Genomic DNA, 115,343 nt, shown 5'->3' with positions numbered 1-115,343 from the left:
AACCGGGTTTGATTTTACACTTGATTCAAATCAAGAAAGGCCCCGCGCCAGTCGCTCCCTGACCCGACTCAGCGTTTCGGGCGTCATTTTCAGATAAGCCGCAATCATTTTCAGCGGAAACCGGTGCAGCAGCTGGGGTTGATAATCAAGCACATATTGATATTTCTGAACCGGTGTCAGATTTTGATCGAAGAAACGAATCCGATCCGTGCCCTGATTGAGCAGGCTGCCCAATTGCAGAAATACCGGTGACAGCGCGATGAGTTCATGAATCACCTGAATCGTCAATTCGAGCACAATACCATCCGAATAAGCCTGGATGGTGTAGGCGGAAGGCGTCTGGGTAACAAAACTTTGGTGATTAAAAAACCACTGCCCGGGCAGGTGCAAATCAATGATTACCGGCTCCTCGCCGTTGTTGCTGACCTGGTAGAAAGCACCTTCCAGGCTACAATAAATTGTCTGGCAAATGGTTCCTGCGGCCAGCAGAATGGTATCTTTGTCTACGAACCGGCGATGCACGCGATGGGCCACCATTCGAACCTGCTCAGGGCTGAACGTGCCGATTGGAGTGAGCCTTTGCGCTACGGTCGAGATCCATTCTTCCGCCATGGGCTTGTTTACGACTTATGAAGCAACCGGAATGGTCGCCCGGATGCCGCTTTCTAATGCTTAACCCGTGCTGGTACAATCCAGCTTACTCGTTTACCGCTTTCCGAATCGCTTCTCCCCAAAATACGCCCAAAGTAGCCGCTCCTTTTTCGTTGGGATGCAGAAAAAATGTCCCCTGCTGACCGGTTTCATGTTGAAAGTCGGTCAGGTAATGCGTTTTGAAGTAGTTGAAACCCTGCATATCACCGAGCTTTACCTGCCCTGGATGGGTTGTTGTATACGACGTAATCAGCGCATCGATTTCCGGAAAATACGTCTGCAAGCGATCCAGGCCCTCCTGTAAATACTTCGAACGGTTGTAGGTGGTTGGGCTGTACCAGATCGGTCGGTGGAAAACCAGCTTGCAACCGGGATAGGCCGACAGTAAGCTATCGGCAATGGTTTTCAGGTTGGCGCGGTAGGATTCCGGCGAAACCGGTGCGCCGTTGGGGCCTTGCATGGCGCTGTCATTTGTGCCCAGAATGATAGAAAACACCAGCTGACTCGTCGGGTCATTCTTGAATACATCGGCCGCCTGTATCACTTTTCCAAACGCTTTGTTGGTCGCAGGCAGAAAATCGACGGTGGTAAAACCGCCCACACCCTGATTCGAAAACGCGACCTGATCGATTCCCGCCTGTTGTTTCAAATACGCCATAGCCAAAACCGGTGGCGCGTCGGTCTGCCGGTTTTTCAATCCGGCCCCGGCCGTAATGCTGTTGCCAATGAAAACAATGGTTAGTTTCCGAGCCGGGAAGTTAACGATGCCGGACGCCGTAAAAATGCCCGCAGCAACCCGTTTTTGGTACAAATCAGCAAGCGTTGGCTTCGTTCGCAGCCGATCCCATTCTTCCAAAGCCGCGGTAATAACCGGTATCCAACGCTGCTGGCCTTCCCGGTTCAGGTGCAAACCGTCGGGCATAAAAAGTTGATCCCGGTCTTTGCCATCCGTCAGCGGAACGACATCGATGTAGTACAGTCCGTCCAGCTGGCCAGCCAGTTTTTTGATTTGATGGTTAAACCGGTCGCCCTGTTTTCGGAATTTTTGCCGGGCCGGTGAATGCCGGTTTGCGACGAAATACACTTCCGCCAGCGGGTTTGATTGCCAAAGCCGGGCCAGAAACGTTTTGAAGTTTTTGACCACGGTTTCGGGATCGTCGCCACCCGCCAGATCGTTGCCGCCACAGGAAAAAACGACGCGAGCGGGGCGGTGTGGCAGAATGATCCGGTCCATCACCCGCACCACATCCGGAATGGTGGCTCCGCCGAAGCCCCGGTTGACGGGACTGAATTTGCTAAAATCCTGCTCCAGCGTTGGGGCCCAAAGCCGCCAGGTGGAGCTGCCGACGAAGAACGTCGAGCCGGGAACTGGTGGATCATTAACCGACTTGGTTTCATAGGCGTTAATCTCCGACTCGAAACGGGGTTCCTGGGCCAATACGCGGTTTGCGGCAGAAGCCCAAACGAAACATAACAGGAGTAAAAAGAAAGCAGAGAGGCTTTTCAGTCGGTTTTCCTTCATTTCAATAAGCAATACGTCTGGGCTTGAAAGTCGCCAAGCGGCTGATCTTACTTATGAAATGCCCCCGTTTTCAGGGATCGATTTAAAACTGAAAATAGATAAACTGGTTCGAGGTGAAAACGCCAAACAGGTACGACAGAAAACAAATGAGCGGAAACAGAACGAAGAACAGGCCGGTATTGCGGGTCGGAATCGTCAGGTAAAACTTCTCTTTCAGGAATAAAACCGCCACCAATGCTACACAAAACCAGAGTTCGGTGGCATTGAAAGGCGTACTGAGTGGCCCGTCGAAGGGCGAGAAAACGATTTTGCCCAGAATGTGAAAGGCATTGCCGACCGGCGCTTTGTGGTTGCGGAAGAACACCCACGTCAGCATGACCAGCACAAAGGTTAAAATAAGTTGCAGCAGTTGATAGGCCTTGTTTTCTTCCGGCAATTTGATGCCCAACTGATTGAATGCCTTGTCGCGCCAGCCCGCCAGGAGTTGGTAAGCGCCGTGCAACCCACCCCAGATGATGTAATTCCAACTGGCTCCATGCCATAAACCGCTGACCAGAAACACGATAAAAACGTTCAAATACCGCCGTGACGGACTAACGCGGTTGCCGCCCAGCGGGATGTAGAGATAATCACGAAACCAGGTGGAAAGGGAAATGTGCCAGCGTCGCCAGAATTCGGTGATCGAGCGGGAAAAATACGGTGTTTTGAAGTTTTCCATCAAGGTGAACCCCATCGTTCGGGCGGCTCCGATGGCGATGTCAGAGTAGCCCGAAAAATCGCAGTAAATCTGGATCGTAAAGGCCAGCGTGGCCACCAGCAGCGTCAGGCCGTTTTGTTGCGTGGGGTTGTTGTAGGCATGGCTGACAAGTTCCGCCATCCGGTCGGCAATGACCACCTTTTTGAAAAAACCGAACGCCATTTGCATCAGACCGGCTTTCAAATTCTCGAAGCTGAAATGAAAATGCGTATGAAACTGGTGCAGAACATTCTGCGGACGTTCGATGGGACCGGCCACCAGTTGCGGATAAAACATCACATACAGCGCATAAATCCCGAAATGGCGCTCCGCTTTCTGATTGCCCCGGTACACCTCGATGGTGTAGCTCATGGCCTGAAAAGTGTGGAATGACAGCCCAATGGGCAAAATTGAATCGACAATGCTGAACGAGGTGGTATTTGGCTGACCGAACAGCGTCAGCACTTTATTGAGCAAACTGATGGCTTTCCGGTTGACGAGCTGGGCCGGGCCATCTAGGTTGAGCTGGTCGAGTAGCCAGACGACGCTATCCGTGAAAAATCCAAAATATTTAAAAAACGCCAGAATACCGATGTTGGAAATCAGACTGATGATCAGCAGCCATTTTCGGGAAGAACCGGGTTTGGTGCGCTCCAGCCAAATACCGGCGTAATAGTCAATAACGATGGTCAGAAACAGAATCAGGATGTACGTCGGCTTGAAGACCATGTAGAAATAACAACTGGCCAACAGCAACAATACCCACCGTCCGCGCCACGGCAGACTGTAGTAGGCCAGCGTTACGACGATAAAAAACAATAAAAACTGGAGCGAATTAAATAACATTAAGACGTTAGAGTAGAGACAAGAGACAAAAGATCAGGAGTTTAGTATCTCTTCTCTCTTGTCTTATATCCATGATCAAACTTGTCGTTCTTTCTTTCGGATGATTTCCCGGACGATGTACAGGGGGCGGCCTTTGCTCTGGAAGAAAATCCGCAGCACATATTCGCCGATTAATCCCAAACCGATCAACTGAATACCGCCGAAAAGAATGATGGTAAACAGCAATGCCGTAAATCCTTGCGGTACACCACCGAAGAAATATTTTTTGATGAGTGTCTGAATAAAATACAAAACCGCAATCCCGATGGAAATCATGCCCAGGTTGGTCACGAATTTGATGGGGAATTCGCTGAAATTGAAAATACCGTTATAGGCCAGCCGGCGGAGCATTTTAAACGTATATTTTGCTTCTCCGGCCACGCGGGCATCGCGCTCGTATTCCACACCGATTTGCTTGAAACCGATCCAGCTGCGCATCCCGCGAATGAAGCGGCTTTCTTCGGGCATCTGGTTCAGCACGTTGGTAACCCGGCGGCTGATGAGCGAAAAATCACCGCTATCGAGCGGAATATCGACGTAGGAAATGGATTTCATGAAGCGGTAGAACAGAAAATAGGCCATCTTCTTGAAAACGCCTTCTTTCCGCTTCTTCCGCACGGCATAAACAACATCGTACCCTTCCTGAAATTTGGCGTAGAATTCGTCCAGCAATTCGGGGGGGTCCTGGAGGTCGCCGTCGATGATAAACAGGGCTTCCGTTGCCTTTGCGGCTGCCATACCGGCCGTCAGAGCAATCTGGTGGCCGTAGTTCCGGGCCAGAAAAACGCAGTGATAGCGGTCGTCGGTCAACGCCAGCTGTTGCATCAGTTGCGCCGTATTGTCGCGACTGCCGTCGTCGATCAACACGACTTCAATGGCGAGCGACGAGCTGTCCATTAAGGCATTAAGCCGTGAAACGAGGTGTGGAAACGATTCCCGTTCGTTGTAAAGCGGTGCGACGATAGAAATTTGTGGTTCGGACAAGGTCACTGATATTGGTTCATAAGCAGGCCGTAAAATTACATTATTTATTTGGCAGACGATTCATCCCCTTTTATTAAACGGCTCTCCGATCTAAATTTTGAGCAGGTTAGCTGGCAAAAATCTTACTGAATGCTCAATTTCTGATCTGAAAACCGTACGGGCGTTTCGGCGGGAGCGGCCACAAAACCCAACCGATAGGTTCCCGGTGGCAACGCGTTTTTGAGTACCGACGCCTGAATGCCGATCACATTCTGCCGGTTTGCGTAGAACCGACTCCAGACGAATGGCGCATTGGACGGAAACAAATAGGTTTGCTGATCGGACCGGGCCACCAGGCAAATGCGCCGGGTTTCGGCGGGCAGATACCAGTCCGGGCTTTGGATTAGGTAATGATCCGGAAATTCGGTGACGGTTATTTTCAGTGAGGGGTCCGGATTGACGGGCGCTGTGCGAAACTGGCTTTCGAAAGGCGAATAAAAAGCCGTTGGATACTGGTATATCCCCGTCCGAACCGCTTGGTCCATCATGTCTTTGGCCAGTCTGGCAAAAGGCGTCCCGAGCGTTGCTCCCAGCCCGATTCCGTTGTATTTCTGGTTAAAGGCCTGCGCCTGCAAAGCCTGGTTTTTCTGGGCCACGCGCGGCCAAAACCGCCCATACGATACCGCCCAGATCATTCCGCCAAAGATCACTCCGATCTGAAGCCACCGGAATTGACCCACCCCGGAGCGGGTCTGGTTAAGCAGCGACAAATACAAAAGGCTAACCAGCAAGGCCGGATAAATCATGTAGTTGCTGACTAACATCACATCGTACCCAAAACGCGGGCGCAGGATGGCAACTACGGCCGCATTGACAAAAAGCAGGGCGTAGGCTCCGATGAAGAAATACTGTTGCCGGGAAAAAGTTGAGGAGCGCGGCTGCGGGCTGGTCCGCAGGAACGTAAGAACCATCGGTTTCAGAACCACAAAAACACCGGCACCGACTATAAAGCCAAAAAGGGTTGGCAAAATGCTCCGCCGGAAAATGGGAGCATCCGGAAAAAAGTCGAACAAACCGCCAATGAACGTGAAGAAGCCTAAAAAAACGATATGCGGATTGTGAAGCAAAAAGGACAGGCTACTTTCGTTGCCCTGCGGACTGGCGTAATCGTGAAAATAAAAAAGAATAGCCCCCACGCTGATGCCGATCCAAATCCCCAGCCTGGCGTATTGCCTTTGGGCAACCAGTATGGCTCCACCGGCGATCCAACCGAATAAGCCGTTGCCCATTGAGAATGAAGCCAGTAGTTGAATCAGGATGGCCAAACCGAACCGTCCGCCCGTGCCGGAGGCCAGCCAATACAAAGCCGTCAGCATAAAAAACAATACCGCTTCGTGCTGAAGAGCCGTAATGGCCCAGACGCTGGTTCCGTAATATTGGGGTTGTAATAAAATGAGCAAAACCGGCAGGAAGTACAGGGCTGGCAACGCCGACCGGCGAAAAACACGGTAGAGAACCGCCACCATTCCCAGCAGACACAGGAAGGCCACGCCGATCAACCAGCGGAAATTGAGTGTACCCGTCAGGGAATAGAGGCTAACGGTGGTCAGTTTGGCAAACAGAATCCGGTGTTCATTATTCGGTCGCAGCAATTCCGCCCATTTTTCGGTGAGTGTGTCCGCCCGCAGGTACGTCAGCAAAAAGCCAACAAAAGCTTCCAGATCATCGAACCAGGGAATATTGACGGAATAAATAAACACAAAAAGAGCAAAACAGACGATTGGTATCGCCATCAGCACGGGCGAAAGGCGCCAGATCCACCTCCATTTTGTTGTTTTAGAGTAGCCTGCCGGTACGGTAACCATACGATGTGAATCTAAATAATGCGTTCAATAAGCAGGGAAAGCGGTTAGGAATCAGACGCTTTTATAAGTTCGGTAGATTTTGTATAACTCGATCGGCATACGGAACATGTACGATAATTTGACGCGGGAATCGCTCTGTTCGGTCCATTCTTTCAGGGGCATTTCGGCGATTTTGTCGGTTACCTTATCCCGGCCAAACTGCCGGATCAGGCGGGCCACAATCTCGACGTCAAAGAGCCAGGGACTGATGAAAGGTTCAGTAAAAGCCGCCGGAATAACAGCCCGCCGGAAGAGCTTGGCGCCACATTGGGAGTCATACAGCGGCAGTTTTAAAATAAGGCTGATAAACGTAGCAATAACTCGACCGATGTAATGCCGCTGGATGTTCCGTCGAATGGTGGTGCCCAGGTATTGAATCCGGGAGCCCATGACCATATCCCGCTCCTGATTTTGGTCCAGATAAGCAACCAGATCATTTATCGCTTCCAGCGGAGTGGCCAGATCGGCGTCGAAGTACCCTAAATAATCGACGGATGTTTGCTGATTTTGTAGCATTCCAGCCCGTACGCCCGCAGCTTTGCCCTGGTTTTTTTTCAGATGAATGACGTCCATTTGTGCCGGATTGCGCTGCACAAACTGGGTCAGTACAGCCAGCGTTTGATCCTGGCTGCCGTCATCGACGAAACAAAACCGGATGTTCGGATGGAGCTGCTGGAAGTTCAGAAACGCGTCGGTGGGCAGCCGGCTGGCTTCATTATAACAGGGAATGATAATGCAAACGGTGGACATGGATATTACGGCTTTTTCGCCGTTAACGAGTCCAAAATAACTACTTTTTTTCCATAATACCCAGCCTGACAGCGGTTCCACCAGTGCTTCATATCAGACGGATGGATGTCACCAATGAATATACTGGGGGGCATGGCTCTTAAAACCGGCAAACGGACGGTTGTGAGCGTTGGATCGTTTAAAACCTTTTGCCGATCGGTCATTTCACGGTCGTAAGCAGCCGCCCGGCCTGATACTAAATCACCATAAATCTGATGCAACGGAACACTTTTGTAAACACTATAGGCAACCCAAACGGCGGCAATACCGGCTATTAAGGCGAGTGGAATTGCTCCCCAACCGCTTCCCAATCCGTTCCAGCGGTTGGAGAACACGACCAAAACGGTTAGATTATAAAACCAGCCCAGCAGAAAAAAGGTGTACACGACGTTCATCACGCGGGGAGCGGGGCCAACGCCAATGCCGTAATACGACGGAAAAATTAAAGCACCCAATAGCCCGATCCAGGCAATCAGGGCCAGCAGGGGATGGATCGTAAAAAGACGCCGGGTTGGATGGCTGGAATTGGCCAGCCGCTGAGCCAGTGGAAGCCACAGGACGCCCAGTATCAATACCGGTGTTTTAACAAACCAGCCGACCATCTCTTTGGCCAGATACTCGAAAGCCGAACGAGTCGAAAACAGCAAATCGCCCCCGTTCGGATTCCCTCCCATGCGAATGGCATTTCCCGGCGCGCGGAACAACAGCCAGCCTGAAAAAAACGCCATGAGTAATAAACCCAGGAGAAACACGTCGATTCGTCGTTGGAAAAGCAGTTGATAAGCCAGCAGTCCGCCCAGAAACAGGATCATCCAGACCAGGCTTGTTTCACTCGAGCCAACGATTGCAAAGACCAGAAAAGCCGCCCAAATGGCGGTCAGAGCCTTTAAAGGTTGTTTCTGAATGGTATACCAACGAAGTATGACGGCAATCAGGTAAAAAGACAGAATGGTCGGGACGGTATAACACGCCACCGCGGCCAGCCAGAAAAAACCTTCGACCGGGCTGGGCAACATCAAAACATACAGGAAAAATAGCAGGCCGACCGCTACCCAGCGCATTCGGGCGGAAACCGTTGGCACCAATTCGCTGATCATCGTATACAAAGCTCCGATCCAGGCCAGGGCAAACAGGGCCGGCAAAAACCGGTAAGCACCGTACCATCGCCACACCAGCGGACTCGAATGAACGATTAAGTTAGAAAAATAGCGCCCCGACCAGCCATCGTAATACAATTTTTGAGCCTGCCAGACGCCATAATGAACGGCGGTATCGGCGAAACAATAGTCATCGACCGCGGACGGATGGTTATAAAAAGAAAGAATCAGCAGCGGCAGTAAGGCGAAACCAAATAAGAGCAGGGCAACGACATTGAGCAGCGAATAGAAAAGTGTACTGGTTTGTTTCATTCGATCAATAGTTATCTTAACGATCAGCAGTTTAGCTAGCTCCGTTTCCCAGCTCAATCGGCGTGGCTGGTGCTTTCTGCCGATTCAAGGCCGGATAAATCAGCACGGCGATCAAAATAATGAGTGTTCCCATATAAAAACCGGTCGTCATGCGTTCGCGGTCGCCAAAAAACAACCAGGCCAGCGTAATTCCGTATACCGGTTCCAGGTTTACGGTCAGATTCACGGCAAATGCCGAAAACTTCCGCATCAACCACACGGAAGCCGAATAGGCATAAACCGTACAGACAAATGCCAGAATCGAAATCCAGAGCCAATCCATAGGCTCCGGCCACAAGGTTGACGGTTTTTCCAAACCCAATGCCAAATATAACCCCAGAAATAGCAGTGAACCACCAAAAGCACCCGACATTTCGTAAAAGGTAATCGTCAGGGCTGGATACCGTCGCGTAAACTGGCTGTTGATGATGGTAAATATGGACGCCAGCATGGCCGAGAAAACCGCCATCAACAAGCCCGCAGCCCGGTCAATTTCAAAACGGAAGATGAGGTACAAACCCGCCATGACCACCAGACCGAGGATGACCTCGACGGCCCGCAATCGTCTCCGAAAAAAAAGAGGTTCCAGCAGACTGGTCCACAACGATCCGGTAGCCATTCCGGCCAGACAAACGGAGACGTTGGCCATCCGGGCGGCTTCGAAAAAAAGTGCCCAGTGCAGCGCAATTACCAGCCCCGTTGTCAGCAGTTTCAGGCGGTCGGCGGGCGAAACCGGCACCATTTTCTTCCGGGCATACAGCAAAATTCCCAATCCCAGAGCCGCCAGCAGGGTACGGTAAACCACCAGCATGACGGGCGATACGGAAATCAGGACGCCCAGAATGGCCGTAAAGCCCCAGATCAGGACTAGAAAGTGCAAATGCAGATAATCGGTAGTGGTCGGGCGGTTCATACATATCCACGGTGGAACGGCCGATGCCGCCTTAGTCCGCGTTTTTAACTTATCCAGAATTTTACACGCTGGCAAAAATCAGAAAAACACGCACGCAAGTGCCTGTAAGTCAATGGATTACCTCGGAATCGTGTGGTATAGAATCACGCCAATGGCCGTAAAAATGATATTTGGCAACCAGACCGCCACGATCGGATTCAGATTGCCCGATTCGGCAATTCCTTTTGCCAGCATGAAAAAAAGCAGGTAAACGAATGCCAGAACGAACCCCAGCGCCACCTGCCAGCCCACACCCCGGCGACTTTTCCGGGCCGACATGATCACCCCGATGGCCGCCAGAATAATGATGGCAAAAGGGCGGGTTTGCCGGGAGTATTTTTCCAGCAGGTAGGTTTCAACCCCGTCGGCTCCGCGGCTACTCAGCAGACTGATGTAGTTATCGAGTTCGGGAAATGTAAACGTTTCGTAGAGGCTAAAATCGCTGTCAAAGTCCGACGGATACAGGTTCAGCAAGGTGTCTACTTTGGTTCCGTGCGTGAGCACCTCCTGCAAGCCGTTGATGGTCCGCACGTTGTAGTCATACACTGTCCATTTCTTCTTTTCGGGGCTCCATTCGATGCGGTCGCCCGCCATTTTTTGCAGCAGCTGATTGCCCTTTACCTTTTCAAGAGTGAACTTATAGCCCGTATTGCTCTGATTATTATAGCTTTCCAGATAGGCATACACATTGGGTGCCACCTTGATGTGAATATTGCGGCCCGAGTACGTGTACGGATCTTTGGTGTATTTTAATTCAAAGGCAATCCGGGTCTGGTTGGCTTTGGGAACCACCCAACCCACCAGAAAATAGGTAGCGACGCTCAGAATGAGCGCACCCATTCCGTAGGGCACCAGCAACCGGACAAAACTCATTCCGCTGCTCAACATGGCAATGATTTCTGATTTGGCCGCCAGCCGGGAGGTCATGAAAACGGTGGCAATGAAAACCATAAGCGGGCTGATGTAGTTGGCCCAGTACGGAATGAAGTTGAGGTAATAATCAAACAGGATTTTGTCGCCGGGCGCCTTGTGCTTATAAAAATCGTCTACTTTTTCGGTGTAGTCGACCACGCACACGATCAGCACGATGACCATCACGACAAAGAGGTATGTCAACAAAAACCGCTTTAGAATATACCAATCGAGGAGTTTCATGAATTGTAGTTAGAGCCAGCCAGACCAACGTCTAGTTGACCAATAAATTCCGGGCCACTTCATTACTGACAAACAACGTTTTTTGGTGGTTAATCTGTACAGAAACGGATTTATCAAATGCGTTGACATCCTGAACGAGCACCCGGCAACCGAGGTTCAACCCGGTTTTATCGAGGTGTTGCAAAAATTCCGGCGAATGTTCCAGTACGCCCATCACCTGCACTTCGGCACCCACCGTCACCTCCGACAATTTGGTGTATTCGACGGTTGGCATCTGCCCCGCCGGCGTAGGAATCGGATCGCCGTGGGGATCAAACTGCGGATAGCCCAGAAAGGCGTCCAGTTTCCTAACCAGCTCTTCCGAACGAATGTGTTCCAGTTCTTCGGCCATCTCATGCACTTCATCCCAGCCGAAGCCCAGCTTCTCGGCCAGAAACACTTCCCAGATCCGATGCCGCCGAATTACTTTTAAGGCCAGCCGTTCGCCTTCTTCCGTGAGCCGTACGCCCTGGTATTTTTTATAATGAATCAGTTGTTTTTCCGCCAGCTTCCGCAGCATGTCCGACACCGAAGCCGCCTTTGTGGCCGTCATTTCGGCTAGTGAATTGGTCGTAACCTCCCCTTCCTGACGGGCAGCCAGGTAATAAATCGTTTTTAGATAATTTTCTTCCGTGAATGAATGCATAGACGCAGGACGGAATTCAATCCCTCCAATCTCTTTCTACTAAGACGCAGAATGTCAGTGGGTACAGACCCCTGTTTTTTTCTACCCGCAAATTTAGATTTTTATTACCGTTCAAAAAATTTTTAGACTAGTCTAAATTTTTATTTAGAAACATTTGATATATTTGTTGAGTTAATACGAAAGAATAAAATTGTAGCTGTCTAACGCTATGATAACGCAAGAACCTACTTCTACAATGGCACAGGGATGGAAGTCCGAAAATGTAGCGAAATCATTACCTGAAGTTCACGCCAGTATTCCCGTTTCGGAAACCGGTCCTTTCTTCAAGCGGCTGCTGGCTTTTGCCGGTCCGGGCTTGATGGTGGCCGTTGGCTACATGGATCCCGGCAACTGGGCCACCGACATCGCCGGGGGATCACGTTTTGGCTATACTTTGCTATCCGTCATATTGATTTCCAACCTGTTTGCGATGCTCCTGCAACACCTTTCGCTCAAATTGGGGATTGCAACGGGCCGCGATCTGGCTCAGGCCTGCCGTGATCACTTCAGCCGTCCGGTTTCGATTGCGCTCTGGTTTTTGTGTGAAATTGCCATTGCCGCCTGCGATCTGGCGGAAGTAATCGGGTCGGCACTGGCCCTGAATCTGCTGTTTGGCATCCCGCTCTCGGTTGGCGTCTGCATTACCGCACTGGATGTGTTGCTGCTGCTGTATCTGCAAAACAAAGGTTTTCGCTGGCTCGAAAGCATCGTTGGCGCACTGATTTTTCTCATTCTGCTCTGCTTTGTCTACGAAATTATCCTTTCCAGACCCGAAATTGCCGCTGTTTTGGGTGGCCTTGTTCCGCAAAAAGAAGTGATTACCAATCCCGATATGCTCTACATCGCCATCGGGATTCTGGGCGCAACCGTTATGCCCCACAACCTGTATCTGCATTCCAGCATTGTTCAAACCCGTAATTTTGCCCAAACCGACAGCGGTCGCCGAAATGCCATCAAGTTTGCCACCATTGATTCCACGTTGTCTTTGTTTCTGGCTTTTTTTATCAATGCGGCCATTCTGATTCTATCAGCCGCAGCCTTTCATTCTTCCGGCAATCATCAGGTCGCTGACATCACCGATGCCCACCGCCTGCTCGACCCCCTGCTGGGTGCCACGCTGGCCAGTGTCATATTTGCGGTAGCGCTGCTGGCGTCGGGCCAGAATTCGACGCTAACCGGAACGCTGGCGGGTCAGATCGTCATGGAAGGTTTTCTAAACATCCGGCTGAAACCGTGGCTGCGCCGACTCATCACCCGGCTGATTGCCATTGTACCGGCTTTGATCGTCACCATTCTGTACGGCGAGCATGGCACCTCGGAGTTGCTGGTTTTCAGTCAGGTAGTTCTGTCGGTCCAACTGAGTTTTGCCGTGGTGCCGCTGGTGATGTTCACGAGTGACAAATTGAAAATGGGAGCCTTCGTCAATCCCCGCTGGATGACTATTTTAAGTTGGGGCGTTGCCGGATTGATTATTATTCTGAACGTAGTTTTGCTGGCGGGAACGATTTAATGGAGAAAACCGGGATTTAAAATAAACAAAAGAGGAAAGAAAGCGGTCTTACAGCCGGAGTGAAAGGGAGTCAATCCTTTTTCCAGCCTTGCCTTCTCCTTTCTCCTTTTTTTAGCATTATCTTTACCCGGATTTCACCAGCCGAACTTATTTTAGTTCGGCGTTTATTCTCTATGGAAGATAAAAGGCACCTGGATAAAGTATCGGCAGCAGGTCTGCTGGTGGCACTGGGTATCATCTACGGCGATATTGGCACCTCGCCCCTATACGTACTTCGCGCTGTTGTCGGCACCGATCAGCCCATCCAGGAAAACATTGTCAGGGGAGCACTTTCCTGCATTTTCTGGACCATCACCTTACAAACCACCATCAAGTATGTCATTCTGGTACTGCGGGCGGATAACCGGGGTGAAGGGGGCACGTTTGCACTTTATGCCCTGGTTCGGCGACACGCCCGCTGGCTGACGATTCCGGCCATCATTGGCGGTAGCGCCTTGTTAGCCGACAGCATTATTACTCCGCCGATCTCGGTTTCATCGGCCATCGAAGGACTTCGTATTCTCTATCCCGACATTCCTACCGTACCGATTGTGCTCGGTATTCTGGCCTTCCTGTTTCTAATCCAGACGTTCGGAACCAGTGTCGTAGGCACCGCCTTTGGCCCCATCATGCTGTTGTGGTTTACCATGCTCGGAACGCTGGGTGTGTTGCAGATTGCCAGTGACGTATCGATTCTACAGGCCGTTAATCCGCTGTATGTTTATCATTTTCTAAATGACTACCCCGGTGCGTTCTGGCTGTTGGGAGCGGTTTTTCTGTCGACAACCGGCGCGGAGGCTCTGTATGCCGATATGGGCCATACCGGTCGGGGGAATATCCGGGTTAGCTGGGCCTTCGTGAAAGCCTGTCTGTTGCTCAATTATTTTGGTCAGGGCGCTTTTGTAGAAAGTCTGGCAGGTCAGCCCCTCGGTGACCGCAATCCTTTTTATGGATTAATGCCCGAATGGTTTCTCTTTGCCGGTATCGTGATTGCCACTATGGCCACGGTTATTGCAAGTCAGGCCATGATCACTGGTGCCTTTACGCTCATCAGCGAAGCCATCCGGCTCAATTTCTGGCCGAAAGTTCGCCTTCGGTATCCGACCAATAAAAAGGGTCAATTGTATGTCCCCAGTATCAACTGGCTCCTTTTCGCGGGTTGTGTCGGGGTGGTTCTCTACTTTCAGGAGTCATCACGCATGGAAGCGGCTTATGGCCTGGCCATCACACTCACCATGCTGATGAGTACCATTCTGTTTAGCTACTACATGTACTCCCATAAATATAACGCGTGGTTTGTACTGCTGTTTCTCATTTTTTACCTGGTCGTCGAGACGAGTTTTCTGATTGCTAATCTGGCGAAGTTCACCCACGGCGGTTGGGTATCGGTGCTCATTGCCGGGGTCATGGCGGGTATCATGATCATCTGGTTGAATGCCAACAAAATCAAGCTGCGGTTGACGGAGTACGTCAAAATTGACCAATACATTCAGCCGTTTAAAGAACTCAGCCGCGATATTAGTATTCCGAAATATGCAACGCACCTGGTTTTTATGAGCAACGCGGCCCGGGCGGCCGAAATTGAATCGAAAGTCATCTATTCCATCTTTCAGAAACGGCCTAAACGGGCGGATATTTACTGGTTCATCCACGTCGACACGACCGATGATCCGTATACGATGGAATACAAAGTGAATACCATTGCGCCCGATGATGTCTACAAGGTTACTTTCCGGCTGGGTTTTCGAATTGAGCAACGGATCAACCTCTTTTTCCGGCGGGTTATCGAGGATATGGTAAAGAATAAAGAAGTGGATATTACGAGCCGCTACGAATCACTCAGCCGCCAGAATGTAATTGGCGATTTCCGGTTTGTGGTACTTGAAAAATTCCTTTCTTTCGAAAACGATCTTCCGCTGCGGGAACGCATTGTGATGGATGTTTACTTTTTTGTCAAAGGGTTTACAACGCCGGAAGATCGCTGGTTCGGACTTGACAGCAGTGCCGTGAAAATCGAAAAAGTGCCGCTGGTTATCCGCCCGGTCGAAAACATCAAACTCAAACGAATCGATACCTAGTTTTCATCTGTTCCCTTACGTTATAGCCACACAACCTGCTGGTAAATAACAGGTTAACTTCTTTACTTAAATGAAAATACTGATCACCGGCGGAGCTGGTTTTGTTGGTTCCTCACTGGCTTTGTCTCTCAAAACCGACTATCCACAGTACGAAATTTTTGTTCTCGACAACCTCAAACGGAAAGGTTCCGAACTGAATGTAGCCCGCCTGACCAAAGCCGGTATTCAGTTTGTGCACGGCGACATCCGGAACAAGGAAGACTTCGATCCCATTCCGCCCGTCGACACGCTCATCGAAGCCTCTGCCGAGCCATCGGTGCTGGCCGGTCTGACCGGAACGCCCGATTATCTGATCAATACCAACCTGTTTGGTACGGTCAACTGCCTCAATTTTGCACTAAAATCCAAAGCCAACGTTATATTCCTTTCCACGAGCCGGGTTTATCCCATCAAAACCATCGAAACCCTGAACTTCGATGAGCACGAAACCCGCTTTGTTCTTTCCGACGAGCAACCGGTTCCGGGCGTTTCGTCCAAAGGTATTGCCGAGAATTTCCCGCTCGACGGCGCTCGTTCCCTCTACGGCACCACCAAGCTGGCGTCGGAACTCATTATTCAGGAGTATCAGGAATTTTTCGGTCTGAAAACCGTCATCAACCGCTGCGGAGTCATTACCGGGCCGTGGCAGATGGGAAAAGTCGATCAGGGCGTGATGGTTCTCTGGATTGCCAAGCATTATTTTGAGCAGCAACTCGCTTACATTGGCTACGGCGGTACGGGCAAACAAACCCGCGACATGCTCCACATCGCCGACCTTTACCGCCTGATCGATTGGGAACTCCACAACATCGACCAGGTCAACGGCCAAATCCTGAATGCGGGTGGTGGCAATGAAAGCAGCGCATCGTTGCAGGAACTGACAAAAATCTGTCAGGAAGTAACCGGCAAAACCATTCCCATCAGTAGTGTTGCCGAAAACCGGGCGGCCGACATCCGGCTTTACATCACCGACAACACGAAGGTGACCAAACTGACCGGCTGGAAACCGGAGCTGGGAATGAAAGAAATTGTCACCGATATTACGAAGTGGCTCGACGAAAACCGGGCCGCACTCGAACCGATTTTGAAGTAACGAAAACGGCTTTTTGCTATTACCGGTTCGCCCCGTTACCGCTATGAATGCCAAAAGCCACCCGAAAAGGTGGCTTTTGGCACTATAAGAAGGCTCGAAAACGACATCAGGCGGTTGTCACCTCAATTTCCTCACCCTGCTTGTTATAAAACTTGAATTCGTTGATTCCGAACGAACTGTCTTTGATCAACTTCACCCAGGTTTTATACTTCATGAACCATTGCATTTGCTTCGACCACCAGCCCGCGGTATAATAGGCGTAGAGGTATGGGTGCATCATGATCTGCACGCCCGGCTCGTTTTGGCGGGTTAGAATATATTCTAAATTCTGCTCGATGGCGTCCGTAATCAGGATACTGGCCTGAATCGTACCGGTGCCGCCACAGGTTGGGCAAACTTCTTTGGTAACAATATTGATTTCCGGCCGCACCCGTTGCCGCGTAATTTGCATCAGACCGAACTTCGTCAACGGCAAAATGGTGAATTTTGAGCGGTCGGTTTTCATTTCCTCCCGCATCACGTCGAAAATCATCTTCTTATTGTCGGGTTTCTTCATATCGATAAAATCGATGACGATGATTCCACCCATATCGCGCAGCCGAAGCTGGCGGGCAATTTCTTTTGCGGCTTCTTTGTTAACGCTAACAGCCGTAGCCTCCTGGTCTTCTTCGGAATTCGATTTATTACCACTGTTCACGTCAATGACGTGGAGCGCTTCCGTGTGCTCGATGATCAGATAACCGCCCGCTGGCAGACTTACCGACCGTCCAAACAGCGATTTGATCTGTTTTTCCAGCCCGAACTGTTCGAAAACCTTCATCTTGTTGTTCGTATAGAACTTGACGATTTTCTCTTTTTCGGGGGCAATGGTGTGAATGTACGTTTTAATTTCATCATACATCTCCCGTGTATCGACGGTAATGCTGTCGAACGATTCGTTCAGCATGTCGCGGAGGATGGATGAAGCCCGGTTCATCTCGCCAATAATCCGGTCGCGGGGTTTGGCGTCGCGCAGGAGTGCAATCCCTTTTTCCCATTTTTCGAGGGAATTAGTCAGGTCACGATCCAGTTCTTCAACGTCTTTACCCTGTGCCACCGTCCGGACGATAACCCCAAAATTCTGCGGTTTTATCGACGACATCAGGCGCATCAGGCGCGTCCGTTCGGCTTTATCCGTAATTTTTTTGGACATATTGACCGTATTGGCAAAGGGCACCAATACCAGATACCGCCCTGCAATGGAGATATCGCAGGATAAGCGCGGACCTTTGGTCGAGATGGGTTCTTTGACAACCTGCACCAGAATGGGTGCGTTCTTACTCAATACCTTATCAATTTTCCCAAGTTTGTCGATCTCGGGTTCCAGCTTGAAATTATTCAGCCGGCCGGTATTGGTCCGTTTGGCGATAACGTCTTTTGTGAATTTGTTAAGCGAGTTAATGTTGGAGCCTAAGTCCAAATAATGCAGAAATGCATCTTTTTCGTAGCCAATGTCGACAAATGCCGCATTGAGGCCCGTCACTAATTTTTTAACAGTTCCTAAGTAAATATCGCCGACGGTAAAGCTGCTGTCCGACTCTTCAACGTGATATTCCAGCAGTCTTTTGTCTTGCAAAAGTGCTATCCGATCACCTTTCTGAGTCGAACTAATGACTAATTCGTTACTCACAAGATGAATATGCGGTTAAGTGGCCCGAAAATAAATAAAAAGGCCGGGCAATCGGTTCGTTGGCATCCAGGGTATTTCCCCGTTGCACAAGCGAATAAGTTCCCCGATTGTCCGGCCCGTATGGTAACACTCCGCCCACAGGCGGCTTACCTTATTTTTTCTTATGGCGATTCTTTCTCAGACGCTTCTTCCGCTTGTGGGTAGCAATTTTGTGACGTTTTCTCTTCTTTCCGCAAGGCATAATGGTAACTATTTTTTATGGTTAAAAATGGTTGAATGGCGGGATGGTTAAAATGGTTTGAATGGTTAAAAAGGGTTGAATAGCGCGACAATTGAAATGGCTAAATTCTTAACCATCCTAACCATACTACCATTCTTTACCCATTCAAACCATTTTTAGCCATTGAACCCTCGAATCCATTCAATTTTACAAATTCTTCTCCAGCTCTTTAACTGCTGCCTGAATCGTTGGGTCTTTTTCCCGCGCTTTCACGTTGGCAAGCAATTTTCGAGCCTCTTCTTTCCGGCCCATTTCGCTCAGACTGATAGCCAGGTAAAACTGCGCCTTAGTGTTGTCCGGATGGCTGGTCAGAATAGACCGAAACCGTTCCACCGCCCGGTTGTATTGACCCGAACGCATTGACAACAGACCCATATTGAACAACCCCAGTTCGTTGGTGGGATCTTCCTTGAGAACATCACGCAGCAACATAATTCCCTGCATGGGCGTTTCGGTCGTAACATACGTCATCGCCATATTAGCCTTTGCAGCCAGCAAACCAGGATTGCTATCGAGTGCTTTCTGATAAAATTCCCGGGTCTTCTTGCCCAGATCGGCCAGTTTCTGATTGTCAACGGCAAATCCGTAGGCTTCATAGTATAAATCCCCGGCCCGGAGTAAATTGGCCTCGGTTGGAGCCAACGTTACCAGTTGTTCGGCGATTCGGGCTGCACTGTCGAAACGGCTCACTTTGCGGTAAGCCTGAATCAATTCAGCACCGACCACCGGTTTTTGTTTGTCATCAACGGATCTGAAACGGCCGCTCAACCGGTTGAGTTCCTTCTGCTGGTCGGGCGAAAGGCTGGCCGTATGCAGGTCCGAACGATCGGTACGCAAAACCGCCGTATCACGCACGGCTTTGGTGGCATCCGTAGTTCGTTCGTTGGTCAGTTTCCGGTCTTCGTTACGAACAACTACATTCGGCAAGCTGTATAAGCCTGCCGTCAACAGTACGCCTACACCGATGACGAGAAAAATAGATTTATTCATGGTAACAGACATGAGAAATCAGACAAGAGATACGACATTCTTTTCTCTTGTCTAACATCTCATCTCTTTTGTCTAACGATTAAGCAGAAACGTTTTCGTTCCGTTTAACCTGGGTTTTTACTTGTTCAACAAACACCTTGGCCGGCTTGAAGCTCGGGATAAAATGTTCGTCAATGACCATCGCCGTATTTTTGGAGATGTTCCGGGCCACTTTACGGGCTCTCTTTTTGTTAATGAAACTACCGAACCCTCTCACGTAGATGTTCTCATTCTTCGCCAGATTGTTCTTAATTACGGTAAAGAATGTCTCAATGGTGTGTTGAACATCTGCCTTGTCGATTCCTGTCTTCTCGGCAATTTCTGCGATTACGTCTGCTTTCGTCACGTTCGTACTAAACTTTAAGGTTCAATCAGTTGTTGAAAAAAAAGCCTCTCTAAATTGGGAGCACAAAGGTAGATTTTTCCTGTTAGAGAAAAAACACTCTACCTTGTTTTTTCTTCTCAACAACACCAAGTTACGAATTGTTTTGGATTGGTTTTCAGACTCAGACGACTCAACAGCCGGTTTTGCTACTACCCTGACGGAGTGGTATGAACATCATAAACGGGATTTGCCGTGGCGGCACACCCAAAATCCGTATTTCATCTGGTTATCAGAGGTTATCCTCCAGCAAACGCGTGTTGTGCAGGGGCGTCCCTACTACGAGCGCTTCGTGGCTGCCTATCCCAGCGTGCAGGCAATGGCCAACGCCGACGAGCGTGATCTGTTGCGGCTTTGGCAGGGCCTGGGTTATTATTCCCGAGCCCGGAATATGCACAAAACCGCCCAGTACGTTGCCGGTGATTTGGCGGGTCGTTTTCCTGAAACGTTCCTGGATTTGCTAAAACTCCCCGGTGTTGGTGCCTACACGGCGGCCGCCATTGCGTCTTTTGCCTTTCAGGAGAAGGTGGCCGTAGTAGATGGAAATGTCTACCGCGTGCTGGCCAGGGTTTTCGGCATTGAAGAAGATATTACGACAACGGGAGCGAAAAAAACATTTTCGGTGTTGGCTAACCAACTCATTCAAATGTCTGACAATCCGGCTACCTACAACCAGGCGATCATGGAATTTGGTGCTATTCAGTGCACGCCTGTTTCGCCCGATTGTCTCCTGTGCCCGCTGCAACAGCGCTGTCAGGCGTATCTGACGGGTCGGCAACGGATGTTACCGGTCAAAAGCAAAAAAACCGCCGTACGTGAACGCTATTTCAACTACATTGTGATCCGCCAGGGCGACCGGATTGCCTTGAAAGAGCGAACCCAGAAAGATATCTGGCAGCACCTGTATGATTTTTGCCTGATTGAAACCGAGGAACCCCTGGAAGCGTTTCGGGAATTACCGGAAGGAAAGACGCTGAACTGGGTCTTGCAGGAAGGCATTTTGAAGGGTTTATCCGACGAACGAACCCAGGTTTTATCCCATCAAAAGATCCGGGCACGGTTCTGGCTGGTGGAGGTTCCGGAGGGTCGAAAAGTGGTGTTGCCAGACGGGCTAATTTTTTGTAAACCATCTGAAACAGAACGGTTACCAAAGCCAATTTTAGTCGTTGACTATTTGAAAAGTCTTCGATTTTGACTACTTTTACTTAGTACATTATTATCCATTCATCATTTTATTTACCGTTTTATGGCAAGCATGAACAAAGTGATTCTGATTGGCAATGTTGGTAACGATCCCGAAGTCCGCTACCTCGATGGTGGGTCGGTTGTAGCCAAATTTAGCGTTGCCACAAACGAACGCTATACCACCCGCACCGGAGAGCAAGTCGACCAAACCGAATGGTTTCGCGTCGAAGTTTGGAATGATCAGGCTAAAACCATTGAAAAATACGTCCGTAAAGGAAACCAGATTTATGTCGAAGGCCGGCTGAAAACCGAAACGTATACCGACCGTGATGGCAAGGAGCGTTTCTCATTGACGGTTCGGGCCACCACGTTCCAGTTTCTCGGCAGTGCCCGTCAGGATGGTGCCGATGGTGGTGGCGAGTCTTACGCCGAATCAGCCGCCCCGGCCCCCCGCCAACAAGCGGCTCCACAGCCCGCTCCCGCCCGACAGGCCCAGCCCCAACCGGCTCCACAGCCCGCTCCCGCCCGACAGGCGGCTCCGGCAGCGCGCAAACCGGAACCGGTGCCCGACGACATGAATAACGCAGGTGACGACGATTTGCCGTTCTAAGCCTGTGCTTTTGTTCACCTATACGCAATTACATGGATAGCGATCCACTTTCGAGTAAGGTGCTCCTGGCTGATACCTGGGGCACCTATCTTAGTTTTTATGGCCCTTATGCCGCCATTTTGATGGTATTACTGGCACTTGCTGCCATTGTATCCGCTTCGGAAGCGGCTTTTTTCTCACTTTCGTCCGACGACCGGGCGACTTGTCGCAGCAGCGACGACGCAGCCGAACGGCGGATCATGCACCTGCTCGACCGACCCCGGCGTTTGCTGGCGTCTCTTCTCATTTTCAACAATTTATTAAATCTGGCCATTGTCGTAATCGTTACGTATCTGGTCTGGAAACTAACCCAGCTCGACCCCACATCCGGGTGGGTTCTGGCCAGCCTGACCACGGCCCTGACCCTGATGATTGTGCTGTTTGGTGAGATTATTCCCAAAGTTTATGCCAGCCAGAACAGCTTGTCGGTGGCTCGGCGAACCGCTCCGCTGGTGGCAGTCGCTTCGACGTTGTTCCGCCCTTTGTCGGTATTGCTGGTCAGTTTGACGAGTGTGATCGATCAGCGTATTCACCGCCGGGGTTACAAGGTTTCCATGACCGAACTCAACCAGGCTGTTGAGCTAACCAGCAGTGAATCAACCCAGGAAGAGCGTGAATTGATCAAAGGCATTGTCAATTTCAGCAACCTTACGGCCAAACAGGCTATGCGGGCCCGGGTCGACATTACCGCTTTCAGCGAAGAATTAACCTTTACGGAGTTGATGACGCAAATCAACCAGTCGGGTTATTCCCGGGTTCCGGTGTATAAGGAATCGCTGGACGAAATTGAAGGCATTCTGTACCTCAAGGACTTGCTCCCCCATTTGGATAGCGATGATTCATTTCACTGGCAAACCTTGATCCGACCGGTTTTTTTCATTCCGGAAACCAAAAAAATAGACGATCTGCTGCAGGATTTTCAAAAACGCCGGGTTCATATGGCCATTGTGGTGGATGAATACGGCGGTACGAGGGGCCTGATTACCCTGGAAGACATCATTGAAGAGATTTTTGGTGACATCAACGATGAATTCGACGAGGAAGATCCCATTCCTTTTCAGCGCATCGATGAACAGACCATCCGGGTAGAAGGCAAGCTCCTCCTGACGGATGTTTGCCGCGTCCTGCACGTTGACATTACCTATTTCGATGAAGTAAAAGGGGAAAGCGAATCACTGGGCGGTTTGCTGCTGGAGTTATTTACCCGCGTTCCCGAAACGGGGCAGGAGGTTAGTTATGGTGAGTTTACGTTTAAAGTGCTTTCTGCCGATGATAAACGGATTCAAAACGTAGAGATTGTCAGACAGGAGCCCAACACATAATCAGCCAGCAATTCGTTTTAAGTCTCCGTCCAGAAAGGCCCCAAGGGCGGAAAGAAGAGATCAGCGCGTTTCCGATAGTCCATAAAAACCGGATGGTCGTCAACCTTTACAGAAAGTATATCAGCCCACAATCTTAACCGCAATTCTGCCACCGCGGTATGCTATTTTAAAACGAAACCGTTAAAACGGTTCTGCCCGGAAGACCTGTTCAGCAGCCCCACCCTTAAAGCTGCAGTCGGCTAAATCACGATGCAAAAATTACTCCGTTCCGGCGCGTCATTCGTTACGTTTTAGCGGTATTGTACCTATTTGCAGATCAAATTGTAATTAACAAACAATCAGTTAGTTAAAGTAGATAGTAGGCGCTCGAATTAGTACTTTAGTAACACAACCTAAACGTTTCTATCGATGAAAAGGCGACTAGTACTGCTAAGTTTTTTGACCAGTTTTTCGATTGCTTCATTCGCACAGGATGATAAACCGGATCCAGCGGTCGTTAAAAAAATCCGGGAAGAAGGGCTAACCCGCTCCAAAGTGATGGAAACCGCTTTTTACCTGACCGACGTCAACGGCCCGCGCCTGCAGGGACCCGGTTTTATGAAAGCCGCCAACTGGTCGAAAAACAAACTGGCGGAATGGGGCCTGCAAAATGCGAGACTGGAATCGTGGGGCGAATGGGGCAAGGGCTGGGAAATTGAACGCAGCTACATTGCCATGACAGCGCCGTATTATAAAACCATCATCGCCGTGCCGAGGGCCTGGAGCGGAGGGACGGAAAAAATGCAACAAGCCGAGGTGTTGTACATCGACGAGTCGGACACAACGGCTTTAGAGGCATACCGTGACAAGCTCAAAAATAAAGTTATTCTGCTTCATCAACCGTTCGCCATCAGCCCTTCTTTTACCGCCGATGCGAAACGGTTTACGGACGCCGATCTCGAAAAAATGGCGAAGGATGAATCCGTCGCCCGCGACTCCTCCTACCGCAGTCTGATTCAGGCCATGCGAACCCGTAACGCCTTCAACCAGAAAATGCGCAAACTGGCCAAACAGGGCGGAGCACTGGCGATTCTGAACACCAGCCAACTCAGTAAAGACGGTACGCTGTTTGTCAGTGGGGATTTTGCCAATGCCGCCAGCGGTATTGCACATGATGAACTCGCCGACCTGACGATTTCCGTAGAAGATTATCTGTCGCTGAGCCGGATGGCCAAAGCCGGCATACCGATTAAACTGGAACTGGATGTAAAAACCAAGTTTTACACAACCGATACAAAGGGGTATAATGTAGTGGCTGAAATACCAGGTTCGGACCCTAAACTGAAAGAAGAAGTGGTGATGCTCGGTGCTCACCTGGACTCCTGGCACGCTGCGACGGGCGCAACCGACAATGCCGCCGGTTGTTCGGTGATGATGGAAGCCGTCCGGATTCTGAAAACGCTGGGGCTGAAACCCCGCCGTACCATCCGGATTGCCCTGTGGAGCGGAGAAGAACAGGGTTTACACGGCTCCAAGAATTATGTAACGAAACACTTTGTGGATCCGGCCACCAATAAACTCACGAAAGAAGGCGAACAACTGGCGGCTTATTTCAACGTCGATAACGGAACTGGTAAAATCCGGGGCATTTATCTGCAAAACAACACGGCGGCAGGACCGATCTTCGCCAAATGGCTGGAACCATTCCATGATTTAGGCGCAACGACCATTGCCCCCAAAAGCAGCGGAGGAACTGACCACGTTTCGTTCGACCGGGTCGGGCTGGCCGGTTTTGGATTTATTCAGGACGGTATCGAATACAGCACCCGCACGCACCACACGAACATGGACACCTACGATCACCTGATTGCGGATGATCTGAAGCAGGCAGCTACCGTTGTAGCCTCGTTCGTGTACAATGCGGCTATGCGCGATCAGAAAATCCCGCTAAAGAAAACTACGGGTGCCGCCGACGCAGGTCGCTGATTGGTCTGGTCAATAGAACTAATCCGGGTTGTAACGATCGGTTACAACCCAATTAACACACTTTTTACCAGTAAAATCAGGAAGGCTGCGGCCGAAACAACCAGCCCCCATTCTTTAATGCGGGTCAGTAACTGACGTCGTTCGACCTGGTTTTGGAAGGAGCCAATGATGTGTTCGGCAATATCGGCAGTGGCAAATAAACTCGCGATTTGCAGCAAATGCCAGGCATAGTCAAAGCCGTCGATGCATTGTTGCCAAACGAGCGGTTGAACAAAGAAATAGATCAATAAAATCCATTCTTTTATTCCAAACCGGGTGATTCGAAGCTGAACCCGGCCAGCAAAGTTGGTGAAGCGCTGTTTCATCCTGTCTGATTGTACGATGGGTACTTCAAAATTAGCAAACATCGTGCTATTTTTCCAGACCCGGATCGCAAAAAAATGCAAACAGCGGTTCTCCTTTCTTTCTAAACCCTACCGATTCACTTCTTCACTGGCTGGTGCATCATTAACGTTTCAATTACTTCGGTAACCTGCGCCACCGGCATTTTTTCGACCAGGTAATAATGCGGGCCGTTCGGATCATCCTCCCAGGAATTGGTGCCGCCATTGATCACAAAACGGCCCCGTTTCAGCCCATAATACGGTTCAACACCCCGGATGGCGACCAAAACCGCCGTCTGGTCCCAACTCATCCGCCCGTCGGCGTCCTGTTTTGTTTTTGGCATACAGAATGCAAATACATCCTTCACCGGGCTTTTCAGGGTCGAATTAGCCACCAGACGCGGACCGGTTTTAATTTGCTTACCAATTTCAAAACCGCTGAAAATGACCGGGGTCGGCCAGTTGGCAAAGGCTTTTTCGGAAGCCACTGAATCTTTGTACACGTTAAATTCACGTCCTTTCGGAAAAGCGCCCGCCATCGATACCAGTTCTTTCACTTTTTGTTTTACCAACTCTTTCCCACCCATCCTGGAATACCGATCGGGTTTGGAATCCAGCAAATTGGCCATGTTAGACAGGAAACCGACAGTAACGATGGTGACACTGGCGTCCGGTTCGCTGGCCAAAATCTGGCGGTATGTCGTTACCGCATCCGGCGCATCATTACTCGACCGCCTGGTGTGCGGATAGGCAGCAACCAGCATTTCAGGCCATTTCTGCCAGGCGCCATCCACCACGCCCGGCCCCTTGGTTACGCCCGTCGGCAGGTTTGGACGACCGAAATACGTGTTCAGAACATCGATAGTTGGCACCACCAGTTCGTGTTTGTTGGAAGCAATAACCGCCAGTGGACGGGCCTCTCCCCGATCGGCCAGCGCGTGCAAAACCGCCATCGCGCCAACGTCATCGTAGTCGGGCCCAATGTCAGTGTCCAGAATGATGGCAACGGGCTGTTTGGGCCGGTTCTGGGCCAACGAAACCAGGGAAAAGGTTACCAGGAAAAGGATTAGGAAGGGTTTCATGGGATGTATCGATTTGCGGCCAATTTCCGAAATTACACCCACAACCCCTCTCCTCTGACAAAATTTCGGCGAATCGACTCCAGATCCGTTTCGGAAATCGTCAGCAAGCCCGCGTTTTGCAATTGCCGGAACCGGCTTCGCTCCAGCGGGGCTAGATGACCATCCAGGAGAATGGTAAAAATAAAGAGCCGTTCCAGTCCCCGGCGCACCGAAACGGAGCAGTCGGCCAGTTGGCCGGGCACGTCTTCCGCTTTCACTCGCGTTCCCGCTTCGGGGTCGATAGAAAACCGGGCCATAACGGCTTCTCTGAGCAATAAATGGGGATAATTGTCGGGCCTGGAAGAAACGGCAGCGTAGTGCAATACGGCGGGAAGCAGTTGCCGAAACGTGGTTTCACGACCGAATTCTTCGACCAGTTCGTTGGTAAACTGCCGAATGGTCAACGGGGCCATAACCCGGATCTGGGCTTGTTGCAGGATTTGGTACGTCGCCCGGCTGATTCCGATGGCAACCACCAGCGTGCTCGTCAAAACGATAACGATCGGTGAAACCGCCCGTTCGCTCCAACTCCGGAGAAGCAATTGCAGAACGCCATTAGCGACGAAAGCCAGCAACAGAACCGTCATGAGATAACCGGGCATGGTCCAGTGTAACAACGGCCGGGGGCTCATCCGAAGCCGGAACAGACTTCGCGGAGGGCTGTTTTCGGCCAGTTGATTCAAATGACGGGCAAACGATGAATCATGAAAACGCGGAAACTGGCACGTCATTTCGATGAGACGAATCGCCCCCGTATGAACCAGTAATAAAGCGTGGATAACCAGGTAAAGTACCAAAACCGCAAACAGAATACTGATCAGCGGCCAGTCGCCCAAAGCCGTGTGAGTTTCCGCAAACCAGTCCCCCCAGAGTGAATGCGGCAGATAAAAAACCCATATACCAAAAACACCCAGTGCGGAAGACACCAGCATGGTTGCTCCCTTTATCCGGTAGATGGCGTGTCGTTCCGCGGTGTTCAGGACAAAGGGCTCATCGGACGGGTGATCGGTGTGCATGGCACGAGCCAAATAACGCAGTGTTGTCCGGCCTGCAGTGGCCTGGTCGAGATCGCCAGTGGAATCGGTTGAGTCGGACATGGAATTGACAGCTTACTTTTACTATAACTGGATTAACAGGCAAGCTGTTTGCATACCCCCGGACTTTAGTCCGTGAAACCGGTTTCGAAAAACACGGACTAAAGTCCGGGGGTACCGACTTACACCGGATAGTTCCACTCGCCCCGGTAATCGCGGCTCAGGAGCTTATTGGCTTCGGCGTCGCCTTTGATTACTTCTTTTTCACCATCCCACTCAACACTACGCCCCAGTTTATACGACAACATGCCCAGCAAAGCCATGTTGGTGGACCGGTGGCCAATTTCGATGTCACAGGTGGGTGTACTTTTGGTTTTGATGGCTTTCAGAAAATCATCCCAGAGCTGGGCGATATTCTGGTCATCGGGTTTATTCAGTTGCGGGTCCTGGTGAATGATCGGTTTTTTTGCGTCGGCCGGGTAAAAGGTCCAGCCGTCCATCCAGCCCATATGAAATGTACCTTCAGTTCCGTAAAAATAAACGCCGACGGCCTGTTGCGGATGGGTTTTCTCGGCATTATTACCCGCAAACGTGCGGTGTTCCCAAACGGCCGTAAAGTCTTCGAACTCATAACTGGTCACCTGATGGTCGGGCGCATCGGTGTTGTCCTGTTTAATGGCGCGTCCGCCGGTCGAAAAGACTTTTTTTGGGTATTTTTCTTCGGTCCACCACAAAATCTGGTCCATCCAGTGAATCCCCCAATCGCCCAGCGTACCGTTGGCATAATCCAGGTAATTGCGGAAACCGCGTGGATGGATGGTACGGTTATAAGGCCGCAACGGAGCCGGACCACACCAGAAGTTCCAGTCCAGTTCTTTGGGTGTTTCTTCATCGGGTACTTTCTGACCCGGCCCACCGGCGTAATGCACAAACGCGCGGGCCATGCCGATTTTACCGGCTTTGCCTGATTTTAGAAACTCCATCCCGGAAACATTGTGCGGAGAAACCCGCCGGTGCGTTCCTACCTGGCATACTTTACCGGTTTGGCGGGCGGTATTGACCATCGCCCGACCTTCCTTGACGGTATGTCCAACTGGCTTCTCCACGTACACGTGCGCGCCCTGTTTCATGGCTTCGATGGCAATGAGCGGGTGCCAGTGGTCGGGGGTAGCCACTATGACGATTTCGGGTTTTTCGCGGGATAGCATCTCACGAAAATCGCCGTACATTTTCGGTTTGTCGCTGGTCAGTTTACTAAACTCGTCGGCGGTTTTGGTCAGTTGGCGCTTGTCGACATCGCAAAGCGCGACCAGCTTCGACTGCCCGGACTGCATAGCACACCGCAGGATGTTGTTGCCCCACCAGCCAGCCCCAACCAGCGCTGTGCGATACGTTGATTGCTGGGCCAGCGTGATCAACGGACGGGTTACCACCGCAGCACCGGCAAGTGCCGATGTTTTCAAAAAATCAGAACGGTTCATAAGTCTCGTATCGGGTAGAAATAGTCCTCGAAAACTACGGAATCTGACAGGTAATCACAAACTTTCTGACTAAACCCCCGGTTTTGAATGTACCTTTGTAAAATGATTTAGGTGGTTATCGTGTTGAATGGGTGAAATGGTTTGGTGGCTAAAAAAGGTTGAATGGGTATCGTTGCTAATGTTCTAGTAGCCAGTAAACCAGCCGTTTTGACCCTTATTTATTCAACCATTTTTAACCATCAATCCCGCTAACCAGTCATCCAGCCCATTCATTTTATGTCCGTTGTTCCTTATAAAGATAAAAATACCAGCAAGCGTGAGCAGGTCGAGGAAATGTTCGACTCGATTTCGCCGAAGTACGACTTGTTGAACCACCTCCTCAGCGCCGGAATCGATATTATCTGGCGCAAAAAAGCCATTCAGCTGTTGCAGGTGGAGAAGCCCAAAACTATACTGGACATTGCCACCGGCACGGGCGATTTTGCCATCGAGGCCCTGAAACTACAGCCCGAAAAAATAACCGGTGTTGACATTTCGGAAGGTATGCTGGCGATTGGCCGGGAGAAAATCCGGAAACTCGGTCTCGACGCTAAAATTGAGCTTCGTTCCGGTGACTCGGAAAGATTACCCTTTGCAGACAATGTTTTCGACGCCGTCATCGTTTCGTTTGGTGTACGCAATTTTGAAAATCTACTCAAAGGGCTAACCGACATGCACCGCGTTACGCGATCGGGTGGCACCTGCCTGGTACTGGAGTTTTCGAAGCCGCGTAAATTTCCGTTCAAGCAATTTTTTAGTTTTTACACAACTCGTTTCCTGCCGTTGATCGGCCGACTGGTATCGAAAGACGCTTCGGCCTATACGTATCTGCCCGAGTCGATGCAGGCATTTCCAGACGGCCCCGATTTTATCCGGGTTCTTGAACAGGCAGGATTTACGCAAACACGATGGATACCTCTTACATTTGGCATTTGCTCTATTTACACCGGAAAAAAAGTATAGCAGTCTGTTTACTGCTGGCGCTGATTTGCCCTGATCTGCGGGCGCAATCGACCATGAAATATCGTCGGATTCACCTGGAAGACTACGACGACAAGACCATTCGCTACGGTTTTTTATTTGCGGCTCCTGCTACGCGCTTCAACATTAAATACAGCGATGCGTATGTGAGTTCCGATTCGGCTCATCAGCTTTATTCGCCCAACAACGTCGGTTTTCGGGTCGGCTTTGTGATGAGTACCATTTTGAGTGATCATTTCGATGTCCGGGTCACGCCCGCCGTTTCGCTGTATTCGCGGTCTATCGAGTACAAATATCCGGGTGGAACCAGCCGAAAAGAAGTACGCGAGTCGACCTGGCTGGAGTTTCCGGTTTTGCTGAAGTACAAATCCAAAAGACGGATGAATTCACGGATGTACGTCGTCGGTGGCGGGTCGCTCGGGATCGAAACCAACGTTCGCCGGCGCGAAGTAGCCGGTTCAAGCCGTTTGCTGACTAAAAACCGGGATCTTACGGTTGAATACGGTATTGGTTTTGAGCAATTTTTCGAATTTTTCAAATTTGCACCCGAAATCCGGTTTTCCCACGGGCTGGTCAATCTGTTTGAACCCAATCAGGGCAACAACGCCAACATTGGCCTTCAGAAATTACGAACGCACACGGTGACTTTGTATCTAAACTTTGAGTAAGCAGTGGAAAAGCCGCCTGCTTAATCACCCAAGGGCCTTTCAAACGCCCTGACGCTGAATCGGTTGTAAAATAAGTTGATTTTTTTTGGCGTAATGCTTGCAGAATGACTAGCCAGGCCGCTATATTTGCACTCCCAAACGACGGGAAACGGTCAGCGGGAAACAGTAAAAAGGGAGTTTAGCTCAGCTGGTTCAGAGCATCTGCCTTACAAGCAGAGGGTCGGCGGTTCGAACCCGTCAACTCCCACCCTTCAAATCAAGCACTTACAATAATTTGTAAGTGCTTTTTTGTTGGTTTACACTTCTCCACCGTCTACTCCTCGTCTCCGCTCGTTTTCCCCTTGCTCCGTTTGCTGACGAATAAGCCTTTCCGGGACTTAATTGCGGCTTTTCGGGTGAGCCCAAAGCGGGTGTGTTTCGAGCGTGAAACGATGGATCATTACAGGCTGGTGTTTGAAAAAGTGTGGGGCTGATCAAGATTACAACTCCTGATCAGCATTGGTAGGAGTCATCCTGCGGACTACCCTTAAGTAAATCCTTAAATCTGCCGCAAATTTCTTTCGGGTTTCACTGAAAACAGGAGCCTGCTAAATAAAATTTGGCAGGCTCTTTTATTTAAGACTTTCGCTCAGATGGCGATTGCTCAGATTCTTGGTTTGGCTAATTCGTACCGCAGGTAATTTGAAAACAAGTCAGTATGGCCTTGCAACCCATACCGGACGAATGAATTGAAACCATAGTTTCCTTTTCTTCTTTTATCTTTCACCTTTTGATTCGCTTACCGATATATATTCAAATTGCCAACCAGCCTTTTGGTCTGATCTGGCTTATTGGGACAGGATTTACGCAAAAAGTACCTTGATCAGATTACCTAAGATGGGACGCAGCTTTTACCCTTATGCTATTTTGAAACCGTTATTTGTACCATTTAACACTGACCGCCCATCACATAACCCCAATCAAGGAATGCCATTAACGTTCGAGTACAGTCAACGGTTCTGGCACATGGCGGGGTTCTTGCTGGCCATTATTAGCTTTTACCAAATCACTCTTTATATTAATCATTTTGAATTTAAGAAAGCCCTGGCCGACCGACTAGGTGGATGGGGCTGGCTGGCCTGCTTTGAAACTACGTCGATTATTCCGGAATTGGTGACTTTGTTCGGGTTACAAAAGCTCTTGTGGGTTTACCACCGGCTGCTTCCCATTCACTTTGTCCGCCTGACCCCACTTGGGTTAGGCCATTATTATCTGTCACTTTTACCACTCCTGCTGGTTGTGTTTTTTATTGTCAGCCCCTTTACCCAAACGGTTCGTTTTTTTCTGGAAGTTCCACTGGATGAAGGCTTCGGTGGCCTAACCTGGAAAACGTATCTGAATATCTTTCTGATCGCGCCTTATCAAAGCCCCAAAATTGTGGCCCTTTATTCAGTGTTAAACTTGGTTTTGGGCTACTGCATCGTCACCGCTTCGCTAGTGCATGACTTGTTGTATTGGCGCAGGCAGCAGGAACAGGATAAAAGAGAAGTGCCTGCTGAACGAGAAGAACGCTATGCTAAGCGCCTGAACGCCCAATCCAGTAAAGGGAAAACGACGATTCTAGTTTCGGAAGTGGGTTTGATTACCATTGACAGCCCCCGTTGCCTGGCCCATCACCGGCAGGGCATCTATCAATTGACTGTAAAAACCCTGACCGAAATGGAGGCTGAATTGAATCCCCGGCAGTTTTTCCGGGTCAACCGCGGAGCGGTGGTGAATCGGGCTTTTGTGGAAGGCTATGTCCACACCGGCAACAACAATTACATCATCAATCTGACAGCGCCGTTCCAGCAACTGACGGTTTCCCTGGCCCGCACCCGTTTGTCGGAATTTCGAAACTGGCTCCAGGCTCCCATTACCCATCCGGACCGTAACCCGGGTCAGGCTTAGGATCGAAGGCTTTTTCTTTCGACAATTCAACCCCTTTTTTCATCACTTCATACGCGGTCAGTTTACCCAATCGGGTGAATAAGCTAGTTTTAGGTCGTTTTCTGCGTTGATTATAAAATGACGATAGATACGAATAAAACCGGTCAGGGGATCTTCTCCTGCCCGGTTTGCGGAGTAGAGGGGTTTTCAGCTCCTAACATACTATCTATGTTTAGCCCTTTAGGCTGGCTTACGATGATCTGGTAAAGTCAATATTTGTTTATTCCGTTTACACCTTTTTGATGAATTACACTCTACTCTCACGAATCCAACACAAAACCTCCCGATCTACAATGAACGTTTTTACCCGAATGGCCTTCTTTTCGGCCAGCCTTGTTCTCCTTCTGGATGGATGTAGCCTGCAGGATCATCAGCCTTCTCTTCAAAACCCCAGCTGTCAGGTACTGACGCTTACAATCGATCAAAAATCGTCCGGTCCGGACGCGTATAGTCGAGACGAAACGGCGGTGTTGGATGGTGAGACTGTAAAGATTGGCAAATCGGCCTCCGATGTGTATAAATTCGATGAGCAAAACCGGCTTATCCAATACAACTGGTCCACCTTTAGCTTTGGAGGCAACGGCGGTCAGGAAATTTTTGCCTATACCGCCGACCAGCTAATCGACACCTCCACACATCTGGGGTTCGATAAACAGGTACACGCTTTCCCCCTGAATAAACAAGGGCTGCTGGGTCGGGACGGACTAAAGTACAATGAGGAAGGATTTCTGGTCGAAGAAGTCGATGGAGATTACACGACCACCTATACGATTGAAAACGGCAATATGGTGCGTAAGGAAACGAAGTCAACCTATCCCAATTCTCCCGTTTATGTAACGATTTACGAATATGATCTCACCAAGCCGAATTTACCTAACCCGTTTCCTTACCGGGGCAAGTCCAGCCGAAATCTTCCTGTCAAGGTGATTAGCAGCGATGGTACGAGCACCAGCTCCAGTACGTATAAGTATATCTTCGATGAATCAGGTACACGAACTCGACGATATCAAAAAGTAGCGAATGGCCAATATAGTGTGGTGGATTATACCATTACCTGCCGGTAGGAGTGCTTGCGATCAAGCCTGGAGCATTTCTTCATGATACCTGAGTGGACCGTTTTTCTACGATCAGCTATGGCGATTTGATAATTTAAAGGTCTGATTTAACTTAATAGGGTGCAACTTCTAAAGAAGTTGCACCCTATTAAGACGATGTACGAAAGCTTGAGCTATAGGGCCGATGCGGCCAGTCGCACCCTATTTAGGGATGTCAATTAACATAACCTCGTAATGAACCGGGCTAGTTTCCTGGCAGGAAAATACGCTGCCAGATAGAGGGCGGTTTTGCTGGTGGCAACTAACGCCTTCAGGCGTGCGGTGGTGTTCTTTTGAGCAATGGAATGGAACATGTTGATCGGTGTGGATGAGCCATTGATGGCTGCGGGTTGTTTACTGGAAGCAAAGGTGATGGCAGCCAGGGAAGACTCCAAAAATTTGAATACCAGTTCCGCGAATCGTTACTCGAACCGTCGCGGACTGTCGATGAGTCGCTTTGGGGCATTCCTGGAAAGGTTGGGCGACCAATCAAGTTTTCTGCATCATGGAATTAATGGCGACCGTCAATGCCTGTACCCGTATTAAAGCTGCCAAATAAGAAGGTTGTGCTGAGTTATTCAGCATGTTGGGAGCGGTTCCTAGGCTAAAGATGATAAAGTATAGCGTTTATTGCCCCTGCTAAGGAAATGCCTGAAGAGAGTGCCAATCAACGATTTGTGTATAATACTGACAATGATCGTCCTACCCTTAAATGGCCTCTTCAAAATGGCTATAACTCGGTTTATTAATTTTATTGGCTGAGGCATTTACCTGTTAATCATTTTGTACGTAAAGGGTGATTTTGAAATCATTCTCTTCATCAGGTTCCCAAAGATTCCTTCTTTCATGTGAAGTTCAAAATAATAACGATTTGTTACAGAATTATTTACGTGCTTTACTGCCTGAACCGAAATTCTGTGAAACTTGCCCCTTTTAGTGCGCTCCTAGCCGGACCAGCTGCGTTTTTCCTTGTTTTATTTTTTGCTGACTTAAACCCTGGCCATCCCGAGGTTACCAGAATGGCTGCGGTGACCGTATGGGTGGCCATTTGGTGGCTTACCGAAGCAACCGACCTGGCCGTGACGGCCTTGCTGCCTTTCATCCTTATTCCTATACTGGGCATAGCCGATTCCCAAACGGTGGCAGCGCAATATATGGATCAAACCATTTTTTTATTTATTGGGGGCGTGCTGCTGGCTTTTGCTATTGAACGCTGGAACCTGCATCAGCGGATTGCCTTGTCCATTTTATCGAAACTGGGAACCAACCCGGCCACCGTGCTGGCGGGCGTAATGGGCGCTACTTTTTTTATTTCCATGTGGGTGTCGAATACGGCAACCGTCATGATGATGCTCTCGGCGGTGCTGGGCATTATCATTCAGGTGGAAAAACACAACCTGTCTCCTTTTCAAAAAAATGCGATCGCCAAGGCCATGCTGCTGGGGCTTGCTTACGCGGCATCCATTGGTGGCATGGCGACACTGGTGGGAACGGCCACGAATCTTGCTTTCTACAAAATATACTTAGATGCTTACAAAGAAGCCCACGACATGAACTTTGTCAGCTGGTTTGTGTTGGCTTTTCCTATTGCCCTACTATTGTTGATCATGGCGTTTTTTATTCTTAAATTCTCCTTTCTACGCCATGCCAAAAAAGTTGTATTCGACCGCAGTTACTTCGTTGCTTCCCTACGGCAATTGGGCAAAATGGCTTTTGAAGAAAAGATCGTATTTGCGGTTTTTGTTAGTACCGCCTACTTGTGGTTTGGCCGAAAGGATATAGATTTTGGATCTTTTCATATAACCGGCTGGAGCCATCTTTTAGGTACACAGGCTTCGTTTATTACGGATAGCACGGTGGCTATTGCAATGGCATTTTTACTATTTCTAATCCCCTCGAAAAATGAGAAAGGAAAAATGCTGATGAGCTGGGAAGAAGCCAAGAAACTTCCGATCGGCATCATCCTCTTGTTGGGCAGTGGTTTTGCTTTGGCAAAAGGCTGCGATCAGTCGGGGCTAAGCACCTGGCTCGCACAAGAACTGCTTTTTTTAAAGGATGCTCCCCCCGTTGTTGTGATCGCTGGCATTTGCGTTATCGTTTGTGTCATTAGCGAACTGGCGTCCAATGTGGCCTGCATACAATTGGTGCTACCCATTTTAATAGCCATTCAAAAAGTAACCCACCTGCCCCCATTAATGCTGATGGTGCCCGCCACGCTGGCTGCGTCGCTCGGGTTTATGCTCCCCGTAGCAACCCCGCCAAATACGATCGTGTTTGGAAGCGGGCGGATCCGGGCGGCTGACATGCGCAACGCAGGGTTGCTGCTCGACGTTGCTGGCATCGGTATCATCACAGCCGTATCCATGATGATCCGGCTACTTATTTGGAAATAAAGACCGTGATTACACGAGGAATTGGTTGCCTTGTAAGCGTACTGACTACGACCGGAATGTGGCAACAAAAGGTGCACTGAATTTCAGTGAAGCTGGAATATGAAATCTAAAAAACGGCACACTTCATTCAACCCATCCAAAATTGGCAACTCGTGGTTCAATAGTCTCTTATACTATGCCCATTAGCTTTCCAACTTTTCACTATTGAGCCTACTCTTCATCAATTAGTAGCGTATGACTGTCCTCTAAATTAACCCGGTATTTTACCGCTCTTGTAGTAGCATCAGCCGCCCGGCGGGAAGAACGCTGTTTTTGTTCCTGTTTACCTTTGTAGGCCCATAATGTCTCCGCTTTTCCTGTAAACAAATCCGCAAGAAGTTGGCGTTTGGTGTTAATTCGGGCGTAGCGCATAGGTTTAGTCTCGTTGGTTATCCGGTATCAGAATTAATATAGTCCCTGCTTTTGCCAGAATCTCGCCGTAGGTAAGTGGCTCTGTTATCATGGTTCCATTGCTATGCTGCTAACGGCTAAAGGCTCTCTAGGGGGTTTGGCAGCAGGGACGGTGGACACTCCCTGTTTTTAAAAGTGAGCACGAAAATCCAATCAGAATTTTAATGGGTAGGTAGGATGCACCAGCTTAGTGGCTTTTGGTTGTTGAGCCGGGTAAAATGGCTTTATTAACATCCCAAGTTCTAACTACTTTGCTTCATGAATCGCAAAATCCTGATCGTCACCGGGGATGGTGGCGAAAGTTACGAAACCCTCTATGCCGTTCACCGCTTTCAGGAAGAAGGCGATAGGGCGGTGATTGCCGCCCCCAGCAAACGCCGGCTTAACCTGGTGATGCACGATTTTGAACCCGGTTGGGATACCTACATCGAGCGTCCCGGCTATTGCCTGGCTTCTGATCTGGCGATTGAAGAGGTGGTTGTAGACGACTATGACGCCATTCTGCTGCTGGGCGGCCGCGCCCCCGAATACCTGCGCAACCATGCCGCGCTGCTGGAAGTAGTCCGCGCGTTTGACCGGCAGGGCAAATGGGTCTTTGCAATTTGTCACGGTATCCAGATTCTGGTCACCGCCGGATTAGCCAAAAACCGAACTCTAACCGCATACGAACATGTGCGTACGGAAATCGAGATGGGTGGTGGTACGTATTCGACCCAACAGGCCGTCTGCGACCGCAATATGGTCACCGCACAGACCTGGCAATCACACCCCGAGTTCTACCGCGAAGTCTTTGCCTGTCTCAAAAAAGCGGAACTTGTGGAAAAGTAGAAGCCGAGACGCCGTCTTTTATCACTAGTCGCTGCAGGTGACAAAAACCGGGGTAAAACTGCCCATCCGTAATGGATTTGGTGCATCCTTAACGCCCTTATTCGGCCAGGGTCATTTTTCTCCGTCTCTAGTCTTTTTTCACTATTTAGAGCGTGTCAACCTCTTTAGAAATGTTCCATCGGACCACTTCTAAAGAGGTTGACACGCTCTAAGACAATCTACGAAAGCTAGAGGCCGATGATGCCAGGCGTTCCTAATTGGGGATGTTAATCAAAGTAATCTCGTACTCATACTGCTTCGTCTCGATCGGCGCACCGCCCAGCTTGTGATAGGTCTTGCGTTGGGTCACATACCCATCTGCATTCCGTACATAACTGTAGAAGACATTCGTGTCGGCCACCTGGCCATATAACCGCTTGATAACAACGGATTGGACCAGGTGCTTACTGGGCTGGCCGAAATAAGGCAGGTAGTGCTCAAAAGGCTCCATCCATTCCGAGTGCAACGGATATAAATCATTCACCGGAGGTCCCCCGTTGGAAGGGGTATAGGATAGGGTATGCGTCTCCGTGGGAACCAGTTGAGCGTTCAAGAACGTCACTTTAACCAAATCGCCATCGGCATTGTAGTCGTAGTGCGCTCGTCCGCTGCCAAACAGGCAATCCGTCATCTGGCCTTTGGAGTTGTAAGCCAGGATCGAAGTGTAGGTATGGACCCCATTGACACCTTCATCGACAACTTGTTTGTATTTGTAGCAGTGACCGGTATCATTATACCAGTAGGTTTCCCGCATATTCCTGGAGTCGGGCACGGACCGGGAGTAACGCACTTCGACCGTACCCGAGGGAGACAGGATGCCTGCGCTATAGCTATAACTCTGGCGGTAATGATCGTTGCCTGCCACATCAGGTCCAAACAGGGACCGCTTGATGCGTCCATCGGGGTAGTAGGTCAGGGTTTGCTCGCCCCATTGGATGAGCCGGTATTTCTTCAGAGCGGCCGGTGAAGCCAGCCTCGCCTGGTTCCGGGCGACGGTCGAAGTTGGGCTCTGGGCTCCATCAGGGTGAACCGGGCTAGTTTCCTGGCAGGAAAATACGCTCAGGGAAGCCGCCAGATAGAGGGCGGTTTTGCTGGTGGCAACTAACGCCTTCAGGCGTGCGATGGTGCTCTTTTGAGCAATGAATTGGAACATGTTGATCGGTGTGGATGAGCCATTGATGGCTGCGGGTTGTTTACTGGAAGCAAAAGTGATGGTAGCCGGGGAAGGTTCCAAAAATTTGAACACCAGTGCCCCGAATCATTATTTGAACCGTTGGTGGGTAGCAATGAGTCGCTTTGGGGCATTTCTGGACAGGTTAGGCAACCATCCAGGCTATTGGCAGCTGCTTGTTTGCGAAATTGACCGATCAGCTCCGCGACTTTCTCGTGCCCGGCCACCGTCCCCGGCCACCGTCTTTCAGGGGTGCAAACGAATCAGTCTCCTGAGCCCGCAGGTCGGCAGGCTGGGCAAGTCCGAAAAGAACACGCCGGAGCGAGCGTCGCCGGGTACGGGAGCGGTCGGATGGGAAGACGGGTTTCAGGGCAGCCGCATAGGGTTGGTTTGCGGCAACAAGGTGAGACTTCTACAAAAAAAAGGCTTCTGCATGGTCTCACTAACTTCGTGTATCGTTGCAGCAGGAGCATTTTTTAGCACTTCCTGCAACAACACCCAGGTTACGCTTCAGGCCATCCGGCGCACGAACAGAATCAACAGCCGATTGCAACCCTTTGCCTAGAGCATCGGTATGGCTACGATAAAATGCGTAGTCGTTTCCGTTACCGCGACCTCGCGACGGCTCAGGTAGTGATAAAGCGATTTCAGGCTGGCTAGCCCCTGTTTGTTCGACGTTTCGACAAAACCCTTTGGCTGTAGCTCATTTACCACGTAAAGCGTATCATTTTCGGTATAAATCCGGATTCGGAGCGGAATTTCATCATCAACGATGTTGTGTTTGATGGCATTTTCGAGCAGGTTCTGAATCGTAACGGGCACAATCCGACGGTTTTGGTACTCTGGATGAATGTTCTGGCTGATGGTTAGACCCGCACCGAAGCGGGTTGTCTGCAAATCAATATAGAGCTGGGTAAATGCCAGCTCATCCTGTAGACTAACCAGCTCAGAATCCTTGTTCTGCAGAATATACCGGTAAATAACCGAGAGCTTTTTCAGGAATACCGAGGCTTCTCTGGGCTGGATTAAAATCAGGCTATTGAGCGATGTCAGGCTGTTAAAGAGGAAATGCGGGTTCAGGTGATTGATCAGATTCTGGTACTGAATTTGAGTTTTGTCGTGCTGAAGCCGGGTTGTCTGCATCTGGAGCCGGTGAATCCGGGCAGTCTGGCGGGTGCGGTATCGAAAAAAACTTACGAGCAATCCGGCAACCAAAACGACGGCCAGCACCCAGAACCAGGTGGCCCGGTAAAAGGGCATGGCCAGTTGAATGGACAAGCTGCGAATGGGTGTTTCAAAACCCTGCGGATCGAGCGCTTTGACCAAAAAGGTGTACTTGCCACCGGGTAGTTTCGTATAAACCGCCCCGGTCGGTGAAGTAGTGGTCCGCCAGGCGTCATCGTAGCCTTCCAGTTTGTAACGGTACCGGTATTTTGTCGTTGCCGATAAGGTCCCAAACTCAATAGCAAACGAGTTATCTTCGGGCTTCAGGCGGATCATGGGTTTCAGGTCGTTCAGAAGAAGGGCGGTATCGGGCAGTACAAACCGGTTGAGCAGAACCGTTTGGCGGCTGCGCGGCAATAGCAGATGCTCCGGCTTGAACTCGACCAGGTGCCCTTTCTGGATCGACATGATGTGTCCGTTGCGCATCGGAAAAAGGCTGGTGACGTACTCCGCCGTGTACTCGTTGATGGCCAGCCGGAAGTTTAGCACCTGCTTTTGGGGTGTGATAACCGAAACCATATTGTATTCTGCCACCCAGGTGTTGCCGAACCGGTCGGGCAGGGCCGCCGTGCATTGGCTCAGGGTCATAAGGTCGTTTTCGGGCCGAATCAAGTCCCGTCGGCGCACGGGATCATACGCCACCAGACCATGCAGGGTCGTCGCCATCAGAAACGAACCATCCCGGTCTTCGGTCAGCGAACCGATGGTCGCTTCGTAATCGGCCTGCCGGGTGTCGGTCACCAAAAAGCAACCCTGCTGCGGAGAAAACCGGGCAAATCCTTCGGGATAAATATCCAGCCACAACTCGCCCCGCCTGTTCAGCAACGATTGACGAACCAGAAACCGGGGGTCGCGGCTGGCCGACCGGATTGGATGCGTCTGCCACTGCCGGCGAAGAATGTCGTAGGCGAAGGTCTGTTTACCAGTCCCAAATATCCAATACCGGTCACCCTGGAGCAGAAAAGACCAGAGATGGAGTGATCGGGCCCCGGCGGGCAGGGCAATCTCCCGAAACTGATGCGTGCGTTTGTTGAAGCGGTATACGGCATTTTCGCAACCAACAAAAAGCTCGTCTCCGCGCTGACTCAATCCCGTCACGGGATGTCCCCAGTAATACAGGCCCCGACCCTTGGGCAGCCGATACACGTCGAGCCGATTGGTGGCGGGTTCATAATGCAACAGGCCGCGGATGGAGGTGCCGATCCACCACGAACCATCGGTATCTTCGGTAAAAGACAACAGGCCATTTTCGTCGGTCAGGGCCGGAAATAACGGCTCCAGATCATAGTCGTCATACAAGGCCCGCTCCGGGTTGGTGTGGGCAATTCCATTGACGGTTCCTAACCAGATTGACCCGTCGGGATGCTGCCAGCCCGACGAGAATGAGTTGGCCCCCAGCGACATGGGTTTGGTTTTGTCGTGAACCAGTTCCGTGATGCGATCCGTTCGGGCATCGATAAAAAACGGCATGTGGGTCCACGAACTCACCCACAGATTGTGCTGCCGGTCGGCAAAAATAGTGGCTATCTCAAAATTATCCCGCTCCCGCTGGCGGATGGGTGCCAGCCGCTTCAGGATCTGCTGCCGACGCAGGTCGTACACGATGATGCTGCGGTCGATTTGGTCGGCAATCAGCAACCGGTCGCCGTCGATGGCCAGGGCCGAAACCTGGTTGCCGGTGAAAACGGGCAGATGTTGACGGTTGTTGCGATGAGTCGTAAACTGCTGCCGGGCGATGTCGAAATACCGCAGTCCGTTCCGTTCCGAAAGCCAGAGACCCGGCCGGTGCACGTCTTCCACCAGGCCATTGGGCAACATTTGAACGGCGCCGGTCCGGTCGGTCGGGTAGCAGGGGAAGTACTGAATTTTTCCGGTTTTGGTACCATAACGGAACAGGCCCCGTTGACGGCTCGTAAACCACACATCGCCGGCCCGGTCGCAAAGGACATTTTTGCAGATCGCCAGGGGCTGGTTGTCGACGGTGACGATGTGCCGGAAGCGGCCCGTCGTTTTGTCATAACAGCTGATTCCATTCTCGGTTCCCATCCAGATGCGGCCCTGCTGATCCTGACAAAGAGCATATAACTGATTATTGGACAACGAGTTGGAATTATTGCGTAGTTTCTTAAACTGCACGAAATGAGCCCCATCGTAGCGGTTTAGACCGTTGTTGGTACCGATCCACAAAAATCCTTCGCGGTCATGGAGCAAACAGGTAATGACCCGAAACGAAAGACCATCCTGCTCCCGAATATGACCGAATTCAAAATGAACGGGCCGCTGCTGGGCCTGGACTTGCCCGCCCCTGGTCACCAGCAAACTCATCAGCCAGAAGCTACACCGAAGAAACCGGCCCCTTATTGCTCCAGCCATTTTTTGAAGGAAGGAGCCTTGTCGCGGCTGATGTCGATGCCGAACTGATGATTGGGTGCTTTGAGAATGAGCTGGAGTTTCAGATTGGCCATCCCTTTCACCCGCTGCACGGCGTCGATACAGACAATGCAATGGCGACTGGCGCGGTAGAACCGGGCGGGGTCGAGCATCGACTCGATCTGGTCGAGTGTGTCATAATCCAGAATGTAACGTTCGCTGGTTTTGGTTACCATAAAGTTCAGTTCATCCCGCATGAAATAGGCCACATCGGCGATGTTGACGGGCACCCAGCTATTGTGCGTATTTCCCAGAAAATGCTCTTTATAAGCCGGTTTACGGGCCGACGGTGTGCTCAGGGCCTCGATCAGTTTCTGAACATCGATGGCTATTTTGCCCCGGTGCTGGCTGAGCGACCGGGCCTTGGCGATGGCCTGCCGGAGTTCGTCTTCCCGAACGGGTTTAAGCAGGTAGTCGATGCTGTTGACCTTAAAGGCTTTAATGGCATACTCGTTATAAGCCGTGGTGAAAATGACGGGACACGCTAGTTGAAACTTCTCGAAAATAGTGAAGCTTACCCCGTCGGAGAGTTGAATATCGGCGAATATCAAATCCGGTTCCGCGTTGTCGGCAAACCAGCGCAGGGCTCCTTTGACGCTGCCAACGGTGCCAACGATTTTAATGGCCGGGTCGACTTCGGCCAGGCTGGCAATCAGTTCGAGGGCAACCAGTTTTTCATCTTCAAAAATCAGAGCGTTCATGGCGGGGCTGTTCAGACAAGGCTAATGGAGCCTAAAGCTCGCATTTCCAAAACTTGATTACAAGTCATTGAAATTGAAGCGCGTTTCATTCGGTTTTAATGACGCAGAGTTGGCAATGAATCGTAGGCCCATCCACAAACGACGCCCGTTCCGGTACGCCGGATGAGCCCTACGCAACGGTTCGCACGAAAAACCGGCCAACTACGACTTATTTCCACCGGTCTACGATTCATTGAGCGAATCGCGGCAATCATAGTCTAATTTTTGGAAAGACGCTGGCTCAACCCTCACCTTTGCCACAGCCAATTCAGCCTGGCCCGTCGAATACCGCCAAAGGCCAGTTGATCAACGGCAGGTGGAATGGCCCCGGCGAATTTCAGACCAACCTGGCATTTCCAGTGTCCTGACCGGCCTACCCGACGACGCCTGAATCTGAGCCAGCAATACGACCAGGACACCCACTTTTGATTCAGTTAATCCGAAAACTACGGTACGTATGAACCTAAATCAAAATCCGACGCTCGACCAGCTCATTCAAATTCTCAACACTGTTGGTTACAACCATAAATCCTACATCCTCTACGTGAACAAGACCGGGGATGTTCATCTGTCTGCCTTGCGAGCCTGCACAACAGCCGGGGTCGGCTACGCGAACGGAAATTCGCTTCAGTTTGTGCTGGATACATTCCTGATCGGAAAAGGGTATACCGGTCGGCAGGCCACTCAGGACCTGGATTGGATGAAAAAAGTATTGTCAGAACTCAATCACCATTGGGCTTGCCAGACAACGGGTTTCGCCTAGAACCAAGGTAGGCCAGCCCCTCTTTCAAGGCAGCGGCTTTTTTGCCGACGCCCAGATTTTCTATCCTTTGCGGTAGGAAGTTGGGGTCTGGTGGTAAAATTCCCGGAAGACCTTGGTAAAATACGACGGCGTTTCAAACCCCACCAGATAAGCCGTCTCGGCCGCGCTGTGTCCTAACCGCAGCAAGTCGATGGCTTTGCGAAGCCGGTATTGCCGGATTAGCTCGACGGGCGAAAGATGGGTCAGGTTGTGCACTTTCAAGTACAGGGCTTTACGACTCATCGCCAGTTCATCTGCCAGCCATTCGACGCTCAACGTCGAGTCATCCAGGTGTTCCTCGATGAGGGTGTAAACCTTGCGGAGAAACTCGTCGCCAACGCTCAGGAGTGGCGTGGCGCTATCGGGCTGGGCAAGCTGCTGGCGGTAATGTTCCCGAAGGCGCTGCTGGTGACTCAACAGGTTGCGCAGCCGCAGCCGCAGTTCACCCAGGTGAAAGGGCTTGGTGAGGTAGTCGTTGGCGCCGAGACTCAGCCCCCGCAACCGGTGGGTTTCCTCCACGCTCGCCGAAAGGAGTACAATGGCGATGTGGTCGGTAGCCGGGTCCGCTTTTAACCGCTCAATCAGGCCGTGACCGTCCAGACGGGGCATCATCAGATCGGTAATAATGATGTCGGGTAGCTCCTCTTTGGCCAGTACCCAGCCTTCGTAGCCATTGGGTGCCGACCGGACCCGGTAAGTCGTGGCCAGTTCGGTGACCATAAATTCCCGCAGTTCGGCATTGTCCTCGACCACCAACACCAGGGGCGGCAATTCGGTCGGGCCCGACGTCGTTTTACCCGGCAATTCACCGGCTTGCATGGGCAGGTCGATCACCACCGACGGCGCTTCTACCGGTGGCGTTCCGCCATTCCCGTTCGTACGCTCAACGGGTAATTCAAGCACAAATACCGTACCCGGCTCCCCGGCCGTTCCCTCGATCTGGCTCTCGACGTGCACGGTTCCTCCCATCCGCAGGGTGAGTTCACGCACCAGCGCCAGACTGATTCCCGTGGTGTCGTTCGCCCGGATACGCTGGTTGTCGCCCTGATAATACCGATCAAAAACATGCGGTAACTTGTGGGCGCTGATGCCAATACCGGTATCCCGAACGGTCAGGCGCGCGCCCGCAGGCGTTTGATGAAGCCAAACGGTAATGGTGCCAACATGCGTAAACCGGATGGCATTGGTCAACAGATTGAAGAGAATCGTTTCCCACTTTCCCGCATCAAAGCGGTAGCTACCCGCGGGCAAATCCGTTTCATAGCGCAATGTGAGATTTTTGACGTCGGTCGACGGGCGGAAAAGCTCGACTAACTGGCGCACAAAATCGGGCAAATCCCCAACCTGGTCGACCAGTTCCATTTGCCGGGCTTCGAGTTGATTAATGGTCAGTAACTGGTTGATGAGCTGCATGATTTGCCGGGCATTCCGGCGAACCGTAACCAGGGGCTGTTGCAGTTGATGGGGCAAATCATCGGTTTCCAGCAGCTTGTCGACCGGAGAAATAATCAACGACAACGGAATGCGCAGTTCATGGGCGATGTTGGTGAAAAACCGCGTTTTCATAGCGTCGATGGCCTTCGACTCCTGGGTTTCCCGCAGTTGCTGAGCATACCGGCGACTCTTGCCGATGGTGGCTTCAAGATCCTCGAAGTCAATGGGTTTGGTCAGAAAATCGAATGCGCCCCGGTTCATGGCGGTCCGAATGGTCGTCATGTCGCTGTAAGCCGTAAGCATCACCGTAGGCACGATGGAATTGGCCTGGGAGAGTTGATCCAGCAGCGTGAGGCCATCCATACCGGGCATGTTGATGTCGGTCAGCACCAGGTCGACATCGGGGTGCTGTTCCAGAATCAGCAGCGCCTGTCCGCCGTCCCGGGCAAACACGAACTCGTAGGTACCCTTCTGAATGGCCTGGCGAAAGCGCTGCCGAAAAAGGGTTTCCAGATCAGCTTCATCATCTACCAGGAGTATTTTGGTCTTCATCGATTAAGTTAAGTAAAAAGCTAAGCCCGTGTGAACAAATCCGCATCTCCGTGCTCAATTTGCATCCGGCTGGTCGGTGGAAACGCTGGTCCAAGGTACGAAAGGATGGCCGATCTGAACCGCTTTTCCGGTTTAAATACCGACAGAAAGGCCGACTCATTCAGGGCCAGCCTTTCTGTTGGTAGTTAAACCGGCTTGAAGAGCTACTTTAAGGCAATCAGCCGGGTTGGCACACGGGGCTCCTGGGTAGCCAGCGTCAACGCATACTTGACGTTCTCCAGGCCATTGCTGATGACCACCTGATAAAGACCGTCGGGCAGGGCACTGATGTCCAGGCGCATCCGAGCGGTTTGGTGGCGTTTTCCAACCTGCTGAACAAAAAGGTCAGTGCCTGCTGTATTTCTGAGCCGAACCACAACGGCGCCACCGGTTTCTTTGTCCACCGCAATCTGAAGCTTGCCTTCGGCCGTGGTAAACAGGGCCGTCTGAAAGGCCGCCACCTTGGTGGGTCGGATGGGTTTGTTGCTTGCCGCCTGAGAAACTGAGAAAGTAACGACAGTCAGGGTAAAGGCAACGAGGAGAGATTTGAGGAGCGTTTTCATGGCGTATGATGGTTGATTTGCGTGTCCGTTTGAATGAATCAAAGGTCGGCGTCAACGCCCGGAAAGGCTGTCACAAATGAGTCAATCCCTGTTCCATTTGGGATCGAAGCCGGTGTCTGACCACCGCGCCCGTGGCCGGTTTGCTCGACCTGTCTGCGGGAAAAGCGGTTGTAAAACCCGTTACAATTCCGTTTATTGCCTGCTGTATGAAACAGTTTTTAGCGAACCTGCTGTTGCTGCTTTGTTGCAGCGCAGCATTGGCTCAACAGCACCCCGGTAACCCTGCCCTGACGGCTCTCAAAGCAGCCCAACAGCAGATCGTGCTTCTCAACAATCAATCGGGCCTGGTGCCCATTGCCGATGTTCGAGATTTACGAATAGCCAGTGTTCACAGTGGCTTTGGGCAGCAGGCGGTTTTCGACAGTCTGACGGCTAACTACGGCCAGGTTACGGGTTTTTCGCTCAGCCCCGCCCCCACCGATTCCGCTTTTTTTACCCTGCACGACCAGTTAAAACTCCACAATTTGATTATCATCACCTTGTCGGATTCGTCTCCTTTTGGCACTCGACTGCTGAATTTCATCACGGATCAGCAGGCGATCAACAAGGTGCTGGTGGTTCTAACGGGAAGCGGAAAAAATCTGGCCGCGCTCGAATCGTTGCGCTGCCCCATTATCTGGTATCCAGCCAACACTCCGGAAGGCGCATCCGTTGCCGCCCAGCTGATCTTCGGCGGAATGGCGGCTACGCATCGCCTTGAAACCGCTTATGGTCAGGTATTTAAAAAAGGCAGCGGGTATTCCACTTCCAAAATAAGGCTGGGTTATTCGATGCCCGAAGCCGTCTCGGTGAACGCAAACCGGCTGAAGTCGATCGATTCGCTGGTCAACGTAGCCATTGCCGGCCACGTTACCCCCGGAGCGGTTATCCTGCTGGCGAAAGACGGGCAGGTGATATTTCACAAGGCCTACGGTCATCATACCTATTCGGGTCAGAATGCCACCAAACCCGACGACATTTTCGATCTGGCTTCGGTCACCAAAGTAAGTGCCACTACCCCGGCTATCATGCGGCTGTATGATCAAAAAATAGTCGATTTAAAGGATCCCATCAGCACGTATGTGGCCCGAACCCGGACCATACCGGATAAAGCGACCATCACCATCCGGGAGGCTCTGCTCCACGAAGCGGGTTACACGCCCTACATTAAATTCTACGAACAACTCAAACCGCTGGACCTGAGCACCGACTCGTCTGCGGCATTTCCCACCAAAGTAGCGGATCATTATTTCCTGCGGGCGCATTATTTTGAGGACGTTATGTGGCCGGTGACGCTGAAATCGAACGTGGAGACGCGGGGAAAGTTTGTCTACAGCGACGTTAGCATGTACATGATGAAGGAAGTGATTGAAACGGCTTCGCATCAAAAACTGAACGACTATGTGCTCCATGAGTTCTACCGCCCGCTGGGTATGCGGTCTACCGGATTCTTGCCCAGAACCCGTTTTCCCCGGTCGCGGATCGTTCCCACCACCGAAAATGACAACTGGTTTCGAACCATGCGGGTTCAGGGCTATGTCAACGACCCGGGCGCGGCCATGGCCGGAGGAGTGGAAGGCCACGCCGGTTTGTTTGCAAACGCCAACGATCTCGCCATCCTCTACCAACTGTACCTGAACCAGGGGTCGTATGGTGGACGGACCTACTTTCAACCCGCCACGGTGGCGCTCTTTACGTCCGAGCAGTCAAAGGCGAGTGGCCGGGGCTACGGATTTGCCCGCGCGCCCAAACCAGCCGATAAAGCGTATCCTTCCCCGCTGGCCTTCGGACATAGCGGCTATACCGGCACCTACGTTTGGGTCGATCCAAAATACAACCTGGTCTACATCTGCCTGACAAACCGTGTGTATCCCGACGATTCCAAAACGTATGGAAAGCCCTCCCTTAACTTACGGGCACTGATTCTCGACCGGTTTTACGAAGCCGTTGTGCCGGGCAACTGAGGGTCAGCCAACCCCGCAGAGCCCTTTCGATGCAATGAAAAGTGGTTTAATCCCTAATTTGAACGATCGGCCCATAAATTTACTTAATGGGCGCGGTTTTTCAGGACAACTGCCATACTTGCCTTCTGGTTAGTAGAATACGGGTTACGTACACGTACTATGCTGGCCTTTCAAGGAAATGGACAAATCAGTGGAACAAAACAAGGCCCCCCATCCTTCCGCGAGTGAACACCTCGACCAGCTCCATCGGGTTCTGGAAGCGGGCCTGATAGGGGTCTGGGAGTATGATCCGATAACGCATATCGTTCTGTGTTCTGCCCATGCCAAACAACTCTTCGGTTTTGATTCTGAAGAGGTTGTAACCCTCCCGCGGCTGTTGAAGGCCGTTCATGAGAACGATCGGATTCGAGTGTCCGAAGCTATCGATCGTGCCATACGGCCCCGTTCAGAAGAAAACCTGGAGCTGGAATACGCACTCGATAGCCCCAACGGCGTCATTCCACGCATCATCCGCTCGACGGGAAAGGCTTTTTTTAATGCCGGGGGCATCGCCTACCGGTTTGTGGGAACGGCTGTCGAGGTGGCCCCGCAGAAAAGTGCCGCCCAGGCTTTGCAGGCCAGTCAGGCTTACTTCCGCGCCATCGCCGATACGGCCCCGGTCATGATTTGGATTTCGGATACGGACAAACGCTGTAATTTCTTTAACAAAGGCTGGCTGGACTTTACCGGTCGGAGCATGGAGCAGGAATATGGTCACGGTTGGGCGGAAGGAGTCCATCCGGATGACGTGGAAAGATGTCTCCATACCTACACCAGTTCGTTCGATGCCCGGCAATCGTTCTCGATGGAATACCGGCTTCGGCGGCAGGATGGGCAGTATCGCTGGCTGCTCGACAACGGCGTTCCCCGCTTTCTTCCCGATGGGCAGTTTGTTGGCTATATTGGCAGTTGTATTGATATAGATCAGTCCAAAACCCTCCATGAAGAGCTTGAAAACCGGGTAGCCGAGCGTACGCGGGCGCTGGCGCAGGCCAACGACGATCTGATCCGGTCCTACAAAAATCTGGAGCAGTTTTCGTTCGTAGCATCGCACGATTTACAGGAACCTCTTCGAAAAATCCAGTCTTTCTGCACGGTCTTAATCGATGAATACGGCCGGGCGGTAGGTGACAACGGGATCGATCTGATGCAACGCATGCAATCGGCCGCGAACCGGATGCAGACTCTGATTCAGGGTTTACTGGGCTATTCCCGCACGGCCCGACCGGGCCCATTTGAAGCCGTAGATCTGGGTCGGGTGGTCAGCCAGGTCCTCGACGACCTGGAAATGGCCATTGCCGAACAGGCTGCCCAAATCACCGTCGATCCGTTGCCGACGCTGATGGGAGATCCGCTCCAACTGCATCAGCTCTTTCAAAACCTACTCACCAACGCGCTCAAGTTTGCCCGTTCCGATCAGACGCTTGAAATTTCAATTGAGTCGCATACCGTCACCCACGCCGATTTTTTACCGGCCTTGTCGCCCCCGTTCATTCGCTGGGAGGTTATTTCGGTGCGGGATAACGGAATAGGTTTTGCGCCAGAATACAGTGAGCGAATTTTTCAGATATTTGAACGACTGCACGGACGCATGCAATACCCCGGTGCCGGAATCGGCCTGGCCGTCTGCAAGCAGGTGGTCGAAAACCACCGGGGCCTGATCCGGGTCCAGAGTCAGCCCAATCAAGGAACGACGTTCACCCTTTATCTGCCGACCACCATCGCCTAAGTGGCGATTCGTTCGCGTAGTTCTGGTCCTTTTTACGGATTTTATTACCAGAATCCGCGTTGTCATTCGGCCTGAACGGGCGTCAATACCGCTAAGAACGTTAATTTTTGAGTCGCCCTCCTTTTTCATCCAGGGCCAGCCGGATGAGTTCGACGGTGTTTTTCACGCCGGCTTTCCGCAGAATACTCGCGCGCTGGTTGGCCACGGTATTGGTACTGATCTCGAACTTTTTAGCGATTTCCTGGCTGCTCATGCCTTCCGTCAAGCACGTCAGAATCTGGGCTTCCCGCGAGCTGACTTTATTCCAGATGGACGAGGTTTTTCGGGGCGCATAGTTTATATCTTCTTTCCGGGAGGCCACATCCGGCAAAACCCAATGTCGGATAATGACCGTCGAAGCGCTCGGCGGATAGTATAATTCGCCCACGACGACGGCCCGGACGGCCCGCAGGATTTCTTCCCGATCGGTGTCTTTCTGCAAATAACCGGCGGCTCCGTATTCCACCGATTTCAGGATGTAATCCTTGTTATTGTGCATACTGAACATCAGAATGCGAACCTTCGGATACTGCTTTGTAATGATCTGCAAGGCTTCAATGCCGGACATACGCGGCATGGTGATGTCCAGAAACAACACATCCGGTTTCACCACCGGTATCAGATCGATGGCTTCGTCACCGTCGGGCGCTTCGCCAACGATTTCAATATCGGTTTCATCTTCCAGCAAAGTTCGAACGCCTTTTCTGACTACAGAATGATCGTCGGCCACAAGAATTCGTATCGGCGTCATGAGTTTTTCATGTCTGGTAAATGAACGCTCACCTTGGTTCCTTTCTTTAACTTTGACGTAATTGTCAACGCACCGTTCATCAAACGGACCCGGGTGCGCATGTTTTCCAGACCGTTGATGGGCTGAATGCCTTTTTCGTACTTCGGACTTGATTTTACGGAAAATCCTCTTCCGTTGTCTTCCACCATCAAGACAATTTGGGGCTCGCGCTGCCAGCTGATGCGGATTTTCTGAGCATCAGCGTGTTTAATGGCGTTGTTCAAAGCTTCCTGTGCAATCCGGTAGAGCCCAATTTCCACCGCCGGAGGCAGCCGTTTTTCATCCCGATCTCCTTCAAAGATAACCTCAATACCGGATGATCGGGCCGTTTGTTCCGCTAATAATTGCAAGGTAGCTCCCAGACCAAAGTCGCCCAGCACCGACGGCATCAGGTTGTGCGAAGTCTGGCGGGTGGTCTGAATCACGTCGTAAATCAATTCACACAGCTCCTCAAACCGCTGGCGGTGTTTGGGTTCGGCAAACGGAATGACCTTCAATTTCTCTGCGTGCAGCTTCAAACCGGTCAGCATTTGCCCAATCCCGTCGTGAAGTTCACGCGCAAACCGGCGCCGTTCCTCCTCCTGCCCTTCCAACAGCCCGGCCGACCGCACGGTGTCCTCGGCAATCTGCAACCGGTATTTTTCTTCGGTCGTCCGCAGGAGTTCCTGCTGGGTGTCGACCAGTTGCCGGTTTGTATCTTCGAGATTTTTGTTCGCCACCGCCAGGCTGTCGTTCACTACCCGTAACGCATTGTCCGACTCGGTCAGTTTCCGAATCACATTTTTAGTATGCGTCACCACCGGCCGGAAAATCAGCAGCCCTTCGATCAGCAAGGTCAGCAAGGTGGCCACCGTCAAAGCCCATTCGATCTGTTCGAGGGATTTCACCCGCTCGAAACTCTCTTTATCAAACTGAAACACGATGTCGTTCATCTGCTTCAGAAAAGAGGGCTCGGCCCGGAGGACGATTTGCAACGCGGCTTTTTTCTGATCCGGCGTCGCCGAAGCAGCATCGATGCGAGCCAGGCTTTGGTAGATGGACTGAAAAACCGGTTCAATCGCGGTAAACATCCGGTCGATTTGCCGACTTTTCCGGACCATATAGGCCTTCTCCATCTGCAAATTTCCGTTCCGCAACTGAATGTGACTCTGGCCCCAGGTACGCAACAAAGCCGAAAACGATGCCGTATCCGCCGACGGTGTTCCGGTGATCCGGAGCAGCGCCAGCTTCGTCAGCCGCTGGCTCAGCATCCGTTGCCGACCCGCCACGTTCACCACCCGGCTGTCGTCGTAGTGGTCGCTGAGCGTCCGGCGGATAAACAGCAGTCCGCTCAGCGATAACACGGCAATGCACGTCAACGCCAGTACATAAAACCGGGTTAACCGGCGGGCTACCTGCTCATCGAGTTGATTCATTCGGCCTTTATTCTACCCCAATATACACCATTCCGTCGGTCACTTTTACCGGAAAGGTCATAATTTGGTAGCCATCGTCATTGAGACACTGCCCCGTCTGAAGGGAAAAGGTCTTCTTGTGGAACGGACAGGCCACTTTCGGTTCGTCGCCCTGGCTCCCGATCATCCCCCGCGAAAGGGCCATTTGCTGGCGGTGCGGACATTCGTTGTCCGTTGCGTACCACTCGCCCCGGCGGGCAAAATTGTAAATGGCGATCTGGTGACCGTTGATCAGCACACAAGCCCCGCCGTCGGCCGGAACATCCTCGACCCGGCAGGCCAGATACCATGTAAGTTCTTCTTTTTCAGCGAATAAAGTTTCCATAATTTTTTGCGTCTGGAGAAAAGAAAACGACCATATTTTTTTCATAGCCCACGGTTTTAACCGTGGGGCAACCAACCCGTATACGATACTCCGGCAACCGTTTTAACGGTTTTGGGCGTTGGCCAAACCGTTAAAACGGTTTATGATCAATCCTAATTTTGCATGGTCCCAGGGTTTAAACCGTGGGCTGGCAAATCCTGTAAAACCGGTTGGTATTACTTCCATTCCTTCGCCCGTTTCATTTCCCGCAGCGATTCAAATTCCACCGTTGGGTCTTTCTGCTCGGGCACATTGACGAAATGGGCAAACCGCTTGCGGAGTTCGGGGTTGTCAACCACTTCTTTCCATTCGCATTTGAAGGTGTCGACCAGCAACTGCATTTCGCGCTCCAGATCGTCGGCGATGCCCAGCACATCGTCCACCACCACGGCTTTCAGATACGTCATGCCGCCCTCCATTTTGTTCATCCAGGTGGCGGTGCGCGTCAGGGGGTCGGCGGTTTTGATGTAAAACATCAGGAACCGGTCGATGTAACGAATGCAGGTTTCCTTATCGACGTCCGACGCCAGCAACTGCGCGTGTTGCGGTTTGGAGCCACCGTTGCCGCCGACGTACAGATTCCAGCCTTTTTCGGTCGCAATAATGCCAAAATCCTTGCTTTGGGCTTCGGCACATTCGCGGATGCAACCCGACACGCCCGACTTGATTTTGTGCGGAGAACGAACGCCCTTGTAGCGGTCTTCCACTTCGATGGCAAACGACACCGAATCCTGAACACCAAACCGGCACCAGGTGCTGCCGACGCAGCTTTTCACCGTCCGCAGGGATTTCCCGTAGGCGTGGCCGCTTTCAAAACCGGCGTTGATCAGTTCTTCCCAGATCAGGGGCAGATCGCCGACGTGGGCCCCGAAGAGGTCGATGCGCTGTCCGCCGGTTATTTTGGTATACAAACCGTATTTTTTGGCCACCTGACCAATCACGATCAGTTTATCGGGTGTGATTTCGCCCCCCGGAATGCGCGGTACCACCGAATAGGTGCCGCCTTTCTGGATATTCGCCAGAAACCGGTCGTTGGAATCCTGGATGGTGGCGCGGCCTTTTTCGAGAATATTTTCGTTCCACAAACTCGCCAGAATCGACGCCACGGCCGGTTTGCAAACCTCGCAGCCGTCGCCTTTCCCGAAGGTATCCAGCACGTCATCGAACGTTTTCAGGCTGTTCATTTTCACCAGATCGAGCAGTTCCTGGCGGGTGTAATCGATGTGTTCGCAAAGCACATTCCGGACGTAATGCCCCTGTTGTTTCTGAACGCCCTGAATCAGATCTTTCACCAGGGGTGTACATCCGCCACAACCCGTGCAGGCTTTGGTGGCTTTCTTGAGGGAATCGATGGTCGTGTGGCCCTTTTCGCCAATTTCGTGGCACAGCATCGCTTTCGTGATGGCTTCGCAGGAGCAGATCAGCGCATCGTCGGGCAGACCCATCACCCCCGCGCCCGCTTCTTCGCCCCCGCGTGAACCCAGGATCAGATCTTCCGGATCGGGTGGGAGGATGGTTTTATTCTTGCAGGTTTGCAGCAGCATGTTATACTGATCGGCATCGCCCACCAGGATACCGCCGAGCAGTGTTTTCCCATCCGCCGAAATATTGATGCGTTTGTAAACGCCTTTGGCTTTGTTTTCGTACGCAATGGTTCGGCAGGACGGTTCGGCAATAAACGGATCACCAAACGAAGCCACATCCACGCCAATCAGCTTCAGCTTGGTCGACATATCGTACGGCTTGAACTCCTTTTGCTCGCCCATCAGCCGGGCGGCCACGACTTCCGCCATTTCGTAGCCCGGAGCCACCAGTCCATAGATCATGTGGTGAACAACGGCACATTCGCCGATCGCAAAAACCGCCGGATCAGAAGTTTGCAGAAAATTATCGACCACAATGCCCCCGCGCGTGTGGGTGTCCAGACCGGTCGATTTCGCCAGCTCGTCGCGCGGACGAATCCCGGCGGAGATGATCAGCATATCGACCTCCAGCGAGGACCCATCCGCAAACTGAATGCCTTTGATGGTGTCGTCGCCCGTAATTTCCTGCGTACTTTTAGAGAGGTGAATGTTCAGCCCCAGGGCTTCGAGTTGGCGTTGCAGAATACCGGAGCCCGCATCGTCGATTTGCCGGGGCATCAGCCGGGGCGCAAATTCAATCACGTGGGCGGTTTCCAGGCCCAGATCGAGCAGGGCTTTGGCGGCTTCCAGACCCAGCAAACCGCCCCCCATCACTGCTCCTTTTCTGGCCCTTTTTGCATAGGATTGAATGAGGTCCAGGTCTTCGATGGTGCGGTAGACAAACACCCCGTCTTTCTCGACCCCGGCGATGGGTGGCACAAACGCGCCGGAGCCGGTGGCTAGTACCAGATAGTCATAAGGCACTACCATTCCGTGGTGTGAACGCACCTCCTTCCGCTCCCGGTCGATGTCCACCACGGGGTCGGTCAGATACAGCTGGATGTCGTTTTCAGCATACCAGGATTCGGGAGCCATCGTCAGATCTTCGGCCGTTTTTCCATCGAAATACGCGCTCAGATGAACACGATCGTAGGCTACCCGGGGTTCTTCCCCAAAAACCGTCAGGCGAAACCGCGGTCCATTTTTCTGTTTGGCTACTAATTTTTCACAGAATTTGTAGCCCACCATGCCATTGCCAACGACGACGACATGCATCACTTCGTTTGTGTTCATAGTTATTATTAACTATAGTTATAAAACAAACCCGTTTATTTATTGTATTATTTCAGTAAAATTCCCCAATTACTCCTGAAACACTACGATTCAAAATTAAACTGATTTTTCCCTATTTCCTATATTTTTATTCTGTTAAGCTTAAATTTTAATCTTGTTTTTATTGATTTTGCTTGTTTTTCAAAATTATGTCTTTAATTTTGAACCAATAATTCAATAGTTATCAAATACTAACAATAGTACATTTTAACTATTCACGACTACTAAACACCAAAGCGATGAAGCCAAAGCTTACACTCGTGGGGGCGGGTCCCGGCGACGGCGAATTGATCACCTTGAAAGGGATCAGGGCGCTTCAGAAAGCCGACGTTGTGCTGTACGACGATCTGGCGAATGACTCCCTGCTGGATTTTGCGCCCAAACACGCCCTGAAAACCTACGTGGGGAAACGGGCGGGGAAAGTGTCGTTTACGCAGGAAGAAATCAACGGGCTGATTGTGCGGATGGCGCAGGAACACGGCCATGTCGTTCGGCTGAAAGGTGGCGATTCATACGTATTCGGACGCGGATACGAAGAATACGAGCACGTCCGCCAGTACGGTATTTCGTGCGAGGTCGTTCCCGGCGTTTCCAGTTGCATTGCGGTTCCGGCGTCGCAGGGAATACCGGTTACATCCCGCGGGGTCAGTGAGAGTTTCTGGGTCATCACCGGCACGACGCGCCACGGCGAACTGTCCGACGATCTGCGGCTGGCGGTTCAGTCAAAAGCCACGGTGGTGGTGCTGATGGGCATGAATAAACTGGCGGAGATTTGTGCACTCTACTGCCAGGCCGGCCGCGGTCACGTGCCGATGGCGGTGGTTCAGAACGGAACCCGGATCAACGAGCAGTGCGTCGTCGGCCAGGTCTGGAAAATGCCGCATCTCGTAGCAGAGCAGGGCGTGGGGGCGCCGGCTGTGCTGGTCATCGGCGAAGTGGTGGCGCTGCATCCGACCTACCTGGCCGAATGCCTGCGTAGCCTGTCGGTGGAAGTGTAGGGTTTACGGTATACGGTTTTCAGTTTACGGTGGCTGGCGCACTCATGCAAACGCGTTAGCATAGGGCGTCAGTTCTGGCGGGGAACCGCACCGCTCCAGCGGCCCACCGAAAACTGAATACCGAATACCGTAAACCGTAAAAAAAGCCGATCCGGTGTGGGGGCACCTTTGGATCGGCCAAACTGGGTTTGTCTATGTAAAACACAAACGGTTCAAAGAAAATGAAAAAACCGACGTAAAGCAAATCACTCCGCTTCGCCTTACCGGGTCTGAATTCCGATTCATTTCGACGATTTACCCGTAAGGCCTGTCCTTTCAGATTGTTGCCTTCCTGTTACCCATTCCGGGTATCCTGACTATTTTTTGCACCGGCCGCTTCATTTCTTTCAACCCACGTATGCCATGAAATTCTACTTCAGGCGGTTGGCGCTTCTGTGCGCTCTGCTGATTATTTTCCATACCCAACTCCGCGCCCAGGTTTCGCTGACCGGCCAGCTTCGTACCCGTACGGAACTGCGCGACGGCTACGGCAACCTGACGCCCAAAAATAGCCGGGCGGCCGCTTTTACCTCGCAACGCACCCGACTGACATTCGGTTATAAATGGGACCGCGTTCTTTTCAACGTTTCCGTGCAGGATGTGCGGGTGTGGGGCCAGGATGCTTCCACCATCAGCAATGCCGACGGAAACCGCCTGATGGTCCACGAAGCCTGGGCCGATCTGACGCTCATCAATGCCGCCGACAGCACGCTGAAATTCCGGCCCATCGACAAGTTATCCCTGAAAATTGGGCGTCAGGAGCTGGTATACGACGACGTTCGGCTGCTCGGCAATCTCGACTGGCTCCAGCAGGCCCGCCGGTTTGATGCGGCTATCCTGAAAGCGCAACACCACGGCTGGGCGCTCGATCTGGGGGTCGGTTTTAATCAGAATTCCGATGCCTTCGGCAACACCGGCACGTATTACACTCCCGCCAATGCGCCAGCGTCGGCCCTTTCCAACAAAAACGTTTCGCTGGCGATTCCGGGCGGTTTTTTGCCCACCGCTGGCAAAGGCGGAGCACCGGTGGTAGCCAATGCGGTTAGCACCAACGGCCAGAATCAGCAGTTCAAGGCGTTCCAGATGGCGTATCTCACCCGGAAATTTGGCGGCACCAAATTCTCGGCTTTACTCTTTAAAGACGATTTCTCGAAATACCGCATCGACTCGCTGGGCAGTGCGGCAACGGGTTACGTATATGGCCGGCGTTATGATGTTCCGGGCGTCCATTCCCGTCTGACCTATGGCGCGATGCTGACGGGTCAGGCTACGCTTTCGGCCGTAAAAACCGGTCAGATTCTGTGGCAGGCTTTCGGGTATCTGCAAAGCGGCAAAGACCGCGACGGTCTGCGCATCCGGAACGCCTATCACTACGGTGCCAATGTCACGTTCCAGAAAGGGTTGCTGAGTGTCAGTCCCGGGTATGAAATCCTGTCCGGCACCAATGCCGCGACGGCAAAACCGGGAGAAACCGGTCGTTTCGATCCGCTGTACGGCACCCCGCACAAGCATTGGGGCTACATGGATTACTTCTACGTCGGCACCGGTGCGCCAGCGGGTGGCTTGAAAGATGCATTTCTGAAGTTTAAATACGCCGGGAAACGCCTGACCACCGCCCTCGACGTGCATTACTTTGCCCTGGCTGCTACCACGTTCAACAAAATGCCGGATGCGGCAACCGGTTCTACGCTACCCTCGAAGCTGGGGATGGAATATGATTTTACCGCGACTTACAGCCTGAATAAATTCACGATGCTCGAAGCCGGGTACGCGATTATGAAGGGAACGAATTCGCTGGAGTATACCAAGCAAACCACGATGAATCAGAAAGATAAACTGGGAACCTGGGCGTATTTGATGATCAACATCCGCCCTACTTTCCTCTAATCATAAACCGAAAAATCATGAACGCACACGCAAACAAACCGCTGGAATCACTTCCCATCTTCAGTTTTTCAGGCATTCAGATGAAGACGTTTCACATCACCTGGATGACGTTTTTTGTCTGCTTTTTCGGCTGGTTCGGCCTGGCCCCGCTGATGCCCGCCATCCGGGCGGATCTGGGATTGACCAAACCCGAAGTCGGGAATACGATCATTGCCGCCGTGTCGGCCACCATTTTTGCCCGGCTGATCGTTGGCAAGCTATGCGACACCTGGGGACCGCGTAAAACCTATACGGCCTTGCTCGTGCTGGGTGCGTTTCCGGTTATGTTCGTCGGCCTGGCCCACGATTACACCACGTTTTTGCTGTTCCGTCTGGCAATTGGCGTCATTGGGGCGTCGTTTGTCATCACGCAGTTTCACACGTCGATGATGTTTGCGCCCAAAATCAAAGGAACGGCCAATGCCGTCGCTGGCGGCTGGGGCAACCTCGGTGGGGGCATCACACAACTGGCCATGCCGCTGATTATGGCGACAATTATCGGGTTTGGCTACACCAAGCCCGAAGCCTGGCGGCTGGCGATGGTTGTGCCGGGCGTCCTGATGCTCATCATGGCATTTGTGTATTTCCGCTACACGAAAGATACGCCGAACGGCAACTTCGACGAGATCCAGCGGTCGACGGTGAAAGGCGAGAAAATCAGTTTCTGGAAAGCCTGCTCCGACATCCGCGTCTGGGCGTTAGCGCTGGCGTATGCCTGCTGCTTCGGGATGGAAATCACCTTCGACGGCGTGGCATCGCTCTACTTTTTCGACAATTTCGACATGAAAGAAACCGAAGCCGGTTTCTGGGCCATGCTGTTTGGATTCATGAACATTTTTGCCCGCGCCCTCGGCGGAATTGTCGCCGACAAAGTGGGGAACCAATACGGTATGCGTGGCAAAGGGCTGTTACTGGCCGGTTTGCTGCTAATGGAAGGGATTGGCATTACGCTTTTCGCGCAGTCGGGTAGCCTGTCGATGGCGATTGTTTCGATGATCACCTTCGCGCTGTTCCTGAAAATGGCCAATGGCAGCACCTACGCCATCGTGCCGTTTGTCAATCCGAAAGCCGTCGGCGTCATTTCGGGAGTCGTCGGTGCCGGTGGTAACCTTGGCGGTATGCTGATGGGCTTCCTGTTCAAATCGCAATCGATCAGTTACGGACAGGCCTTCCTCTACATCGGTGGAATTGTTGCCGCGACCGGCCTGTTGCTCTTCCTCGTCAATTTCGGCAAAACCGCCGTCGTAAAAACCGCCGAAACCGAACTTCAAACGGCTTAAAAAGAATGATGGACGATGAATGATGAATTAGCTAACGCAGTTCTATTTACTATGCATCGTCCCACATTCATCACTCATTATTCATCATTCATCATTCAAACCATGTCTCATCAAACTACCTGTTGCTACTGTGGGGTTGGCTGTGGAATCGTAGTCAAACAGGAGCAAAATGGACGGCTGACGGTGGAAGGGGATAAAAGTCATCCCTCCAACCGCGGCATGCTGTGTTCGAAAGGGATGAATCTGCATTATACGGTGATGGATCAATCGGATCGGTTGCTGTATCCGCAGATGCGGCTCCACCGGTCGATGCCGTTGCAGCGGGTGAGCTGGGATGCTGCGCTGGATCGTACGGCTGCGGTTTTTAAGACCCTCATTCAGAAGTACGGACCGGATTCGGTGGCGTTTTATGTGTCAGGCCAGTGTCTGACGGAAGAATATTACCTGGTCAACAAGCTGATCAAAGGCTTTATTGGCTCCAACAACATCGATACCAACTCCCGTCTGTGCATGAGTTCGGCGGTGGTGGGTTACAAACTCTCGCTCGGGGAAGATTCCGTACCGGTTTGCTACGACGACATCGAAGAAGCTGATGTTTTTCTGGTACAGGGTGCCAATCCGGCCTGGTGTCACCCCATTCTCTGGCGACGGATCGAAGCGCATAAAACCGCCAATCCACACGTCAAAATCATTTGCGTCGATCCTCGAAAAACCGATACCGCCCGCTCGTCGGACCTGCATTTGCCCCTTCGCCCCGGCACCGACATTGTGTTGAACAACGCCATCGGCCGGTTGCTGATCGAGAACGGCGACATCGATATTGACTTTATCACCCACCATGCCGACGGTTTTGCCGCCTACCGCGATCAGGTGATGGAGCGCACCGTTGAGGAAGCCGCTGACCTTTGCGGCATTTCGCCCGATGATATTCGGCAAGCCGCCGACTGGATTGGTCGCTCGAAGGGTTTTTTGTCGCTCTGGACGATGGGTCTGAACCAGTCGGTGATTGGCGTCAATAAAAACCTGTCACTCATCAACTTACATTTGATTACCGGACGAATTGGCAAACCGGGTAACGGACCGTTTTCGCTGACGGGACAACCCAACGCGATGGGTGGCCGCGAAACCGGCGGATTAGCCAACAGCCTCCCCGCCCACCGCGACGTGGTGAATGCGGCCCACCGCGCCGAGGTGGAAGCGTTTTGGAAAGGTCCGGTCAACATTGCGCCCAAACCCGGTCTGACGGCCACGGAGATGTTCGAAGCGTTGGCGGATGACAAATTAAAAGCCATCTGGATCATCAACACGAATCCACTGGTGAGTATGCCGGATGTCAATGCGGCTGAACTGGCGTTGAAAAAGGCTCGTTTTGTCGTCGTGCAGGACGTTTCGAACCGCGCGGATACCGTTGGCTTTGCCGATGTGGTGCTGCCCGCGGCCGCCTGGCTCGAAAAAGAGGGCACGATGACCAACGCCGAACGCCGGATTGCGTACCTGCCCAAAGTCATCGATGCGCCGGGCGAAGCCTTGCCGGATTCGGAAATCCTCTGGCGGTTTGCGCAGAAAATGGGTTTTGGCGAATCGTTTACTTATGCGAATTGCGCAGAAGTGTATCAGGAATATGTCCAGTTAACCGCGGGTACGAACGTCGATGTAACGGGCGTGAGTTATGAGTTGCTGAAAAAATACCGGACGATTCAGTGGCCGTTTTCGGAGAAAGAACGAAAGGAAAACGAAGAGCAGGGAAAACCGTATACTGAAAACCGTATACCGGAAACCGGCACCAAACGGCTCTTTACCGATCACCGGTTTTATACCGCCAACGGTCGCGCGCAGATTCATGCGGTTCCCGACGAAAACGCGTCTGAACCCACCGACGAGGACTTTCCGCTGGTGCTGACCACGGGCCGCCTTCGCGATCAGTGGCACACGATGACCAAAACCGGTCGGGTTGCCAAGCTCAACCAGCACAGTCCGCAACCGTTTTTGCAAATCCATCCCGACGACGCGAAGGCGCGGGGCATTCAGGATGGTCAGTTGGTCGAAGTGCGGGGTCGGCGGGGGGAGGTGCGCGTCAAGGCCCAGCTCACCGACGATGTGCGGCCCGGTTTGTGCTTTCTGCCCATGCACTGGGGAAAAATGCCGGTCGACGGTCCAAGAAAGAGCAGTCTGAACCGCGCCAACAACCTGACAAACGCCCTGATCGACCCCCGTTCCAAGGAGCCGGATTTCAAGTTTTCGGCAGTCGAGGTTGTCCCTTACCGCAAACCGGTTGAGAAAATCGTCATCATTGGAGCCGGTTCGGCGGGGTTGGGTTTTATCAATGCCTACCGAACCTTGAATTCGGAAGACGAAATTCACGTCTTCTCCAAAGAAATTTATCCGTTTTACAACCGGGTGTTGCTGCCCGATTACATCAGCGGGGCGCAGTCGTGGGAGCAACTCGTCAAGTTGCGCGAGGACCAGTTCGAAGAAGCCAACATCATCGTTCACAAGGGCGTCAGCATCGTCCACATCGACCGAAAAGCCAAAGTTCTGATCGACAGCAATGGCACCGAACACACCTACGACAAGTTGCTGCTTGGCACGGGAAGCCGGGCGTTTATGCCCCGGGGTGTTCCGCCATTACCGGGAATTTTCAACATGCGGTCACGGCTCGATGCCGATTCGCTGCTGCCTTTCCTGACGCAACCGAAAGATGGTTCCGAACCGCACACGGTGATTGTGGGGGGCGGTTTACTGGGGCTGGAACTGGCGGCTTCGCTGCGTCAGATCAACGTGCGGGTGACGGTGATTCAGCGGGCGGGGCGGTTTATGGAACGCCAGATCGATCCGCTGGCGAGCGAGCTGTTGTATCTGGAATTGAAAGAACGCGGCATTGATGTGTTTTTCAACGAGGAAGTCCAGACGTTTGCCGGAACTACCAAAGTGGAAGGCATTCAGTTGAAATCGGGCCATAAAATACCGTGTCAGGTCGTGGTGATTGCCATCGGTACGGAGCCGAATAGTGAACTGGCGCGGGAAGCCGGACTCGACTGCAACCGGGGCGTGGTGGTGAATGATTACCTGCAAACGTCGGACCCGGACATTTTTGCCGCGGGCGAACTGGCGCAGTGGAATGGTCAGATGTGGGGTATTACGCTGGCCGCCGAGCAGCAGGCCGAAATTGCCGCCGGTTTCATCGCCGGGGATGTTTCCAAACCGTATCGCGGCAGCGTCTCGATCAGTATTCTCAAAATGGAAGGGTTGCATTTGTGCAGCATCGGACTGGCCGAAACGCCCCCGAATGATGCCAGCTACGAAGAAATTGTTTTCATCGACAAGTCGAAACGGTATTATAAAAAATGCATCGTTCAGGGCGACAAGCTTGTGGGGGCCATTTTGATTGGGGATAAAAACGAATTTGCGGAGTTCCGCGACCTGATTGCCAAGGGAACCGAACTGTCGGAAAAACGCCTGCAACTGCTGCGGGCCAGCAAAGCCGTCGACCCGATGGAGGGCAAACTGGTGTGTTCCTGCAACAGCGTTGGTCAGGGCAATCTGGAGCGCGCCATTCAGGCGGGGTGCACCGATTTCCAGCAGTTATGCCAGAAAACCGGTGCCGGAACCGGCTGCGGGTCGTGTCGCCCGGAAGTGCGGAGTATTTTGGAAAAAATGAGTGAATTAGTGATTGAGTGATTGAGTGGCTCACGCGGTTTTTTCACTCAATCGCTCAATCACTAATTCACTCAATTACCCATCGTTCATCATCAAAATGAGAGATTATTACACCTTGAAAGTCAACCTTCCGGCCGGGATTGTCTCGCCTGGTGCGTTGCAGAATGTGCTGGTTCCGGCCCGGGCGGCCAACGTCCGGAACGTGCGTTTTGGTGCCCGGCAGCAGTTGCTCATGACGGTGCATTATGAGGACCTGCGTGCGTTGGAGAAAGAGCTGAAAAAACACCCGATTCCGTACGAAATCAATACCGATCAGTATCCCAACATCATCAGTTCATACTGCGGAGAAGACGTGTTTCGAACGGGCGCGTGGCTGCGGGAAGGGGAATATCATACGGTGCTGGATCAGTTCGATGAGCAGCCCCGGTTAAAGATCAACCTGTCGGATTCCAACCAGAGTTTTACGCCCTTTTTTACGGGAAATCTTAATTTTATTGCCTCGCCCGAACCCCATTTCTGGTATTTGTACGTTCGCCCGAAGCAGAGTAACACGGTTTTTCGCTGGCCGGAACTGATTTATACCAACGATCTGGGTCGCCTGGCCAAAGCCGTTTCAACGGCTCTGCTGGACGGAGCATCGGACTGTCTGGATGCGGAGACGCTGCACAAAACCGTCACGAGCCGCGCGGGTTTTATTACCCAACCGGCGACGCAGGAGGTTGAATTGCCGGAGTTTTCGCTGCCGTATTACGAAGGGTTCAACCGCTACGGTGAGCGGTCGTGGCTCGGATTATACCGCCGGGACGAGCAATTTTCCATCGATTTTCTGCTGGACCTGTGTACGTTATGCCTCAAAACCCGCCTGGGTGAGATCTGCGTCACGCCGTGGAAGTCGTTGATTATTAAAGGAATTGAAGAAAAAGACCGGCGGCTCTGGTCGTTTGTGCTGGGCAAACACAACATCAACGTGCGGCATGCGGCCAACGAACTGGCGTGGCAAACCGAAGACCACAGCGACGACGGTATGCAACTGAAAAACTACGTCATCCGGTATTTCGAAAAATACGATATGCGGACGTTCGGATTGTGTTTTGGCGTGCAAACCCGCCCGAAATCGGAGGTATTCGGCTCCGTGCTGGTGCGCAAACGTCCGCTGCTCCGGGTCGGGCAACTGGCGCTTTTCAGCGTGTATGACCTGTATTATACGGAAAACTTCAACCCGAACAGCCGAACGTATATTCCGTTTGAGAAAGGACTGCTCAAGCCGTTTCTGCCTTACCAGATCGACCGATTGTGCCGGAAATTCAGCAACCGCCGTTCGCTGGAAACGGGAAAAGCCGTCCGGCTGGAACCGGAAAATCCCGAACCGGCACCCGTTGCGGCCCATCGCTTGCACCAGTGTCCGCATTGCTTTACGGTCTACGATCCTCACTATGGCGACGAACGGCGCGGCATTTCGCCCGGCTTGGTATTCAGCCAGTTACCAAACGATTACAGCTGTTCTACCTGCGATGCGCCCAAAACCGAGTTCCAGGAAGTTCAGCTGGAATTGACCAACCAACTTTCGACTTTCCGATGAAACCGCAGGCTGTTAATCCCGTTTATTTTGCTTTTGAGAACGACTTTGTCGACACCTTTCGCTGCATTCCGATGATTGTCCGTTACAAACTCGATGCGTGCGGCATCAAGCTGAAACTCCCCGAATGGGTGAAATTGCAGGTCGATGAAAAACGCGAGCTGGCGAACCGCCCGTGTTATACCGCGCCGGAAATCGAACAGTACCGCCAGTATCTGATCCATCGGGTGGCCGAGCGTTGTCAGAAAACCGTCACGGATCTACCCCCGGTGGAGGCCACCTGGGATCTGTTGGGCGAGGTTCCCGGTGAAGTGCAGGAAAAAGCACTGGAATTTAGCTGTGCACCGCTGACGCTCCGGCAATGGATTGGGCTGGATGTGCTCCAGCGGTTTGCGTTGATCAAATTGTGCCGCTCGGGTCATGAAGGAAAAAATTTCCCCCGTGCCCTGAACGAATTCGGGATTGAAAACCGGTCGCTCTAGCGTTGCTCCAATGCCCGGCATTTGAACCGTCGCGGGTAAGCTTTTTTGATCTTGCAAGCCGCCATCTCCTGAATTCAGCAAAACTTTCAGGTCTTTCACCGTAACCAAAAAATGGGACGTCTCCCCGACCGGCTACACACGGGCGTCACCACGCATTTGGCTATCAATCAGATCAAAATCTTTCTGCCCGATCTCAAAAAAGCCAAATCGGAACGGATAGCCCCAGGCTTTCTTATTCGGAATGAAGTCAAGTGCATCAATAAGCGGCAGGATGGAAACTTCCTTCGCGGCCTGAAATTGAACATTTCGCCGAAAAGGGGCAAAATTTTCCGTCATGGAATATTGATAAATTTCGTCATCGCGGACCTGCCCGATTGCCGTAAACGCTTGGCATTTCTCGTCGCTTTCCAGGATTTGTTTGGGCGAATAGAAGATTATCCAGTCGCCGGGTTTCATCCGTTTCAGCGGAGCTTGCTTGCCGTGGTTGGCCTGCATAAATCCGCCCGCCACGCCCCGCATGACATGATCTTTCGAGGCTACGGCTATCCAGTATTGTGTCGAATCTTGCATAAGTCAAGTGCGGTTTGATACGGCACGAAAGATGCCGGTTTCAGTCGTTATGGAATTGGCCTTTAAGCGTTCCCGCTCCAGGCAGATCCCTCGTTGTTTTGGCTACCGTCCTGCTCAATCCCATACATAACGCTCATCATACGCTATGCCATATTTCTGAAAAATACCCCGACATTCGTCCTGGAACGTGGTTTTTCCGTGATGCTGATATTGATTGCTGATGTACCGAACAACGGTATCGACCTGCGACGGGTTCACTGAAAAGGCTCCATAACCGTCCTGCCAATAAAAGTTTCGGTAATTAAATCCTTTCGTTTTCATCCATTTCGACGAGCTTTTTTTCACCTCCTCCAGCAATTTCACGAGAGCAATTTTCTTTGATAGAATGCATAAGATATGCACGTGATCGTAATAACCGCCAATTTTTATGGGATTACACTCCAGTTGCTGGCAAATACCGCCCAGATAGGCATACAATTCGTCTTTTACCTCATCGCCAATGACGGGTTCGCGGTATTTGGTACTAAAAACAAGGTGAACATAAACTTTGGTTAAGGATTGCGGCATGGTGTGGTTTTTTATTGTTTGCACAATATAATAAACCGATGAAAAATTATCAAAAATTTATGAACCCATGCCGATGATCCCATCCCTCGGGCGTGATTTCATAGGGCGGCCATGATCCCATTCCACGACCATAATTCCATCCCACGACCATGATTCCATCCCGCGGCCATGATTCCATGCCACGACCATGATTCCATGCCATGCCGATGATTCCATAGGGCGGTGCCCTATGCTAATGATCATGCCCTTTCAGGGCGAAAGCGAATTAGCCTATTTGTAGCACCCGCCCCAACGGGGCATCATCATTAGCATAGGGCACCGCCCTATGGAATCATCGCGGGATGGAATCATCGCGGGATGGGATCATCGTGGCATGGAATCATGGCCGTGGCATGGAATCATGATCGTGTGGCATCGAATCATCGGCATGGAATGGAATCATGGTCGCGGCATGGAATCACCGGCATGGGAACATACCCTACGGATTCGTTACCGGATCAGGCGATCGGCATAAATCCAAAAAACAAAACCCGACACGTAGGCCGGGTTTCTGCTATACCATAAGATTTTCAACGTGCTGCTCTTAAAACCGGTTTAAACGGCTCTCTTCACGTCACGGGCATTGGGGCCTTTGGCAGTCATTTCAACCTCAAAAGTTACTTTATCACCATCTTTAACCGCATCAACCAGGCCGCTGATGTGCACAAAAACGCTATCCTGTGTTTCCTGATCTTTAATAAAGCCGTATCCTTTCGACTCATTGAAGAACGTCACCGTACCTTTTCTGATAACTTCCTGCGGGACACCGGCTTCTTGTCTGGAAACCCCGATCTGTATATCTTCCGTATTTATAGTTTTTTTCTTGCGCAGATCTGGGGGCGAAGACGAAATATTACCGTTTTCATCGACATACGCCATCATTTCGTCCAAACCTTTTCCTTTATCCGAATTGGCTTTCCGCTCTTCTTTCTTCTCAGCCTTTTCTTTATTCTTCTTTTGCCGGTTCTTTTCTTTTTCCTTTTTATTAAACGTCTCTTGAGTTCTACCCATAATTTGGTAATTGTTTTGGTGGTCAATTCTGACTATCCGCCACTGCGGATAGCCCCCTTACATCTCCGGAAGCTTTTCGATTGGTGAAGATCTGACAAAGAAGCGGTATTGTGACGAGAGGGATATATTATTTTTAATCAGGTTCCGGGGAAATAAGTTCATTATCGGCTGAATTGCTTCCTAAAACCAACGGTTCGCTGCATTTTTTCGGTGAAATTAACTTCAGAACCTCTTTTTGGGAATTTATCCGGTTTTGAAAGAACGCCCGTTCCGGTTTATATTCACCACAAATAGCCTTATTTTTGAGCAGCCCGCAGAAGCCGTATGGAGCATCAAAAGCCGACCATTCCGTTTCTTCCTTGTTTTGATTTTTACGGAAATCCGCATTCCGTCCATGCTTACACCTCAACCCCGTTTTGGCTTCCTTACCAACGCGAAACAAAAGCCGGAATGGATTTAAAACAGAAGCCAACATGCAGATAACCTACCGATTAGCCACCGAATCGGACCTGATTGAAATTATCCAAATGCTGTCCGATGATCAGTTAGGAGCCGAACGGGAGAAGTTTGAACGGCCCTTACCGGATTCGTACACCCGGGCGTTTGCCAGCATTTCGGCCGATCCGCACCAGGAACTAACGGTTGCCGTGCTGAATACCGAAATTGTGGCAACCTTTCAGTTGAGTTTCATTCAGTACCTGACCTACCAGGGCGGAATTAGAGCCCAAATCGAAGCCGTACGGGTGAAGGCCGAATACCGGGGCAAAGGCATCGGGAAAGCGGTTTTTCAATACGCCATTGAAAGAGCCCGTTCTAAAAAAGCGCACGTTCTTCAATTGACTACCGACAAAAAGCGCCCCGACGCACTACGGTTTTACGAGTCGCTCGGGTTTATCGACTCGCACGCAGGAATGAAACTTTATTTGAAATAATACCGTGGCGGGTCTGACGGTCGATCACTCCGATCGACCGTCAGACCCGCCACGGTATTCGGTATTGAAATGAGATCTACCCTTCACAAGCAGGCGGCTGGCGTAACGGATTAAAACACGATAGCTCTTCGCTTACACGCTCGGCTCCCAGCCTTTTTCATATTCCCGGCTCCACAACTTCATGGCTTCTTTGTTGTCGCGGATATGGCCGTTTTTCGAGTCGATATCCAGCGGCTTATTCGTCCGGTAGGCGATGTTGGCCAGGTGGCAGAGCAACGTACTTTTCGCGCCTTCGTCGATGGTCGAATTCTGTTTTTCTTTGCCCCGGATGGCGTTAAAGAAGTTCACCACATGGAGCGTGGTCATATCGCCACCACCGCCCAGGGCCGTTCCAGCTTCCGATCCTTTCGCTTTGCTTTCTTTCACCAGCTTGCCCTCGCGGTTGAAAAGCCGATACCCGTCGCGGTCTACGTATACGCTGCCCGTGCTGCCATAAATGATGGTGCCCCGGTCGCTGCCGTAGGTTTTATATCCATCCCGGCTTTTGCCGTCCCACTTGATGACTTTGTTGCCCGGAAACCGGAAGGTAGCATCCATCGTGTCATACATGGCCCAGCCGTCGTCCAGAAAGTGCCGTTTTGCGGCCTCAACCGTTACAAATTCCGGAAACTCCACCTGCAAAGCCCAACGGGCCACATCCAGTTCATGCGTCGCGTTGTTGCCACTTTCGGCCGTACCATAGTGCCAGCCGTACCAGTGCCAGTTGTAGTCCCAGGTATCGTGCGTATACGGTCGGCGGGGAGCCGGTCCCTGAAACAGGTCCCAATCCAGCCCGTCCGGAACGGGTGCCGCTTTAGGCACGGGCACTTCGCCCCGGGAAGCGGTATAAAAAGCAACGGCCTTGTAGGGCGTTCCAATGGCACCGTTATGAATCTGGCCAATCACGTCGATCGACTCCGGAGCCGAGCGTTGCTGATTGCCCATTTGCACCACTTTGCCGTATTTTTTCTGAATTTCGACCAGAATTTCGCCTTCCCGCGGATTTTGGCTACACGGTTTTTCAACATACACGTGCTTGCCCCCCTGAACGGCCAGCCAGGTTCCCGGCGCATGCCAGTGGTCGGGGGTGGCATTGATCAGCACATCCACGTTCTTGTCGGCAATGACCTTCCGGATGTCGTTTTCCAGCTTGGGTTTATAGTCGATAAACTTCGAGAATTTCTGAAGACCGGCTTCCCGCTGTTTTTTCATCACATCGCACAGATACACCAGCTCGACATTGCTGTCTTTTTTCGAAATGGGTTCGTAATAAGCGCCCAGCCGCCGGCCCAACCCGGCAATGGCGACGTTCAGCCGTTCGTTAGCCCCCATTACTTTGGCGTAGCTTTTCGCCGACAGACCCGTAGCCAGTCCACCAAATGTGATACCGGCGGTGCTCAAGGCGGCTTTCTTAATAAAATCTCTTCGTGAATTTTCCATTGAAAACAGGTTGCTTAGGTTTTGGGATGCTGGCGAATCGGACGAATTCGGCAACGACCGCACAGCGATACAGCCTACTCCATGTAAGCAGATAGAACGAAAAAAATACTGTCATCGAAACCAGTTTTCCGCATTCGATGCGATTTTTCTCAGTACCTGAACGGGTGAGCAGACTCGTGTCCTGCTACAGAATCGAAACGTCACAGCGAAGCTTTTACGAAGGAATGCACAGCAAAGAAAGCCACTGAAACCGCTCAGTTCGTCGAGCCCGGCGTCATTTATGCCCACTGCTGGCGAATCGTTGGCAGATACAGCTTGGAAGGTTCAGTCCGCAGTTGCAATACGGTATAGGGATATTCCTGTTCAAACAGATCCTGAAGCTCGTGCACATACTGGAGATACCGCCGGGTTTGCACGCACAGCCAGCAATTCATACCCGGAATTAAACGCGAATCTTCGTAGGTCCAGGAGTTGGCCGAAGGGTCGGGCCAGTAGCCGAAAGCCGTCAGCCAGGGCTTTGTCAACTTGATAGGCTGGGGACGGTTGGGTGGCTGAAGTGCTTTCAGAAGTGTTTCAGTCAACAGTACGGGCTCATTGTGAACGAGGTAGTACCGATTTGGTTGTGGAGGCAAAACCATTGAACAGGTAACTAAGGGTTTGACTAAAATACACAGAAAAGCAGTAGTACAAGTTATTTGTACTACTAAATCGCTCTATAAGTTAGTTATCGGGCAAAAATGGGGTGATTCCGGCGCTTTTTATTACAGCAGTAACGAATCGACCCGGTGAGCATGCACCATCCGATCGCTCGTCGACCAGGTAAAAATCGTAAAACGACCGTCTTGCGAGGCTACCAGGGCAACGGCATCACGTTGATCAAAAACGAACTGAGCCGCCGACAAATGCCGGGTACCGCCTGTTTGTGCGGGATGTACCACCACGGCCCGATTGCCGATGATGGGTTCGGTGATGATAATCTGTTCGACCCGGTCGCTGGTTTCGGACCGGCCTATTTTCGCCCCAAATCCCAGCACTTCATACCGGTCGTTGATAATGGTGGCTCCGTCGACCGAAGTCAGGCCGGCAATGGCTTCGACGGCCAGGCTGACCGCTCCACGCCATACGTTTTGATTAGCCTCCTCGGTTTCCTGCAGCAACAGATCCGCCAGCCGCGAGAATACCGGCACGACCGGATACGAAATGGGCTGAATGATGGAGTCACGCCAGACCTGGCTGCCCGACGGCACAACGAGCAGCGAGCCCCCCCGGCCGTGAGCCCGCATCGAAACCGCCAGTTGTACCAGAATATTCATCGAATCGTTCCAGAACGATGGCAGCGTGAAACCCAGCATGGAGGTAACCACAAACGGGCAATCGGGCGTCCGGGCTGTGCCTTCGTCCACAATTTTAATCTCATCGCCTTTGAGAATGGCCACATTGACAAACTTGCCAAATCCATCCATCCGGCGGTGTTTGATCACCAGCAAGCCCGGTTCAATTACTTCCAGAACAAAACAGTTGCCCGGAATTTCACGCGTTGTGCCCCAAATGAATAATTCGTCGTTTTCGTGCCACACACCGAGGTGAATGCCGGGTCGTTCCACGGCGGGAGCCAGTTTGGTCAAAACGGCGGGCGTAAACCGCAACCGTTGGCCAAACATCAGGGGCTGACCGGCTTTGCCGGGGGGCAAAAACGCCAGCGTAACCTTCGGTGAATACCCTTCTTCGTGCCGCAGACTGGCCCAGAAAGCCGTGTCGATCATGGCTTCAATTTCGGGCGCATACGGCTGGTGGGCCATTTCAGGGCCACCATTGCGGGTTGCCGTGGCAAAATGATGGGCGAAATAGGTTTCTATCGTTCCAGCCACCAGCCGGGCGGCCTGATAAGTAGATTCAGAATGCATATTCAAAGTAAACAGGTATTGACTGCATTGAAAAGGATCGTAGGCAGGTTTTAAGTTCCACTTTTGAAACTGGCCCGGTTAGAATACCGTATATTACAACCGGTTTCCGGTTACAACCAACGCGTGAACCGGAAATCAAAACTCATTTTCTGGCAACAGTTAACGGGCATTTGGTTATTTTTAAGGGTAGAATGCGTTAAGTAGCGAACGAAACAAGCTTGTGAATACTGATTCAGGAACGGGCAATGAGTTATTTGAGTTGCTGACCCGGGCAACGAGAGATGCGGTATGGAACTGGAATCTGCAAACCAATACCGTCTGGTGGAGTGAAGGATACACTACTTTATTCGGCTATCCCGTTTCGGCCGAGGTCGGGACAAATTCCTGGCACGATTACGTTCATCCCGATGATAAAGACCGGATTATAACCGGTATCAACCACGTCATCCATCACGGTGGCAGTAACTGGGCAGATGAATACCGGTTTCGCCGGGCCGACGGCTCCTATGCCACCATCTACGACCGGGGCTACATCATGCACCGGGATGGGGAGGCCGTCCGAATGGTTGGTTCCATGCAGGACATCACGGAACGGGTCACCCTGCTACAGATGCGCAACGAAAGCGAGGAGCGGCTGCGTATTGCGCTCGAGTCGGCCCAGTTAGGAACCTGGGATTTTGATCCCGGTCAGAACCACATCAACTGGGACGACCGCAGCATGGCCTTGTTTGGGCTGGTCGATACCGGCCGGATTACTTACGACCAGGTGCTCCGGCACGTTCACCCGGACGACCGGGTCCAGGTGAACGAAACCATCCAATGGGCGCTCAATCCGGCGTCCGGGGGCCAGTACGACGCCCGTTTTCGCACGGTGGGAGCCAATGACAGCAAACTGCGCTGGGTGCGTTTCATCGGCCAGGCCCATTTTACCGAAACCGGTCAGGCCTACCGGTTTTCCGGGGTTGCCCAGGATATTACCACCGAAGTTCTGGAGCGGGAAAAAGCCACCTTGTCTGAACAACAGGCGCGGCTGGCCCTGGAAGGGTCCGGCTCCGGGTCGTTTTCAATTGATCTGGAAACCAATGAGATCATTTATTCGCCTTCATTTGCCCGGATATTAACGGGCGAAGAGCGCATCGGGCTCACGCGGGACTTATTTGTGAATCATACGCATGTGGAGGACCGACCGGTTCGGGATCAGGCGTATCGCATAGCCCTCCGGACGGGCAAGTTACACTACGAAGCGCGTTTTATCTGGACCAATCAAGAAATTCACTGGATCAAAATACTGGGTCAGTATCTGTATAACAGCACCGGAAAGCCCGTGTCCTTTTCCGGTATTGCGCTCGATATTACGCAGCAGAAAGAAAAAGATAATCAGCTCAAAAAAGCAGAGGAACGTTTCCGGAATATGATTGCCCAGGCCCCGGTAGCCATCAGTATTTTGAACGGGCCAGATCTGGTTATAGAAACTGCCAACAAAGCCATCCTTGAATTATGGGGAAAAGACCCTGGCATCATCGGGCTTCCGCTCCTGCAGGCACTACCGGAAATTAAGGGACAGGGCTTCGAGGAGTTGTTAAAAACCGTTTACAGGACGGGCATTTCCCACTACGGATTTGAAACGCCGGCCCGTTTGCACCGCCACGGCCAGCTGGAAGACGCCTTTTTTAATTATGTGTATGCCCCCATGCGCGAAGATGACGTGAATGTCACCGACCTGATGGTGCTGGCTACCGAAGTAACTCCCCAGGTAAAGGCGAAACTGGCGCTGAAAGAAAGTGAGCAGCGATTCCGCAATTTGATTGAAGAAGCGCCGGCGGCCATTTGTCTGTTTACGGGCCCGGACATGATCATCGAATTACCCAACGAGGCTATGCTGCGGTATTGGGGAAAAGATGATTCCGTTACGGGAAAACCGCTGCGGGAAGCCGTGCCTGAGCTGATAGGCCAACCTTTTCTGCAAATCCTGGCTGACGTCTACGCCACGGGCGTCGAATATACTTCGCAGGAAGCCGCAGCCGAACTGGCCGTAGACGGCAAGCTTGGCCTTTATTACTTCAATTTTACGTATAAACCGTTACGCAACGCCGATGGAACGGTTTATGCCATTCTTGATGTCGCCATTGACGTTACGGAGCAAGTTATGGCCCGCCGGAAAGTGGAAGCGAGCGAATTGCGCTTCCGAACGCTTCTGGAAGCCATTTCACCCATGACCTGGACCAGTACGCCGGAAGGAGAAGTCAATTTTTTCAACCAGCAATGGTATACCTACACCGGGCTCGACCAGGAGCAATCCAAGGCCTGGGGCTGGCAGACCGTGGTGCACCCGGATGACCTGGTCTATACCACGAAAATATTCCGGACCGGCCTGGAGTCAAACGATACCTTTGTGGTCGAAAACCGCTACCGTCGGGCTTCTGATGGCATGTACCGCTGGCATCTGAACCGGGTTTTGCCGGTTCGGGACGAAACGGGCACCATCACGCTCTGGGTAGGAACGGCCACCGATATTCATGAACAGAAACGGATCGAAGCCGAACTGGAACGCCAGGTTCAGGCCCGGACCCAGGAGTTGAAAAACTCAAATCAGGATTTACTCCGCTCGAACGAAAACCTGACACGGTTTGCCTACGTGGCCAGCCACGATTTGCAGGAACCGCTGCGCAAAATTCAGTCGTTTGGCAGCCTCCTGCAAAGCCAGTATGCTTCGGGCCTGGGCGAGAACGGCATGGACCTCATCAATCGCATGCAGTCATCGGCCGGGCGTATGTCGGAATTGATCAAAGATTTACTGGCTTATTCGCGGATTTCGACCCGGCAACAGGCATTTGACCCGGTTTCATTAACCGAAATCACCAGGAAAGTCCTCGAAACGCTGGAATTGCAGATTCACCAGTCGGGGGCCACCATCCAGATCGACGACCTGCCCACTGTCAACGGTGATTATTCGCAATTGGGCCAACTCTTTCAGAATTTACTTTCCAATGCCATCAAGTTTAGCCGATCGAACCTGCCTCCGCAAATCCAGATTCAATATGCCAACCTGGCCGCCACCGAACTGCCCCTGACTGTCCGGCCAAACCGGCAGGTCAGTCACTACCATCTGATTAGCGTTACCGATAATGGAATTGGTTTTGATGAAAAATACACCGACCGGATTTTTGAAGTTTTTCAACGGTTACACGGCAAATCGGTATACAGCGGCACGGGAGTGGGCCTGGCGATCTGTCAAAAGGTAGTGGAAAATCACGGTGGCGCTATCACGGCCAGGAGCCAGCCAGGGCAGGGCAGCACATTTATCGTATGTCTGCCCGGCTGATTCGGGCACACAGCATCCGAAATTAGTTTGATTTGGAAACGGTCAGCGTACCACAGAGCTGGTACATGAAGGCTTGCCAGGCCGTGTAGTTGTTGGGTTTGACCCAACACCAGGCCACGTCCAGTTCCCGGCAGCGAATCTCCCAGCTGGGATCGATTTCGGAACTCATCCAGGCAAACGGAACGGTTTTCAGAGCCGGTTTCTCCCGGAGTAATTCGGTCAGTTCCAGACCATCCATCCGGGGCAAATGGTAGTCGATTAAAATCAGGCTGGGCATTGTCACGGCGCTTTCCAGATAGGACAGCAAACTGGCAGCATCGCTAAATGGATTGAGTTGACAGATCCCACCAATCTGGAGCATGGCCTTTTGCATCAGCCACAAATCATCTTCATCGTCGTCTACTACCAATACAAGTGGCTTCATATAAATCTGTCAACGGGCAGGCGCCTGGAAAACAGGGGCGTTGTCTCACTATACCAGAATTGAGAAAAACTCTTTCTGCTTAAACCCGTTTGCAGACCATTTGTTTCCTGTTTTAGAAGACAGAAGACTAATATGGTAATTTATTGTTTTCATACTCTTTTACTTACGCCCGTAATAGCTTTCCCAAAACACCAGTTTGGCCTTGTCAGGCAACAGGCGGCTTTCAATGATCTGATCGATCATCTGGACGTTTTCCTGGTGTGGTTTGTAGGTGGGCCAAACCGGTAGATTACGGGCGTTTGGATTACCGGTTTTGGCAAAATTGACCCAATAGGACGATAGCACGTCCGCAATTTTCTGGTCAATGGCTTCCCACGGCCGATCCACCGTATGGAGGTTGTTGTAGGCATACGGAACCTCGCCGGTATGAAAGGCACCGAATTGCGTCTGGGGCGTGTGGGCGGGCACTTTCCGGTTGAAATTGTACAGAAAAACCGGTGCTTTGCCGGTTTGGCACTGCATTTTGGCCCAGGTGTAATCCTGAATGGCAAAACTTTCATCCCGGTTGCTGTTTCCCTGCGACCGGGCACTTTCTTCCTCGGTAGCCGCCGGATAGACGGCAAAATAAGCGTCAACCTGGTCGCCAAACCGCTTTTTTGCCTGCTCCCGAAACACCTCGGCTTTAACCGGTGCCCCCATCACTTTGTCGTCCTGGTTCCAGCCCAGCAGGAGCGGTACGTCATTTTGCCGGGCTTTGGCGTAGATTTCATAAATCCCTTCGGGCAGCAGATAACCGTCTACGATGGGCGCACTGAGCCCGCCGGAAGCCTTCAGAATAGCTTCCGCCGATTTGTTCCGCAACTCGCTGAGGGAAGTCGCTCCCAGATTTTTCGCAAACTCAACACCCTGCTGTTCGGCGCTTTGCAACGTCAGTGTAGGCCGCGACGGATTGGAAATAAAGCTCCCGCCACTTTCGGCAATGGCCCGGTGAAAAAGCCCTTTCGACAACGGAGAAGCAGTTAGGTAATTCACCGCTGAAGCCCCCGCCGATTGTCCGGCAATGGTGACATTGGCCGGATTACCGCCAAAAGCAGCCGCGTTTTTTTGCACCCATTTCAAAGCGGCAATCAGGTCCAGCAGCGCATAATTTCCGGAAGCCTTGTACCCCGATTCCTGCGAAAGTTCGGGGTGGGCCAGAAAACCGAATACGCCAACCCGGTAATTGACCGTCACGAAAACGACGCCTTTTTTGGCCATCGCTTCCCCATCGTAAATCGCGCAGCCCGCGCCCCCGCTCCGAAAACCGCCCCCGTAAATGTATACCAGAACCGGGCGTTTTTCGGCCGCCGACCGGGCACCCGTCCACACATTCAGGTACAGACAATCTTCACCGATGGGCGCTTCAGGAATCAGAAATTCCGACGACCAGTACCTAAACGGCGCGGGTTTGTCCTGCATCGGACTGGGACCGAAGGCCGTACATTTTCTGACGCCAGCCCAGGCCTTTACCGGTTGCGGGGCCTTCCAGCGCAGGTTGCCCACGGGTGGAGCCGCAAACGGAATGCCTTTAAAAACCCGGATATCGCCGGCTTTAGTTGTTGTACCTTCAATTCGTCCGCTCGCAATTTCAACGATTGAAGACTGCCCGACGGCTAATGAAGTGACGGCCAGGGTCAGCAATAGGGCAAGGCGGATTTTCACACTAAGGAAAAGAAATAGGATAGCAATGTTGAGCAAATCAGAAAGCCATTACCGGAAAAGCAGCGGCACATATTCGTTGAGGTACTGCCGCCAGTTGGTCCAGGTGTGTCCGCCCGCCGTTTCTTTGTACTGGTATTTGATCTGGTGTTTATCGAGCAGCGCCAGGGTCTTTTTGTTGGCATCCATCACAAAATCGTCCTTACCGATTTCAATCCAGAATAGCTTCTTGTTCTTGTTAAAACCGGGATCTTTCAATACGCTGGCATATTTGGTTTCGGCTTCGTCGATGGTAGGCCCGAAAAAACCGGAGCTGAATACGCCCACATAATTGAACAGTTCGGGCCGGGACAAGGTCAGATCCAGCGTCTGAAAACCACCCATCGACAGTCCGGCAATGGCCCGGCTTTCGCGGTTGGTCTGTGTCCGGTAGTTCTTCTCGACGTAGGGCATGACTTCTTTCACCAATTCATCGGCAAACAACGCCCGCATTTTCTGCATGGTCGTCTGGTCGGGCATTCCCGTTGAGGGCGGGAGCGGCATGCTGCCGTTGGGCATCACCACAATCATGGGCTTTGCCTGACCGGCCGCCAGCAGGTTGTCGAGAATAAACCCGGCCCGGCCAACCGTGGGCCAACCCGAATCGTCGTCTCCCCCACCGTGCAGCAAGTAAAAAACCGGGTATTTAGTCGTACCTTTTTCGTAGCCCGGTGGCGTGTACACATGCATCCGGCGCGCCATACCCAGCGTGTTGGACTGATACCAGACCTGCCGCAATTCGCCGTGGGGAACCGGCCGGTTGTCTTCAAAAACCGTTTCCGCACCCGGCAACGCCATCACATTTTCCAGACTACTGATGCCCTGCTTGATGACCGGATTTTTGGGGTCCATCGTCCGAACGCCATCAACCATCAGCGTATACGTATAATAGTCGGGTTTCAGCGGGCCAACCGTCACCGACCAGACGCCGTTGGCATCTTTGGTCAGAGTCAGCGGTTTTGCGCCCCCCAGAAAATCGCCCGACACGATCACTTCACTAGCTTTGGGAGCATAAATCTGAATCGCCACCCGGTTGTCAGTCAATACTTTGGGCGATTTGAGCGTGTCGTTGGGCGTGGGTTGGCGCGGGGGCGTTTGCGCGAGGGCCTGAAAACCCAGCAACAGGGCCAGCATCAGCCACCCGTTAAAAGTAACCTTACGATTCATAGCAGTTTCGGATAAAGGTTGGGCGCCACTGGCGTCTTTCTTCAAAAATAGGGAAAGTATTCATTTTGTAAAAAATACAGAAAGATTTTTTGAAATATTTCAGGCATAAGTAGCACAATTTATCAGTCAGCATTTCGAATAACGGTCCTGCCCGCTGCGCCAGCTATTCGCTTTTCGGCCCTGATTATTCATTCAATTCCGCCTGGTGTCGCTTCCGGCTGGACAGGGCGGTACTGCCGACCGTACTTTTAATCAAAAATAACAAATACACACCCATGAAATTTGTCTTCTATACCTTGCTGATTGCCGGTATGATCATCGCCGAAAATGCCAACGCCGATTGCCCGCCGGTGGTTACCGACGGGAAAATCCACGGAATTTTACCCGTAATCAACCAGAAAGTCGCCTATGCCGAGGTGGTGGATTGCGGCAGTGTGTCGCAAATCGAATTGTTCCGGCGCGCCCGGTTGTGGGCCGCTCAGTCGTTTCGGTCGGCCAGCGAATCCTTCAATCTGAGCGATAAAGAAACCGGTGATCTGGTGGGTAAAGCCGTTCAGGTCGTCACCTTGCCGCGTTCAGAAACGTCGGCTGGCGGGGTTTTCACGTTTCGGTATACGTTCGTCATCGAATGTGCCAACCGCAAATACCGGGCAACGATTACGCACGTTGAACTCGAAGCGGACGGCAAATCGGTTCCGGTGGAAGTCTATTGCCAAAAGAACGACAAGGACTTGCGGGCGATATACACGGAACTCGACAAGCAATTCAAAGGCGTGCTGGCGTCGATTCAGGATGAGGTGAAGAATTACAAAGCGTTTTAATTCATGAACCGCACAGCCGCTTATCTGCTGGGCCCCGAACTGGCCTGGGTTCTGATGCTCGCAATCGCCGGAATGCTGATCGCCCGCAACGAACCCGTAACCGAAGCTGGCAACGATCAATTGCTGAATAGTGGCTGGTTTCTACTCATTACCGCGGTTTTGCTCTCATTTGTGCCACTGTTCTGGGCACCGGGGAGCCCGTGGTGGTGGTTATTCCGGATCATCTTCGTCGGTTTTTTCAGCACAATTCTCCTGTCGAGCCTCATTTGTGGTGGCGTCGATTACCGCGACAGCCGCAATTCCGGCGTCGGTACGGCTTTCATTCTGTACATTGGCGTGGGGTATGTATTCCTGTTTGGAGGAGCTTTCGTAGCCGCTATTTTCTTTCTGACCAAGTGGAATTTTCTGCCGGTATTGAAATGGAGCCTGATTGTCATCGGAAGTCTAACGGCTTTTTTTAGCCTGATCTTCTGGCTGGCTTCCTTCGGGAAAAGTGCGGCATCCTGACCATTTTGCGACATTCGATTCATAAAAAAACTCCCGGAAGGCGGACCTTACCGGGAGTTTTCTGTCAGTCTGACGGCTTAAAAACCGCTCTGCGCATTCATCAATACGATTTCGTCATCTCGCTTAGTTTGCAGATCGATCCCAGCGTCTGCGCCAGACTGTATTTTGCAATGGCGACGAGTTTGCTTTTCTTCCTGCTATAATCGTACATATCTTTTTTCCAGGCCTTAAAATTATAGCCGTTCAACTGATCGAAAATCAGGGAGATATTATGGCTGGCAGCCACCGTTGTGTGCCAGATTCCGTTCGGAATAAAAATGGTTTCACCCGGTTTCAGAATGATGCTCAACGGCGTAGCATCTTTGTATTTCGGATATTTTTCATAATCCGGTTTCATGATATTGATCGGCGAAATAAAACTGGCGTTTTCCGGATACAGCAGTTCTTCCTGATCTCTCGGAAACACGACGAATTTCTTTTCGCCATACAGCTGCGTAATCCACGCATTCGTGTGATACATGTCTTTGTGCAGCGAATATTGATTTCCCGGACCACCAATAAACAGGTGAATGCTGTTTCCAAACTTGCCATATGGCATAACTTTATTCCGGAACCAGTTCGGAAACGCGTACCCCATATCGATAGGATCCACCATTGGAAGCAGCTCCGGTAATTGCAGCGGTATTTCAAACAGAATCGGATAGGGAGCCGGGTTTTCTAATGTACTTTTCTCGGTAATATCCAGAATCTCGTTCATCGAGTATTCCTTCCCTTTATAGACGGTTTTATGATTCCCGAAGTGGCTTCTAAAAAAATCGGGATCAAACTGGCGGTTGGATTTCCAGCTTGCGGAAGCATTTTTAAAAACCACCGGAATACCGGGTTTAAGGTAGTTTTCAATAAACTGCCCGTAACTGATCGAGTCTAATTTTTGTATCTGCTCCATTGCCGATCATTTTATACGTTTGAATAGATAAGGGTTTTATATATACGCTGTTAGTAGTAACCATTATTTAAATTTATATCCGGTCAGTTCTCTGAGTTTAAAAAGTAGTCCAATGGCTTCTGCATAGCCATATTGTAAAATACTTTTTAGTAAACCTCGCTTCTTTCCGTATTCGAAAATATCATTCTTCCAGGCGTTAAAATTATTCCCGCTAAGTTGTTCAACGACAATGGATATGTTATGGCAGTATGCAACTGTCGTATGCCAGATTCCGTTGGGAATATAAATGGTTTCGCCGGGCTGCAATACGACGCTCAATGGGGTAGCATCCCGGTATTTGGGATACTTTTCATAATCCGGTTTTAAAAAATTAATGGGCGAGCGGGTTCCCTTGTTTTCCGGGTAAAGTAACTCTTCCTGATCACGGGGATAGGCAATAAACTGCTTCTCTCCATACAGCTGCGTGACCCAGGCATCGGTATGAAATAAATCTTTGTGCAACACGTACTGATTTCCTACACCGCCAATGTACAACTGCCGGTCATTGCCAAACCGGCTTTTTGGTATCAGCCTGCTGTTGAACCAGTTCGGAAAGGCGTAGTTCATGTGGAGGGGATTCAACATGGCCAGAAACTCCGGTAATTGCGACCGCAATTCGAAAGCCATCGGATACGGTGCGGGCTTTTCGGGCGTGCTTTTTTCGGTAATCTCCAGCACCTCGCTCATTGTATAAACTTTGTCCTTGTGCGTGGTTGTATAGTGCCCAAAATGGTTCCTGAAAAAATCCGGATCGAAGGTATGTTTCGATTTCCAGCTCGCGGAAGCATTTTTAAAAACCACCGGAATACCGGGTTTAACATACTGATTAATAAAGTCTTCGTAGCTGATCGAATCTATTTTTTTGATCTCTAATAGCTCTTCTTTTTCTACCTGCTGCATGATCGCAAACGCGTTAGGGTTACCGGTAATCGTATTCTGAATCAGAAATGCAAGCGTACGAAAAGCACCAGCGTACCAATGCATACGCCGGTCCATTCGTCGAACCGTAGATCAATACATTGAAAACAGGATTAGCAGTTATCCAGCACTTTTTGCAGCATCCGGGCAAATGCTTTATCGTTTGGCGGAGTAAATAAGTTGACGTGATCGCCCGGAACCTGGTGCACTTCAACGCCTTTCAACGCGAACGGTTTCCAGCCGAGAAATTCAAAATCTTCTTTGTAGGCAAGTTGTTTTTCGGCCCGAAACAGCGTTATCTTAATTTCCTGGGGCACTAAACGGTAATTACGGGCCGCAATTATATTCGTTTCATTGACTTTATAATAATTACCATGAAACACTTTCATGTAATCTTCATTGTACCGAATCCGGCGATACAGTTGATTCGCTTTGCGCTTGACCGAATCGATTTTTGTACTGATCGTTTCGCGCGGATAGCGTCTTAATAAGGTAAGAATATAGAGTCGTTCCTTCAGTAAGGCCGTCGAATCATTCCAGAGTCGGTTTATCCAGGGATCATAAAAATTGGACTGATCGGCGTAGGAGTCAAACATAGCCAGCAGTTTTACTTCTTTGCCTCTTTCTTTTAACTGCTTGCTCATTTCGAAGGCAATGATTCCGCCAAAGGAGTAACCCGCCAACGCATAAGGTCCGTCCGGATTTTTAGCCATGATCGCATCGATGTAATAAGCCGCAATGGCTTCAATGCTATCCAGCGGTTGATCATCGCTGTTAATTCCTTTCGCCTGAAGTCCATAAACCGGTTGGTCGGCGTCCATATTGATGGCCAGCGTATTGAATAACAACACATGCAAACCAGCGCCGTGGACGATATAAAGCGGAATTTTGGTTCCCTGTGGTTTGATGGGAACCAGTGAATCCCAGGTAACCGACCGGCCATTCATGTGTAGAATCGACGCCAGTTTTTCCACCGTCGGGTATTCAAACAACATGGATAGCGGCAGACGCTTCCCGGTTTTTTTCTCCAGCCGCGTCATCACCTGAACCGCGATGAGCGAGTGGCCGCCCAGCTCGAAGAAATTGTCGAACACGCTTATTTTTTCGAGCCGTAAACATTCCATCCAGATATCGGCAACCAGCTTTTCGATGTCCGTCCGCGGAGCCATAAAACCGGTACGGTTCTCGATGGCGTCCAGCATCGGGTCGGGTAACGCCTTCTTATCGATTTTGCCGTTGGGCGTCAGAGGCAGCTTGGCCAGCACCACAAAGTTGTTCGGAACCATGTAGTCGGGCAGGTTCCGCCGAATCTGTTGCTTCCATGCATCCACCTGATCCTGCGGAACAATCAGGTTGTGCTTGAACGGGTTGCGGGCAAACTCATTCAGCGAAGCACCTTCCAGCGTAATCGACGCAGGCAGGGCCGGAATTTGATTCGTGCGTTCAGAGGGAATGAAAACGACATCCAGCAAATTGTCGGAGCCGTCGCCCGCCCACCGGACGTGGGTGGTGAAGCGGTGTTTTTTGCCGGTCGACCACAAAACGGCGGGGTCAACGCTGGGCGGAATGGTCGCCAGTTTCGGTTTCGCTTCCAGCAGTAAGGCCGCATCACTCAACCCGTCGATCACCTGAAGCAGCGTATGATCTTCGGCCGTGCGGCTGTTGAAGACGTTTCGGAGCTGCACCACCGCCTGCGGGTTGGCCGACAGACTGCGTTCGAGATCTTCCACCGAATAATCCGGGGTCCAGTCGATCACGGCATCAGCCGGGGCCACTTCGGGCGGATTTCCGACGTACAGCCAGATATCGTAGTGGTGTTTGGTGGTTTCGTTCAGGAATTGCCCTTCACGAAGCTGAATATCGACCGCCGAAATCGCCGGGATAAGCTGCGGCAGTAAATAGAAATACGCCGGGTCGGCCATCAACTCATCTTCGATGAAAACCCGCCGGTCGACAATCTTTTTGAAGTCGGCAACGGTATTTTCTGCCGACGAACGCGGAAACTGGTCGAACGTGTGGTGCATCCGCAGCGTACTTTTCCCCTGCATATCACCGATAAAAATGCAGCCGCCCTGCGCAACGGTTTTAACCGCCTGCTCGATTACCCGCAGCAAATACGTGGTGTCGGGAAAATACTGAGCCACACTATGAATCAGGACCAGATCCAGCGACGCGGCCGGAACAGCACTAAAATCATCGGCGGTGCCAACGGCGGTTTTAACATTTTTCCATTTGGCGGCATCTACGGCTAACTTCTCCCGCAGGTTTTCGATGGCCGTTGGCGAATAATCCGTACCGATATACAGCGACGCGTCGGGTGCCAGTTCAAACAGCAACTGCCCTGCCCCGCACCCCACTTCCATGATGCGTTTCGGGTGTAGGTTCCGGATTCGGTTCACCGACTGCTGCACCCAGTCATCAATCTCGGCCTTGACATCTTTTTTACCGCTCAATTGCTCGGCGATGGCAATTTCAAGGTTTTGCTCCGATGGTTTGAGGCCACTTTCATGACTGACGCCCATGTTGTAAATCAGGTCCCACCGGTCTTGCCAGCTCGGGGCTTTGTCATTTGCGGCCACCGACTCGGGCACCACGTAAGCCACCAGCACCTGATCGCCCGAGCGAGCGGTATGCGCAACAACCGCCGTTTCCTTGACTTCCCTGATGGTGCTGATAACGTTCTCGATTTCTCCCAGCTCAATCCGGTGCCCCCGGATTTTCACCTGCTGGTCGATGCGTCCGAGACACTGTATTTCGCCGGTTTTCAAGAATTTGCCCAGATCACCGGTGCGGTACATGACGCTTCCCGACGATGGGTCGAACGGATTTTTCAAAAACCGCTCGCCCGTCAATTCCGGTCGGTTCAGGTAGCCGCGGGCGACGCCGTCACCGGCAATGTAGATTTCGCCCACCGTTTCTTCCGGTACGGGTTTAAGAAATTCATCCAGGATATACACCTGCGTGTTGTTGATCGGCCGGCCAATGGTGATGGGTTCGCCCTGGCCAATCTTTTTCACGGTCGACCAGATGGTGGTTTCCGTCGGGCCATACATATTCCACAATTCCGTGCATTTTGCCGTCAGCTTTTCGGCCAGATCGGTCGAAAGTGCTTCACCTCCGCAGAGGGCTTTCAGCGGCAGCGGTTTGTCCCAGCCTGCATCGAGCAGCATCCGCCAGGTCGAAGGCGTGGCCTGTAGAATGCTTACTTTTTCGGCTTTAATCAGGTCGAGTAACGAGCGGCCATCGCGGGTGACGGCCGGATCAGCCAGCAAAACCGTCGCGCCGGTCATCAGCGGCAGATACAATTCCAGGCCCGCAATGTCGAACGAAATGGTGGTGACCGCCAGCAGAATATCATTTTTGGTGATACCGGGGGCCTGCTCCATGCTCCACAGGAAGTTGACCAGGTTATGATGCTCGATCAATACGCCTTTGGGCTTGCCTGTCGAACCGGATGTATAGAGGATATACGCCAGATGGTCGCCCGAAACCCGGCGGTCGGGATCATGGCTGGCATTCGATTTCGATTCTGCCAGGGCTGTTTCGATCAGGATTTCGCGGGCCTGACTTTTCAGTTTTCCCTGGTATTTGGCCGATGTAATCAGCATTTTGGCCGATGAGTCGGTCAGCATAAACGTCACCCGTTCCTGCGGATATTCCGGATCAAGCGGTAAATAAGCCGCTCCGGCCTTTAAGACGGCCAGCAATGTAATCACCATTTCGGGCGAACGATCCAACGCAATCCCCACACAATCTCCTTCCGTCACTCCCTGCTGAATCAGATAATGCGCTAACCGGTTAGCGGTTTCGTTCATCATCTGGTAACTTGTTGCCTGCTTTTTAAACAGTAAAGCCGTTTTACCCGGGTACTTCGTGGCCGTTTGGGCAATTAATTCATGTAAAGGTGTATGGTAAGGATAATCCGTTTTGGTGTCATTCCATTGAGTCAATTTTTCATTCAGACTGTTTTCTGACATAAACTTGATTTCACTTATTGGTATAGATGGATGGGCGACAACCGTTTTCAACAGATTGGTAAACTCAGACATCATACGATCAATCGTCTCCGCTTTAAACAACTGCGTGTTATAAGACCATTCCAGCGTCAGGGCTTTCTCGGAGCCCGTGGCGTTGAAAAATAATTCAAAGTTTTCGTAGTCTTTGGGGTGACTAATCAATTCATGGGTCAACCCGTGGAAGTGAACGCCATCGTTCATTCCCATATCGATGTTAAAAATAACCGGAACCAGCGGCACCCGCGAAGGGTCGCGGGGAATATTGAGCTTCCTCACCAGATTGCTGAACGTGAGTCGCTGATGATCATACGCATCGAAAACCGATTGCCGGCAAACCTTTAAGAAAGCGGTAAACGTCAGCTGCGTTTCCAGATGACTCCGAACCGGTAAGAGGTTGACGCAGTGGCCAACCAGCCGGTTGTTGCCCGTTACGGATTGCCCGGCGGTTGGCAGGCCGACGATAATGTCTTCGTGGCCGGATAAGCGGTGGAGCAATACGTCAAAAGCCGCCAGTAAGGTCGTTACAAAGCTGCAACCGGCTTTTAAACCCATTTTTTTAACCGCCAGAACGAAGTCGCTGTCCAGCGGATAATCCAGGCGTTTGCTTTCAAACGTCCGAACGGCGGGTCGCGGAAAATCCGTTGGCAGATCAAAAACCGGGACATTATTCCGGTATTGGTCCACCCAGAACGCTTCGATTTTCTGGTATTCGTCACTCGTCGAAAACTGAAACTGCTCCTCGGCATAGTGGGCATACGAAGGCGCTTCGGGCAGATTGGCGGGAACCCCCTGGACGTAAGCCGAGTACAGTGCGCTCAGATCCAGCAACATAGCCCCCATCGACCAGCCATCGCGGGTGCTGTGGTGCGTGGTCAGAATCAGGCGGTATTCCTGATCCGACAGCTCGAATAAAGCCGCTCGAAACAACGGACCGTTCAATAAATCAAATACGTGCCGGGCTTCCTGCTTCAGATAATCGGCAATCAGCTCCTCTTTTTCAGCGGTAGTTTTTTCTGAAATAGCGTGATAGGCTATCGGTATCGGTAGTTCTTTATAGATACAAAGGTGCTCGCCATTGGCGCTAAACACCAATCGCAGGGATTCATGCCGGGCCACGAGCGCCCGGATGGCCTGCTCCATGGCAGCCCGGTCGAAATACCCCTTAAACAGGATTGTATTTAATAGATTATAAGACCGGGTGGCGTTGTCGCCACCTAACAAACACGCTGTCCAGATTTCTTTCTGCGGCTCCGTAGACGGTGCGATTCGCACAATTTCCGGCCCGGCAAAAGGATCAAAATCAACTGCGGTCACGTCGGGGATAGGTATAGTTCCAGTCATAAATATAGCTATATTTTTATCTGTAAATATTTTCCGGGTTGATCCGGATCAGAAATAAACCAGGCTGGATTCCCATCCCGATCCCTACCCAGCCGGGCGTCGGGCGTTGGCGGTTCATTGAACGTATAAGTGGGGCCGTTTTTCTCGTTAGACGCGGCCGTTTTAGGATTCGATTTGAAAATGTCCGCGTCGATCATTTCCTGAATGCTCTCCCGAAATAACCGGAGTACCTGATCGATTTCGGCATCCGTGTGGGCTTCGGTAATGAAACACGGAAAACCGTCCCAGATGTGAATGCCTTTTTCACGCATCAACACAAACAACAGCTCGCTATACGGTATTTCTTCTTTCGGCTTGATTTTCCAGAGCGAGCCGAACTGCGCCACATAAAAAGGGATTTGGTGCCGGTCAAACTCGGCATTTAACTCCCGGGCAATGCGTTCGGCTTTTTGGGTAAGCCCTTTTTGCAAACCCGGGCCCTTCTCTTTTAAGTGAAGCAGAGAGGCTTTCGCCGTGGCGAGCGCCAGCGGATGCCGAACAAACGTGCCGGCAAAATAGGTGACTCCTTTTTCGGGGAAAGATGCATCGCCATACTGCCAGAAACCGCCATCGAGCACATCCATATACGCTTTATCACCGGCAATGATGCCGATGGGTATGCCTCCGCCCACCACTTTTCCGTACGAAGCCAGATCCGCCTTGATGCCGAACATCGCCTGTGTACCACCCGGGTGCATGCGAAAACCGGTAATGACTTCATCAAAAATCAGGGCTGTTCCCGACGAGGCCGTAATTTTCCGAACCTCCTTCAAAAATTCAATCGGCACAAATTCCGGTCGGCGGCTTTGCACCGGTTCCACCAGCACGGCGGCTAGTTCGTGCGCCCGTTCCCGGATGATTTTCAGACTTTCCGGCGTGCCGTAATCCAGAATCAGCATGTTCTGTACCGACTCCGGCATGATGCCCGGTGCGGCCGGAAACGACTTCAGTTTTTTCGTTCCCCGCACAATAACTTCATCAACAATTCCGTGGTAGGAACCGGTAAAGGCCACAATCAGCGACCGTCCCGTTACCGTGCGGGCGATCCGCATGGCCCCCAATACCGCTTCTGAACCAGTGCTGCACAGAGCCGCCCGGTCGAAACCGGTAAAGTCGCAGATCAAGCGGATGACTTCCCCCGCCAGTTCATGCTGAGGTCCGATTTCAAACCCTTTTTCGATCTGATCATACAGGGCTTGCTTGACGAACTCGGGCTGATATCCGAACATGTTGGAACCAAACCCATTGAGCATATCGATGTACTCGTTGCCATCGATGTCCCACAAGCGGCTGCCTTTCGACTTGTTGATGACAATGGAATAAACCAGTTCTTTGGTCAGCGGTCTGAATCCCGAAACCACCCGCGGATCGGCCATATGGGAACGGTGCTCCTGCGTATAGTTTTTACTACCACCGGTTTTCTGGTTATACCGGCTGATGAGTTGCTGAAGAAATGTTTTCTGTCTGGAATTTAATTCGGTGATCTGGCGCTCGATGCGGGCGCTTGCTCCGAACGGTTTCTTGATTTCAACTTCCTCTTCCGGCGTTAAATCCGGCGTTTTGGCAGAAGCGGGTTTATTGCCATTCAGTGATTTTCCATTCAGGTTGGCCAGTGCGGCCATGGAGGTAAGAGACGGCAGGGAGGTTTGTTGACTAGCCTGCATCATGGCAATCTGTCTGGCCAGAATCTGGATCTGCTGGCCCATCAAATCCAGTACGGAATCATTCGTACCGGTGGGCATGGCAGCGGGGTTTGGCAAGGCAACGCCCGGTGTAGGGTGCTGGTTGACAGGCTGAACAACCGGTTTGGGTGCATATGCTTCTGCTGGCAACTGCCGGTCGAGATACGCAACCAGGCTGTCGATCGTTGCGTATTCTTCATTCAGTTGCCGGAAGGTGATCGGCAAACCGAATTCTTTCTTTAAGGTGATGGAAACCTGCGTCAGCAGCAACGAATCGAGCCCCATTTCCAGAAAGCTCATATCCGACGTTACGCCGTCCATCTCAACACCGGATGCTTCCTCCAGCATTTCCTTAACCTTATTGATTAATACGTCTTTTCTCATATGGACCGTAAATAGAGATGTTTCAGCAGAAGGATCGATGGCCATTTCCGACCCGGTCGGCATGGGCAGCGAAACCGGCAAAAGGGGTGTTACCGGATCAACCCAGTAGCGTTTTTTATCAAAAGCGTAGGTCGGCAGCGTTACTTTGCGGTTGTTTTGATGGGCATGAAATGCCTTCCAATCCGGCTCTAACCCGTTGATCCACACCTGACCCAGAGCTTTCAGGATGGCTTCAAACTCGGTTTGTGTTCCTTTTTTATCCAGACTTGTCACGATGCTGGCCGGTCGCGCACCTGCCTGTTGCCGGGCAAAGGTCGTAGTTGCATTCCCGGGGCCCACTTCGATCAACAGAGGCTGATTTAGAATAATAACAGATTCGAGGGCATCAGAAAACCGCACGGTTAAACGCAAATGCCGGGCCCAGTAGTCGGGATCGGTTGCCTGCGCGTCTGTCAGAAAAGTACCACTAACGGTGGATACGATACGCTTCTGCGGACGGCTCAGCACCACTTCGTCAACGGCTTTTCTGAATTCGGCCACGACCGGTTCCATCATCACCGAGTGAAAGGCATGGCTCGTCAGCAAGACCCGGTTCGGAATTCCTTTTTCATCCAGAACACTGGCAAAAGCCGCAATATCTTCGTCGTGTCCGGCCACCACACACAGCGTATGGCTATTTATGGCGGCAATGGACAACGGTTCGGGCATGAGCGCCCCGATTTTTTCCGCTTCCAGCCGCACCGAAAGCATGCTTCCCCGGGGCATTTCACTCACCAGCCGCCCCCGAATGGCGATCAGCTTCAACGCATCGGCCAGGGTAAAAATACCCGCGAGATGGGCCGCAACGAACTCGCCAATGCTATGGCCGCACAACAGAGACGGGTTGACGCCCCAGCTCATCCACAGTTTGGCTAATGCATATTCCGTCACAAACAGGGCGGGTTGCGTAAACCGCGTATTTTTCAGGTTTTCCTCGGCTTTCCGATTGACCTCTTCCGGATAAATAATCGACCGGATGTCGGTTTCCAGGTATTCGTCGAGCAGCCCGGCGCATTCGTCGATGGCCTGCCGATAGACGGGTTCGTTTACGTAGAGTTCACGACCCATGTTCAGGTACTGTGCCCCCTGACCCGGAAACATGAAAACCACCTCACCGGGACGTTCCCTGATCGATTTCACTTCGGCCGAAGGTCCGGTAGTGGCAAGCAGTTTTTCGGCCAGTTCATCATTGGTAGACGCCACCGTAAAGCGCCGGTGATTGAAAGCAGCCCGGGTGGTTTGCAACGTAAAAGCCACATGGGCCAAATCGAGCCGGCGGTTTTTCTGCAGGTGCTGCGCCAGCCGTGTGGCATACTGATCCCGGCTGGGAATGGATCTGGCCGACCAGGTGATCAATTGCGCCGGGCGGGTCGACACCGGTTTTTCGGCCGGAATCTCCGTGGCATATTCTTCCAGAACAACGTGAACATTCGTTCCGCCAACGCCGAACGAGCTAACCCCGGCCCGGCGCGGACCGGACGTTTCCGGCCATTCGGTGAATTCTGTATTGACGAAGAACGGCGTATGGCTAAAATCAATGGCCGGATTCGGAGCCGAATAATGGATGGATGACGGAATCTGCTGATGATGCAGCGCCAGTACGGTTTTGATAAATCCGGCTACGCCAGCCGCCGTTGTCAAATGCCCCATATTGCTTTTTATGGAACCAATGGCGCAAAACTGGGTGGCGGGCAAATCCCCGAAAGCCATTTTCAACCCTTCAATCTCGATGGGGTCACCAATGGGTGTTGCCGTTCCGTGGGCTTCGACATAACTGATAGTAGAAGGGTCAACCTGGGCATCCTGCAACGCCATGCTAATGGCTCCGGCCTGGCCTTCGGCGTTTGGAGCCGTAAAACTGCCTTTTCCGCTCCCGTCGTTGTTGACTCCCACTCCCTTAATGACCGCCAGAATGGTGTCGCCATCGTGTTTAGCGGCTTCCAGGGCTTTCAATAAAACGATGCCTGCACCATCACTAAATACCGTCCCCTGCGCATCGGCACTGAACGGGCGACAGTGGCCATCGTTGCTCAGCATGGCACCCTCCTGATACAGATAACCGCTGTTGATGGGTTGAGCAATGGCTGCGCCACCGGCCAGCGCCATGTCACACTGCCCGTTCCGAATGCTGTCTACGGCCTGAGCAATGGCCAGCAGGGACGTAGAACACGCCGACTGCACCGTCACTGCGGGGCCTTTCAAGTTCAGAGCATAAGCCGTTCGGGTTGCGATGTAATCTTTCTCATTGGCCGTCATCACCTGAAAACTGCCCACCTTCTCAACCAGATCGGCGTTCGGTAATACGTTCGTATAGTAATAGGTATTGTTGCGGCATCCCCCAAAAACGCCGATAGAGCCATCGTAGTTCTGGGGTTCATAACCCGCACTTTCCAGCGCTTCCCAGGCTATTTCCAGAAAAATGCGGTGTTGCGGGTCCATTAATTCCGCCAGCCGGGGATTAATCCCAAAAAATAAGGGATCGAACTCATCGGCTTTCCGGATGATGCCCCGCGCTTTCACATACTCCGAATCGTTCCGCAAACCGGTCGGTATGGATTTATCCAGTTCTTCTTCGGTAAAAAAATGGGTCGTTTCTTTTCCTTCTTTTAAAATATCCCAAAGTGCTTCAATAGAATCTGCTCCGGGAAAACGGCCCGCCATGCCAATAACCGCTATATCCTGCGTATTAAGTATAGTCTTTCTTTTTAACGCATCCGGTTTAGTCTCTTTTCCTAAAAAAGCCGCGATCCCTTTTATCGTGGGCTGCTGATAGAGTTTTGTAATTGGAATGGTATAGCCAAATCTTCTTTTTAAAATCGTTACGGCCGAAATTGCCAGCAACGAATTACCGCCCAGTTCAAAGAAGTTATCGTCCGTACCCACCTGATCCACTTGCAGGAGTTCGGCCCATACGGTTTCGATATTCATTTCAATCCGGGAGGCCGCAGGGCTATAGATCGTGGATAAAGGCGGGCGTTCGGCCTTGGGTTTGAGCAACGCCTTTTTATCTATTTTCCCATTTGCGGTTAACGGCAATGCCGACACCTGAACAAGCCGTGACGGCAGCATGTATTCGGGCAACTTCTCGGCTAAGTAATTCTTTATCAGTATCGTATCGATGTCTTTTTTAACAACGATGTAACCTATCAATCGTTTACCAGTCGTATGGTCATCCTGTGAAACCACGACGCACTGCTCTACCGCTTCGTGGTTTGCCAGTACAACCTCTATTTCACTCAATTCAATGCGATGACCCCTGATTTTTACCTGATCGTCCATCCGGCCAATGAATTCAATCAGTCCATCGGCGCGGTATTTTCCAAAATCACCGGTTTTATAAAGCCGGTCACCGGGTTGTTTACGATACGGATTTGTAGTGAATTTTTCAGTAGTAAGCGGGGCATTATTGAGATAACCGCGACCCACGCCAGCCCCGCCAATGCAAATTTCACCCGCGGTTCCGGTCGGTACCGGATTGCCATTTTCATCCACGATATAGACCGAGGTATTGGCAATCGGTTTGCCAATCGGCACAACGTCTTCTGACTTCGTGCCGGCCGGATAGCGGTATTGAATGGAGCTGATCGTCGCTTCGGTTGGGCCGTATTTATTGTAAAATTGCACCTGCGAGCCCCAGGAATCGGCCAGGTCGGGCGGGCAAATTTCACCGGCAGAAACTACTCTTTTTAAACTCCCATAGGTATCACTGGGAATGTAGCGCAATAAACTGGGGGTTGTGTGCAGGTGGGTAATTTTTTGCCGGGCAATTACCTGAATTACTTCATCCGGATTAAACAACGATTCCTTCCGAATCAATACGAGTTTTGCTCCATTACATAAAGCAAGGAATATTTGTTCTACCGCCGGATCAAAGGCATAATTACTGGTTTGAAGGATCGAATCCGTTGCCGCAATTGCAAATTCCTGCGACTGATTCTGTAGGTAATTACTTAAATTGCGGTGTTCGATAAGCACGCCTTTCGGGCGTCCTGTCGACCCTGACGTGTAGATTACATAAACAAGATTGTCGGGATTTATCGAACTTTTTACGGCCTCTTTTGATTCGGCCGCTATGGTTTCCCAATCCGTATCCAACCGAATCAATTCAAGGTCTTCTTTGCACTCGATCAGTAGTTTACCAGTATAGTTATCCGTAACGGCAAGGGGTGTATTTATATCTGATAAAATATAGTTTATGCGGTCGAGCGGGTATTCAGGATCAATGGGAGCATAGGCACCACCGGCTTTTAGTATCCCCACGATCCCAACAATCATTTCCAGGGATCGATTGATACAAATGGGAACAATTGTCTCTTCTTTAACGCCTTTTTTTCTTAAATAAGTGGCCAATTGGTTCGACTTTTCGTCTAACTGGCGATAGCTTATTTGTCGGTTTTCAAATTGTACGGCTACCTGATCAGGGTTATTTCTAACGTGTTCAGAAAATAAAGCCACTACCGTTTTATCCAAATAACCTAACTCTGAATTCTGGTTTTCAGATTCCGAAAAGGATCCATTGTTGTTATCTGGATTCTGCATTGTTTAGTAATTCTTGGTGTCCAACTCAATCTATTTATAGAGACTCAATACAGCATCGGTACTTGCTAAAAGACGTAAAATACAAAATAAACTTCTCTTATTTATACTAACGATAGTGTCTATACTATTAGTAATAGTATAATAAAATCAAAAAATAATACTTTTTTTCCGGATCAGTGAGTAGGTATTTTAGTCTTTATGGATCGCTTTTTGAGCACTTGACAAGGGTGTTCATTATCCACCTGGTGTTTTGCTGTATAAAGATACTCTTTAATCCAGCAATCAATCCTATTAGCCCAGTAAATATACTCGCTAATTTACTATACGGCAACTAATGAATTCAAAAAACACACTAAGTATTTTTACTCTGTTTTTCAGATAACCTGATCCGTCATCTGCTCTGTATTTGTCGAAAACGTATATTGAGTCGCAACAGGCCCATAAAATCCACTCAATACCGTATCATTAATTTTACCAAATAATGCCTCTAATACAACCTCCCGGTCAAACCGGCGTACAAAATCATGCGCATTCGACTTATAGACGCCAAATTGTTCTTTATCCTGTAAATAAGCAGTCAGCAATTCCCTCATGTGATCAACATCCTCGATGTCCGAAGACATACCTAACCCATTTTCCGTGATCACCTTAAAAATTTCAGAGTCCTGACCGGCAGAGACGAATATCAGCTTCTTTTTCGCCATTATACCCAACAATTTTGAGGGGAAGTAAACGTCACCGGAGTCTTTTTTCTGGGAGAGAAAAACGATATCGACATCGCAGAGAAAACTGTAGTAATCATTCTGGGATAAAAAGTCAATAAACCGGATGTTTCCGGTTGCTTTTTTGTCTGCGTACGATTTTAAATTTACTAAATCGCCCCCCTGACCAATAATAAGAAAGACAACGTCAGTACGATCTTTAAATTTTTCACTTAAATCCACCAAAACCGATAAGCTTTGCTTCACCCCAACATTCCCCGCATAGCCGATCAGGATCTTGTCTTTAAATTCAGGATAGGCCTTTCTAAAATCACCTTCTACCCCTTTACGCCCGGCTTCGTCAACGTTGATCCAGTTCGGCCATAAATAAACGTTTTTTTCTATAGCTCCTTTTTGTTTAACAATATCAACCATTGCCGTTGAGATAGACGTTACCAGATCTGCTTTTTGGTAGGTGTAACGTTCTATCTTGTTCATCACATCTACAATGGGCAGTTTGCCTAACATTCCCAATGATTTGGCCGCATCCAGTTGCAAATCCTGAACATTTATAATCAGTTTGGCTTTCCAGTACTTCTGAAAAAAAACACCAACCAGACCCAGATTTATCGGTGTTGTAAAAAGGACAATAACATCATGACGGCCGGCGCGAAAGAAATTGATAAAAACAAAGAGTATAAAAGTAATTTCCTGAATCATCCTCGCTAACGAAGTGACTTTTTTGGGAACGTACAAATACCCTCTTAATACCTTAATTTTTTTATAAAAATCGGTTCGAAACAGTTTACCTTTATCTTCCGGTTTTTTTTCCCATTTGGGATACCAGGAAAATCCGGTTACAACAGTAACCTCATGGCCCTGTTCCATCGCATAGGTTGCAAAATCCGTTGAATACAATGAAATCCCACTGTGGTCAGGGGCAAATGTCATACTGCTAACTAAAATTTTCATTGTAAAAATTGAATTGAGATTAGGTGGACATTTTAATTTCGTCACTTCTTTACCAGAAATCCGGCCATCCTTATTGCTGTTATCCCGCCAAGTGCGCCCAGAGCGCCCCACATTACATCGCCCCAATCAAAATGCCGTCGCGGCAACGCCAACTGGCCCACTTCCGCAATCAGGATGATGAGTACCAAGGCCAGCCAGATGCCCGCCCACCAGTAACCGCCATACTTTCTGCTTATCAGCCAGATGCCGCTGAACAGGCCAAGAAAAACCATCGGTACGGCAGTCCGTACATTCATATTGGCATCCGCATCGGTCCAATAGGCCAGTCGAGCCGGCAAAAATCCATACTTGCTTAAATGCGGATTGGGAAGCCAGCTGAGACCGAAAACGATACCGATGGTGAGGGCAATCATTCCATAAAGCAGAAATAAACGCACGGTTCGGTGGGAATGCAATGACTGAGGATGGGACTTACCGGACTGACTTTACTTCAACACGCCGGATGTTTCCTGATTTAAAAGCGCAGGTAATTTCTCTTTATTTCCTTCTTCGAGTTCGCGTATTTTACAATACATCTGGGTAAAATACGCCATCTTTAAAATGGCGAATGCAAAACCCCGACTTCCATCCCGGAACCCACCCATCAAAAAGAAACTTCCGAAAAAGTAGATAGGTCCCAGAAATGGCGTACGCATGAGACTGTATTTTATTCGTTGCATCCACGTCAACCGTTGTGCCGTTTGGGTGTCACCCGCCAGCTTTAGAAAACGGGCCGCTTCCCAGCTGGAATATTCGTTATGTTTGGTGATGTAATACGACATACCCCGAAAATCCTGGTGGTCAATTTTGCTGCGAATGGTGCCAACTTCGCCGTTTAATACCGGATGTTCGTGAATTTCCATGTCAAGCCGGCTCCATTGATCTTCGTCAATTTTTTCGTATTCACCCGCTCCAACCTGAAATAAAGCCAGTTTATGCAAGAAATAACCGCCCTTATTTTCTTTTCCCAGAAAGTAAACGGTAAAGCGGAGCCAATACCCGACTTTCGTATCCTCGCGCTGCAAGGTTTGCCGTAATTCTGCTTTAAACGCGTCTGTTAAAAACTCATCAGCGTCGAGAAACAGTACCCATTTGGTTTCAGGAGTATGGTTTCGCAAAAACCAGTTTCTCTTTTTAGGAAACCGCCCGTCCCACACAAAGTCAATCACTTTAACCCCGTACGAGCGCGCAATATCGCGGGTGGAATCGGTGCTGCCCGAATCGATCAGGACGATATGCTGCGCCAAATCGGGCCCAATCGCTGCCAGACAGGCAGGTAGATTTTTCTCTTCATTTCGGACAGGAATGGCGATCGTTAAATCGAGCGGTAATGGCATAACTTTCGTGACTGGGATAAACCGGGATGGGCAAACAAAATTTATTTAGCAGGATTTCCTTTGACGACCCGGTGTGGGGCTACATCTTTGGTGACGACACTACAGGCCCCAACGATGGCATGATCTCCAATGGTAACTCCCGGCATAATAAAGGCTCTGGCCCCGATAAAAGCGTGCGCCCCAATGACAATGGGTGACGTTACCAGATTTTTAGCGGGCTGATCAAAGGCGTGCGTGCCTGTGCAGATGTAAACTTCCTGTGCCACCGTGGCGTGTTCTTTAATTTCAATGGATCCCAGCGAATAGGCGTTGGCCCGATCGCCCAGACAGGCGCGGTGGTGCATGATTAAATTCCACGGAATCTGAATGCGTGAACGCTGATGCACAAACGGCGTCCCGTAGAGCTTAGCCCCGAATACTTTTAGCCAAAATAACCGCCACGGATTGGCCGGCTTCGGCGTCCAGGAACAGAAAATGAGCCAGGTGTATTCCCAGAGTAAAATCTTGATCCGTTTGCTTACGGTCCACGGACTATCGTAGGCCGATGCTTGCTGATGAATACTGATCATGGTGTTTTAAACCGCAATTTTATTGAAATCATGGAGCAGCCGTTTGGCGATGATGGCTAACGAATACGTGACCGAAACCCGCTTTGCTTCTTTCGACAAACGCTGTAAATAAGTTTCATCCGTCATGAGTCTGGAAAGTGCCTGCGTCAATTCTTTCACCTGATCTTCGGCCGTATGCTGGTAGCACAAACCGTTCTTTCCATCGGCAATAAAATCATTAAAGCACTCGAGTTTTGACACAACCGGTACGGCTCCATACGCCATTGCTTCTCTGGGAGCAACCGGTGCGGCATCGCCACTACCATCCTGGGCCGGATAACAAAATATACTGGCTCGCGCGTAGTGATCGATCAGTTGATTTTCGTCATAAACCGGTCCGGCAAATTCTATTGGTGAATTACTGGCGAGGGTAAGAAGCTCGTCATAATAGGACTGGCCACCACCACCATCTTTGTATTCATAAGGCCCGACAATCTGCAATTTCCACTCGTTCCGCACGTCTTTATCCAGCGCATTGAACGCATTAAGAAGAACATGCACTCCTTTTTCCGGGTGTAGTCTGCCTACAAAAAGAATCACCTTTTCCCGGCGGGTCGGGTTTGCTTTAATGTCAAAGGGAATCGGATTGGGGATGTAGGATACCTTGCTGTGAAAACCCTCCGAAATCTCTTCTTTAATGGCTTCACAGATGGCCGGAGAGCAGCCTCTCAGCAGTCCGACACCGGCATTAGTGTAATATTTCATCTGCCCTTTCGGCACCCTTTGCACATCTATGTACGTTTTTTTGCGCCGGTTTTCACTCAATAACAGAGGAGACCAAAATGTATTCGTAACAATGACATCGATATTTTTAGGAATCAGTTTTACCGCCCGAAACGAGTAAAGGAAATCCAGGTATTTTAATTTTAGAAGTGAAGCAGGCGTGTCATAGCCCGAAACCCGTAAATAGCTTACGCCTTTTCGTTCTTCTTTATCCGGTAAGTCAGGATGCGAACGGCTAATATGAATTACCTCATGACCCAGCTCGGCAAACTCCTGCCCCATCTGGTACCAAATCTTCTCAACAGCTCCACCCTGAATAGCTGGAACTGGCAGAAAAGCACCTTGTATAATGGCAATACGCATAGTACTCGTTAATTAATAACCGGAACGTTCTGATTTAAAACACGAAGCATATTTTTGGAAGCTTGTGACACCGTGAAATGAGTATCAAAAACTCTCCGTGCGCTCAGCTCCATCTGCTTTTTTTGCCCGGCGGGCATTTTAATCCATCGGTCGAGCAGGTTATAAACGCCTTCCTCCGTATCTTCTCCAATCAGTCCGGCATCCCCGTTATCGATTTCCCGCCAGATATTTACCTGATCGGAAATCAATACCGGTTTAAAACACGCCAGTGCTTCGACGACGGCAATGCCAAAGTTTTCCTGGTGGCTGGGTAAAACAAAAGCTTCACAGGTATAAAAAGCGCCCCATTTGGCGTTACCGCTCAACATGCCGGGAAATAAAATAGCCTTGTCATCACCGGCGAGTTTCACCATTTCCTGCCCAAAAGCGGTATTCAATCCGGGGCCGGCAATAACCAGTTGAGGCAAATCAACACCCGATAATTTTAACGCCCGGTAGGCTTTAATCACCAGATCGACTCCTTTTTTAGGATCGATCCGGCTGATAAACAACAAGAATTTTCCCGTTAAACCGCGGCACGTTTCCAGAAATGTTTCCTGCATTTCCAGCGTAAAAACGGGTGGATATTCAACACCGAGCCCTACGACATTCTCCGTTTTAGGTGAATACGGACGGAACGGTTTTCGAGCCATTATCTTTTCTGTTTCACAGGTAAAAAGCAATCCGGTTGCGCTATTGATCAGCTTATGCTCTACCAATTTCCAAAAAAGCCAGTTACGCGCAGCTTTTAATTTCCGACCTGCCGCCCGTTGAAACCAGGGATCGAGCATACCATGCGGCATTACATAAAGAGCCGGTTTGTCTGCTTTAAGCTGACTCCAAACTTTATAAATTCCGTAGGTATGATAATGCCACAGGCCGTGGACAATGACAGCGTCGTAATTTTGCAGGTACTTCTTTAACCAGGGCAAAAATTCCGGCGCATACTGCCACGCACTTTTTGCCGGTCCAACAGCGTGAATCATAAAAGGTGTGTCACGCAAATACGCGGCTTGCGGGTCGTCCAAACTGACGACTTCATTGATGACCGCATGCTGAGAAAAGCCCTGGATCATGGTCCGAAGTGCCTGGCTGGTTCCTCCAACTTCTGGATCTAAACCTGATATGACGTGAAGAAGCCGCATGAAAATTGGGTATCGCTTGATGAATTACCTTTCCCCCAGTAAAATTTTACGCGCTACCGGTATTTTTCGAATGAGTACTACGAGCAATAGAGAGCAACTGAAAACAGCCAGCGTAACGCCGGTTTTTAGCCAAAATCCATACACTAGCTGACCGTGAAAGCCCTTTTCTATCAAAAACTCAAATGCTTCGAGAAATACGATATGCGAAAAATAAATACCAAAAGAAGCTGATGTCAAAGCCACTAAGCGGGCCGAAAGTTTTAAGCCGGGGAAGCCAACTACGAAAAAAAATAATCCGATTCCACCAATCGGTAAAACCAGCGAGTAGCCCGCTATCTCATATTTATACCCTAAAAAATTAGATCCTACAGCAAATAGCAGGAGTAGCAACCCCAAAATGGCCAAAGTTGGTCGATTAGTCATTTGGGATATTTTAGGGGCTAAATAAAATGCCGCCGATGTATACAGTAAAATACCCAGAACCTGCCCCGTTGCCGCAACACCAAAGCAGTTATTAATATCGCCGATTAATAGATAGCCTATCGATAAAATCAGAAGAAACACGCCCATTACGCGGCTTGGTGTTTGCTGCTGTAGTAATAAATAAATGGACAAGGCGAATGCCTGCAAAAAAATCAAGGTGGAAATAAAATAGAGCTGAACGGCACTTTCACCATAAAACAGAATTCGCCACCAAACGAAGTCGTTATAATTACCGGTTATAAACCCTTTTGTTAAAAATAAGGATAGGTATATGAGCGTCCAGGCCAAATAAGGCACAACAATTCTTTTTGCTATTTTTCTGTATTGTTTCGGTATCGAAATCGATTTTACTCCGCTGATAAAATAAGTAAGTGATGCTACATAAAAGAAAGGAACGCACAGCGGCCAAAAGAAAGTATTATATATTTCGGCGGAAGCCGTCGTAGACTTGACATGCAATGCTATCACACCAAAAGCAGCAACAAGCCGGGCAAAATCAACCGTGGTATTTCTCTGCGTCACGTTCATTTTGAGCAGGAATAGGTATCCAATACGGTTTCGTATATTTTCCCAATGCGATTGGTTGCTACTTCCACATTGTATCTTTTTATCGTCTCGAAACCTTCATTTATAAAAGCAAGTCGTTCCTGATCAGACTCATTGAGAATCTTTTCGACCCGGGCAGCGGCCTCTTCGGCCCACTTTTGGCTGGCTTTTCCATTGAGTGGCTTACGTGGAATAAACTCGGCGGCTTTACCGGCAACTTCGGTCATAGGGGCTTCGTTGGTTGTTAAAACCCGGCAACCACAAGCCATCGATTCGGCAATTGGCCATCCAAAACCTTCAGCCAACGAAGGAAATAGAAAAACAGAAGCCCCCCGATACGCATGCACCAGCAGTTGATCTTCTACGCCCGAAACAAAATGAATATCATTTTTAAAAGTAGATGCTTCGGCCATTTGCCGTATATCCGATGTCGGTTCGTGCCCAATCAATAGTAAAGGAAGTGTACGATTATAAATTCTCCGCCAGGCATCATAAATCTCCACAACCCCTTTTCTATTTTTATACCATTCATTGCCGCCAACGTGTAATAAATAGCCCTGCGTTAAATCGATTGTAAATTTATCACTTAACACAATCCGGGAAGCCTGTGTGTGACCCGGTTTATAAAGGGCGTTAACACCGTTATAGACGACTTCGGAAAAAGAAGGAACGGATTCTAAAAATTGATGCAGGTCGTTATTGGTTTTATTCGAAACCGAAATAAAGTTTTTACCCTTTCGATACCCCCTACGTATATACGCCTGGTACCGCTTCCCGGTCCAGCTCGTTGGGTTTTCCGAAATTTCGCCCAAGGCAGAACGCTGAGCTAAAAAATCATGGCAATGGATAACATGCGGTCGATCGGCAACGAGCGGTATCCACGGTCCAAGCGCCTGATCTGCAAACACAAATAGCGTATCGTCAGCCCTGGTTTTTAACCGATTACGGACCTCAACTGGAAACAGAATATACTGATCTAAATACCCCAGCCATTTTCGGAAAACCTGCGGAAATTTAAGACCGTAAAATTGAGGACGCGGAGACCATATCTCGACTTGATGCCCCCTGTTTTTCATCCCTTCGGCTAGCATTCTGGCAAAGCGCGGCATGCTTTGGGATGAGCTGAATTCAGGATGAGTAAAAATTACAATGTTCATTAACCAGCGTTATAAAATGCGATTCGTTGATGCGTATTGAATAGCGCATGAGACGTTAGGCAGTAGCGAATCTTTCGATTAAGGCGTTTGCCGTTGACTTAATTGAATAATTTTCCAGTTGGTGTCGGGGCCACCCAAAGCTTCGGGGAAACGTCGATAATGCTGTAATCGCTTCGGCCAGATCCACAGGATCGCCTTCTTTAAAGACTTTAAATCGCTCCAGCGGTTTGAAATCGACATGACAACCGACGGCATCACTCACGACGACTCCACATCCGGCCTGCATGGCCTCATTGGCCACTAGCCCCCAGGTCTCGCCCATGCGCCGGGAAGGCAGCACCAGGACATCCATTGCCAGGTAGTGGGCGGGCAATTGGGACTGATTGGCAAAACCGGCAAAGTGCGTTCGTACATTAAACTCGCTCAACGCTTTTTGCGCTTCAGTATGCAATTTTGGTTCGAGTTCGCCACTTCCCAGAAAATAAAGCCAGGTCCGGGACCGCAACGCTTCGGGCAGGCTTTTTAACATTTTGTATAAAATCTCCGGATTTTTCTTTTGAATCAGCTTTCCGGAGAATCCAATAACGAAGTCGGTAGTCAAAATTCCGGTTTTTGCCCTCGACAGGGTACGCATCAGTTCTTTCTCCGCATCGGACATGGATTCAAACCGATCGATCGTGCCGTAGAAAGCAGGATATAACTTTTCTTTCGGTACGCCATGCTTCAGATAGTGCCTCCGGTTAAGCTCTCCGATGTAATAAATCCGGTCAAATTTTTTGTACGTAACTCTGTACATCAGCGTCCGAACGGTCGACTTACTTCGGGAGCGGGTGACCGCTTCATCCTGTGTTTCACACCGCAGCCAAAGTGGTATTCCGCGCCGATTCGCTTCAACATACGCCATCAGGTCATACCGGTAATTCAGGCCCGTCAGCAAAATAGCCTCCGGTTTTAATTCGTCAATTATTTTACCCACACCCCGGCCCGTTAACGATCCCCAGCCGGATAGCGGTTTTCCCTTTTCGCAGTTCAAAACCGTGTAGTCATACCCTTCCAGCATCGGTTCATCCCAGGCAACCGATTGGCCAAAACCTTCATCCAGATAGCCGCGAACAGAGCAATCTGAGGCATAAACGACATGAATATTACCCGGACGAAGCTGGGCTATGGTCTGCCAGATTGGGACGCGATACTGAACTGGATGAGAATCAAAAACGAGAAGCTTAACTGACATAGCAAGATACAAAAGGGGAAACTGTATGGGGAAAACCGGTTTTAAACTGTTTGCAAAGCGGTTTCCAGGATGGTCTGACAGGTTTGTTCATTTCCGACGCCCAGGGATCTCACCCGTTGCATTCCTGCCAGACGGATGCGTTCACGTAAGGAGTCATCAGCGAGTAATTCCTTGCAAATCCGGGCACACTCGGCGGCATCCGACCAGAAAACGGCTTCAACGCCCTCCTGATACATTCCCAGATGCTCGGACGTACGTTCGGCACAAAACAGTCCACCCGCAAAAGGAACTTCGAGGGAACGTTGCGTATGCAGATCGCGGTTGCCTTTTGACAGCATTCCAATACAAACTTTAGTGCCCTGGATGGCCGCTACATAGTCCCGACCTCCCAATCCTCCACCCCGAAAATAGGGCTTTAGTTTATTCCAGTTGGGCGACTTCTGCCAGCGTCCTCCCCATATGCTTACGGGAACGCCACTCTCAATTAACTTTAATAAAAATTCATCTCTATTTTCATAGCGCATCCACGTGCCGATGAAAGCAACTTCCGAACGAAACTGGGAAGGAATCTCTTCAAGGTTCGCATAGGGCTTATGCGCTTCTTCATCATAACTCCGGTAAACCAGTAATACTTTATTAGCGCCCAATTTGATACATTCTTCTTCCGTTTCCTTCCGCACTACGACAACTAAATCGTATAAAGGCAGTGCTTTCAATAAGGATTTAAACCGGCCGCCATCTCTTTTTCCCGTAGGATCGTCAACATTATATAGAATTACCGGAATACCAACCGACTTCAAGATCTGCAAACATTTTTTACCAATTAATTCACCGCTATCGACCCACACCAGATCAAACTTTTTATTTTCGCCCAAAATAGCAGACAACCATTCTTCTATCTTTTTTTGCAAGAAAGAATAGCCGGTGCGAAAATGGACTTTGCATAATACGAAATTGGTTAACTGATCATTACAGACTTCGTATGGATTATAACTATCAACCTCATAACCCAACCTTTTTAACGCCGAGAGTCGGTGGAAAGAAGTAGAAAAAGGATTAGTATCACCTATATATAAAATCTTCATACAAAGCGTTTTAAAAAACTTAGTTTGCGCGTAGCAAAAAGAAGCACCCAGTACAGAAGTAGCATTTGCATCCAGCCTCTTACAAAAAAGGTGTAAATATTAACAACGCTCTCCGAGAAATTGGAAACAGAAAAAAGAGTAAAGAAAAACGTAATCTCGATGTGCGCAGCCAGGCTTAAATAGGTATAATTAGTAGTACCATCTGTATAATTAAGTACAAACAGATCAACCAGGAAAAACAGAGGAATTACACCTACGGCAAGCAATAACAAATACCACCACCCAAAGGTAGCCAGGCCCGTGCCGGCAAAATGCCCTGTCCGAAATCCTCCTAATCCAAACTGGCCACCCGCCCGGTAATACAGATAGTCACCATAGGAAAAAGAATTTAACGTCAGTTTATCGATTTTTATATGGAGGAATGATAGAATTGGTGCTGGTAAGGAAGACCAGAACTTATCGATCGTATATTCGAGCATTGGTTTATCTTTCCTTCCCAATTTATAAGCCAGTTCAAGACTGGCATCGTTGTATTTTAAATTACAAAATCTGGACAAGAATATGTTATCGAAGTAAGTTTCATCCCAATCGTATTTATCACTGAAATTAATGGACTTGTAATGTTGTATAGCTTTCTTATCCTGAAAAGTCTGTAAAGTTTGCAGAATCAGTTCGGTACTGGATATGTGACTTCTCTGGGCCCGAACAATGACCATAGCCGTTCCCAGATTAGCTAACGGGCCGGTTATAATCCAGACGCCTAACAAAGCCAGAGCAAGATTTTTAAATTTAAAAATTTTGTAATCAAATTTCCCAAGTAGCAGGCCAATCAGGTAGGAAATGCCGACGGCTGTCAAACCCGTCATAAACAACCCTCTGCTATTTCCGCCCATACCTACAAACAGAAGCAGTATGGCAAAAATAAGAACTTTAAATGTCGGGCTTTTCGAAAATCTTGAACCTCCGGGGACAAATAGCGGCTTTAACAAAATGAAAAACGGAGCGTAAGCATACGGCACTAACCCCTGTAATATTTTTGCAATTGTACCTCTTTCCTGCGCCGTACCATCATAGTGATTTACACTAATAAACGTAGCAACCATGCCCGCCATTCCAAAAATTCCAATCAACCAGAGTTGAAAATCGGTGGGTGGAGTAAAAAAATAATTTCTCCTCAAAAACCCATTCATTTTATAGTACAACTTGCTTCCATGACCTTCCCGCCACGATTTGTAAAGCAAATGAGCCACTATAAATACCAGCAGAGCCAGTAGGGAATGAATAAAAACGCTGTAAGGGAATTTAAGATTAAACACCAACGGTTTACCTTCCAGCAAAGTAAACACCAAGGGCAAACAGTACTGCGTCAGGGAATATCCTAATATTATAACCGTTGAGAAAGTATAGGTAGCCAGGTTTTCTTTGGTAAGCACCAGTCTATCAACCAATCGCCAGGCAGCAACGACACTAATTATTGCAAAAACATTCTCTGCCGAAAAGAAGAACAAGCACTGTGCAATAGCGGCTACAAAGATAATTTTCCAAATCCAACGTTTGAATAAGGTTAAAAATACGCTATTTGGCAATGGTTTAATCACAATTCTCTTTTTTAGTTATTTACGCGATCTGTACTAAAGATAATTCTACGTTTTATACGGTTTTTATACTAAAGGATAGTTTTTTGAATAAGGAATTTATTTTTTGAATAGCCATATACGGCATGTTTCTATAATAGCGGACTGCGTTCCAGTATAAAGCAAGAATAGTGGCGCTAAAAATCTCCCATCTGACTGAAGGAAAATACACCATCATCGATATGCCTGCTGCGGCTATCAGGACCGATAATAACGCAATTTTAAAGACTTTGACCGGCCATTTAAGACCACTATTTGGCAACCACAAACTGGCAAATCGTATAAAGCCGATAGCAGCCACGATTTCTGCAATCAACAGTGCGATTCCGGCCCCTACGATACCAAAATATGGCATTAAGGCAAACATAGTACCTACCACCACAAGCGCGGAGATAACTGACAAGATAATCTGTTGTTTTAACCGGTTATTGCCAACAACAACGGCCATGGCGGGTTGCCCTAATGCGTAGAATAAAACCCCGATGGATAAGGTTGCGAACAGAGGGGGAAGAAATTCTATTTGGCCTTTTGTCCAGATAGAAAACAAAAATGGCGCGATCACCTGCAATACGACGACACCCGGTGCGAGGATGAATAATAAAACGAGCCAAACGGTCCCAAAGGAGGCTTCCATCTTATTTTGGTCTTTTTCCCTCAAAAACCGCATCAATTCTGGTAGTAAGGGATGTGTAATCGTTAATAAGCCTTGCTGGGCTACATTCGCAACCGTTCGCGTTGTGGAAAATGCGGTCAATCCTTTGATTCCCGAGAAAGGTAAAATGATCAGCCGAATCCCCTGTTGCCTGAAATTTTCCAGAAAATACCGGGCAGACAGACCAAAGGAGGTGATGTAATACCTAAATCCAACCCGTATTGAGTAGCGATTGGAAGTAACCCCTACTTTATTTAATAGTTTCTGGACATCGATGTATTGAAGCAATAAAAATGACACCGACGATATGCCAATTCCGATATTTGCAGATAACAGACTGCCCCCAAAAATAACAATTACTACTGAAACTATAGAATTGGAAATGGATATTAAAACATTCCACCATCCCATTCTTGGGAAGTAACCAAAAGCGCTTAACGATCGGGAAAAAAGGCCAATGACATTGGCAACAGACCATATAACCCACTGAATCATCAAAGACCATCTAATTTCATTCAATAAAGTAGGATCTTCAACTTTACCTTCTTTTAAAAGAACTTCAACATTCAGATAAAAACTCAGATAGTAGACAACGGCCGTTTCGAAAATACTGACCAGAATAATAACAAAAATGCCAGACCACAGTATATAGCCTATTTGATTTTTATTAGGCTCGCCTAGTTTTAAAAACTCGTACTCCAGAAAATCATTATACCCTCTATCCATTGTACTGAGCACATTCAATAAAGCTTGTATCGCTATCCAGACGCCATATGTTTTTATATCCCAGTAGCTTAAAAAGATAGGTACTAAAGCTATTTGAGTAAGCATTGTAACGCCAATGCCCGCCCAAGAAGCAGCCGTACCTGAAATTAATCTTTTAGTGGTTGACATGATTTATAAACTACCAAATAAGGCTAAATTTTTAAACCTGGCAGTGATTATTCATTATTGAAGTATCAATTTAAACGGGCCTGTATTTATGTATGACGCTTATTTTTATCAAAATTAGATAGTTTATCTATATTATAATTTCAAATCATGACGAACAATGGGCAGTAAATCTTTCATTAATGCTTTCTGTCCGGTGTTATTTAAATGGATTTCATCGATAAAATAAGTAGTTTTGAATCGATTAATATAAATGGGCACCCCCTGTTCTTTACAAAAATTAACTATTGCTAACCCGCCTGGATCTAGTTTATTACTTTCTAACTCCGGCTGCGTGCGGTGTAAATAAATAGAGAACGGTATTTTTAATCGTCTGGAAATGCTATCCAGTGCCGCAAAGCCTTTAATAAATTTTTCTTTTTTTTCTATCTGGTTGCCCGTTAATTTCGATAGGTCCGACTGACCTAAAATCGTTTTTTTAAGGACTGGCCAAGCCTTGGCAATTAGATTTTGCCACGCAAAAAGTTGGTTTTGGGCAGGATGGGTTGAAGCAACCCCTACAATAGGCCGAAAAGTCATTGGGTCGTATGCATCACCACTATTGGCCACCAAAAGCATCATATCTGCCTTGAAAACGCCATATTTTTTTAAATAAGCAACTGTATTGTCCGGTGACCAAGTTTTATCACTAATATTTAATACCCTAACTTTTTTACCATACTTATGAAACAATTCTTTTTCCAGCATTGTGCTTGCCAAACTATCCTGATCGATGGAATTTCCGCCATTTAGTACCGAATCACCTAGTAATAAAACAACTATCGAATCCTTTTCATTAATGGCATCACTACGCATTGAATAGGCATTGGTTACAAATCGATTTCTGTAAATAGTTACATCCTGATTTGGTTTCAACAAATATTCAAATTCATCACTTGAGTTATAAAGAGGATAGTTGGTCAATCCATAATACCGACCTACTAGCTCTACTAGAACGATAATACCTAAAATAACCAGTAACGTAATCTTTATTTTTTTCATTATTGATTTAATAGTATTTATTTCTGGCACGCGATTTGATTAAAATACTTTAGTTGATACGGCATTTAAAATATAGGAACAGTTTACCTAATTAATTCTTACGGCTTCGCCCTTTCAGTCCCATTGAAGACCTACTGTATCATAGTGAAAGGATACTTGAAATGAATTATTTTAAGTATTTTATTTAAATGGAAACGATCGTTCTTGACAAATCGACCTTTATAACCATTTGGAGAGAATCAATAAATACCGCCAGCGTTTTTCCCTGCTGGCTAATTACTTTTCCTTCAGAATCAGTAAAGCAACCGGATTTTATTTTTATTCGGTCGGCCGAAGAAAAGGTTTCTACCCGAATGTGGTTGTTATCAACTTCATTAAGCATACGCTTAATGGTATCGATTTCTGAGTCTCTTACCACCGCGGGTTTATTCATCCAGAATAAGTACCGGACAATTCCATGTACACCAAATACCTGCGCGCGTTGTTGTTCTTCAAGATTGACAAAACAGTAAGATCGAAAGAGCGGCTCTTCTACGGTTTTCACCCGGTCCGACCATTTGCGCTTCGTCTTAATTAATGGACAATACACCTCGATACCCCGTTCCCGCAATTTATCCGCTACTACTTTTTCAGTTCGGGACTTTGTATATAATACGTACCAGGACATCCTTTTGAAAACCGTTTAATTACCAGGCATTTTCATTTTCACCCACCATCGCCTTTATTGTTAGCCAACAAATCCACAAATCGAAGAGAATTGATTTCTTGCGGTTATAAAAACGGTCATACCGTACCCGGTGACGCATTTTAATTACATGATCGATTTCTCCCCGGCATCCATTTATTTGCGCCAGGCCGGTGATGCCCGGTTTTACCCGGTAGCGTTTCCGGTATTCCGGCATGGTATTCCAGAATTGGGCACTATGCTGAACGGCGTGGGGTCGGGGTCCCACAATGCTCATGTCGCCAATGAGCACATTGAGAAATTGGGGCATTTCGTCCAGGTTGGTTTTCCGCAGAAACCGACCAAGTGGTGTTACCCGATCATCGTTTTTCTTGGCTTGCTTGAATGACGCTTCCGGATCGTGCGTCATCGTTCTGAATTTCAAGCAGTTGAAAGAGGTTCCCCGGTAGCCCGTGCGCTTCTGGATGAACAATATCGGGCCTGGTGAACTCAACTTGATGAGTAGGCCAATCAGGGGAATCATCCAGATCAGGACACATAAAGTGACCAGTAAGCTGAGACAGATATCAAATGTCCGTTTTCCAAAATATCGATACGTGAAATCACCGCGCCGGTTCCGCTCCTCTGCATATACGTAAAGAGTTTGGTATTGTGAGTTGAGGCTTAGCATAAATCGTGTGAATATCTAATGAATAAGAAGTACGGTTCTGGGGTTTGTCAATGGGCACCTGTGGTATTACTAAGGCCTGGATAGGGCTTTGAATAGCGATGATAAACCGGGCATGCTAGGTTCTCTTTCCCTTTTCTATTTGTTTTTTGGTATCTCCTCCACCGTAGTACTCGCCATACCCGTAGTTGTAGTAATGGGCTTCTCCTTCACCGATTGCATTCAGAACGATGCTTAAATTCTGGAATCGCTGTTCTTTAAACAGGGCGTCTACCATTTTAAGGTGGATTTTCGGTGTATGGTCATGCCGGACCATAAAGAGCGTAACATCGGCAAAAGGGGCAATGACCTGAGAGTCGGTTACCAGACCAACAGGGGGCGAATCAACCAGGATGTAATCGAAGCGTTGCCGTAATTCCCGGAACAGCTCACCCAGTCGGGGCGAACTGAGCAGCTCCGCAGGATTGGGCAACAAGGGACCCGCCGTAATGATGAAGTAGTTTGAGTAGCCCATAATGGGTTGCAATAGTTCATCGACCGTCGCTTCGCCAAGCAGGTAATTGCTGATGCCCGCCTGATTTTCCATGTGCAGGTTTTTATGCAGCTGGGGCTTCCGCAGATCCATTTCCAGAATAACCGTGGTATGATCTACCATAGCCAGACTGGCACCCAGATTAAGCGAAATAAACGACTTGCCTTCACCGCTGATGCAGGACGTAAAAAGCAACACCTGGCTTCGCTGCTGTTCGTTCCGCAGAAAATGCAGATTGGTACGTAAAGCCCGAATCTGTTCGCCAATAACCGAACGCATCCGCGGTTTAAACACCAGATTGTCCGTGGTCACCTTGTTTCCTTTCACGATCTCGCCCAAAATAGGAACCTGCGTAAACTCTTCGACGTCAGACCGTCGCATCACCCGATCGTTCAAGGCATCTTTGATTTCGATAAACCCGATTGGCAGTAATAAACCAATGCAGCCGAAAATCAGAAAAATCGTGCTTTTGACCGGAGCAACCGGGCTTTCATCCGTTCGGGCTGCGTCAACAATCCGGCTGTCCGACACGGTTGAAGCTGCCGACAGGGCGGTTTCTTCCCGTTTCTGAAGCAGATAGGTATACAGCCCGTTTTTGATAACCTGCTGCCGCGTAATATTGAGCAGCGTTCGTTCCTTACCGGGAACGGTCCGAATCATGCCCTCCAGCCTGCGGTTATTAGTCAACAAGTGCTCCCGGCTACTGGTCAGCTGCTGGCGCATCGTCTGGATATTTTCATTAATGCTGCCTTTGATTGTTTTAATCTGACTGTCGATCGACAGGAGCATGGGGCTGTTACTGGCCATCATGCGCGACATCTCATCGCGCTTCAGTTCCAGTTCCGATACCTTGGTCAGCAAACCGGTCAGGGTCGGGTCGTTCAGCCCAATGGTAGCGGGTGCCACACTTTTGTCACCCGTCTGTCTGGCCACATACCGCTCGATGTCCGCCAACCCGCTCAGACGCATATTGACCTCATTGAGCTGGGCATCATTTTCTTTAACAGTCAACAGAAAAGTCTGAGCCTGTACGCTCAGATCCGTAATACCCTGGGTCGACTTGTAGGTTTCAACCTCCTGTTCAACTTTTGAAAGCTCGCCCGCAATCAAAGCCAGCCGTTCCTCAATGAAGTTGAGCATATTACCGGCATCCTTGTTTTTGTCAAAGATGGCTTCTTTACTATACGCATTGACCAGTTGGTTTAAAATCGCTTCGGCTTTGTCCGGCACGGTTTCCTCCATACTCAATTCCAATACGTTGGATTCTTTGGCAGCCGGTTCCACATTCAGCTTGTTCAAATAGCTGTTAACCGCTCGTGAGTGAGTAGATACGGTTACCAGAACGGGCTGCGTACTGGCCGTAATGGGTTTGAGACCAAAAACCCGCAACAATCCATAAGGCGTTTTGATGGTCTGGTTAAATGGATACGAATAGCCGTTTAATAAAAACGTCTTGTCATCAACGAATGTAAAATTCAGTTCGGTCGAGAGCAGATCAGGGTTCGATTTTTCGATAATCAACCGGATGGGTGACTCTGCGTAAATCTCCCGGTTATAGGTAGATGTTGTGTTGTAGTATTGAACGTCGAGCCCCAGGGTTTTTACCACCCGATCCATCAAGGTGTAGGACTTAAGAATTTCAATCTGATCGTCGATACTTACATTTTTATTGAAAAGATAGAGTTCTTTCATGAGGTTCTCGGCAGAAATCCCCCCCTTCTTTTCGTCCTTGATCAGCAAACTGGCGTGAACTCTGTAGACCGGAGCCTGGTAGAGCAAATACACATAAGCTGCAGCAAGGAGTGTAACTATCGAAAGCGCAAACCACGGCCAGAACCGCAGATAACGCATAAGCGTAGTCCGCAGATTGGGCTGTGGTGCAATTTCGTAAGCTTGATAAGGTGTGTATGAATTATTTACCATGGTGTTAACGAGTTATAACAATGGCTATAATCGATAAGGCACTAAGAATTATCGGTACCAATTGGTAAGTACGATCGGCATTGGCGATTCGGGCCTTGCCGGGTTCGACATATACAATATCGTTTGGGTGCAGGTTGTAAAAAGGCGACCGGAACAGATCCCGCTTCGTTAAATCGACCCGGTTGAAAGTCCGCACTCCATTTTCTTCCCGGATTACCAGCACATTCGTCCGTTGGCCAAAAATGGTAATATCGCCTGCCAGACCCAGTGCTTCGGGCAGTGTAATGTGTTCATTGGGGATGGTAAAGAGCGACGGCCGGGCCACCTCACCGGTGACCGAAATCTGAAAATTAAGGTTTCTGACGTTGACGGTCGGCTCTTTCAGGTAATCAAGAAGTTTCTGCCGGATCTGCTTGGCAGCCTGACTATTAGTCAAGCCTTGAACCGTAAACTTACCAATCAGTGGCAGCTCAATCTGGCCCTCTTCACTCACCAGATAGCCTGGCAAATAGGGTAAAGGAGTCGTAGGCGAATTTTGCATCGAGCTCGTTCCTGACATGGCCGTTATTGCCGTATACGGATTAAACAGGGCCGTTGCTTCCGGACTAAAGCTGCTCACTTGTACAGACAGCACATCCCCTACTTTGATTGTCGATATATACCGTGGAGCAAGCGCAATAGTATCTTTACCGACCCCACCTTTTTGATACAAAACCAATTTCTTACTTGAAACACAACCCGTCAGCCAAATGCACAAACCGATCAGCCAAAACCCACTCCGGACACTCAGTTTACGTTGATTCATACAGTCACTTTAATAGAATAATGATATTGATTCTGCAAAAAACCTGAGTTCTACTGTCAGACTAACTTTTCCAGGTCAATAATACGTATCAGAACTTGTTAAAAATTTGTGCAAGGTAAGTAAAATTACTCAATTCGTAAAACGAAATTATTTATGCGGATTAATTATCTAAAATACAAAATCTGCCACTCAGCTCTCCACTTGAACTCTTTAGTGGCCATAAATAGACCTTTGATGTATTAATGCATTACAAAAATAATACTTATAAATTGAATAAAAATAGAATTTTATTTTGCAAATACTTTAAGTAATTATTTAATATCTTTTATCAGACACAGATCTTAAGATTAACTGAATTCTCAGCTGGCTTAATCCACTACCACTTGCTGGATGGTGCCAGCGTATTTACTACTCAAATTTTTACCGGAATATAATTTCTACAAATTGTACTAAGTCTGGGGGCATTTGAAGTATTTTTAACCATTTTATTTGCTTGTACAATAATTTATATATACCTTGTACACTGCCCATTAAATACCGCATTTAACAGACAAGGAAAACCGGCGAATTTAATTCATCCGGTTTTCCTTACTTTATTATATGGCATTAAATTAGTTGTGCGATAATTAAAAACAGGCGCTATCAGCCCGATTAGTTGCCAAAACCGAACAGCAGGGCGGTGTAAGTAATCGGCTTGCTATGGGTAATTTTCAGAGCAGTACACAACGGCTCAAGACCGTCAGTATCACGAGCTATTTGCCGGCCTGAATCCCTTCTGTTTTTAACCGGTACTTGATTTGAAAGGAAGAATGCGAAACGGTCGACGGCGGGCATACTGAACCGCGACATGCCAGCGCAGGTTATCTACTACAAAGCGGGGAATAAGGGCATAAACTCGTCAGGCACAGAGACGCCTGCTTCCAACGGTTTATCCGCCCAAGGACACATTTGGCTGTTCGATAATACAACCGGAAGATTACTTTGATTTCAATACTTTTACGGTTTTCGATTGGCTGGCCGTACTGACCCGGAGCCACAACAAACCCGCCGACTGGCTGATGACTGGCAGCCGCTGCCGTTCAATGACTCCCGGCCACTCCACCTCGCGTTCCATAATTGTCCGGCCTTGCGCATCCGACAATTGCAATTGCAGTTGCTGGTTTTCCGCGCCCCGGATTTCAATTTCCAACACATCCGTGATAACGGGATTACCCAACACCGTTACTTCAATTCCGGCATGATCTTCGGCTGAAAGACGGGCACTTGCGCACTGATACGTCTTGGGAGAGCCTTTCAATACATAGGTACTACCCAATACGCGGGCTCGCACCAGGGCCCCGTTCTTCAGGCCCGAAGGAGCCGCAAAGTTATAAGCATGCGCTCCGTTACCCTTGCCCGCGTCTTTTAAATCGGACCGATAAATCCCGGCATCGGCACGACCCAGTATTGTGGTGGAAACCGGAGACCCGGTTTCCAGGTAAAATTCGACCGTAAGTGGCGTGTTGGGTTTATTGCGATCCCAGACCCAGCCCCGGATGCTCCCACATTCCAGTTTGTCCAGAAACCCCTCAAAATTACCAGTCACGACAGAAGTAACCGGAGCCGGATTGACGGTCAAATTGAAAGTTACACTGCCTTTTGCCCCCTGTTCGTCCGTGGCGGAATACGTTAGTGCATAGGTGCCTGCTTTGGTGGGGGTGCCACTAACCACCCGGTTTGCAGTAGCAGCACTACTACTTCGGTTGGTCGAGGCTAAACTCAGTCCACTGGGCAACTCACTTAACCCGTACGTCAGCGTGCTGCCTTCAGGATCCGTGAAAGCCGCCAGCGTTCCCGAGAAAGGCACACCTACCTGAGCGGTCAGGGGCGTCATGACGGTTGGAGTTGGTGGAATAGGCGGTTTATTAGCAGGAGGGGTCGTTGGGGTATTTGTACAGGAGACCATGGCCACGGAGGCATGGTTGACGCGTTCGAGCCGGTCGTCCTGCAGCGCCCGGCCCGTGTTCTCCAGCTGCAACTGGCACACCAGCGTGTTGTACGAGCCGCTGTTGAGATACAACCCCGCGGCACAGTTGACCGCCCGGTTGTTCTCAAAGATGCTCCCCAGAAGCGCCGGAATCTGCTCATCCTGATAATACGTCGCC

General features: G+C 50.2%; 86 protein-coding genes and 1 tRNA gene. 27 read left to right on the top strand and 60 right to left on the bottom strand.

Annotated features, from left to right (window positions below; all coding sequences use genetic code 11):
• Positions 1 to 30 precede the first annotated feature (30 nt).
• The 10 genes from EHT87_RS22835 to EHT87_RS22790 all read right to left on the bottom strand — a co-directional run bounded on the left by EHT87_RS22835 (position 31) and on the right by EHT87_RS22790 (position 11,690).
• Positions 31 to 612: a Crp/Fnr family transcriptional regulator gene (locus tag EHT87_RS22835; protein WP_124908998.1), complete on the bottom strand. Its 582-nt coding sequence runs from the start codon at positions 610 to 612 to the stop codon at positions 31 to 33.
• 85 nt (positions 613 to 697) lie between these two features.
• A complete protein-coding gene (locus tag EHT87_RS31530) occupies positions 698 to 2,173 on the bottom strand; it encodes a GDSL-type esterase/lipase family protein (RefSeq protein ID WP_124908997.1) in 1,476 nt (491 codons plus the stop codon).
• An 82-nt stretch (positions 2,174 to 2,255) separates the two neighbouring features.
• Complete coding sequence (locus EHT87_RS22825) at positions 2,256 to 3,755, bottom strand: MBOAT family O-acyltransferase (protein ID WP_124908996.1); 1,500 nt, start codon at positions 3,753 to 3,755, stop codon at positions 2,256 to 2,258.
• A 75-nt stretch (positions 3,756 to 3,830) separates the two neighbouring features.
• Entirely contained in the window at positions 3,831 to 4,778 is a 948-nt protein-coding gene (locus EHT87_RS22820; RefSeq protein WP_124908995.1) for a glycosyltransferase family 2 protein, read from the bottom strand.
• A 122-nt stretch (positions 4,779 to 4,900) separates the two neighbouring features.
• Positions 4,901 to 6,550 carry a hypothetical protein gene (locus EHT87_RS22815; RefSeq protein WP_229321283.1) on the bottom strand — a complete coding sequence of 550 codons (1,650 nt, stop codon included), beginning with the start codon at positions 6,548 to 6,550 and terminating at the stop codon, positions 4,901 to 4,903.
• A 123-nt stretch (positions 6,551 to 6,673) separates the two neighbouring features.
• A complete protein-coding gene (locus tag EHT87_RS22810) occupies positions 6,674 to 7,411 on the bottom strand; it encodes a glycosyltransferase (protein ID WP_124908994.1) in 738 nt (245 codons plus the stop codon).
• Positions 7,412 to 7,416: 5 nt separating this feature from the next.
• Positions 7,417 to 8,859 carry a DUF6056 family protein gene (locus EHT87_RS22805; protein WP_124908993.1) on the bottom strand — a complete coding sequence of 481 codons (1,443 nt, stop codon included), beginning with the start codon at positions 8,857 to 8,859 and terminating at the stop codon, positions 7,417 to 7,419.
• 31 nt (positions 8,860 to 8,890) lie between these two features.
• On the bottom strand, positions 8,891 to 9,811 hold the full coding sequence (locus tag EHT87_RS22800) for a DMT family transporter (protein WP_124908992.1): 921 nt from the start codon (positions 9,809 to 9,811) through the stop codon (positions 8,891 to 8,893).
• A gap of 117 nt (positions 9,812 to 9,928) precedes the next feature.
• Positions 9,929 to 11,005: an LptF/LptG family permease gene (locus EHT87_RS22795; RefSeq protein WP_124908991.1), complete on the bottom strand. Its 1,077-nt coding sequence runs from the start codon at positions 11,003 to 11,005 to the stop codon at positions 9,929 to 9,931.
• A gap of 31 nt (positions 11,006 to 11,036) precedes the next feature.
• Positions 11,037 to 11,690, bottom strand: coding sequence for a metal-dependent transcriptional regulator (locus EHT87_RS22790; protein ID WP_124908990.1), 654 nt, complete (start codon positions 11,688 to 11,690; stop codon positions 11,037 to 11,039).
• A 208-nt stretch (positions 11,691 to 11,898) separates the two neighbouring features.
• Here EHT87_RS22790 and EHT87_RS22785 point away from each other — a divergent pair, with 208 nt between their 5' ends.
• The 3 genes from EHT87_RS22785 (at position 11,899) to EHT87_RS22775 (ending at position 16,488) form a co-directional block, all read left to right on the top strand.
• Positions 11,899 to 13,239 (top strand): Nramp family divalent metal transporter, encoded by a 1,341-nt coding sequence (locus tag EHT87_RS22785; protein WP_124908989.1) that lies wholly within the window; start codon positions 11,899 to 11,901, stop codon positions 13,237 to 13,239.
• Between the two features lie 173 nt (positions 13,240 to 13,412).
• On the top strand, positions 13,413 to 15,356 hold the full coding sequence (locus tag EHT87_RS22780; RefSeq protein WP_124908988.1) for a KUP/HAK/KT family potassium transporter: 1,944 nt from the start codon (positions 13,413 to 13,415) through the stop codon (positions 15,354 to 15,356).
• A 70-nt stretch (positions 15,357 to 15,426) separates the two neighbouring features.
• Positions 15,427 to 16,488: an NAD-dependent epimerase/dehydratase family protein gene (locus EHT87_RS22775; protein ID WP_124908987.1), complete on the top strand. Its 1,062-nt coding sequence runs from the start codon at positions 15,427 to 15,429 to the stop codon at positions 16,486 to 16,488.
• A gap of 106 nt (positions 16,489 to 16,594) precedes the next feature.
• Here EHT87_RS22775 and EHT87_RS22770 read toward each other — a convergent pair whose 3' ends face one another.
• From EHT87_RS22770 to EHT87_RS22760, 3 genes are all read right to left on the bottom strand, one after another.
• Positions 16,595 to 18,157 carry an Rne/Rng family ribonuclease gene (locus tag EHT87_RS22770; RefSeq protein ID WP_124908986.1) on the bottom strand — a complete coding sequence of 521 codons (1,563 nt, stop codon included), beginning with the start codon at positions 18,155 to 18,157 and terminating at the stop codon, positions 16,595 to 16,597.
• 427 nt (positions 18,158 to 18,584) lie between these two features.
• Positions 18,585 to 19,427, bottom strand: coding sequence for a tetratricopeptide repeat protein (locus EHT87_RS22765; protein ID WP_124908985.1), 843 nt, complete (start codon positions 19,425 to 19,427; stop codon positions 18,585 to 18,587).
• Between the two features lie 79 nt (positions 19,428 to 19,506).
• Positions 19,507 to 19,812, bottom strand: a complete 306-nt coding sequence (locus EHT87_RS22760) for an HU family DNA-binding protein (protein ID WP_124875949.1) — start codon at positions 19,810 to 19,812, stop codon at positions 19,507 to 19,509.
• A gap of 142 nt (positions 19,813 to 19,954) precedes the next feature.
• Between EHT87_RS22760 and mutY the strand changes: the two genes are divergently transcribed.
• From mutY to EHT87_RS22740, 4 genes are all read left to right on the top strand, one after another.
• Positions 19,955 to 21,043 (top strand): A/G-specific adenine glycosylase, encoded by a 1,089-nt coding sequence (gene mutY, locus EHT87_RS22755; protein ID WP_124908984.1) that lies wholly within the window; start codon positions 19,955 to 19,957, stop codon positions 21,041 to 21,043.
• A 51-nt stretch (positions 21,044 to 21,094) separates the two neighbouring features.
• Positions 21,095 to 21,643 carry a single-stranded DNA-binding protein gene (locus EHT87_RS22750; RefSeq protein WP_124908983.1) on the top strand — a complete coding sequence of 183 codons (549 nt, stop codon included), beginning with the start codon at positions 21,095 to 21,097 and terminating at the stop codon, positions 21,641 to 21,643.
• A 32-nt stretch (positions 21,644 to 21,675) separates the two neighbouring features.
• Complete coding sequence (gldE, locus tag EHT87_RS22745; protein WP_124908982.1) at positions 21,676 to 23,004, top strand: gliding motility-associated protein GldE; 1,329 nt, start codon at positions 21,676 to 21,678, stop codon at positions 23,002 to 23,004.
• A gap of 408 nt (positions 23,005 to 23,412) precedes the next feature.
• Positions 23,413 to 24,969, top strand: coding sequence for a M20/M25/M40 family metallo-hydrolase (locus tag EHT87_RS22740; protein WP_124908981.1), 1,557 nt, complete (start codon positions 23,413 to 23,415; stop codon positions 24,967 to 24,969).
• Between the two features lie 41 nt (positions 24,970 to 25,010).
• Here EHT87_RS22740 and EHT87_RS22735 read toward each other — a convergent pair whose 3' ends face one another.
• The 4 genes from EHT87_RS22735 to EHT87_RS22720 form a co-directional block, all read right to left on the bottom strand.
• Positions 25,011 to 25,334 (bottom strand): hypothetical protein, encoded by a 324-nt coding sequence (locus EHT87_RS22735; RefSeq protein ID WP_124908980.1) that lies wholly within the window; start codon positions 25,332 to 25,334, stop codon positions 25,011 to 25,013.
• 116 nt (positions 25,335 to 25,450) lie between these two features.
• Positions 25,451 to 26,434 carry a nucleoside hydrolase gene (locus tag EHT87_RS22730; RefSeq protein WP_124908979.1) on the bottom strand — a complete coding sequence of 328 codons (984 nt, stop codon included), beginning with the start codon at positions 26,432 to 26,434 and terminating at the stop codon, positions 25,451 to 25,453.
• Positions 26,435 to 26,466: 32 nt separating this feature from the next.
• A complete protein-coding gene (locus EHT87_RS22725; RefSeq protein ID WP_124908978.1) occupies positions 26,467 to 27,570 on the bottom strand; it encodes an LBF_2804 family protein in 1,104 nt (367 codons plus the stop codon).
• A gap of 119 nt (positions 27,571 to 27,689) precedes the next feature.
• Entirely contained in the window at positions 27,690 to 28,988 is a 1,299-nt protein-coding gene (locus EHT87_RS22720; RefSeq protein ID WP_124908977.1) for a Gfo/Idh/MocA family protein, read from the bottom strand.
• A gap of 276 nt (positions 28,989 to 29,264) precedes the next feature.
• On the opposite strand from EHT87_RS22720, the gene ubiE reads away from it, so the two are divergent.
• The 5 genes from ubiE (at position 29,265) to EHT87_RS22690 (ending at position 33,708) form a co-directional block, all read left to right on the top strand.
• Complete coding sequence (gene ubiE, locus EHT87_RS22715) at positions 29,265 to 29,990, top strand: bifunctional demethylmenaquinone methyltransferase/2-methoxy-6-polyprenyl-1,4-benzoquinol methylase UbiE (RefSeq protein ID WP_124908976.1); 726 nt, start codon at positions 29,265 to 29,267, stop codon at positions 29,988 to 29,990.
• Positions 29,936 to 30,676, top strand: coding sequence for a type IX secretion/gliding motility protein PorT/SprT (gene porT / locus EHT87_RS22710; RefSeq protein WP_124908975.1), 741 nt, complete (start codon positions 29,936 to 29,938; stop codon positions 30,674 to 30,676). Before ubiE ends, porT begins: the two co-directional genes overlap by 55 nt.
• A gap of 172 nt (positions 30,677 to 30,848) precedes the next feature.
• Positions 30,849 to 30,923: transfer RNA gene (locus EHT87_RS22705), tRNA-Val, on the top strand.
• Positions 30,924 to 31,642: 719 nt separating this feature from the next.
• Positions 31,643 to 32,605, top strand: coding sequence for a LytTR family DNA-binding domain-containing protein (locus EHT87_RS22695; RefSeq protein ID WP_185716328.1), 963 nt, complete (start codon positions 31,643 to 31,645; stop codon positions 32,603 to 32,605).
• A 332-nt stretch (positions 32,606 to 32,937) separates the two neighbouring features.
• A complete protein-coding gene (locus tag EHT87_RS22690; RefSeq protein WP_124908973.1) occupies positions 32,938 to 33,708 on the top strand; it encodes a hypothetical protein in 771 nt (256 codons plus the stop codon).
• A gap of 209 nt (positions 33,709 to 33,917) precedes the next feature.
• Here EHT87_RS22690 and EHT87_RS22685 read toward each other — a convergent pair whose 3' ends face one another.
• Positions 33,918 to 34,133, bottom strand: a complete 216-nt coding sequence (locus EHT87_RS22685) for a hypothetical protein (protein WP_124908972.1) — start codon at positions 34,131 to 34,133, stop codon at positions 33,918 to 33,920.
• 522 nt (positions 34,134 to 34,655) lie between these two features.
• Here EHT87_RS22685 and EHT87_RS22680 point away from each other — a divergent pair.
• Entirely contained in the window at positions 34,656 to 36,131 is a 1,476-nt protein-coding gene (locus EHT87_RS22680; protein ID WP_185716327.1) for an SLC13 family permease, read from the top strand.
• 210 nt (positions 36,132 to 36,341) lie between these two features.
• Here EHT87_RS22680 and EHT87_RS22675 read toward each other — a convergent pair whose 3' ends face one another.
• Complete coding sequence (locus EHT87_RS22675) at positions 36,342 to 36,542, bottom strand: hypothetical protein (protein ID WP_124908970.1); 201 nt, start codon at positions 36,540 to 36,542, stop codon at positions 36,342 to 36,344.
• Positions 36,543 to 36,839: 297 nt separating this feature from the next.
• Between EHT87_RS22675 and EHT87_RS22670 the strand changes: the two genes are divergently transcribed.
• On the top strand, positions 36,840 to 37,409 hold the full coding sequence (locus EHT87_RS22670; protein ID WP_124908969.1) for a DJ-1/PfpI family protein: 570 nt from the start codon (positions 36,840 to 36,842) through the stop codon (positions 37,407 to 37,409).
• Between the two features lie 253 nt (positions 37,410 to 37,662).
• Here EHT87_RS22670 and EHT87_RS22665 read toward each other — a convergent pair whose 3' ends face one another.
• The 3 genes from EHT87_RS22665 to EHT87_RS22655 all read right to left on the bottom strand — a co-directional run bounded on the left by EHT87_RS22665 (position 37,663) and on the right by EHT87_RS22655 (position 42,974).
• Positions 37,663 to 38,682, bottom strand: coding sequence for a hypothetical protein (locus EHT87_RS22665; protein WP_221622062.1), 1,020 nt, complete (start codon positions 38,680 to 38,682; stop codon positions 37,663 to 37,665).
• 498 nt (positions 38,683 to 39,180) lie between these two features.
• Positions 39,181 to 42,216 carry a histidine kinase gene (locus EHT87_RS22660; protein ID WP_124908967.1) on the bottom strand — a complete coding sequence of 1,012 codons (3,036 nt, stop codon included), beginning with the start codon at positions 42,214 to 42,216 and terminating at the stop codon, positions 39,181 to 39,183.
• Positions 42,201 to 42,974, bottom strand: a complete 774-nt coding sequence (locus EHT87_RS22655) for a LytR/AlgR family response regulator transcription factor (RefSeq protein ID WP_124908966.1) — start codon at positions 42,972 to 42,974, stop codon at positions 42,201 to 42,203. Before EHT87_RS22655 ends, EHT87_RS22660 begins: the two co-directional genes overlap by 16 nt.
• A 496-nt stretch (positions 42,975 to 43,470) precedes the next feature.
• Between EHT87_RS22655 and EHT87_RS22650 the strand changes: the two genes are divergently transcribed.
• Complete coding sequence (locus tag EHT87_RS22650; RefSeq protein ID WP_124908965.1) at positions 43,471 to 43,776, top strand: hypothetical protein; 306 nt, start codon at positions 43,471 to 43,473, stop codon at positions 43,774 to 43,776.
• Positions 43,777 to 43,836: 60 nt separating this feature from the next.
• Here the strand turns inward: EHT87_RS22650 and EHT87_RS22645 are convergent, their stop codons facing one another.
• Both EHT87_RS22645 and EHT87_RS22640 read right to left on the bottom strand, forming a co-directional pair.
• Positions 43,837 to 45,801, bottom strand: coding sequence for a response regulator (locus EHT87_RS22645; protein WP_124908964.1), 1,965 nt, complete (start codon positions 45,799 to 45,801; stop codon positions 43,837 to 43,839).
• Between the two features lie 203 nt (positions 45,802 to 46,004).
• Positions 46,005 to 46,403 carry a T9SS type A sorting domain-containing protein gene (locus EHT87_RS22640; protein ID WP_124908963.1) on the bottom strand — a complete coding sequence of 133 codons (399 nt, stop codon included), beginning with the start codon at positions 46,401 to 46,403 and terminating at the stop codon, positions 46,005 to 46,007.
• 206 nt (positions 46,404 to 46,609) lie between these two features.
• Here EHT87_RS22640 and EHT87_RS22635 point away from each other — a divergent pair, with 206 nt between their 5' ends.
• Both EHT87_RS22635 and EHT87_RS22630 read left to right on the top strand, forming a co-directional pair.
• Positions 46,610 to 48,406 carry a serine hydrolase domain-containing protein gene (locus EHT87_RS22635; RefSeq protein WP_124908962.1) on the top strand — a complete coding sequence of 599 codons (1,797 nt, stop codon included), beginning with the start codon at positions 46,610 to 46,612 and terminating at the stop codon, positions 48,404 to 48,406.
• Positions 48,407 to 48,596: 190 nt separating this feature from the next.
• Positions 48,597 to 50,174 carry a sensor histidine kinase gene (locus EHT87_RS22630; protein WP_221622061.1) on the top strand — a complete coding sequence of 526 codons (1,578 nt, stop codon included), beginning with the start codon at positions 48,597 to 48,599 and terminating at the stop codon, positions 50,172 to 50,174.
• A gap of 100 nt (positions 50,175 to 50,274) precedes the next feature.
• Here the strand turns inward: EHT87_RS22630 and EHT87_RS22625 are convergent, their stop codons facing one another.
• The 4 genes from EHT87_RS22625 to nirB all read right to left on the bottom strand — a co-directional run bounded on the left by EHT87_RS22625 (position 50,275) and on the right by nirB (position 55,517).
• Complete coding sequence (locus EHT87_RS22625) at positions 50,275 to 50,964, bottom strand: response regulator transcription factor (RefSeq protein WP_124908960.1); 690 nt, start codon at positions 50,962 to 50,964, stop codon at positions 50,275 to 50,277.
• On the bottom strand, positions 50,961 to 52,418 hold the full coding sequence (locus EHT87_RS22620) for an ATP-binding protein (protein WP_124908959.1): 1,458 nt from the start codon (positions 52,416 to 52,418) through the stop codon (positions 50,961 to 50,963). The genes EHT87_RS22625 and EHT87_RS22620 overlap by 4 nt, the downstream gene beginning before the upstream one ends.
• A gap of 7 nt (positions 52,419 to 52,425) precedes the next feature.
• A complete protein-coding gene (nirD, locus tag EHT87_RS22615; RefSeq protein ID WP_124908958.1) occupies positions 52,426 to 52,782 on the bottom strand; it encodes a nitrite reductase small subunit NirD in 357 nt (118 codons plus the stop codon).
• A gap of 215 nt (positions 52,783 to 52,997) precedes the next feature.
• Positions 52,998 to 55,517 carry a nitrite reductase large subunit NirB gene (gene nirB, locus EHT87_RS22610; protein ID WP_124908957.1) on the bottom strand — a complete coding sequence of 840 codons (2,520 nt, stop codon included), beginning with the start codon at positions 55,515 to 55,517 and terminating at the stop codon, positions 52,998 to 53,000.
• A 278-nt stretch (positions 55,518 to 55,795) separates the two neighbouring features.
• On the opposite strand from nirB, the gene cobA reads away from it, so the two are divergent.
• From cobA to EHT87_RS22580, 6 genes are all read left to right on the top strand, one after another.
• Positions 55,796 to 56,554 (top strand): uroporphyrinogen-III C-methyltransferase, encoded by a 759-nt coding sequence (gene cobA, locus EHT87_RS22605; protein ID WP_124908956.1) that lies wholly within the window; start codon positions 55,796 to 55,798, stop codon positions 56,552 to 56,554.
• Positions 56,555 to 56,956: 402 nt separating this feature from the next.
• Positions 56,957 to 58,480 (top strand): alginate export family protein, encoded by a 1,524-nt coding sequence (locus EHT87_RS22600; protein ID WP_124908955.1) that lies wholly within the window; start codon positions 56,957 to 56,959, stop codon positions 58,478 to 58,480.
• Between the two features lie 17 nt (positions 58,481 to 58,497).
• Positions 58,498 to 59,799 carry a NarK family nitrate/nitrite MFS transporter gene (locus tag EHT87_RS22595; protein ID WP_124908954.1) on the top strand — a complete coding sequence of 434 codons (1,302 nt, stop codon included), beginning with the start codon at positions 58,498 to 58,500 and terminating at the stop codon, positions 59,797 to 59,799.
• Positions 59,800 to 59,901: 102 nt separating this feature from the next.
• On the top strand, positions 59,902 to 63,477 hold the full coding sequence (locus tag EHT87_RS22590; RefSeq protein ID WP_124908953.1) for a nitrate reductase: 3,576 nt from the start codon (positions 59,902 to 59,904) through the stop codon (positions 63,475 to 63,477).
• A 76-nt stretch (positions 63,478 to 63,553) separates the two neighbouring features.
• On the top strand, positions 63,554 to 65,035 hold the full coding sequence (locus EHT87_RS22585) for a rubredoxin (protein WP_124908952.1): 1,482 nt from the start codon (positions 63,554 to 63,556) through the stop codon (positions 65,033 to 65,035).
• Entirely contained in the window at positions 65,032 to 65,514 is a 483-nt protein-coding gene (locus tag EHT87_RS22580) for a nitrate reductase associated protein (RefSeq protein WP_124908951.1), read from the top strand. Before EHT87_RS22585 ends, EHT87_RS22580 begins: the two co-directional genes overlap by 4 nt.
• A gap of 132 nt (positions 65,515 to 65,646) precedes the next feature.
• Here the strand turns inward: EHT87_RS22580 and EHT87_RS22575 are convergent, their stop codons facing one another.
• From EHT87_RS22575 to EHT87_RS22560, 4 genes are all read right to left on the bottom strand, one after another.
• Positions 65,647 to 66,084 (bottom strand): EVE domain-containing protein, encoded by a 438-nt coding sequence (locus EHT87_RS22575; RefSeq protein WP_124908950.1) that lies wholly within the window; start codon positions 66,082 to 66,084, stop codon positions 65,647 to 65,649.
• A 114-nt stretch (positions 66,085 to 66,198) separates the two neighbouring features.
• Positions 66,199 to 66,651, bottom strand: coding sequence for an IS200/IS605 family transposase (gene tnpA / locus EHT87_RS22570; protein ID WP_124908949.1), 453 nt, complete (start codon positions 66,649 to 66,651; stop codon positions 66,199 to 66,201).
• Positions 66,652 to 67,245: 594 nt separating this feature from the next.
• Positions 67,246 to 67,701 carry a cold-shock protein gene (locus tag EHT87_RS22565; RefSeq protein WP_124908948.1) on the bottom strand — a complete coding sequence of 152 codons (456 nt, stop codon included), beginning with the start codon at positions 67,699 to 67,701 and terminating at the stop codon, positions 67,246 to 67,248.
• A gap of 133 nt (positions 67,702 to 67,834) precedes the next feature.
• Positions 67,835 to 68,176, bottom strand: a complete 342-nt coding sequence (locus EHT87_RS22560) for a hypothetical protein (RefSeq protein WP_124908947.1) — start codon at positions 68,174 to 68,176, stop codon at positions 67,835 to 67,837.
• Between EHT87_RS22560 and EHT87_RS22555 the strand changes: the two genes are divergently transcribed.
• Positions 68,175 to 68,633 carry a GNAT family N-acetyltransferase gene (locus EHT87_RS22555; RefSeq protein WP_124908946.1) on the top strand — a complete coding sequence of 153 codons (459 nt, stop codon included), beginning with the start codon at positions 68,175 to 68,177 and terminating at the stop codon, positions 68,631 to 68,633. The genes EHT87_RS22560 and EHT87_RS22555 overlap by 2 nt on opposite strands.
• 132 nt (positions 68,634 to 68,765) lie before the next feature.
• On the opposite strand, the gene EHT87_RS22550 is transcribed toward EHT87_RS22555, so the two are convergent.
• The 3 genes from EHT87_RS22550 to EHT87_RS22540 all read right to left on the bottom strand — a co-directional run bounded on the left by EHT87_RS22550 (position 68,766) and on the right by EHT87_RS22540 (position 72,016).
• A complete protein-coding gene (locus EHT87_RS22550) occupies positions 68,766 to 70,112 on the bottom strand; it encodes a Gfo/Idh/MocA family protein (protein WP_124908945.1) in 1,347 nt (448 codons plus the stop codon).
• 278 nt (positions 70,113 to 70,390) lie between these two features.
• On the bottom strand, positions 70,391 to 70,693 hold the full coding sequence (locus tag EHT87_RS22545; RefSeq protein WP_124908944.1) for a hypothetical protein: 303 nt from the start codon (positions 70,691 to 70,693) through the stop codon (positions 70,391 to 70,393).
• Between the two features lie 180 nt (positions 70,694 to 70,873).
• Positions 70,874 to 72,016 carry a putative sensor domain DACNV-containing protein gene (locus tag EHT87_RS22540; protein ID WP_124908943.1) on the bottom strand — a complete coding sequence of 381 codons (1,143 nt, stop codon included), beginning with the start codon at positions 72,014 to 72,016 and terminating at the stop codon, positions 70,874 to 70,876.
• 220 nt (positions 72,017 to 72,236) lie between these two features.
• On the opposite strand from EHT87_RS22540, the gene EHT87_RS22535 reads away from it, so the two are divergent.
• A complete protein-coding gene (locus tag EHT87_RS22535) occupies positions 72,237 to 75,338 on the top strand; it encodes a PAS domain-containing sensor histidine kinase (protein ID WP_124908942.1) in 3,102 nt (1,033 codons plus the stop codon).
• A 22-nt stretch (positions 75,339 to 75,360) separates the two neighbouring features.
• On the opposite strand, the gene EHT87_RS22530 is transcribed toward EHT87_RS22535, so the two are convergent.
• From EHT87_RS22530 to EHT87_RS22520, 3 genes are all read right to left on the bottom strand, one after another.
• A complete protein-coding gene (locus EHT87_RS22530; protein WP_124908941.1) occupies positions 75,361 to 75,762 on the bottom strand; it encodes a response regulator in 402 nt (133 codons plus the stop codon).
• A 159-nt stretch (positions 75,763 to 75,921) separates the two neighbouring features.
• A complete protein-coding gene (locus tag EHT87_RS22525) occupies positions 75,922 to 77,463 on the bottom strand; it encodes a carboxylesterase/lipase family protein (RefSeq protein WP_124908940.1) in 1,542 nt (513 codons plus the stop codon).
• A gap of 48 nt (positions 77,464 to 77,511) precedes the next feature.
• A complete protein-coding gene (locus EHT87_RS22520) occupies positions 77,512 to 78,666 on the bottom strand; it encodes an esterase (protein ID WP_124908939.1) in 1,155 nt (384 codons plus the stop codon).
• A 275-nt stretch (positions 78,667 to 78,941) separates the two neighbouring features.
• On the opposite strand from EHT87_RS22520, the gene EHT87_RS22515 reads away from it, so the two are divergent.
• Together EHT87_RS22515 and EHT87_RS22510 are read left to right on the top strand one after the other, a co-directional pair.
• Positions 78,942 to 79,487 (top strand): DUF4468 domain-containing protein, encoded by a 546-nt coding sequence (locus tag EHT87_RS22515; protein WP_124908938.1) that lies wholly within the window; start codon positions 78,942 to 78,944, stop codon positions 79,485 to 79,487.
• Between the two features lie 3 nt (positions 79,488 to 79,490).
• The gene (locus tag EHT87_RS22510) at positions 79,491 to 79,994 is read left to right on the top strand and encodes a hypothetical protein (protein WP_124908937.1); all 504 of its coding nucleotides are present in this window, start codon (positions 79,491 to 79,493) and stop codon (positions 79,992 to 79,994) included.
• 100 nt (positions 79,995 to 80,094) lie between these two features.
• On the opposite strand, the gene EHT87_RS22505 is transcribed toward EHT87_RS22510, so the two are convergent.
• From EHT87_RS22505 to EHT87_RS31425, 22 genes are all read right to left on the bottom strand, one after another.
• Positions 80,095 to 80,940 (bottom strand): cupin-like domain-containing protein, encoded by an 846-nt coding sequence (locus EHT87_RS22505; protein WP_124908936.1) that lies wholly within the window; start codon positions 80,938 to 80,940, stop codon positions 80,095 to 80,097.
• Positions 80,941 to 81,003: 63 nt separating this feature from the next.
• Complete coding sequence (locus EHT87_RS22500) at positions 81,004 to 81,963, bottom strand: cupin-like domain-containing protein (protein ID WP_221622060.1); 960 nt, start codon at positions 81,961 to 81,963, stop codon at positions 81,004 to 81,006.
• A gap of 47 nt (positions 81,964 to 82,010) precedes the next feature.
• A complete protein-coding gene (locus EHT87_RS22495; RefSeq protein WP_124908934.1) occupies positions 82,011 to 87,254 on the bottom strand; it encodes a non-ribosomal peptide synthetase in 5,244 nt (1,747 codons plus the stop codon).
• Positions 87,255 to 87,262: 8 nt separating this feature from the next.
• A complete protein-coding gene (locus EHT87_RS22490) occupies positions 87,263 to 93,937 on the bottom strand; it encodes a polyketide synthase (protein ID WP_124908933.1) in 6,675 nt (2,224 codons plus the stop codon).
• A 374-nt stretch (positions 93,938 to 94,311) separates the two neighbouring features.
• The gene (locus EHT87_RS22485) at positions 94,312 to 95,610 is read right to left on the bottom strand and encodes a glycosyltransferase family 4 protein (protein ID WP_124908932.1); all 1,299 of its coding nucleotides are present in this window, start codon (positions 95,608 to 95,610) and stop codon (positions 94,312 to 94,314) included.
• A gap of 41 nt (positions 95,611 to 95,651) precedes the next feature.
• Positions 95,652 to 96,047, bottom strand: coding sequence for a VanZ family protein (locus EHT87_RS22480; protein ID WP_229321279.1), 396 nt, complete (start codon positions 96,045 to 96,047; stop codon positions 95,652 to 95,654).
• 48 nt (positions 96,048 to 96,095) lie between these two features.
• Positions 96,096 to 96,986: a glycosyltransferase family 2 protein gene (locus EHT87_RS22475; protein WP_124908931.1), complete on the bottom strand. Its 891-nt coding sequence runs from the start codon at positions 96,984 to 96,986 to the stop codon at positions 96,096 to 96,098.
• A 41-nt stretch (positions 96,987 to 97,027) separates the two neighbouring features.
• Positions 97,028 to 97,552, bottom strand: a complete 525-nt coding sequence (locus EHT87_RS31820) for a DapH/DapD/GlmU-related protein (RefSeq protein ID WP_374756039.1) — start codon at positions 97,550 to 97,552, stop codon at positions 97,028 to 97,030.
• 9 nt (positions 97,553 to 97,561) lie between these two features.
• Positions 97,562 to 98,680: a glycosyltransferase family 4 protein gene (locus EHT87_RS22465; RefSeq protein ID WP_124908929.1), complete on the bottom strand. Its 1,119-nt coding sequence runs from the start codon at positions 98,678 to 98,680 to the stop codon at positions 97,562 to 97,564.
• 8 nt (positions 98,681 to 98,688) lie between these two features.
• Positions 98,689 to 99,864, bottom strand: coding sequence for a glycosyltransferase (locus EHT87_RS22460; RefSeq protein WP_124908928.1), 1,176 nt, complete (start codon positions 99,862 to 99,864; stop codon positions 98,689 to 98,691).
• A gap of 24 nt (positions 99,865 to 99,888) precedes the next feature.
• Positions 99,889 to 100,875, bottom strand: coding sequence for an acyltransferase family protein (locus EHT87_RS22455; RefSeq protein WP_124908927.1), 987 nt, complete (start codon positions 100,873 to 100,875; stop codon positions 99,889 to 99,891).
• Positions 100,872 to 102,050 carry a glycosyltransferase gene (locus EHT87_RS22450; RefSeq protein WP_124908926.1) on the bottom strand — a complete coding sequence of 393 codons (1,179 nt, stop codon included), beginning with the start codon at positions 102,048 to 102,050 and terminating at the stop codon, positions 100,872 to 100,874. The genes EHT87_RS22455 and EHT87_RS22450 overlap by 4 nt, the downstream gene beginning before the upstream one ends.
• Before the next feature lie 55 nt (positions 102,051 to 102,105).
• Positions 102,106 to 103,284 carry a glycosyltransferase family 4 protein gene (locus tag EHT87_RS22445; protein ID WP_124908925.1) on the bottom strand — a complete coding sequence of 393 codons (1,179 nt, stop codon included), beginning with the start codon at positions 103,282 to 103,284 and terminating at the stop codon, positions 102,106 to 102,108.
• 41 nt (positions 103,285 to 103,325) lie between these two features.
• The gene (locus EHT87_RS22440) at positions 103,326 to 104,369 is read right to left on the bottom strand and encodes a CgeB family protein (RefSeq protein WP_124908924.1); all 1,044 of its coding nucleotides are present in this window, start codon (positions 104,367 to 104,369) and stop codon (positions 103,326 to 103,328) included.
• On the bottom strand, positions 104,366 to 105,967 hold the full coding sequence (locus EHT87_RS22435) for a hypothetical protein (RefSeq protein ID WP_124908923.1): 1,602 nt from the start codon (positions 105,965 to 105,967) through the stop codon (positions 104,366 to 104,368). Before EHT87_RS22435 ends, EHT87_RS22440 begins: the two co-directional genes overlap by 4 nt.
• A 52-nt stretch (positions 105,968 to 106,019) precedes the next feature.
• The gene (locus EHT87_RS22430; protein ID WP_124908922.1) at positions 106,020 to 107,549 is read right to left on the bottom strand and encodes a lipopolysaccharide biosynthesis protein; all 1,530 of its coding nucleotides are present in this window, start codon (positions 107,547 to 107,549) and stop codon (positions 106,020 to 106,022) included.
• 132 nt (positions 107,550 to 107,681) lie between these two features.
• The gene (locus EHT87_RS22425) at positions 107,682 to 108,587 is read right to left on the bottom strand and encodes a hypothetical protein (RefSeq protein ID WP_124908921.1); all 906 of its coding nucleotides are present in this window, start codon (positions 108,585 to 108,587) and stop codon (positions 107,682 to 107,684) included.
• A 184-nt stretch (positions 108,588 to 108,771) separates the two neighbouring features.
• The gene (locus EHT87_RS22420; RefSeq protein WP_124908920.1) at positions 108,772 to 109,254 is read right to left on the bottom strand and encodes a UpxY family transcription antiterminator; all 483 of its coding nucleotides are present in this window, start codon (positions 109,252 to 109,254) and stop codon (positions 108,772 to 108,774) included.
• A gap of 19 nt (positions 109,255 to 109,273) precedes the next feature.
• A complete protein-coding gene (locus EHT87_RS22415; RefSeq protein ID WP_124908919.1) occupies positions 109,274 to 109,942 on the bottom strand; it encodes a sugar transferase in 669 nt (222 codons plus the stop codon).
• Positions 109,943 to 110,057: 115 nt separating this feature from the next.
• Positions 110,058 to 112,394 (bottom strand): GumC family protein, encoded by a 2,337-nt coding sequence (locus EHT87_RS22410; protein ID WP_124908918.1) that lies wholly within the window; start codon positions 112,392 to 112,394, stop codon positions 110,058 to 110,060.
• A gap of 4 nt (positions 112,395 to 112,398) precedes the next feature.
• Complete coding sequence (locus tag EHT87_RS22405; protein ID WP_124908917.1) at positions 112,399 to 113,199, bottom strand: polysaccharide biosynthesis/export family protein; 801 nt, start codon at positions 113,197 to 113,199, stop codon at positions 112,399 to 112,401.
• A gap of 976 nt (positions 113,200 to 114,175) precedes the next feature.
• A partial coding sequence (locus EHT87_RS31425) for a putative Ig domain-containing protein (RefSeq protein WP_221622059.1) occupies positions 114,176 to 115,343 on the bottom strand: 1,168 nt, incomplete at its 5' end.

The sequence above is a fragment of the Larkinella knui genome (assembly GCF_003858645.1).
In the GTDB taxonomy this organism is placed as follows: domain Bacteria; phylum Bacteroidota; class Bacteroidia; order Cytophagales; family Spirosomataceae; genus Larkinella; species Larkinella knui.
This window is presented reverse-complemented; position numbering and strand designations above follow the sequence as displayed.

Coding starts and splice junctions, on each gene's coding strand:
- EHT87_RS22695 (WP_185716328.1), top strand. CDS start 31,643: ATGCCATTAACGTTCGAGTACAGTCAACGGTTCTGGCACATGGCGGGG.
- EHT87_RS22780 (WP_124908988.1), top strand. CDS start 13,413: ATGGAAGATAAAAGGCACCTGGATAAAGTATCGGCAGCAGGTCTGCTG.
- EHT87_RS22500 (WP_221622060.1), bottom strand. CDS start 81,963: ATGCATTGGTACGCTGGTGCTTTTCGTACGCTTGCATTTCTGATTCAG.
- EHT87_RS22505 (WP_124908936.1), bottom strand. CDS start 80,940: ATGGAGCAGATACAAAAATTAGACTCGATCAGTTACGGGCAGTTTATT.
- EHT87_RS22835 (WP_124908998.1), bottom strand. CDS start 612: ATGGCGGAAGAATGGATCTCGACCGTAGCGCAAAGGCTCACTCCAATC.
- EHT87_RS22640 (WP_124908963.1), bottom strand. CDS start 46,403: ATGAAAACGCTCCTCAAATCTCTCCTCGTTGCCTTTACCCTGACTGTC.
- EHT87_RS22485 (WP_124908932.1), bottom strand. CDS start 95,610: ATGAAAATTTTAGTTAGCAGTATGACATTTGCCCCTGACCACAGTGGG.
- EHT87_RS22620 (WP_124908959.1), bottom strand. CDS start 52,418: ATGAATCAACTCGATGAGCAGGTAGCCCGCCGGTTAACCCGGTTTTAT.
- EHT87_RS22730 (WP_124908979.1), bottom strand. CDS start 26,434: ATGAAACCCTTCCTAATCCTTTTCCTGGTAACCTTTTCCCTGGTTTCG.
- EHT87_RS22530 (WP_124908941.1), bottom strand. CDS start 75,762: ATGAAGCCACTTGTATTGGTAGTAGACGACGATGAAGATGATTTGTGG.
- porT (WP_124908975.1), top strand. CDS start 29,936: ATGGATACCTCTTACATTTGGCATTTGCTCTATTTACACCGGAAAAAA.
- EHT87_RS22775 (WP_124908987.1), top strand. CDS start 15,427: ATGAAAATACTGATCACCGGCGGAGCTGGTTTTGTTGGTTCCTCACTG.
- EHT87_RS22795 (WP_124908991.1), bottom strand. CDS start 11,005: ATGAAACTCCTCGATTGGTATATTCTAAAGCGGTTTTTGTTGACATAC.
- EHT87_RS22520 (WP_124908939.1), bottom strand. CDS start 78,666: ATGAATCGTAAGGTTACTTTTAACGGGTGGCTGATGCTGGCCCTGTTG.
- EHT87_RS22415 (WP_124908919.1), bottom strand. CDS start 109,942: ATGCTAAGCCTCAACTCACAATACCAAACTCTTTACGTATATGCAGAG.
- EHT87_RS22455 (WP_124908927.1), bottom strand. CDS start 100,875: ATGAACGTGACGCAGAGAAATACCACGGTTGATTTTGCCCGGCTTGTT.
- EHT87_RS22670 (WP_124908969.1), top strand. CDS start 36,840: ATGAATCGCAAAATCCTGATCGTCACCGGGGATGGTGGCGAAAGTTAC.
- EHT87_RS22660 (WP_124908967.1), bottom strand. CDS start 42,216: ATGGCTGGAGCAATAAGGGGCCGGTTTCTTCGGTGTAGCTTCTGGCTG.
- ubiE (WP_124908976.1), top strand. CDS start 29,265: ATGTCCGTTGTTCCTTATAAAGATAAAAATACCAGCAAGCGTGAGCAG.
- EHT87_RS22765 (WP_124908985.1), bottom strand. CDS start 19,427: ATGAATAAATCTATTTTTCTCGTCATCGGTGTAGGCGTACTGTTGACG.
- EHT87_RS22495 (WP_124908934.1), bottom strand. CDS start 87,254: ATGACTGGAACTATACCTATCCCCGACGTGACCGCAGTTGATTTTGAT.
- EHT87_RS22580 (WP_124908951.1), top strand. CDS start 65,032: ATGAAACCGCAGGCTGTTAATCCCGTTTATTTTGCTTTTGAGAACGAC.
- EHT87_RS22805 (WP_124908993.1), bottom strand. CDS start 8,859: ATGAAACAAACCAGTACACTTTTCTATTCGCTGCTCAATGTCGTTGCC.
- EHT87_RS22405 (WP_124908917.1), bottom strand. CDS start 113,199: ATGAATCAACGTAAACTGAGTGTCCGGAGTGGGTTTTGGCTGATCGGT.
- EHT87_RS22650 (WP_124908965.1), top strand. CDS start 43,471: ATGAACCTAAATCAAAATCCGACGCTCGACCAGCTCATTCAAATTCTC.
- EHT87_RS22720 (WP_124908977.1), bottom strand. CDS start 28,988: ATGAACCGTTCTGATTTTTTGAAAACATCGGCACTTGCCGGTGCTGCG.
- EHT87_RS22655 (WP_124908966.1), bottom strand. CDS start 42,974: ATGAACGCTCTGATTTTTGAAGATGAAAAACTGGTTGCCCTCGAACTG.
- EHT87_RS31530 (WP_124908997.1), bottom strand. CDS start 2,173: ATGAAGGAAAACCGACTGAAAAGCCTCTCTGCTTTCTTTTTACTCCTG.
- EHT87_RS22810 (WP_124908994.1), bottom strand. CDS start 7,411: ATGTCCACCGTTTGCATTATCATTCCCTGTTATAATGAAGCCAGCCGG.
- EHT87_RS22430 (WP_124908922.1), bottom strand. CDS start 107,549: ATGTCAACCACTAAAAGATTAATTTCAGGTACGGCTGCTTCTTGGGCG.
- EHT87_RS22785 (WP_124908989.1), top strand. CDS start 11,899: ATGATAACGCAAGAACCTACTTCTACAATGGCACAGGGATGGAAGTCC.
- EHT87_RS22575 (WP_124908950.1), bottom strand. CDS start 66,084: ATGCAAGATTCGACACAATACTGGATAGCCGTAGCCTCGAAAGATCAT.
- EHT87_RS22645 (WP_124908964.1), bottom strand. CDS start 45,801: ATGAAGACCAAAATACTCCTGGTAGATGATGAAGCTGATCTGGAAACC.
- EHT87_RS22585 (WP_124908952.1), top strand. CDS start 63,554: ATGAGAGATTATTACACCTTGAAAGTCAACCTTCCGGCCGGGATTGTC.
- EHT87_RS22690 (WP_124908973.1), top strand. CDS start 32,938: ATGAACGTTTTTACCCGAATGGCCTTCTTTTCGGCCAGCCTTGTTCTC.
- EHT87_RS22440 (WP_124908924.1), bottom strand. CDS start 104,369: ATGAAGATTTTATATATAGGTGATACTAATCCTTTTTCTACTTCTTTC.
- gldE (WP_124908982.1), top strand. CDS start 21,676: ATGGATAGCGATCCACTTTCGAGTAAGGTGCTCCTGGCTGATACCTGG.
- EHT87_RS22825 (WP_124908996.1), bottom strand. CDS start 3,755: ATGTTATTTAATTCGCTCCAGTTTTTATTGTTTTTTATCGTCGTAACG.
- EHT87_RS22540 (WP_124908943.1), bottom strand. CDS start 72,016: ATGCATTCTGAATCTACTTATCAGGCCGCCCGGCTGGTGGCTGGAACG.
- EHT87_RS22560 (WP_124908947.1), bottom strand. CDS start 68,176: ATGTTGGCTTCTGTTTTAAATCCATTCCGGCTTTTGTTTCGCGTTGGT.
- EHT87_RS22735 (WP_124908980.1), bottom strand. CDS start 25,334: ATGAAACAGCGCTTCACCAACTTTGCTGGCCGGGTTCAGCTTCGAATC.
- EHT87_RS22595 (WP_124908954.1), top strand. CDS start 58,498: ATGAACGCACACGCAAACAAACCGCTGGAATCACTTCCCATCTTCAGT.
- EHT87_RS22420 (WP_124908920.1), bottom strand. CDS start 109,254: ATGTCCTGGTACGTATTATATACAAAGTCCCGAACTGAAAAAGTAGTA.
- EHT87_RS22600 (WP_124908955.1), top strand. CDS start 56,957: ATGAAATTCTACTTCAGGCGGTTGGCGCTTCTGTGCGCTCTGCTGATT.
- EHT87_RS22445 (WP_124908925.1), bottom strand. CDS start 103,284: ATGTCAGTTAAGCTTCTCGTTTTTGATTCTCATCCAGTTCAGTATCGC.
- EHT87_RS22790 (WP_124908990.1), bottom strand. CDS start 11,690: ATGCATTCATTCACGGAAGAAAATTATCTAAAAACGATTTATTACCTG.
- tnpA (WP_124908949.1), bottom strand. CDS start 66,651: ATGCCGCAATCCTTAACCAAAGTTTATGTTCACCTTGTTTTTAGTACC.
- EHT87_RS22490 (WP_124908933.1), bottom strand. CDS start 93,937: ATGCAGAATCCAGATAACAACAATGGATCCTTTTCGGAATCTGAAAAC.
- EHT87_RS22800 (WP_124908992.1), bottom strand. CDS start 9,811: ATGAACCGCCCGACCACTACCGATTATCTGCATTTGCACTTTCTAGTC.
- EHT87_RS22465 (WP_124908929.1), bottom strand. CDS start 98,680: ATGCGTATTGCCATTATACAAGGTGCTTTTCTGCCAGTTCCAGCTATT.
- nirB (WP_124908957.1), bottom strand. CDS start 55,517: ATGAACACAAACGAAGTGATGCATGTCGTCGTCGTTGGCAATGGCATG.
- EHT87_RS22625 (WP_124908960.1), bottom strand. CDS start 50,964: ATGACGCCGATACGAATTCTTGTGGCCGACGATCATTCTGTAGTCAGA.
- EHT87_RS22550 (WP_124908945.1), bottom strand. CDS start 70,112: ATGGAAAATTCACGAAGAGATTTTATTAAGAAAGCCGCCTTGAGCACC.
- EHT87_RS22675 (WP_124908970.1), bottom strand. CDS start 36,542: ATGCGCTACGCCCGAATTAACACCAAACGCCAACTTCTTGCGGATTTG.
- EHT87_RS22555 (WP_124908946.1), top strand. CDS start 68,175: ATGCAGATAACCTACCGATTAGCCACCGAATCGGACCTGATTGAAATT.
- EHT87_RS22460 (WP_124908928.1), bottom strand. CDS start 99,864: ATGCGGCTTCTTCACGTCATATCAGGTTTAGATCCAGAAGTTGGAGGA.
- EHT87_RS22725 (WP_124908978.1), bottom strand. CDS start 27,570: ATGTCCGACTCAACCGATTCCACTGGCGATCTCGACCAGGCCACTGCA.
- EHT87_RS22510 (WP_124908937.1), top strand. CDS start 79,491: ATGAACCGCACAGCCGCTTATCTGCTGGGCCCCGAACTGGCCTGGGTT.
- EHT87_RS22565 (WP_124908948.1), bottom strand. CDS start 67,701: ATGGGTAGAACTCAAGAGACGTTTAATAAAAAGGAAAAAGAAAAGAAC.
- EHT87_RS22425 (WP_124908921.1), bottom strand. CDS start 108,587: ATGAAAAAAATAAAGATTACGTTACTGGTTATTTTAGGTATTATCGTT.
- EHT87_RS22590 (WP_124908953.1), top strand. CDS start 59,902: ATGTCTCATCAAACTACCTGTTGCTACTGTGGGGTTGGCTGTGGAATC.
- EHT87_RS22450 (WP_124908926.1), bottom strand. CDS start 102,050: ATGAACATTGTAATTTTTACTCATCCTGAATTCAGCTCATCCCAAAGC.
- EHT87_RS22410 (WP_124908918.1), bottom strand. CDS start 112,394: ATGGTAAATAATTCATACACACCTTATCAAGCTTACGAAATTGCACCA.
- nirD (WP_124908958.1), bottom strand. CDS start 52,782: ATGGAAACTTTATTCGCTGAAAAAGAAGAACTTACATGGTATCTGGCC.
- EHT87_RS22475 (WP_124908931.1), bottom strand. CDS start 96,986: ATGCCATTACCGCTCGATTTAACGATCGCCATTCCTGTCCGAAATGAA.
- cobA (WP_124908956.1), top strand. CDS start 55,796: ATGAAGCCAAAGCTTACACTCGTGGGGGCGGGTCCCGGCGACGGCGAA.
- EHT87_RS22750 (WP_124908983.1), top strand. CDS start 21,095: ATGGCAAGCATGAACAAAGTGATTCTGATTGGCAATGTTGGTAACGAT.
- EHT87_RS22740 (WP_124908981.1), top strand. CDS start 23,413: ATGAAAAGGCGACTAGTACTGCTAAGTTTTTTGACCAGTTTTTCGATT.
- EHT87_RS22635 (WP_124908962.1), top strand. CDS start 46,610: ATGAAACAGTTTTTAGCGAACCTGCTGTTGCTGCTTTGTTGCAGCGCA.
- EHT87_RS22815 (WP_229321283.1), bottom strand. CDS start 6,550: ATGGCGATACCAATCGTCTGTTTTGCTCTTTTTGTGTTTATTTATTCC.
- EHT87_RS22515 (WP_124908938.1), top strand. CDS start 78,942: ATGAAATTTGTCTTCTATACCTTGCTGATTGCCGGTATGATCATCGCC.